Below are 115343 nucleotides of genomic sequence, written 5' to 3' on the forward strand. Positions count from 1 at the left end.
AATTGCATTCACGTTTATTGTGAATGAACAGTTGCAAGGTTTCTGGTTGATAACTGCATTCGCCTGAAAATGCGAATGAACAGTTACAACGTTCTGCTTGACAACTGCATTTGCGAAGTAACGCAAATGAACAGTTGCAAGGTTGCTCCTTGAAAACTGGATAACGAAACGAAAGCAACAACGCTGAACATCCGCTAAGCTGCGCAAGCAGCAAAGCAGCGATGATGATCTTTTAGCTACAAGCGAGTCTTTCTATTTTTAAGCGACATTTGTGCGAAGCGCAACCGGAGCAAAAAAATAGAAATGACGAGCAACATGGTTAAGCTATAAAGAGCACACGGAGGATGCCTAGGCACCAGGAGCCGATGAAGGACGTGGCGAACAACGATAACGCCTCGGGGAGCCGTAAGCAGGCTTTGATCCGGGGATGTCCGAATGGGGGAACCCGCGTGAGGTAATACTCACGTACCATGTAGTGAATACATAGCTACATTGGAGGCAGACGAGGGGAACTGAAACATCTAAGTACCCTCAGGAAAAGAAAACAAAAGTGATTCCGTCAGTAGCGGCGAGCGAAAGCGGATTAGCCCAAACCAAGGAGCTTGCTCCTTGGGGTTGTAGGACCTCGATGTGGCAAAAGCTTGTTAGGCGAAGCGGTCTGGAAAGGCCCGGCACAGTAGGTAAAACCCCTGTAGCCAAAAGCGAGCGTATGCCTAGAGGGATCCTGAGTACGGCGGGACACGTGAAACCCCGTCGGAATCCGGCAGGACCATCTGCCAAGGCTAAATACTCCCTGGTGACCGATAGTGAAGCAGTACCGTGAGGGAAAGGTGAAAAGAACCGCGGGAGCGGAGTGAAAAAGAACCTGAAACCGTGTGCTTACAAGAAGTCAGAGCCCGTCTTGATATTTCCTTCGGAAAATCAGGGGTGATGGCGTGCCTTTGTAGAATGAACCGGCGAGTTACGTTTGCGTGCAAGGTTAAGGTGAGAAGCCGGAGCCATAGCGAAAGCGAGTCTGAATAGGGCGCTAAAGTACGTAGACGTAGACCCGAAACCGTGTGATCTACCCCTGTCCAGGGTGAAGGTGCGGTAACACGCACTGGAGGCCCGAACCCACGAATGTTGAAAAATTCGGGGATGAGGTGGGGGTAGGGGAGAAATTCCAATCGAACTCGGAGATAGCTGGTTCTCCCCGAAATAGCTTTAGGGCTAGCCTCGGGATTAGCGTAGCGGAGGTAAAGCACTGATTGGGTGCGGGGCCCGCCAAGGGTTACCAAGTCCAGTCAAACTCTGAATGCCGCATACGTATACCCGGGAGTCAGACAGTGAGTGCTAAGATCCATTGTCAAGAGGGAAACAGCCCAGATCATCAGCTAAGGTCCCCAAGTGTGTGTTAAGTGGGAAAGGATGTGGAGTTGCACAGACAACCAGGATGTTGGCTTAGAAGCAGCCACCATTTAAAGAGTGCGTAATAGCTCACTGGTCGAGTGACTCTGCGCCGAAAATGTAACGGGGCTAAACACACCACCGAAGCTATGGGTCCATTAAGGGCAGTAGGGGAGCGTTGTATGCGGGTAGAAGCTAGATCGTGAGGACTGGTGGACTGCATACAAGTGAGAATGCCGGTATGAGTAACGAAAAGATCAGTGAGAATCTGATCCGCCGTAAGCCTAAGGGTTCCTGAGGAAGGCTCGTCCGCTCAGGGTAAGTCGGGACCTAAGGCGAGGCCGAAAGGCGTAGTCGAAGGACAACAGGTTGAAATTCCTGTACCACCGTGAACCGTTATGAGCAATGGGGTGACGCAGAAGGATAGTGACGCGGACTGATGGATGTCCGTCCAAGCAGCGAGGCTGGTTAGTAGGCAAATCCGCTAACCGTAAGGCTGAGCTGTGACGGGGAGGGAAATAAAAGTACCGAAGGTCATGAGTTCAAGCTGCCAAGAAAAGCCTCTAGCCAGGGAGAAGGTGCCCGTACCGCAAACCGACACAGGTAGGCGAGCAGAGCATGCTAAGGCGCGCGGAAGAACTCTCGTTAAGGAACTCGGCAAAATGACCCCGTAACTTCGGGAGAAGGGGTGCCTCGGTAGGGTGAATAGCCCGAGGGGGCCGCAGTGAAAAGGCCCAAGCGACTGTTTAGCAAAAACACAGGTCTGTGCGAAGCCGCAAGGCGAAGTATACGGGTTGACGCCTGCCCGGTGCTGGAAGGTTAAGGGGAGCGGTTAGGAGTAATCCGAAGCTGTGAACCGAAGCCCCAGTAAACGGCGGCCGTAACTATAACGGTCCTAAGGTAGCGAAATTCCTTGTCAGGTAAATTCTGACCCGCACGAATGGCGTAACGACTTGGGCGCTGTCTCGACGAGAGATCCGGTGAAATTTTAATACCTGTGAAGATGCAGGTTACCCGCGACAAGACGGAAAGACCCCATGGAGCTTTACTGCAGCTTGATATTGGACTTTGGTACGATCTGTACAGGATAGGTGGGAGCCTGAGAAGCCGGAGCGCCAGCTTCGGTGGAGGCGCCGTTGGGATACCACCCTGATCGTATCGGAGTTCTAACCTGGTACCGTAATCCGGTATGGGGACAGTGTCAGGTGGGCAGTTTGACTGGGGCGGTCGCCTCCTAAAATGTAACGGAGGCGCCCTAAGGTTCCCTCAGAATGGTTGGAAATCATTCGAAGAGTGCAAAGGCATAAGGGAGCTTGACTGCGAGACAAACAGGTCGAGCAGGGACGAAAGTCGGGCTTAGTGATCCGGTGGTACCGTATGGAAGGGCCATCGCTCAACGGATAAAAGCTACCCTGGGGATAACAGGCTTATCTCCCCCAAGAGTCCACATCGACGGGGAGGTTTGGCACCTCGATGTCGGCTCATCGCATCCTGGGGCTGAAGTAGGTCCCAAGGGTTGGGCTGTTCGCCCATTAAAGCGGTACGCGAGCTGGGTTCAGAACGTCGTGAGACAGTTCGGTCCCTATCTGTCGTGGGCGTAGGAAATTTGAGAGGAGCTGTCCTTAGTACGAGAGGACCGGGATGGACGTACCGCTGGTGTACCAGTTGTTCCGCCAGGAGCACGGCTGGATAGCCAAGTACGGACGGGATAAGCGCTGAAAGCATCTAAGCGTGAAGCCCCCCTCAAGATGAGATTTCCCAGTATGTAAGACCCCTTGTAGACGACGAGGTTGATAGGTTCGGGGTGTAAGCGCGGTAACGTGTGTAGCTGACGAATACTAATCGGTCGAGGGCTTATCCTAAAAGCTTTTCGAAGAAAAGCTACTTCGAAAGCATAAGCTAAGTTTACGGAGTAAACGTACTTCGGAAGCGTATGCTAAGCTTTTCGAAGAAAAGCTACTTCGTAAGCAAATGCTAATACAGAGCATCAGCGTGCTTGAGTTTCGTATCCAGTTTTCAAGGTGCAACAGTAGTATTGAAATGGATTTAAGCATACCATTTTAATAGCAAAAAACCCTTCATTTTAGAGTAATTGAATGAAGGGTTTTTTGCTATGCTTTCATAGGCAGCACTCGAGATATGTGAACGAGCTACGGTGTTCTTCGCTGCATCTGATCGAGGCTCTTGAAAACATAGCCTTGACGATGAGCTTCATCAATGATACGACCCAGAGCATCGGCGTTATCCTTCGAAACCGAATGAAGCAGCAGCACAGCGCCGGGGTGGAGCTGCGCGATCACCTTTTCGTAGGCGTATTGAGCACCCTTCTGACTGTTCGTGTCCCAATCCTTATATGCAACGGACCAGAACACATTGGTGTATCCCAGCTGCTTGCTCACAGACAAGGTCCGTTCATTAAAGATGCCACGTGGGGTGCGTAAGAAGTCCATCTTCGTTTGACCTGTAATCTCGGCAACCTTGGTCTTCACCTTCGTAAGCTCCTGCTCAATTCGAGTGGCGTCCACCTGGCTCATGTCGGGATGACTCCAGGAATGATTCCCGATGAGATGTCCTTCATTATTCATACGCTTAAGAAGCTCAGGCTCCGTATTCACGTAATGCCCGGTCACGAAAAAGATCGCAGGCACCTTTTTCTCCTTAAGTACGTCAAGCATTTGAGCGGTGTATCCATTCTCGTATCCGTTGTCGAACGTTAAATAGAGCTCCTTCTGCTCAAGGTCGCCGGTGAAGATAGCCCCATACTTTTGCAGGAGCGGCTTGAAGCCCTCCTCGTCGATGGATGGCGCTTGACCGTTCACGCTCTTCTTAAATCCAAAGTGGAAGGCACCATCTGCGAATACAGCGTTACCTCCGAGCAGCAATACCTCGCTGCACATGCTCATAAGCATCAGCAGCCTAAGGACACGTCTCACCATACAAACCTCCTCATAGCGTTGTTCATAGTGACACCGAGAACGGCTGTCAGATCAACATTAATATGCCACACTGCAAGGCTCGGCTATGTCTGGTAAGTCCTGAGGCTTGCTGGTGCACAATCCGTATTGTATCTGAGGAAGGAAGGTATACGGTTTTTAACGCAACCCTGTTACTAGCTCCTTTGCTACAAGCTCAAGCACATACGTTTCTCGAGCGATGGAGAAGCCCATCGAGGCCTCGCGCTCGGCGATCACTTGCTTGTTGTGGCGTATCGCTTCATCAATGGAGATCCAGACAGCCGACATTCCATTCGACTTCTCATAATCCTCAAGCTGCGCGGCAGCAAGGTCAATCTCCCCATGACAGACATAGAAATAGGAGAGCATATGCATCAGCTGATAAGGAGCCTTGTGATAGGGTCGGTACTCGTCGATGTAGCCGAATTCAGATACGATCTCAAGCTGCCGCGCCCCAACCTCCTCTGCCAGTTCTCGTGTCAGTCCTGTTATAAGATCCTCATGCTCATCCACACCGCCGCCGGGAAAGCTGTAGTCGTTGTACCGCTTCGTATATAGCAATAGGATCTGTGAACCGCTCAGTATAATGCCGCGTGCTGCTCGTCTTTCGAATGTCTGGCCTTCGCGAATGTGTTCCACCTGCTCATGGACCAGCTTACCAAGTAGTCTCATCCTCAATCCCTCTCTCCGCTTCAACCATCAAATACAGCTATTGTAGCACAAACCGATCGCAGCGCTCCCCCTATATAAGCCAATTTTGACCGATGATATAAAATCATGTCCGTATTCCCATACTAAATAAAACGCACGTGATCTGAACGTGGCAAGGGACGAGTCAGAATAGTCGGACAATATTGCATTTTCCATAAGATCTGATATAATAACTACAAAGTCAAAGAAAGTCAAAGTCAGTAATGGGCGAACTCCTGATTATATGGTCCACTACAGTCGCGGAGGTCGAACTTATGCGTAATGTTTCAGAAATGATCGAGCAGTATCTGAAGCAGGTGCTGCAGCAGAGCCCCGACGGTATGATCGAAATTCAACGTAACGAGCTAGCAGAGCAATTCAATTGCGTTCCTTCTCAAATTAATTATGTGATCAGCACCCGCTTTACACTAGAGAAGGGATATGTCGTCGAGAGCAAGCGCGGCGGAGGAGGCTACATTCGAATACAGAGGGTAGGCCTCCAGTCGCAGGGCACGATTCTTGATTTTATTCTACAAAATATTAGCACTCATCTCGATCAAGCCGCATCCGAAGGGATGGTCTATCGTCTAGAGGAAGCGAAGCTCATCAGCTCGCGGGAGGCGGCGATTATCAACGCTGCGATGTCCCGAGAGGTGCTGACCTTGAAGCTCCCGTTAAGGGACGAAATCAGGGCGAAGCTGCTTAAGGCAATGCTGATCGCTTTACTGTGCAAATGACGTTGAAGGAGGAGTAACCTTTGATTTGTCAAGAGTGTGGAAAGAAACAGGCGACGCTGCATTTTACGAAAATATTGAATGGAGAGAAGACCGAGTTTCACATCTGTGAAGCCTGCGCTCGGGAAAAAGGGGAGCTCATCCCCGGTACGCCGAACGGGTTCTCCATTCACAATTTGCTGAGCGGCCTGCTCGACTTCGAGCCTTCCTCTCATGGAGCAAGTGCTGTTCAGAAGCAGCAGCCGTCCCGTTGTGAGCATTGCGGATTGACCTATAGTCAATTCAGCAAGGTCGGACGCTTCGGCTGCAGCGATTGCTACAAGCATTTTGCCGAGAAGCTCGATCCGCTGTTCAAACGGGTGCACGGTAACACGGTGCATATCGGCAAAGTGCCGAAGCGCAGCGGAGGCCTGATTCGGTTCAAGCGCGAAATCGACGAATTGAAGAAGGATCTAGCACTCCGTATACAGAACGAGGAGTTCGAGCAAGCGGCTCAGCTGAGGGATCGCATACGGGAGCTGGAGAAGAAGATAGCGGAGGCTTAACAGGACGATAGGAGGGAAGTCATCCTTATGGCGGAAGTGAATCGCTTCACGGAGCATGCATTGAGTGATTGGATGAAGGGTAATGGCCCGGAATCAGACATTGTGATCAGCAGCCGAGTGCGGGTTGCTCGCAACCTGAGACAGTATCCGTTCCCGATGCTGGCGACAAATCAGCAGTCGGAGGAAGTGCTGCATAAGGCTGCCGAGCTCATGAACAACGAGGAATTGAGCACGATTAGTCAGTTTACACTAGTGCCGCTGTCACAGCTGAATGAGCTTCAGCGTCGCGTGCTGGTCGAGAAGCACTTGATCAGTCCGGCCCTTGCGAACGAATCCCGTAACGGCGCAGTTATTTTATCAGATAACGAATCGATTAGTATTATGGTGAATGAAGAGGACCATCTTCGAATACAATGCTTGTGCCCCGGTTTTCAGATTAAGGAGGCGTGGGACCTGGCCGGACAGATCGATGATCTGTTCGAGGTGCAGCTTGAATATGCATTCGATGAGAAGAGAGGCTATCTCACGAGCTGTCCGACGAACGTCGGCACCGGTATTCGCGCGTCCGTCATGCTCCATCTGCCCGCACTGGTCGTCACGCAGCAAATTAACCGCATCCTGTCGGCCATTACGCAGGTCGGTCTTGCGGTAAGAGGGCTGTACGGCGAAGGCAGCGAGGCGCTGGGCAACTTGTTTCAAATATCGAACCAAATTACACTCGGACAATCCGAGGAGGAAATTATTGAGAATTTGTACAGTGTCGTCCGGCAAATTATTGAGCATGAGCGTGCTGCGCGGCAGAAGCTGCTTCAGGATAGCCGTGCGAAGCTGCTCGATCGGGTGAGCCGCTCGTTCGGTATTCTCTCCTACGCAGCGATCATGGACTCCAAAGAAGCGGCTCAGCGGCTGTCCGATGTTCGGCTCGGCATCGATATGGGCTTCATCAAGAAGCTGTCTCCACAGGTGCTTAATGAGCTGATGGTCATTACGCAGCCCGGTTTTTTGCAGCAAATAGCAGGAGAAAAGCTGTCGGCTGAAGAAAGAGACATTAGAAGAGCTCAGTTGATTCGGGATAAAATATCAGAGCCGGATTCAGACGGGCAGACAGCATGAGCGGCATCGAGTAGCAGCGTATAGCAAGCAAGCAGACTAACGTGTACGTGGCTGTCCCATTCCACATTCGACTTGATACCACTATTGGAGGTGTTTCCTTATGATGTTTGGAAGATTTACGGAGCGCGCACAGAAGGTACTTTCACTCGCACAAGAGGAAGCCGTCCGATTGGGTCATAACAATATCGGCACGGAGCACATATTGCTTGGTCTGATCCGTGAGGGCGAAGGCATTGCAGCGAAGGCGCTGATCGCACTCGGTCTTGGACTTGAGAAAATTCAGGACGAGGTCGAATCGCTCATCGGTCGCGGTCAGGAGCAGCCAACGAATATCGCCTATACGCCGCGTGCCAAAAAGGTGATCGAGCTGTCGATGGACGAGGCGCGCAAGCTCGGACATACGTACGTCGGCACCGAGCACATTCTGCTCGGCTTGATTCGGGAAGGCGAGGGCGTCGCCGCTCGCGTGCTGAATAACCTTGGCGTCAGCCTCAACAAGGCTCGTCAGCAGGTGCTTCAGCTGCTTGGCAGCAGCGAGGTCGTCACGCCGAGCCACGGTAACCCGGTGAACGTCAATACGCCGACACTGGACGGCTTGGCTCGTGACTTGACTGCCTATGCCAGAGAAGGCAACCTAGACCCTGTTATCGGCCGTAGCAAGGAGATCGAGCGCGTCATTCAGGTGCTCAGCCGCCGGACGAAGAACAATCCGGTGCTGATCGGGGAGCCGGGCGTCGGTAAGACGGCCATCGCAGAGGGTCTCGCGCAGAAGATCATTGCGAACGAAATTCCAGAGACGCTCCGCGACAAGCGAGTGATGACGCTCGATATGGGCTCCGTCGTTGCAGGAACGAAGTACCGCGGTGAGTTCGAGGACCGCTTGAAGAAAATCATGGACGAGATTCGTCAGGCCGGCAACATCATTCTGTTCATCGACGAGCTGCATACGCTGATCGGTGCGGGCGGTGCGGAAGGCGCGATCGACGCCTCGAACATTCTGAAGCCGTCGCTGGCGCGTGGCGAGCTGCAATGTATCGGCGCGACGACACTTGACGAGTATCGCAAATATATCGAGAAGGACGCCGCGCTCGAAAGACGCTTCCAGCCGATTACGGTCGATCAGCCGACGCCGGATGAGGCGATTCAAATTTTGCACGGACTGCGTGACCGCTACGAGGCGCATCATCGCGTGAAAATTACGGATGAAGCGATCGAGCAGGCGGTGCGCTTGTCGGATCGCTACATTACGGACCGCTTCCTGCCGGACAAAGCGATCGATCTGATCGATGAGGCGAGCTCCAAGGTAAGGCTTCACTCCTACACCGTACCACCGGATCTGAAGAAGCTGGAGAACAAGCTTGAGGACATCCGCAAGGAGAAGGACGCGGCGGTTCAGAGCCAGGAGTTCGAGAAGGCCGCTTCGCTGCGTGATACCGAGCAGAAGCTTCGTGAGGAGCTCGACACGACGAAGAATGAGTGGAAGGAAAAGCAAGGCCGCACCGATTCCGAGGTGACGCCGGACGATATTGCACAGGTTGTAGCTAGCTGGACAGGTATTCCGGTCGTCAAGCTGGCTGAGGAGGAGACAGAGCGTCTTCTGAAGATGGAGGACATTCTCCATGACCGTGTGATCGGTCAAGAAGAGGCGGTCAAGGCCGTCAGCCGTGCAATCCGCCGTGCGAGAGCGGGTCTGAAGGATCCGAAGCGTCCGATGGGCTCGTTCATCTTCCTCGGTCCTACTGGGGTAGGTAAGACGGAGCTAGCGCGTGCGCTGGCAGAATCGCTGTTCGGCGATGAAAATGCGGTCATCCGTATCGACATGTCGGAATATATGGAAAAGCACTCCACATCCCGTCTCGTTGGAGCGCCTCCGGGGTATGTCGGCTACGAGGAAGGCGGTCAGCTGACCGAGAAGGTTCGTCGCAAGCCGTATTCCGTCGTCCTGCTCGATGAGATCGAGAAGGCGCATCCGGAAGTGTTCAACATCTTGCTTCAGGTGCTTGAGGACGGCCGTCTGACGGATTCGAAGGGACGTACGGTCGACTTCCGCAATACGCTGATCATTATGACGTCGAACGTCGGTGCGGACGTCATCAAGCGTAATTCGACGCTCGGCTTCACGGCTGCGGTGGATTCGGGTAAAGATTACACGAACATGAAGGATAAGGTAATGGGCGAGCTGAAGAAGAGCTTCCGTCCGGAGTTCCTGAACCGGATCGACGAGATCATCGTCTTCCATTCACTCGACGAGAAGCATATCGCTCAGATCGTTACGCTGATGGCTGACGACCTGCGCAAGCGTCTGAAGGAGCAGGAGGTCGACTTCATTCTTACAGATGCGGCGAAGGCATTCCTCGCGAAGGAGGGCTTCGATCCGAGCTTCGGGGCAAGACCGCTGCGTCGTGCGATCCAGAAGCACATCGAGGATCGGTTGTCCGAGGAGTTGCTGCGCGGCAACATCTCGAAGGGCGACAAGCTGACGATCGACGAGAAGGACGGCGAGCTGTTCGTCGAGCGCAATCTTGGCGTCAGCAGTGAAGTGTAAATAGATAGGCACCTAGCAGAGCTTCGATTCGTCGAGGCTCTGCTTTTTCACGTTAGGCAAGCCTTCAAGGGTTTTCAAGGGTAGGCGGACATGGTACACTTGATGGTGGAGCTAAGGGACGGAGAATGGAATATGGCGAAGACGAAAACGAAATTTTATTGCCAGCAATGCGGCTATGAATCGCCGAAGTGGCTCGGCAAATGTCCGGGCTGCGAGGCTTGGAATACGTTCGTGGAGGAAGTAGAGACCGTCAGCAAGGCCAAGGGTCTTCACGGATCGATAACGAATAAGAAAGAAAAAGCGATCTCCATCATAAACATAGAAAGTAATGAGGAGCCGCGGATCGAAACGAGCAACAAGGAGCTCAATCGGGTGCTTGGCGGCGGTCTCGTGCCTGGCTCTCTGATCCTTGTCGGCGGCGACCCGGGCATCGGCAAGTCGACCTTGCTGCTGCAGACGTCCCACGAGCTAACGTCTAAGGGGCTCAGGGTGCTATACATTTCCGGCGAGGAATCGGTCAGGCAGACGAAGCTGCGGGCGGATCGTCTGCAGGCGGTATCTCCGTTGCTATTCGTGCTTAGCGAGACGAATGTCGACTTCATCGAGGCGGCGATCGATGACATTCAGCCGGACTTCATTGTCATTGACTCGATTCAGACCGTCTTCCACCCGGCTGTCGCTTCAGCTCCTGGGAGTGTATCGCAGGTGCGCGAGTGCACAGGGCATTTCATGCGTATCGCGAAGGTCAGAGGGATTGCCTGTGTACTTGTCGGTCATGTGACCAAAGAAGGAGCGATAGCCGGTCCGAGACTGCTGGAGCATATGGTCGATTGCGTGCTCTACTTCGAGGGAGAACGGCATCATTCGTACCGGGTGCTGCGCGCGGTGAAGAACCGATTCGGCTCGACCAATGAGATTGGAATCTTCGAGATGCGGGAGAGCGGCCTTGTCGAGGTGAGCAATCCGTCTGAGCTGTTCCTGTCGGAGCGCCCGCTCGGTGTTGCAGGCTCTACCGTCGTCGCCAGTATGGAAGGAACAAGACCGGTGCTCGTCGAGCTGCAGGCGCTCGTCTGCTCGACGAACTTCCCTTCCCCGCGGCGAATGGCCACAGGTTATGATCATAACCGGCTGGCCCTTATTATTGCGGTGCTGGAGAAGCGTATGGGCATGTTCCTGCAAAATCAGGACGCCTACCTGAACGTCGCTGGCGGCGTCAAGCTCGATGAGCCTGCCGTCGATCTGGCTGTGGCCGTTGCGCTCGCCTCCAGCTTCCGAGATCAGCCGACGCAGGCGTTCGACGTTGTGTTCGGCGAGATTGGCCTAACTGGTGAGGTACGCGGCGTCTCGCGGGTCGATCAGCGGGTGAAGGAGGCGCAGAAGCTGGGCTTCAAGCGCGTGATTGTGCCACAGCAGAGCATGAAGGGGTGGACCGCCCCGAGCGGTATACACATCATCGGCGTGCAGACAGTAGCCGAGGCGCTGTCAGCCGCTCTAGTTTAGTCGTTAGGAGGGACGTCTTTGAGCAAGGAAGATTCGAATCATCGCGATGTGATGAGCCAGCTGCTGCAATTAGTGGCGCCTGGCACTCCTTTCCGTGACGGGCTCGAGAACGTGCTCCGCGCCAAAACGGGCGGCTTAATCGTTGTCGGCTACAGTCCGGAGGTTATGGAGATTGTGGACGGGGGCTTCTCGATCAACTGTGATTTCTCGCCGAACTACTTATATGAGCTGGCCAAGATGGACGGGGCGATCATATTGAGCGAGGACGTCAAGCGTATCTTGTACGCGAATACGCAGCTTATTCCAGATTCGTCGATTACGTCGACGGAGACGGGCATTCGGCATCGGACGGCAGAGCGGGTCGCCAAGCAGACGAACAAGCTCGTCGTCTCGATCTCCCAGCGCCGAAACGTCATCACGCTGTACCAAGGCAATCTGCGCTATGCGCTGAAGGATATCGGCGTCATTCTGACGAAGGCGAATCAGGCGATCCAGACGCTGGAAAAATACATGTCAGTGCTCGATCAAGATCTGACGAATCTCGGTGCGTCGGAATTCGAGGAGCTCGTCACGCTGCACGATGTGACGTGCGTCATTCAGCGGATCGGCATGGTGCTCCGCATTAAGGCGGAGATTAACCGCTACATTAACGAGCTCGGTAATGAGGGCCGTCTCATCAGCATGCAGCTGGAGGAGCTGATGGGCAATACGGAGCGCGAGGCGTATGTGCTCGTGAAGGATTACATGAAGGAGCCGAGCGACGAGAAGGTGAAGGACATCTTCACCCAGCTGAAGCGGGTGTCGCATGATGAAATTCTCGATCACGGCATGATCGCGAAGGCGCTCGGCTATCCACCGGCCGCGGTTAGCGCCGAGGAGATGGTCGCACCGCGCGGCTACCGGGTGTTGAACAAAATACCGCGGCTGCCGTCGGTCATCATTCATAATTTGATCGATCACTTCCGCCAGCTGCCGCATCTCATGATGGCTACAATCGACGAGCTTGATGAGGTGGACGGCATCGGTGAAGTACGGGCACGCGCGATCAAGGAAGGCCTAAAGCGCATCCAAGATCAGGTACTCATTGACAGACATATATAAAGTGCATACAATCAGAGCATGCACCTCATATTGAAGCCTGAATTGGGGCACAGTAAGTGCACACAAAACCAAAGGTGGACTAACAGATGATAGCTAAATCTCTCCCGAACATCTTCACGATAGGGAACCTGTTTCTCGGAATTATCGCCATTATATCCGTGTTTAACAATAAACCGGAGTTTGCCGCCATTATGGTTATCGTTGCGATGCTGCTGGACGGCCTCGACGGCCGCGTGGCCAGAGCGCTGAACGCCCAGAGCGAGTTCGGCAAGGAGCTGGACTCATTGTCCGACGTGATCTCGTTCGGTGTAGCGCCGGCCTTCATCATGTACGTCGTCGCCTTCACCGATATGAACACGGCTGCTGCGTGGATTATTACCGCCGTGTTCCCGATCTGCGGCGCACTGCGACTGGCTCGCTTCAATGTCGTGGCAGGAACGCCAGGCTACTTCATCGGCCTTCCGATCCCGGCCGCAGGCGGCGTGCTCTGTACGCTCGCATTGTTCCATCAAGAGCTGAGCCCGCTGGTGCTCGCTCTCTCGACGCTGCTACTCTCTTACCTGATGGTCAGCAACGTCAAGTACCCGAACTTCAAGAAGATTGGGATCCCGAAGGCTGCGATCTGGATTACGCCATTCGTCGTCATTGCGGCCGTCGTGCTCGCAGTGAAGTTCCCGTCGATGCTGTCTAAGCTCATCTTCATACCGCTTCTGCTCTATGCACTGTACGGCTTAAAAAAAAACGTTGATCGCTTCTTCGTGAGCATTCGCCGCAAGCGTAGCAAGTCGGCTGAAGAGCCGGAGTCGAAGACGACCACCGTTTAATATTGAAACAGTGAAAATGAAAAGCATTTATTTTCCGTCGTAACTACGGGGAATAGATGCTTTTTTTAATTTTCCTACACGCATGAACGATTAGGCTGGAAGCTTTCGGTACATAATGGATAAGGAAGTAATGGAAATCGAATTGATGGAGGTGAAGTCTATGATGAAAAAATGGTTCCAGCTTTTGTTTGCCGTAATCGGCGGCGCCGTAGGAGTCCAATGGAATCATACGCTTGGAACGCCTGTTTTTGAAGTCATAGCATCGGTCATTGGAGTACAGAAGATCGAAGGGCAAGCCGTCTGGATGTTTATGGTCGGGGCAGCCGTGTTCTACGGAATAAGTGCAGGAACGTTCGCTAATGTACAGCGCATCATTCAGACAGGAGAGGAGCGGGTATCGACCATAGCGGTACCGGAGCTGGTGGCAGGTACGCTTGGAATGGGCGTCGGCCTGCTGGCCTCCTCCCTGCTGCTTCAGCCGCTCGAGCGGAGCGGGCTGACGAATCCGCTGCTGCATATGCTGTGCATCGCGGTGCTCGCTATAGCGGGCTACAGACTGGGCACGGTCAAGAAGGACGAGCTCGTCGCACTGCTGGAGAAGCGGGGCGAGCAGCAGCGCGGGCGCCGCGCTCCAGGTGAAGCGAAGGGCTTCGAGGAGCATAAGATTCTCGATACGAGTGTTATTATTGACGGTCGGATTGCCGACATCTGCAAGACAGGCTTTATTGAAGGGACGCTTGTCATTCCGGAGTTCGTGCTGGAGGAGCTGCAGCATATTGCTGATTCGTCGGATCTGCTGAAGCGTAACCGCGGCCGTCGCGGGCTCGACATTTTGAACAAAATTCAGAAGGAGCTCGACGTGAAGGTGTTGATCTACGAAGGAGACTTCGACGAGATCTCCGAGGTGGACAGCAAGCTGGTGCGGCTCGCGAAGCTGCTGCGCGGCAAAGTCATCACGAACGACTTCAACCTGAACAAGGTGTGTGAGCTGCAGGGAGTCTCGGTGCTGAACATTAACGACCTTGCGAACGCGGTCAAGCCGGTCGTGCTGCCGGGCGAGGAAATTCTCGTCCAGGTGATCAAGGACGGCAAGGAGCATGGTCAAGGCGTCGCTTACCTCGATGACGGTACGATGATCGTCGTGGAGGGTGGCAGAGAGTTTATCGGCACGACGCTGGATGTGCTGGTTACGAGCGTGCTGCAGACGTCGGCGGGACGGATGATTTTTGCGAAGCCCAAGCTCTTGGAAAAAGCGCTCTAAACCGTTATGATAAGAAGGATGCATCGGATGTTGGCGTGGCGGGAGCGCCGCGCTGGCAGAGGATGCGCAGGAGACGGTGTGGGCAGGTGGATGGATCGTGAACGCAGCAGCATGGGGTGTCATCATCGTGGCGGCCGGCAAAGGGACGCGGATGGGAACACAGGAGAGCAAGCAATATTTGCAGCTTGGCGGCAAGCCGATCGTGGTCCATACACTGGAGACGTTCGAGCGGATGATCGGCGTCAGCTCGATCGTGCTCGTGACGGGCGAGGCTGATGTAGCGAGATGCCGTCAATATGTCGAGCAGTACGGCCTGCATAAGGTGACGGCGGTCATCGCTGGAGGGCGCGAACGACAGCATTCGGTGCGCCTAGGGCTTAATGCGCTGCCTACGGGCACGGAGTGGGTTATGGTGCATGACGGAGTGCGTCCTTTTGCCAAGGAAACACATGTTCGCATGTGTGCAGAGCGCGCTGCTGTGACAGATGCTGCTGTGCTCGCTGTTCCGGTGAAGGATACAATCAAGGTTGTAGATGCGGAAGGCGTCATTCAGGGGACGCCGGATCGAAGCAGCTTGTGGGCGATACAGACGCCGCAAGCTTTTCGTCTTGCTGTGCTGCAGAAGGCGCATGAAGAGGCGGAGGCGGACGGCTTCCTCGGCACGGACGATGCGATGCTCGTGGAGCGTCTGGGCTGCAGGGTCGCGGTCGTTGAGAGTGACTATTACAATATCAAGATTACGACGCCTGAGGATTTGCCTTGGGCGGAGTGGATCTTGGAGCACGTATGGGGGAGAAGTGAGTGATGATTCGAGTAGGACAAGGCTTCGATGTGCATCAGCTGGTCGAGGGACGTAAGTGTATCATCGGGGGCGTCGACATTCCGTATGAGAAAGGGCTGCTCGGCCACTCCGATGCCGACGTGCTGCTGCATGCGCTGAGCGATGCGATTCTTGGGGCGCTGGCGATGGGGGATATCGGCAAGCACTTCCCCGATACGTCGGAGGCGTACAAGGACGCGGACAGCTTCGAGCTGCTAAAGCAGGTGTGGAAGCTTGCGAAGGATGCCGGCTACGAGCTCGGCAATGCGGACTGTACGATTATCGCGCAGAAGCCGAAGATGGCTCCGTACATTCCGGCGATGGTCGAGCGCATTGCGTTCGGTCTGGAGGCGGAGCTGTCGCAGGTGAATGTGAAGGCGACGACGACGGAGCAGCTTGGTTTTACGGGACGTGGAGAAGGAATTGCGGCGCAAGCCGTTGTGTGTCTGGTGCGGGCGTAAACGATAAGACGCTCTCATAATAAGGCATTCCGTTCAGAACTTATACATACTTATAGCGAGGCAAGAGGAAGGGGAACCACAATGGCAGACATTCGCGTAAGATACGCACCGAGTCCGACAGGTCACTTACATATCGGCGGAGCGAGAACGGCTCTGTTCGATTACTTATATGCACGGAAGAACAATGGGAAATTCATCATTCGCTTCGAGGATACGGATCAGAGCCGTCACGTTGAGTCCGGAGTGGACAGTCAGCTGGAGGGCTTGCGCTGGTTAGGTGTGGACTGGGATGAGAGCGTCGATGTCGGCGGACCGTACGGTCCTTATCGTCAGACGGAGCGTCTAGACCTGTATCAGCCGTTCATCGATCAGCTCCTTCGCGAGGGTAATGCATACTATTGCTATTGCTCTGAGGCGGATCTAGAGGCGGAGCGGGCGGAGCAGGAGGCTGCTGGTCAGATGCCGATGTATTCGGGCAAATGTCGCAACCTCACGCCTGAGCAGGCGGAGGCTTACCGTGCGGAGGGACGCAAGCCTTCGATTCGATTCCGCGTGCCTAGCGATCGGACGATTGCCTTCGTGGATCGTATTCGCGAGCAGGTGGAGTTCGACTCGAACGGGATTGGTGATTTCATCATCGTGCGACCGGACGGCATTCCGACGTATAACTTCGCGGTTATTCTCGACGACCATCTAATGAAGATTTCCCTCGTGATTCGCGGGGAAGAGCATCTGACGAATACGCCGCGTCAAATTATGATGTACGAGGCGCTCGGCTTGCCTGTACCGGAATTCGCCCATCTGGCGCTTATTCTGAATCAGGACCGCAAGAAGATGAGCAAGCGCGACGAGTCGATCATCCAGTTCATTGAGCAGTACAAGTCGCTCGGCTACTTGCCTGAGGCGGTCATGAACTTCATCGCGCTGCTCGGCTGGTCGCCGAAGGGCGAGGAGGAGATGTTCACGCGCGAGGAGTTGATCGAGCAGTTCGATCTGGATCGCGTGTCTAAGAGCCCGGCCGTGTTCGACATGGACAAGCTGAATTGGATGAACAATGCGTATATCAAGAAGGCTGACCCAGAGCGGATCGTGCAGCTGGCGCTGCCGCATCTGCAGGAGGCCGGACGATTGCCTGCAGAGCTTAGCGAGGAGCAGCAGCAATGGGTGCGTGCGCTCGTAGGGCTGTACCAGGAGCAACTGCGCTTCGCGGCGGAGATCGTAACGCTCTCTGAGCTGTTCTTCCGTGAGGAGGTACAGATGGAGGATGAGGCTGCCGCGCTGCTGGCGGAGGATTATGCCCCTGTTGTACTGCGCAGCTTCCTTGGTCAGGTGGAATCAGCCTCGTCGTTCACGGTCGATGCGGTCAAGGCGATGGTGAAGGCCGTTCAGACGGAGACCGGCTACAAGGGCAAGCAGCTGTTCATGACGATCCGCGTCGCGCTGACGGGCCAGATGCACGGTCCTGACTTGAACATGGCAATCCATCTGCTCGGCGCGGAGACGGTACAGGTACGACTGAAGAAATTATTGTAATGAGCTATCGTTTCTGATAATATCTATACCAAATACAATAGCAGAAGCGGCGAGGAACGGGAAAGTACGCTTATAGACGAATGCTCAGAGAGGACAATCGGCGCTTGCGCCGGCTGCGAGTTGTCCGATTCGGCTGTTAGCGGAAGTGCACCTGGGAGCCGTAAGGATGAGCCGGTCGCCTCGCGCCTGTAGCATGCAGGGCGGAGGACGAACGGGGTAGTCTTTACCGAAGCGCTCACGATACGGGCGAAGGAGATGGACGACCAGATGCAATGGGGCACAGGGAGTATGATACCTTGCACCTCACGCAGCAATCGTCCAAGCAGAGTGGAACCGCGCATGTATACGCCTCTGCAGCCTTAGGGCTGCAGAGGTTTTTTGTGAGCTTGTCCTATATTGGCGGTATGCGCTTTGGACTGAACGGCAGACACAGCTAGGCTTCTGTCAGGGGAGAGGGGGCAATCGGATGCTAAGCAGAATGAGAGAAGATATTACGACGATATTCGAGAACGACCCGGCCGCCCGCAGCTGGATCGAGGTGGTCTTTACATATTCAGGCCTGCATGCGCTGTGGGCACATCGCGTCGGGCATTGGCTGTATAAGCGCAGATTATATACCGCGGCGAGAGTCGTGTCTCAGGTCAGCCGCTTCATGACCGGTATCGAGATTCATCCGGGCGCTACGATCGGCAGACGGTTTTTCATCGATCATGGAATGGGAGTTGTCATCGGTGAGACGTGCGAGATCGGAGACAATGTACTGCTGTATCACGGCGTGACGCTAGGGGGAAGCGGGAAGGAGAAGGGGAAGCGCCATCCGACGGTCGGCAACAATGTCGTCATCTCGGCTGGAGCGAAGGTGCTAGGCTCGTTCACCGTAGGGGATAACTCGCGCATCGGCTCGAACGCGGTCGTGCTGGCCGAGGTGCCTCCGAACAGTACGGTGGTTGGCATTCCCGGCCGTGTCGTGAAGCGCGATGGCGTGCGAGTCGGACGACTGGAGCACGGTAATTTGCCAGATCCGGTCATTGAGATGTTCCGCACGATGCAGCAGCAGATGGATGAGCTGAAGGAGAAGGTACGGGAATTCGAGGATAAGAACGGAGGAAGCAGTTCAGATGGCACTTAAAATATACAACACGCTGACGCGAACCAAGGATGAATTCATCGCTCTTGAACCGGGTAAAGTGAAGATGTATGTGTGCGGTCCGACCGTATATGATTACATCCACATCGGCAATGCGCGGCCTGCGATTTTCTTCGATGTCGTGCGCCGTTACCTGGAATCGATCGGTTATGAGGTGACGTTCGTTGTGAACTTTACCGATGTTGACGATAAGCTGATTAAGAAGGCAGCCGAGATGGGGGTTACGGTACCAGAGGTTGCTGACCTGTTCGTCCAAAAGTATTACGAGGACACGAAGGCGCTCGGCATTCGAGAGGCTACTGTTCATCCGCGTGTCACGCAAAATATGACGGAGATCATTGAGTTCATCTCAGCACTTGAGGAGAAGGGGCTCGCTTACGAGGCAGGCGGCGATGTGTACTTCCGTACCGCTCGCTTCGAGGAGTACGGCAAGCTGTCGCAGCAAAATCTGGAGGAGCTGCAATTCGGCATTCGCGTCGATGTCGATCAGCGCAAGGAGAGTCCGCAGGACTTCGTGCTATGGAAGGCAGCGAAGCCCGGTGAGATCAGCTGGTCGAGTCCTTGGGGTGAAGGGCGTCCGGGGTGGCATATCGAGTGCTCGGCGATGGTGCGCAAATATTTGGGCGACACGATCGACATTCACGGCGGCGGTCAAGACTTGGCGTTCCCGCATCATGAGTGTGAGATTGCACAGTCTGAAGGGCTGACCGGTCATGCGATGAGCCGCTACTGGATGCACAACGGCTTCGTCAATATTAATAACGAGAAGATGTCCAAGTCGCTCGGCAACGGCATCTCCGTACATCAGCTGTTGAAGAAGCTGGAGCCCGAGGTGTTCCGCTACTTCATGCTGTCGGGGCATTATCGTAATCCATTGAACTTCAGCGACGAAGCGGTTGAGCAGGCGAAGGGCAGTCTCGCTAGAATCGAGAACTGTATCGCCGCGCTGAAGCATCGGTTGAAGACGGCGCGCCCGGGCGAGATCGAGCCGGAGCTGGCCGCAGCGGTCAACGAGGCGAAGGCGCAATTCGAGGCGAAGATGAACGATGACTTCAACACGCCGGATGCGATTACGGCTGTATTCGAGCTCGTGAACGCGGCGAACCCGTACGCCAATTCACAAGGTGAAGTGAGCGCGGCAACGATTGAGCTGCTGCTCGGTCAATTCGCTGTGATGAATGACGTGCTCGGCATTATCGCACCAGAATCCGAGGAGCTGCTGGATTCAGAGATTGAGCAGCTCATCGTCGAGCGGACCGAGGCGAGACGGACGAAGAATTGGGCGCGCGCCGATGAAATTCGTAATTTGCTGACGGAGCGGGGCATCATTCTCGAGGATACCGCACAAGGTATACGTTGGCGGCGCGCATGATGAGTGACCGTACGAGCGACGAGACGCTGTATGACCCGTTCGGTCTTCAATTATTCGAATGTCCGCCAGCGAAGGAGCCGCATCTGCTCAATCCGATCGTACTCGCGTACATCGGTGATGCGGTGTATGAGGTGTTCGTGCGTAAATATGTCATTTCGCTGCCGAATCATAAGCCGAACCATCTGCACAAGCTCTCGACGCAGTACGTGTCTGCGAAGGCTCAAGCGCGATCGCTGACGCGCCTTCTCCCACATCTGACCGAGGAGGAGGCAGACATCGTGAAGCGGGGACGCAATGCGAAGTCGGGAACGACGGCGAAGAACGCTGATGTGCTGGAATACCGCCACAGCACCGCCTTCGAATGCTTGATCGGTTACTTGTATTACAAGAAGAGCTGGGAGCGGCTGCACGCGGTGCTGCAGCTATCTCTGGAGAAGGACTCGTCAGTCTAAACAGATATCGTACAGAAGTTCAGTGGATCATAAACAACCTGTTAGTTCAGGATAGAGATGAGGACGACTTAGCGTGGAAGAAGAGTATATTGGTGGGAAGCACTCCGTATTAGAGGCGCTCCGATCTGGAAGAACGATTCATAAGATATGGATTGCCGAGCAGGCTCAGAAGCAGCTGACGCAGCCGATTATTGCCGAGGCGAAGCAGCATGGCGTCATCGTACAGGTGGCGGATAAGCGCAAGCTCGACCAGCTGGCGGCAGGCGTGCAGCATCAGGGCGTCGTTGCACAGGTGGCAGCTTACGCCTACGCGGAGGTTGACGATCTGCTGGAGCGCGCGGCTGCGAGGAACGCACAACCGTTCCTGCTCATCCTCGATGAGATCGAGGACCCGCACAACCTCGGGTCGATTCTGCGGACGGCGGACTGCACCGGTGTACACGGTGTCATTATTCCGAAGCGACGTGCGGTCGGCTTGACCGCTACCGTCTCGAAGACATCGGCGGGTGCGCTCGAGTATGTGCCGGTTGCTCGGGTGACGAACCTAGCGCAGACGATTGAGCAGCTGAAGGAGCGGGGGGTATGGATTGCAGGGGCGGACGTCGGGGCGAAGGCTCCGATATACAAGACGAACCTGAATCTGCCTATCGCGATCGTTATCGGGAATGAAGGGAAAGGAATCGGCCGACTCATTCGCGAGAGATGCGACTTCTTGCTGCAGCTGCCGATGTTTGGACAAATTAATTCGCTTAACGCCTCGGTCGCCGCTTCGGTGTTCATGTACGAGGTGGTGCGCCAGAGGCTGGCCGCGCAAGGCTAGGCAGCAGCGGCAGGAAGCGTAACGGCGGTGCGGCATGATACAAGAACTATTAATTGTGGACGGATACAACATCATTGGAGCATGGCCCGAGCTGCAGAGGCTGAAGGACATCAGTCTGGAGGAGGCTCGGGATCGGCTTATTCAGATTATGTCGGAATACCAGTCGTTCTCAGGGACGAAGACGATTATCGTCTTCGATGCGTATTATGTGCCAGGCCTCGGCAAGACGTATTTGCACAGCAAGCTTCCGGTCTACTTCACGAAGGAGAAGGAGACGGCGGATGAGCTGATCGAGCGTCTCGTGACCGCGCATATCGGCAGGCGTAAGCAGATCTATGTCGCGACCTCGGATATGATCGAGCAGCATGTCATCTTCGGCAAGGGCGCCTTCCGCGTTCCGGCTAGCGAGCTGCTGCAGAAGGTGCGACTGGCAAGGCAGGATATACGGAAGAAGATTCACGAGGAGACGACGGTGAAGCGCAATACGTTCGATAGCAGGCTGAACGACGAGCTGAGGAAGCGTCTGGAGGACTTGCGTCGAGGGAAATGAAGATAGGCTTGCGAATTCTAGTAAAAGTGCGGAAATTCGCGTTTCTACAAGCTTTTGCTAGTCGAATTTTATTGACGTATTTAGATTACATAATGTATACTTACACTATCTTTCAAGCGCAGGCCGGAGGGATTGTGGTGAGTGTCGACCTCAGAGATTTGAGAATGTGCGAATACGACCTCAAGGCAGACGAGGTTTTAGTCGAAGCGGTCCGTGAAGGCGATAGCGATGCGCTGGAATACTTGATTAACAAGTATCGTAACTTCGTGCGTGCCAAGGCTCGCTCCTACTTTTTGATTGGAGCTGATCGCGAGGATATCGTACAGGAGGGCATGATCGGTCTGTATAAGTCGATTCGTGACTTCCGTGGCGATAAGCTTGCGTCGTTCAAGGCTTTCGCCGAGCTGTGTATTACCCGTCAGATCATTACAGCCATTAAGACGGCTACCCGACAGAAGCATATTCCTCTCAATTCCTATGTATCCTTGGACAAGCCGATCTATGATGAAGAGTCTGATCGAACGCTGCTGGATGTCATCTGTGGCTCGCGAGTATCCGATCCGGAGGAATTGATTATTAACCAAGAGGAATTCAGTGGTCTTGAGGACAAGATGGGCGAGATATTAAGCGATCTTGAACGCAAGGTACTCATGCTTTATTTAGACGGGCGTTCCTATCAGGAAATTGCTGTCGACTTAGACCGTCATGTGAAATCGATTGATAATGCGTTACAGCGCGTCAAGCGCAAGTTGGAGAAATACTTGGAAGTTCGCGACGCTTAAGCCAGGCACCTGAGCTCTTTTACAAGAGAAGGGTGCCTTTTTTGTGCTTGCGTTTAGGCATGCAGCCATTTGTCTATACTTGTATCTAGCGCAGCAGACTAGTTGTTAGCTCTTCTTCCTTGACATGAAGTATACCGTGTGATAATGTATTCAGGTAGCCTTAAAACGAATAGGCGTTTTTTTGCTGATTGTTTAAAGGTAAAATTAGAGGCTGGTCCGTAGGAGGTGTACATCATGCGGGTGATCATCACGTTAGCGTGCACAAACTGCAAGCAAAGAAACTATACGTCTTCCAAAAATAAGCGCAACCATCCTGACCGCATGGAGCTCAAGAAATATTGCAAGTTTTGCAATGAACAAACCGCTCATCGCGAAACTCGCTAATTTTTGGGGGTGTAGTTGTGTCCTTATTGGCTAAAGTGAAGCAGGGATTCGGCAGCACGTTCTCATTTTTTGGGGACAGCTGGTCCGAATTGAAAAAAGTCAAGTGGCCCAGCCGTAAAGAACTGATTAGTTACACGCTGGTCGTGTTGTTTACGGTCATCTTTGTGACGGTGTACTTCTACGTTCTGGACTTAGGAATTTCTGAGCTGCTTCGCCTCGTGTTTTAATAATCTAGGCTGATTGGTGGCGCGAATGGGAATGGAAAAAAGATGGTACGTCGTACATACCTATTCCGGGTATGAGAACAAGGTGAAGGCCAACTTAGAAAAACGCGTCGAATCGATGGACATGAAGGACAAGATCTTTCGTGTGCTCGTTCCGATGGAAGAAGAGCTGGTAAACAAGGACGGTAAGAAGAAGACGGTTATGCGTAAGGTATACCCAGGCTACGTGCTGGTCGAAATGATCCAGACGGACGATTCCTGGTATGTCGTTCGCAACACCCCTGGCGTTACCGGCTTTGTTGGCTCGACAGGCTCCGGCTCTAAGCCGACAGCACTGCTTCCTGAAGAGGTAGACGCGATTCTCAAACACATGGGCATGGAAGAGCCGAAGCCGAAGATCGACTTCGATCTGAAGGAGACGGTCCGTGTCAAGGTGGGTCCTTTTGCGAACTTTGTCGGCTCCGTAGAAGAAATTCTTGTCGACAAAAGCAAGCTGAAGGTGCATGTCAATATGTTCGGAAGAGAAACGCCGCTGGAGCTTGACTACCATCAGGTAGAGAAGCTCTAAGTGAGCTAGCTTCCATACTAGTGCGAGGAGGTGTCACACAATGGCAAAAAAGGTTATCAAAATGGTGAAGCTGCAGGTTTCTGCAGGTAAAGCGAACCCGGCGCCGCCGATCGGTCCTGCACTCGGTCAAGCGGGTGTTAACATCATGCAGTTTTGTAAGGAGTTCAACGCTCGTACTGCGGATCAGGCTGGTCTGATCATTCCGGTCGTGATTACAGTGTTCGAGGATCGTTCCTTCACGTTCGAGACGAAGACGCCACCGGCTGCTGTACTGCTTCGCGTTGCTGCAGGAATCGAAAGAGGTTCCGGCGAGCCTAACAAGAAGAAGGTTGCAACAGTTAAGCGTTCGAAGGTTCGTGAAATCGCTGAGCAGAAGATGCCTGACCTGAACGCTGCATCCGTCGAGGCTGCAATGCGCATGGTTGAAGGTACAGCTCGCAGCATGGGCGTCGTAATCGAGGACTAATCCAAGATTGCGACCTCCGTTGCAAAGGCAGATTCCGTCCGGTCAGGAGTTGGAATCGCAACTGGTGGGAGGATATTCCGCTAATACCACAGAGGAGGACAATTAAAGTGGCTAAACACGGCAAGAAGTACTTGGAAGTAGCCAAGCTTGTAGAAGCAGAATCGTTCTACGAGCCGCTTGAGGCTATTGAGCTCGTGAAGAAAACTGCGCGCGCAAAATTCGACGAGACGGTTGAAGTTGCAGTGCGCTTGGGCGTAGACCCTCGTAAGCAAGACCAGGCTGTTCGCGGCGTGGTTGTATTGCCTAACGGCACAGGTAAAACTAAGCGTGTTCTCGTATTCGCAAAGGGCGAAAAGGCTAAGGAAGCGGAAGCAGCTGGTGCTGATTTCGTCGGCGATCAGGACATGATCAACAAAATCCAGCAGGGCTGGTTCGACTTCGATGTCTGCGTAGCAACACCAGACATGATGAGTGAAGTTGGTAAGCTCGGTCGTATCCTCGGTGGTAAAGGTTTGATGCCGAATCCGAAGGCCGGTACGGTTACGTTCGACGTATCCAAAGCGGTTCAAGAGATCAAGGCTGGTAAAATCGAATACCGTCTGGACAAAGCCGGTCAAATTCATGCTCCAATCGGGAAGGTTTCCTTCGATGCTGAGAAGCTCGCTGAAAACTTCAAAGCCCTGATTGACGCGTTGAACAGAGCGAAGCCTGCGGCTGCTAAAGGTGTATACCTGAAGAACATTGCGGTATCTTCCACAATGGGCCCAAGCGTACGCATCAACGCATCCGGCCAGCGCTAAGGAATAGCTTGGCAGTTGACTTTTACAGTCACGCATGCTAACCTTACTAAGGTCATTGACAAACGAATATGCTTACCGTAGACAGCAGGTGCTTGGTGACAAGCTTAATTTCCTGCCGAGGTGTTATGATAAACGTTCGGTATTCTAAGCAACAGCTTACGGAATATGAGACAATCCATCATGCCTTCGCGAAGTCTGCGAAGGCATTTTCGCTTTCAACGGCGAGGATGTCTTCGGCAGACGCTCGGAAATGAGCGGAAGATGTTTACGATAAGCAGCAGGCTGCGGAGTGCTTCATCCGCTAGGATGACAGCAGCCGCTTCCGACGAAGTCGGTTTTTCTTAGAAAAACCTATAGGAGGTGCAAAAATGGCAAACGCAAAAATTATTGAGCAAAAAGCGGCTCAGGCATCTGAAGTGTCCGAGAAGCTGAAGACGAATTCCTGCACGATCGTAGCAGACTACCGTGGCTTGAACGTTGCTGAGGTAACGGAGCTTCGTAAGCAGCTTCGTGAAGCTGGCATTGAGTTCCAGGTTATCAAGAACACGGTCGTTCGTCGTGCGACTGCAAGTGCGGAGTTGACAGAGCTTGACTCCTACTTGACAGGTCCTACTGCCATTGCTTTCAGCAAGGACGATATTATCGCTCCAGCTAAGATCTTGACTGGCTTCGCGAAGAAGCACGAGGCTCTTGAAGTCAAGGGTGGCGTTGTTGAAGGTAAAGTTGTAGGCTACGACCAACTCAAAGCACTGGCAGACCTGCCTTCCCGCGAAGGTCTTCTGTCCATGTTGCTCAGCGTTCTTCAAGCTCCTATGCGCAACTTCGCCCTTGCGGTTAAGGCTGTTGCTGACAAGCAAGAAGAAGGCGGCGCACAAGCTTAATGGCTTGGAGCGAATAGCATGACCGTTATGAACGACAAAATTATATCTGAATTGAGATAATTGGAGGGTTAACCATGAGCAAAGAGCAAATCCTTGAAGCCATTAAAGGCATGACAGTACTCGAGTTGAACGACCTGGTTAAAGCAATCGAAGAAGAGTTCGGCGTAACAGCAGCTGCTCCAGTAGCAGTAGTAGCTGGCGGCGGCGCTGCTGAAGTTGCAGAGCAAACTGAATTCGACGTAATCTTGACAAGCGCTGGCGCTTCCAAGATCAACGTTATCAAGGTTGTTCGCGAAATCACAGGTCTTGGTCTGAAAGAAGCAAAAGACCTTGTTGACAACGCACCAAAAGCACTGAAAGAAAAAGTAGGTAAAGAAGAAGCAGAAGCAGTTAAAGCGAAGCTTGAAGAAGCAGGCGCTGCTGTAGAAGTGAAGTAATTTTTCACAAGATAGACCCCTTGCATGAGCTTGACTCCGGCAAGGGGTTTTCCTGTGTCTGACTAACTACGATGGAACGGCGGGAGGGACGGTTCGTGTCGGAGCATTACTATACGTCGAAGCCTACAGCCGAGCACGACTTGCATACGGTTGAGGAAGTGCTGCGCGGCCGCAAGCTGCGCTTTGTTACGGATGCCGGTGTTTTCTCAAAAAAAGGGATCGACTTCGGCTCGAAGCTCTTAATCGAAACGATGGTGCTGAAGCCAGATGCTCGGGTGCTGGACGTCGGCTGCGGGTACGGTCCGATCGGCATTAGTGCTGCATTGCTTATGACAAGCGGTCACGTCACGATGGTGGATATTAATGAACGGGCGATTGCTCTTGCCAAGCTGAATCTCGAGCGCAATGGTGTAGAACAGGCCGAAGTGCTGCAGAGCGATAAGCTGGAGCAGGTGATGGACCGGCAGTTTGATGCGGTGCTGACGAATCCGCCTATACGAGCAGGCAAAGAGACGGTGCATCATATATTCGAGCAAGCATATGAGGTACTGGTACCGGGCGGTGACCTATGGGTCGTCATTCAAAAAAAGCAAGGTGCGCCCTCGGCGGTCAAGAAGCTTGAGGAGCTGTTCTCAGCGGTCGAAGAGGTTGAACGAGATAAGGGGTATTGGATTATAAAGGCAACAAAATAACGGAATGAAGCTGGAAAAATGTTGACTTGCAAATTTCGTTATGATATTATTATAAAATGTCAGCATTATGATTGGGTCGATTCTCTTTAGTTTACTAAAATGTCAAGAATTTTTTGGTGAGGCTGCTGAATAAAATTTATTCATTTTACGTATAATGTTTAGATTTTAAGTTAAGCCTATGAGGTATGGAGAAATTTAGGTGCTGGACGTGTAAGAACATGAGCATCAAGAATTGAAGCTTCTACAAGAAGTTAGACTTCACGAAGGCGTAACGATTCGAGAAGGCTTCCCGCAGAGGCTTTTATTTTGTTCTATATGAGTAGACATAAGGGGTGAATCTAAGTTGGCGGGTCATCTTGTTCAATTTGGTCGACGTAAACGCAGGTCGTACGCTCGAATTCATGAGGTTTTGGAGGTTCCAAACCTGATCGAAATTCAACAAAAATCGTACCAATGGTTTTTGGATGAGGGATTGCGCGAAATGTTCCAGGATATTTCCCCGATTCAGGATTTTACGGGGAATTTGGTGCTGGAATTTATCGACTATTCTCTCGGTGAGCCGAAATATTCGGTAGATGAATCGAAGGAACGCGACGTCACCTATGCTGCACCGCTTCGTGTGAAAGTGCGCCTGATCAACAAAGAAACCGGTGAAGTGAAAGAGCAGGAAGTGTTTATGGGTGACTTCCCGCTTATGACGGATACGGGGACTTTCATCATTAACGGCGCCGAACGGGTAATCGTCAGCCAGCTGGTTCGATCCCCAAGCGTCTATTTCAGCACGAAGGTCGATAAGAACGGAAAGAAAACGTACACAGCAACGGTTATTCCGAACCGTGGTGCATGGCTTGAGCTTGAGACGGACGCGAAGGATATTATTTACGTTCGTATCGACCGTACACGTAAAATTCCGGTTACCGTTCTTCTTCGTGCGCTTGGCTTCGGTACGGATGCGGAAATTATCGATTTGCTCGGTGACGATGAGTATATTCGCAACACGCTGGATAAAGACAATACCGACTCGACGGACAAGGCTCTTATCGAGATCTACGAGCGACTGCGTCCGGGCGAGCCGCCGACGCTGGATAACGCTAGAAGCTTGCTGATCGCTCGCTTCTTCGATCCAAAGCGCTATGACCTTGCGAACGTCGGACGTTACAAAATTAATAAAAAGCTGCACATTAAGAACCGACTGTTCAACCAGAGACTCGCGGAGACGCTTGCGGACAGCGAGACGGGGGAAATTATCGCAGAAGCTGGTCAATTGATTGACCGTCGCTTGCTCGATACGATCTTGCCGTATCTTGAGGACAATGTCGGCTTCAAGGAATATGCGATAGCGAACGGTGTCGTTGAGAATGAGCGGATTCCGCTTCAGAGCGTGAGTGTGTATTCTCCGATCGAGGATGGCAAGGTTGTAAAGGTAACAGCCAACGGCAAAATCGATAAAACGGTGAAGCACATTACACCTGCAGACATTATCGCTTCCATTAACTACTTCATTAATCTATTGCACGGCATCGGCAGCACGGACGATATTGACCACCTCGGTAACCGTCGTCTTCGCTCCGTTGGCGAGCTGCTGCAAAATCAGTTCCGAATCGGTTTATCCCGCATGGAGCGCGTCGTGCGCGAGCGGATGTCGATTCAAGACGTGAACACGATTACGCCGCAGCAGTTGATCAATATTCGTCCGGTTATTGCATCGATCAAGGAGTTCTTCGGAAGCTCGCAGCTGTCCCAGTTCATGGACCAGACGAATCCGCTGGCAGAGCTTACGCATAAGCGTCGTCTGTCTGCACTCGGTCCGGGCGGTCTGACGCGTGAGCGCGCAGGCTTCGAGGTTCGAGACGTTCACCACTCGCACTATGGACGTATGTGCCCGATCGAGACGCCGGAGGGACCGAACATCGGTCTGATCAACTCGTTGTCGACGTTTGCGCGTGTCAATGAGTTTGGCTTTATCGAAGCACCTTATCGCCGTGTTGATCCGAATACAGGAGTTGTTACTGCAGACATCTCGTATCTGACAGCCGATGAAGAGGATAACTATGTAGTCGCACAGGCGAATGCAGAGCTTACAGAGGACAGCAAGTTCGCGAACGACACGGTTATCGTTCGTTACAAGGATGATAACTTGAGAATTGCTAAGGATCGCGTCGACTATATGGACGTATCTCCGAAGCAGGTCGTATCGGTCGCAACAGCGCTCATTCCGTTCCTTGAGAACGATGACTCCAACCGCGCACTGATGGGATCGAACATGCAGCGGCAGGCTGTTCCACTTCTCATTCCGAAGGCTCCGCTTGTCGGAACCGGTATGGAGCACAAGTCCGCGAAGGACTCTGGAGTATGTATTGTATCCAAAGTGAACGGAATTGTTGAGAAAGTTTCTGCCAATGAGATCTGGGTGCGTCGCCAAGAGCTTGTAGACGGCCGCATCGTGAACGGCGACTTGGTGAAGCACAAGCTCCACAAGTTCCTTCGTTCCAACCAAGGAACGTGCATCAACCAGCGTCCGATCTGCCATAAGGGCGATCAGGTTCGTATCGGCGACATTCTCGCGGACGGACCATCGACGGAGCAGGGCGAGCTTGCGCTTGGCCGTAACGTCGTCGTTGCCTTTATGACATGGGAAGGTTACAACTATGAGGATGCGATTCTTCTGAGCGAGCGACTCGTGAAGGAAGACGTGTACACCTCTATTCATATTGAGGAATACGAGTCGGAAGCTCGTGATACGAAGCTCGGACCGGAAGAAATTACGCGCGATATTCCGAACGTCGGTGAGGATGCGTTGAAAAACCTCGACGAGCGCGGCATTATCCGCGTCGGTGCCGAGATCGCCGCAGGCGACATTCTCGTCGGTAAAGTAACGCCGAAGGGCGTAACCGAGCTGACAGCGGAAGAGCGACTGCTCCACGCGATCTTCGGTGAGAAGGCGCGCGAGGTTCGCGATACGTCGCTGCGTGTACCGCACGGTACGGATGGAATCGTCGTCGATGTGAAGGTGTTTACGCGTGAGAACGGCGATGAGCTGCCTCCAGGTGTGAACCAGCTCGTTCGCGTCTACATTGCTCAGAAGCGTAAAATTTCCGAGGGTGACAAGATGGCAGGCCGTCACGGTAATAAGGGTGTCGTTGCGCGCATTTTGCCGGAAGAGGACATGCCGTTCATGCCGGATGGCACGCCAGTCGAAGTTGTCCTGAACCCGCTCGGCGTACCATCGCGTATGAACATCGGTCAGGTACTGGAGGTTCACCTCGGCATGGCCGCGAGATTCCTCGGTATTCATACAGCAACGCCGGTATTCGACGGTGCTCGCGAGTACGACGTATTCGATACGATGGAAGAAGCAGGCATGCAGCGCAACGGTAAGACTTTGCTGTATGATGGACGTACCGGCGAAACGTTCGAGCGTGAAGTTACGGTCGGCGTCATGTATATGATCAAGCTCGCGCACATGGTTGACGATAAGATCCACGCCCGTTCCACAGGTCCTTACTCGCTCGTTACGCAGCAGCCGCTCGGGGGTAAAGCCCAGTTCGGCGGACAGCGCTTCGGTGAGATGGAGGTATGGGCACTTGAGGCGTACGGCGCTGCTTACACGCTGCAAGAGATACTGACCGTGAAGTCTGACGACGTGGTAGGCCGCGTGAAGACGTATGAGTCGATCGTCAAGGGCGAGAACGTTCCAGAGCCTGGCGTTCCGGAGTCGTTCAAGGTATTGATCAAGGAGCTTCAGAGCTTGGGCATGGACGTGAAGATCTTGTCCGAGAATGAAGAAGAGATCGAGATGCGTGAGATGGACGACGAGGATGAAGTGACCAGCGACAAGCTGAACTTGAACATCGAAGGCGCCGAGCTCGGCGTGGAGTAATAAGCTTTCCTTAAGGTGATGCTAGCGCGCCTCGGGGCATCGCACAGATGCGCCGGGGCTGCGTATTGATGAACCAGCATATGCGTCTGATGCCTAATGGGCAGATATTACAAGAAGGAGGGTTGCTCCTTGATCGACGTCAACAATTTTGAGTATATGAAAATCGGATTGGCTTCCCCAGACAAGATTCGTTCGTGGTCCCGTGGAGAAGTAAAGAAGCCGGAGACGATCAACTACAGAACCTTGAAGCCTGAGAAGGAAGGATTGTTCTGTGAGAAAATTTTCGGGCCAACTAAGGACTGGGAATGTCATTGCGGTAAATATAAGCGCGTTCGCTACAAGGGCGTTGTCTGTGATCGTTGCGGAGTTGAAGTGACACGCCAAAAGGTTCGTCGCGAGCGGATGGGTCACATCGAGCTTGCTGCTCCTGTTTCGCATATTTGGTACTTCAAGGGTATTCCGAGCCGTATGGGTCTGGCGCTTGATATGTCTCCGCGCTCGCTTGAGGAAATCATTTATTTTGCATCGTATGTGGTAACCGACCCAGGGGATACACCGCTTGAGAAGAAGCAGCTCCTGTCCGAAAAGGAATACCGCAGCTACCGTGAGAAGTACGGCTATGCGTTCCAGGCGGGCATGGGTGCGGAGGCTGTGAAGAAGCTTCTTCAAGATATCGACATCGAGAAAGAAGTCGAAATGCTGAAGGAGGAGCTGAAGACAGCTCAAGGTCAGCGCCGTAACCGTGCGATTAAGCGTCTTGAGGTTATGGAGGCGTTCCGTAACTCGAAGAATATGCCGGAGTGGATGGTGCTCGACGTATTGCCGGTCATCCCGCCGGAGCTTCGTCCGATGGTTCAGCTCGATGGTGGTCGCTTTGCGACGTCCGACTTGAACGATCTGTATCGCCGCGTTATTAACCGGAACAACCGATTGAAGCGATTGCTCGACCTCGGTGCGCCGGATATTATCGTTCAGAACGAGAAGCGGATGCTTCAGGAAGCTGTCGATGCGCTCATCGACAACGGCCGCCGCGGCCGTCCGGTAACAGGACCGGGTAACCGTCCGCTGAAGTCGCTCAGCCATATGCTGAAGGGTAAGCAAGGACGCTTCCGTCAAAACCTGCTCGGTAAGCGCGTTGACTATTCCGGTCGTTCCGTTATCGTCGTAGGTCCGAGCTTGAAGATGTACCAGTGCGGACTGCCGAAGGAGATGGCGCTGGAGCTGTTCAAGCCTTTCGTGATGAAGGAGCTTGTGAACAAGGGTCTAGCTCACAACATCAAGAGTGCCAAGCGCAAGGTTGAGCGTGTAAGCCCTGAAGTATGGGATGTGCTCGAGGAAGTCATTAAGGAGCATCCGGTTCTATTAAACCGTGCCCCTACGCTTCACCGACTCGGTATTCAGGCGTTCGAGCCGATTCTCGTGGAAGGTCGTGCGATCAAGCTGCACCCACTCGTATGTACGGCGTACAATGCCGACTTCGACGGTGACCAGATGGCGGTTCACGTACCATTATCGGCAGAAGCTCAGGCAGAAGCAAGAGTGCTTATGCTGGCATCCGGTAACATCTTGAACCCGAAGGACGGCAAGCCGGTCGTTACTCCATCCCAGGATATGGTTCTCGGGTCGTTCTACTTGACGACAGAGAACAAGTATTCGAAGGGCTCGGGTACGATTATCGCGTCTGTAGCTGAAGCGGTATCGCTCTACCACCGCGGAGAAGCGTCACTTCACGCGCGCGTAGCCATTCCGGCGAAGGCGCTCGGTAAGTCGAGCTTCACACCGGAGCAGCAGGAAGGTATTCTGATCACGACGGTCGGTAAGATCATTTTCAACGAAATTTATCCGAAGGATTTCCCATATATTAATGAAGCGACGAAGGCGAACTTGATCAGTGGTGTGTCCGACAAGTACTTCGCGTTCGAGAAGGGTGCGGATCTTCGTGCTCTGATGGATGAGCTTCCGGAGACGAAGGCTGTAGGTAAGGACTACCTCGGTACGATCATCGCCGAATGCTTCCGCCGCTACCATACGACGCAGACGTCTGTCATTCTGGACAATATCAAGCAGCTCGGCTTCACGTATTCGACTCGGGCCGGTATTACGATCGCCGTTGCGGACGTTACTGTGCCTCAAGAGAAGAATCGCATTCTGGAAGAGTCCGATGAGAAGGTTAAGGTCGTTACGAACCAATACCGTCGCGGCTTGATTACAGATGATGAGCGTTATGACCGTGTTATCGCGATCTGGAGTAAGGCGAAGGACGAAATTACGGACATCCTGATGAAGTCCCTCGACAAGTACAATTCCATCAACATGATGGTAGAATCCAAGGCGCGCGGTAACAAGTCGCAGATTACACAGCTTGGCGGTATGCGCGGTCTGATGGCGAATCCGTCTGGTAAAATTATGGAATTGCCAATCAAATCGAACTTCCGTGAAGGTCTGACGGTACTCGAGTACTTCATCTCGACGCACGGTGCGCGTAAAGGTCTTGCCGATACGGCACTTCGTACAGCGGACTCGGGTTACTTGACCCGTCGTCTCGTTGATGTAGCCCAGGACGTCATTGTGCGCGATGAAGATTGCGGTACGGATAAGGGCTTCCTCGTCAGCACGATTCGTGATGGTAAAGAGGTTATCGAGGATCTGTACGACCGTATTGAAGGCCGCTACTCGTTCGAGACGATTCGTCACCCGCAGACAGGTGAAGTGATCGTATCCCGTAACGAGTTGATCGAGGCAGGTATTGCGGATCAAATTATTGATGCAGGCGTCGAGCGTCTGCAGATTCGTTCCGTGCTCAGCTGCCGCTCCCGTCACGGGGTGTGTAAGAAGTGCTACGGTCGTAACCTTGCTACCGGTAACCACGTGGAGATCGGGGAAGCAGTTGGTATTATCGCAGCTCAGTCGATCGGAGAGCCGGGTACACAGCTTACGATGCGTACGTTCCATACAGGGGGCGTTGCTGGAGACGATATTACCCAAGGTTTGCCGCGTATTCAGGAGCTATTCGAGGCGCGGAATCCGAAGGGTCAAGCGATCATCTCTGAGATCGACGGCGTCGTGAAAGACATTCGCGAAGCGAAGGATCGTCGCGAGATCGAGGTTCAAGGTGAAGCGGAATCGAAGGTATACTCGGTGCCTTATGGCTCGCGTATTCGCGTTACCGTGAACCAGAGCGTAGAGGCCGGAGACGAATTGACCGAGGGCTCGATCGATCCGAAGGAAATGCTGCGCATTAAAGGTATTCGTGGTGTGCAGAACTACATTCTGCAGGAAGTTCAGCGCGTATACCGGAACCAAGGCGTAGAAATCAACGATAAGCACGTCGAGGTTATGATTCGTCAGATGCTTCGCAAAATCCGGATCGTAGATGCAGGCGATACGACTCTGCTTCCAGGCTCGTTCGTTGACATTCATGAATATGAAGAAGCGAACAAGGTGGCGCTCTTTGCTAACGAGGAGCCTGCGGTTGCTAAGCCAGTGCTTCTTGGTATTACGAAGGCGTCGCTGGAGACCGATTCGTTCTTGTCCGCGGCCTCCTTCCAGGAGACAACTCGCGTACTTACTGATGCGGCGATCAAGGGTAAGGTGGATCAGCTGCTCGGTCTGAAGGAGAACGTCATTATCGGTAAGCTGATTCCGGCAGGTACGGGTATGAGCCGCTATCGGAATATTCGGATTACCGATCCGAATGCTGAGCCGATTGACGAGCAGACAGATGAGACAGAAGCTGTAGCTGTAGAGTAATCAGAAGCTAATGCTTGCCTTCTTACGATGAGTTCAAGCTTCGTAAGAAGGCAAGCGCCTGTTCTTGACATGGCAGGGGCGAAGTGCTAATATATCAAAGTGTGCCAATTAACAGCCCCAGACCTGTCCTTCGGAGGGGATTTACTTTGAGCTTGGATAGAGTAAAACAGGCTGCGAAGCTAACAATCGGCACGAAGCAAGCGACGAAGACGGTTGAGCAAGGTAAAGCCGTTGAGGTCTTTATTGCTAAAGATGCAGATCCGCGAATTACGATAAAAATCGTAAACCTCTGTAGATCGATGGGGGTAACTATCACATACGTGGAATCCATGAATACATTAGGTAAAGCGTGTGGAATCGAAGTTGGCGCCGCTATGGCTGCTGTGGTAAATGAATAAGTAAACTACGTTTTTGTTCGTGCTTTATGTTGAAGTGACGGGCAAAAACGTTCTCTTTGTTCATTTGCGATTCGCCTGGATCTGTGGGCTTGAATTTAGTAGGACAATACATTAAAGGAGGTGGCCACAATGCCAACAATTAACCAGCTCGTTCGTAAAGGACGTCAAGCAAAAGTTGTAAAATCGAAGTCTCCAGCTCTTCAGAGAGGCTTCAATGCCTTGAAGAGAGAGGCGACTGACATCAGCTCTCCTCAGAAGCGCGGTGTATGTACTCGTGTAGGTACAATGACGCCGAAGAAGCCGAACTCCGCTCTTCGTAAATATGCGCGTGTTCGTTTGACGAACCGTGTAGAGGTTACTGCTTACATCCCGGGTATCGGACATAACCTGCAGGAGCACAGCGTCGTGCTGATCCGCGGAGGTCGTGTTAAGGACCTTCCAGGGGTACGTTACCACATCGTTCGCGGTGCGCTTGATACTGCAGGCGTGAACAACCGTAAGCAAGCTCGTTCCAAGTACGGCGCGAAGCGTCCGAAGGTGAAGAAGTAATAACTATATTAAATAGAATGACTCTTTGGAGAAAGGGGGATAACTATGCCTCGTAAAGGTCCAGTTACTCGCAGAGACGTATTGCCAGATCCGGTATACAACAGCAAGCTCGTTACCCGTCTGATTAACCGCATTATGATTGATGGAAAGAGAGGAGTAGCGCAGTCTATTCTCTACAATTCCTTCAACCTCATTCAAGAACGTACAGGCAAAGAGCCTATGGAAGTGTTCGAAACAGCAATTAAGAACATTATGCCAGTTCTTGAAGTTAAAGCACGCCGCGTAGGGGGTGCGAACTACCAGGTTCCTGTAGAAGTTCGCCCTGAGCGCCGTACAACACTCGGTCTTCGTTGGCTCGTTAACTATTCCCGTCTTCGCGGTGAGAAGACAATGGAAGAAAGACTTGCGAATGAAATCATCGATGCAAGCAATAACACCGGTGCTTCTGTAAAGAAGCGTGAAGATACGCACAAAATGGCAGAAGCCAACAAGGCGTTTGCGCACTACCGTTGGTAAAATAAATTTCCTGTTAATGGGAAGGAGAAAACCTGAATGGCAAGAGAGTTCTCCTTGAAAGATACGCGTAACATCGGGATCATGGCGCATATCGATGCAGGTAAAACAACGACTACTGAGCGTATCTTGTTCTACACAGGCCGCGTGCACAAAATCGGTGAAGTTCACGAGGGTGCTGCAACGATGGACTGGATGGCACAAGAGCAGGAGCGCGGGATTACGATTACTTCCGCTGCTACCACTGCTCAGTGGAAGAATCACCGCATCAATATCATCGATACCCCGGGACACGTTGACTTCACAGTAGAAGTAGAGCGTTCCCTCCGCGTATTGGACGGAGCAGTAGGCGTATTCAGTGCGAAGGAAGGCGTTGAGCCTCAGTCTGAGACCGTTTGGAGACAAGCGGACCGCTATGGTGTTCCACGTATTGCTTATGTCAATAAGATGGACATCATCGGCGCAGACTTCCTTCAAGTTATTGAGTCGATGCGTGCGAAGCTTGGTGCTAACGCAGTCGCGATCCAGCTGCCTATCGGCGCTGAGAACGAGTTCGTTGGCGTTGTAGACCTGATCGAGCGTAAGTCCTATGTATATAAGGATGACCTCGGTAAAGATCCAGTGGAAGGCGAAGTTCCTGCCGACCTGAAGGACAAGGTTGAAGAGCTCCGTATGGAGCTTGTAGAGAAGGTTGCAGAGCTTGACGAAGAGCTGATGATGAAGTACCTGGATGGTGAAGAGCTGACGATCGCAGAGATCAAGGGCGCACTCCGTAAAGGTGTTTGCTCCGTTCAGATCTTCCCAGTTATCTGTGGCTCTTCTTACCGTAACAAAGGCGTTCAAATGATGCTTGACGCAGTTATCGACTATTTGCCAGCTCCAGTAGACGTAGCGGACATTAAAGGTACGCTTGAAGACGGTACTGAAGTAACGCGTAAATCCGATGACAGCGAGCCGTTCGCGGCTTTGGCGTTCAAGATCATGACAGACCCGTTCGTAGGTAAGCTGACGTTCTTCCGTGTGTACTCGGGCGTTCTGAACTCCGGTTCTTACGTGCTGAATGCAACGAAGAATAAGCGTGAGCGTATCGGTCGTATTCTTCAGATGCACGCGAACAGCCGTCAAGAGATCAGCGAAGTATACGCTGGTGACATTGCTGCTGCCGTAGGTTTGAAGGACACCATTACGGGTGACACGCTGTGTGACGAGAAGAACCCGGTTGTCCTCGAGTCGATGAACTTCCCAGAGCCGGTTATCCAGCTCGCGGTGGAGCCTAAGACGAAGGCTGACCAAGATAAGATGGGTGTTGCATTGTCCAAGCTGTCTGAGGAAGATCCAACCTTCCGTGCGCACACAGACGAAGAAACTGGCCAAACGATCATCTCCGGTATGGGTGAGCTTCACCTTGAGATCATCGTTGACCGTATGCTTCGCGAGTTCAAGGTAGAAACCAACGTGGGTAAGCCACAGGTTGCATACCGTGAAACATTCCGTCAGCCTGCGAAGGTTGAAGGTAAGTTCGTGCGTCAGTCCGGTGGCCGTGGTCAATACGGACATTGTTGGGTTGAATTCCAGCCGCTTGAGCCAGGCAGCGGTTTCGTATTCGAAAGCAAGCTTGTTGGTGGATCGATTCCGAAGGAATTCGTTGCTCCAATTCAAGCTGGTATCGAAGAGTCGATGAAGAACGGCGTATACGCTGGCTTCCCGCTCGTGGATATCAAGGCTACTGTTGTAGACGGATCTTACCATGACGTCGACTCCAGTGAGATGGCGTTTAAGATCGCCGGTTCGATGGCACTTAAGGCAGCAGCTGACAAGTGTAAGCCGGTATTGCTTGAGCCAATCATGAAGGTTGAAGTTACCGTTCCGGAAGAATACATGGGCGATGTTATGGGTGACCTGAACTCCCGCCGCGGTCGTATCGAAGGTATGGACGCGAAGTTCGGTGCTCAAATTATTCGTGCCAAGGTACCTCTTTCCGAAATGTTCGGTTACTCCACTACTCTGCGTTCCCGTACGCAAGGTCGCGGTGTATACTCGATGGAAATCTCCCATTATGAAGAAGTACCTAAGTCGATTGCAGACGAGATTGTCGCAAAAAACAAAGGTGCCTAATATAAATTTAAATTATTTGAGGAGGCTATCCACTCATGGCAAAAGCGAAATTCGAACGTAATAAGCCGCACGTTAACATTGGAACGATCGGTCACGTTGACCATGGTAAAACAACGCTGACAGCGGCTATTACAACTGTATTGTCCAAAAAATATGGCGGTGCTGCAGTAGCATTCGACCAAATCGATAAAGCTCCAGAAGAGCGCGAGCGCGGTATCACAATCTCCACAGCTCACGTTGAGTACGAGACTCCTAACCGTCACTACGCACACGTAGACTGCCCAGGCCACGCTGACTATGTTAAAAACATGATCACTGGTGCTGCTCAGATGGACGGCGCGATCCTGGTTGTATCCGCAGCTGACGGCCCAATGCCGCAAACGCGCGAGCATATCCTGCTCTCCCGCCAGGTAGGCGTACCTTACATCGTCGTATTCTTGAACAAGTGCGACATGGTTGAAGACGAAGAGCTTCTTGAGCTTGTTGAGATGGAAGTTCGCGACCTTCTGAACGAGTACGAGTTCCCAGGCGACGACACTCCAATCGTTCGCGGTGCAGCTCGTGAAGCTCTCCAGAACCCAGAGGGCCCATGGGCTGACAAGATCGTTGAGCTGTTCGAGCACATCGATACTTACATCCCAACTCCTGAGCGTGACACAGACAAGCCTTTCCTTATGCCTGTCGAGGACGTGTTCACAATCACTGGCCGTGGTACAGTTGCTACAGGTCGCGTAGAGCGCGGTGTAGTTAAAGTCGGTGACGAGGTAGAAATCATCGGTCTTCAAGAAGAAACTCGTAAGAGCGTTTGTACAGGCGTTGAGATGTTCCGTAAGCTTCTTGACTCCGCACAAGCTGGTGACAACATCGGCGCACTGCTTCGCGGTGTAGACCGTAAAGATATCGAGCGTGGACAAGTTATCGCGAAGCCAGGTTCGGTTAAGCCACACACAAACTTCACAGCTCAGATCTACGTTCTGACTAAAGAAGAGGGTGGCCGTCACAAGCCTTTCTTCACAGGCTACCGTCCACAGTTCTACTTCCGTACAACTGACGTTACAGGCATCATCAACCTGCCAGAAGGTACAGAGATGGTTATGCCAGGCGACAACATCACAGTTACAGTTGAACTGATCTCGCCAATCGCGATCGAAGAAGGTACACGCTTCGCGATTCGTGAAGGCGGCCGTACTGTAGGCGCTGGCGCAGTTGCTACAATCCAGAAGTAATTGAAGCTCAGCTTCAATTTCGGAATCCCTTCGTCCGCTTGACGGATGAAGGGATTTTTATTTTTGCGGCAGCATTCAAAATGATCTTCTATAATATGAGAAACTTGGCTATAACTAAAGGTAAGCTTCAATGAGGGACGTCAATCGGCGGGATTCATACATTCTTTAGACAAAAGCTGATTTTCTTCTTGCTTTTTGTTGTTGGATTTAATATAATAGTGAACGTTGGTCTGTGACGTTGCGATGATGTGAGAGGTTGCTGACACACCCGGCTCCTTTGCCATAGGGGCAGGCGTCAGGAGATTTTCACGGAGTATGTCCGATACTAAATTGGGCGATAGAAGGAGGGAATACTATGGCAAAGCAAAAGATTCGTATTCGTTTGAAGGCTTATGATCACAGAGTTCTGGATCAATCCGCTGAGAAAATCGTGGATACAGCCAAGCGTTCCGGTGCAGGAGTGTCTGGTCCGATTCCGCTTCCAACAGAGAAGCAGGTAATCACCATTCTCCGCGCGGTTCATAAGTACAAAGATTCTCGCGAGCAGTTCGAGATGCGTACACATAAGCGCTTGATCGACATCGTGAATCCTACACCACAAACGGTTGATGCACTCATGCGTTTGGATCTACCATCCGGTGTGGATATCGAGATCAAGCTGTAATATATACCTGTGAATAAATTACAAGCAAGAGAGGAAAAGAGGTGTCAACGATGACTAAAGGTATCTTAGGTAAAAAGCTTGGTATGACCCAAGTGTTTACACCGGAAGGATTGGTTGTACCCGTAACTGTAATCCAAGCAGGTCCTTGCACAGTGCTGCAGAAGAAGGACGCGGAGAACGACGGCTACGAAGCAATCCAGATCGGTTTCGAAGATAAGAAAGAGCAAAGAGCTAATAAGCCAGAGCTTGGTCACGCTAAAAAAGCAAATGCTCAGCCTAAGCGCTACATTAAAGAGTTCCGTGGTATTGAGCTTGCTAGCTACGAGGTTGGCCAAGAGTTGAAGGCTGATGTGTTCGCAGAAGGTGAATTCGTTGATGTAACTGGTGTATCCAAGGGTAAAGGCTTCCAGGGTGTCATCAAGAAGTACAACCAATCCCGCGGACCAATGACTCACGGTTCCCGTTACCACAGAGGTCCGGGTTCGATGGGTTCCATCCAGGCTAACCGTGTACCGAAGGGTAAGCGCCTGCCAGGACATATGGGTAAAGAGACGGTTACGATTCAGAAGCTTGAGATCGTGAAGGTCGATGCTGAGCGTAACGTTCTTCTGATCAAAGGATCGATTCCAGGACCGAAGAACAGCTTCGTTACTGTAAAATCTACGGTGAAGAAGTAATAAGGAAAGGAGGATAACAAATGCCAAAAGTAGCACTTTATAATGTTAGTGGTTCGCAGGTTGGCGAAGTCGAGCTGTCGGACAGTGTGTTCGGAATTGAGCCGCATACGTACGCTTTGAACCAAGCTGTGTTGCTTCAGCGCGCATCGCTTCGTATGGGAACTCACAAGACGAAGGGTCGTTCGGAAGTACGCGGTGGCGGACGTAAGCCATGGAAGCAAAAGGGTACAGGTCGTGCACGCCAAGGTAGTATCCGTTCCCCACAATGGAAGGGCGGCGGTGTCGTATTCGGACCGACTCCTCGGAGTTACTCGTTCAAGCTTCCTAAGAAAGTACGTCGTCTGGCGATCAAATCTGCGTTGTCTTCCAAGGTGAAGGCGAGCGAAATCATCGTTCTTGACCAGCTTCTGATGGCTGCGCCAAAGACGAAGGAATTCGCAGCGATTTTGAACAACTTGAAGGTAGAGCGTAAAGCACTCGTTGTGACAGCTGGTTATGATGAGAACGTAGCATTGTCCGCGCGTAACATTCCTGGCGTGAAGTTTGTCGCTGCTGAAGGAATTAACGTACTTGACGTGCTTGCTCACGATAAGCTGATCATTACGAAGGACGCTGTGGATAAGGTACAGGAGGTGTTTGCGTAATGAAAAACCCTCGCGATATTATTAAGCGCCCGATTATCACGGAACGTACAAGCGAAATGATGGCGGATAAGAAATATGTTTTCGAGGTCGACATTCGTTCGAACAAGACAGAAGTGAAGCAGGCGATCGAGCAGATCTTCAAAGTGAAGGTTACGAATGTTAACACTTTGAGAATGCCAGCGAAGCCAAAGCGTTATGGCCGTTACTTCGGATACACTTCCGAGTGGAAGAAAGCGATCGTAACACTCAGCGCCGAAAGCAAAGATCTCGAGTTCTTCGAGTCCGTATAAGACACAATCTTTGAAGTAAGGAGGGAATCAACGTGCCAATTAAAAAGTACAAACCAACATCCCCGGCAAGACGTGCGATGTCGGTATCGACTTTCGAGGAGATCACAACATCCACACCGGAGAAATCGCTTTTGGCTCCACTGAGCAAAAAAGCAGGACGCAACAATCAAGGTAAAATTACGGTTCGTCATCAAGGCGGCGGACATAAGCGTAAGTACCGTATTATCGACTTCAAGCGTAACAAAGATGGAATACCAGGACGCGTTGCTACAATCGAGTACGATCCAAACCGTTCTGCGAACATCGCTTTGATTCACTACGTGGATGGCGAGAAGCGCTACATCATAGCTCCTAAAGGTCTAAAGGTTGACGACAAAATCGTTTCCGGACCTGATGCAGATATCAAGATCGGAAATGCACTTCCACTTGAGAACATTCCAGTAGGTACTGTTATCCACAACATCGAGCTTAAGCCAGGCAAAGGTGGCCAGCTGGTTCGTGCAGCAGGTACTGAAGCACAGCTTCTCGGTAAGGAAGAACAGTACGTAACTGTACGTTTATCCTCCGGTGAGATGAGAAAGATCCTTAAGGTTTGCCGCGCGACGATCGGTTCCGTAGGTAACGAGGATTATGAGCTAGTAAAGATCGGTAAAGCTGGACGTTCCCGTTGGCTCGGTCAAAGACCAGAAGTTCGCGGTTCCGTCATGAACCCTAACGATCACCCACACGGTGGTGGTGAAGGCCGCTCGCCAATCGGACGCAAGTCGCCTATGTCTCCTTGGGGCAAGCCGACACTTGGTTACAAGACGCGTAAGAAGAACAAGCAATCCAATCAGTACATTGTACGTCGCCGTACGAAGTAATAGCTTAACCGTTTCGCTTAAAGAAGGGAGGAACGATACATGGGTCGCAGTTTGAAAAAAGGACCGTTTATTGACGGCTACCTGTTGAAGAAAGTCGAAGTTATGAACGAGGCAAGCAAAAAGCAAGTGATCAAAACTTGGTCGCGCCGCTCCACGATTTTCCCTCAGTTTATCGGGCACACTTTTGCTGTATACGATGGCAGAAAGCATGTTCCGGTATACGTAACAGAGGATATGGTTGGACATAAGCTTGGCGAGTTCGCTCCAACCCGTACTTACAAAGGTCACGACGACGATAAGAAGACGGGCAAGCGCTAATACCATTTCACGTGATTGAAATAGATCAGTTGTTGAATGAGAGGAGGTACTTCCATGCAAGAATCAAAAGCTGTATTGAGATATGTTCGCATTGCACCGCGTAAAGCACAACTCGTTGTTGATCTGATCCGCGGCAAGCAAGTAGGCGAAGCGATCGCGATTCTGCGTCACACTCCGAAGGCGGCATCGCCAATCGTCGAGAAGCTGCTGAACTCGGCTATCGCGAATGCGGAGCATAACTACTCCATGGATCCAAACAACCTGGTGATTTCTCAGGTGTTTGTTGACCAAGGACCGACTTTGAAGAGATTCCGTCCTCGTGCGATGGGTCGTGCGAGCCGTATCAATAAGCGTACCAGCCACATTACTGTAGTGGTATCTGAGAAATAAGGAGGGACAACGTGTGGGTCAAAAAGTAAACCCGGTAGGACTTAGAATTGGTATTATTCGCGATTGGGAGTCCAAATGGTACGCTGGTAAAGATTTCGGCGACCTTCTGATGGAAGATGTAAAAATCCGCGAATACTTGAAGCAAAAGTTGAAGGAATCCGCAGTATCCCGCATTGAAATCGAGCGTGCGGCTAACCGCGTGAACGTTACGATTCATACAGCAAAGCCAGGTATGGTTATCGGTAAGGGCGGCTCCGAGGTTGAAGTGATCCGTGGCTACCTGACGAAGCTGACGAACGGTAAGAAAGTACACATCAACATCAGCGAAGTAAAGAATCCAGATATGGATGCTATTCTTGTTGCTGAAAGCATTGCACAACAGCTGGAGCGTCGCGTATCGTTCCGTCGTGCATTGAAGCAAGCGATTCAAAGAACTATGCGTTCCGGCGCTAAAGGTATTAAAACATCGGTAAGCGGTCGTTTGGGCGGAGCGGAAATTGCAAGAACTGAAGGCTACAGCGAGGGCACAGTACCTCTTCATACATTGCGTGCGGATATCGACTACGGTACAGCTGAGGCTCATACCACTTACGGTCGTATCGGTGTAAAAGTATGGATCTATCGTGGCGAAGTTCTTCCAACGGCTAAGAAAAAGGCTGCTGCGGAAGGAGGCAACTAATTGTGTTAGTTCCTAAACGTGTAAAGCACCGTAAAGAGCACCGCGGCAATATGCGCGGTCGCGCTAAGGGCGGTCAAGAGGTGCACTTCGGTGAGTTTGGCCTGCAGGCTCTCGAGCCAGCTTGGGTAACCAACCGTCAAATCGAAGCTGCCCGTATTGCAATGACTCGTTACATCAAGCGTGGTGGTAAAGTTTGGATTAAGATTTTCCCTTCCAAGCCAATCACTCAGAAGCCGCTTGAAGTTCGGATGGGTAGCGGTAAAGGTAACGTAGAGAAGTGGGTAGCTGTCGTGAAGCCAGGTAAAGTTCTGTTCGAGCTTGCTGGTGTCAGCGAAGAAATCGCCCGTGAAGCTATGCGTCTCGCCTCCCACAAGCTGCCGATCAAGACGAAGTTTGTGAAAAGAGAAGAACTGGGTGGTGAAGTAAATGAAAGCTAGTGAATTTCGCAACCTAACCACTGCTGAGCTCGAACAAAAGATTGCCGGATTTAAAGAGCAGCTCTTTAACCTCCGTTTTCAACTGGCTACAGGTCAACTGGATAATCCCGTACAGATTCAAAAAGTACGCAAAGATATTGCTCGTGCAAAAACAATTTTGCGTGAAAGAGAATTGGGAATCACTAGTTAATGATGAGAAAGGAGGATCTCGCAATGGCTGAGCGTAACGATCGTAAGACGCAAGTGGGTAAGGTCGTTAGCGACAAGATGGATAAGACCATTGTTGTTGCTGTTGAGACTTACAAGAAGCATGACTTGTACCACAAGCGTATTAAATACACGAAGAAATTCAAGGCGCATGATGAGAACAACGAAGCCAAAATCGGCGATGTTGTAGAGGTCATGGAAACACGTCCGCTCTCGAAGGATAAGCGCTGGAGACTCGTTAAGGTAGTCGAAAAAGCGGTTATCATCTAATAGAACTGTCCGTTATCGAAGTCCGGAAGGAGGGAATACACAATGATTCAACCATTTACACGATTGAACGTAGCTGATAACTCCGGTGCGAAATCTTTGATGTGTATCCGCGTGTTGGGTGGTACGGGTCGTCGTACAGCTAACATCGGTGATCTGATCGTATGCTCCGTCAAAGAAGCAACACCAGGTGGCGTTGTCAAGAAGGGCGATGTAGTTAAAGCTGTAGTGGTACGCACGAGACGTGGTGCTCGTCGTAAGGACGGATCCTACATCAGCTTTGATGAGAACGCAGCTGTTATCGTTAAGGAAGATAAGAGCCCGCGCGGAACTCGTATCTTCGGACCAGTAGCTCGCGAGCTTCGCGACAGAGACTTCATGAAGATCGTATCTCTGGCTCCAGAGGTTATCTAATTCCGCAGGCAGGGAAGCCAGCGCTTATGTATCCGGCTTTCTGACGAAAGTCCCCAGGAGGTGTAAAGAAAATGCCAAAGCAACCGAAAAAACTCGAGTCCCATAACAATAAATTGCACGTTAAGAAGGACGATACGGTATTCGTGATCACAGGTAAGGATAAGGGCAAGAAGGGCCGCATTATCGCTGCTTACCCTCGTCAAAACCGTGTACTGGTTGAAGGTGTAAACATGGTGAAGAAGCATGCGAAGCCATCCCAGCAAAATCCTCAAGGCGGCATCATTACGCAGGAAGCACCAATCCACGTTTCCAACGTAATGCTGGTTGATCCGAAGAGCGGCCAGCCGACACGTATCGGCTACAAGGTTCTGGAGAACGGTAAAAAAGTCCGCGTCGCGAAAAAATCCGGCGAAGTTATCGATTAATTTTAGAAGGTTGGAAAGGAGGTACATGACTCATGACAGCAAGAATGAAGGATCGTTTTCTGAACGAAGTAACACCTGCTCTGATCCAGAAGTTTAACTACACGACGGTCATGCAGGTTCCGAAGATTGAGAAGGTCGTTATCAACATGGGTGTGGGCGAAGCGGTTTCGAACTCCAAAGTGCTCGATACGGCTGTTGGTGATCTTCAGCTGATCGCTGGTCAAAAGCCAGTTATCACAAAAGCTAAAAAATCGATCGCAGGCTTCAAACTGCGTGAAAATATGCCAATCGGCGTAAAAGTAACACTGCGCGGCGAGCGTATGTATCACTTCCTCGATAAGCTGTTCAATGTGGCACTTCCGCGCGTACGTGACTTCCGCGGTGTATCCACAAAAGCTTTCGACGGTCGCGGTAACTACACGCTTGGCTTGAAGGAGCAGCTCATCTTCCCGGAAATCGAGTATGATAAGGTAGATAAGGCTCGCGGTATGGATATCGTCATCGTTACTACAGCGAAGACGGACGAAGAGTCCCGCGAACTTCTGACACAGCTCGGTATGCCGTTCACGAAGTAATTTGGTTTAAGAGACGGGCCTCGCAAGAAGCCTTTGGAGGTGTAAACGAAAGTGGCAAAAACTTCGATGAAAGTAAAGCAGCAGCGTCCTCCGAAATTCAAAGTGCAAGCTTACACGCGCTGTGAACGCTGCGGACGTCCCCATTCGGTACTACGTAAATTTAAAATTTGCAGAATTTGCTTCCGCGAATTGGCTTATAAAGGCCAGATTCCTGGTGTGAAGAAAGCAAGCTGGTAAAACTTAAGCTCTCGGGAAGGAGGTTCACAACACATGGTTATGACTGATCCAATTGCAGATATGCTTACACGTATTCGTAACGCTAACGTTGTTCGTCACGAGACTGTTGAGGTACCGGCTTCGAAGATCAAGCGCGAAATCGCTGAGATCCTCAAGAAGGAAGGCTTCATCCGTGACGCTGAATATATCGAAGACAACAAGCAGGGCATTATCCGCTTGTTCCTGAAATACGGCTCCAACAATGAGCGCGTTATTACAGGTCTGAAGAGAATCAGTAAGCCAGGTCTGCGCGTTTATGCGAAAAGCCAAGAGGTTCCTCGCGTACTCGGCGGTCTCGGTATCGCTATTCTGTCTACATCCAAGGGTGTTATGACAGATAAAGAAGCACGTCAATCAAAGTCCGGCGGAGAGGTTATCTGCTACGTTTGGTAATATAGATTGCTAAAGAACGGAGGTGCACAATATGTCCCGTATTGGTCGTAAACCAATCACGATTCCTAGCGGAGTAAACGTGACATTGGACAATACAGTAATTACGGTTAAAGGTCCGAAAGGAACCTTGAGCCGCGAGCTTCATAAAGATATGAAAGTTGTCGTTGAAGAGAACGTGATCAACGTAGAGCGTCCTTCTGACAACAAGCTGCATCGCGCGCTTCATGGCACAACACGCAGTGTTGTACAGAACATGGTAAGCGGCGTAACAGACGGCTTCGCGAAAAACCTGGAGCTGGTAGGCGTAGGTTACCGTGCGAACAAGTCCGGCACCAAGCTGGTACTTAACGTAGGCTACTCCCACCCAGTTGAGATCGAGCCTGCAGGTGGCATCGAATTCGAGGTTCCTTCCAACACCAAGATTACCGTTCGCGGTATTGATAAAGAACTCGTAGGTGCATTCGCAGCGAAAATTCGTTCCGTTCGTGAACCAGAGCCGTATAAGGGCAAAGGTATTAAGTACGAAGGCGAGCGTATTCTTCGTAAAGAAGGTAAGGCAGGTAAGAAGAAGTAAGGCGGCTTAGCTTGCTAAGCTATCTTGCTTCACTATGATCTCGAAAGGAGTGAAACTCGAATGATTACTAAAGCGGATAAGAACAAAGCTCGCTTGAAGAGACATCTTCGCGTTCGTAAGAAAATTCAAGGAACGGCTGAACGTCCTCGCTTGAACATTTTCCGTTCCTCTAAGCATATGTACGCTCAATTGATCGACGACGTGAAGGGTGTTACCATCGCTTCCGCATCGACACAAGATAAAGAGCTGAAAGAAGCAGTTGCTAACGGCGGTAACATTGAAGCTGCTACGAAGGTAGGCTCCCTGATCGCAGAGCGCGCGAAGAGCGCGGGTGTCCAGCAGGTCGTATTCGACCGCGGTGGATACTTGTACCATGGTCGTGTTAAAGCACTTGCTGACGCTGCTCGTGAAGCAGGTCTTGAATTCTAATAAATCTACACATAAGGAGGTTAAGGACTTGCGTATTGATCCCAATACTCTAGAACTGACAGAAAAAGTCGTTCAGATCAACCGCGTAGCGAAGGTTGTTAAGGGCGGACGCCGCTTCAGCTTCAGCGCGCTTGTAGTTGTTGGCGACGGCAAAGGTTGGGTAGGCGCTGGTATCGGTAAAGCCTCTGAGGTACCTGATGCAATTCGTAAAGGTATCGAGGATGCGAAGAAAAACCTGATCCACGTTCCTATCGTTGGAACAACAATTCCTCACCTGGTGGTCGGACACTTTGGTGCCGGTGAAGTTCTCTTGAAGCCAGCATCCAAAGGTACAGGAGTTATCGCAGGTGGCCCAGTTCGTGCGGTGCTTGAGCTTGCAGGCATTGGCGACATCTTGACGAAGTCGCTTGGCTCGTCGAACTCCATGAACATGGTTAACGCTACCCTGGAAGGCTTAGGTCGCCTTAAGCGTGCGGAAGAGGTTGCTAAGCTTCGCGGTAAAACCGTAGAAGAACTTTTAGGTTAGGAGGGATACCATGGCTAAGCAATTGCAAATTACCCTCAAGCGCAGTCTAATCGGTCGTCCTGCTACTCAGCGTCGTACGGTTACCGCTCTTGGACTTCGTAAATTGCATCAAACAGTTGTTCAGGCAGACAATGCTGCAATCCGCGGTATGGTAAGCCAAGTGAACCATCTGGTAGAAGTTAAAGAAGTCGAAGCTTAATAGATCGAAACATATAGCTAGAGGAGGTGCAAACGATGAAATTGCATGAGCTTACTTCTACTCCAGGCGCTCGTCAAACGCGCAAGCGTGTTGGCCGCGGTATCGGAAGTGGAATGGGTAAAACAGCAACTCGCGGTCATAAGGGTCAAAATGCTCGTTCCGGTGGCGGCGTACGTCCTGGCTTCGAGGGTGGTCAAAACCCGCTGTATCGTCGCTTGCCGAAGCGTGGATTTAACAACCAGTTCCGTAAAGAGTTCGCGATTGTTAACCTTGAGGACTTGAACAAGTTCGCAAGCGGTACAGAAGTGACTCCAGAATTCCTGATGGAATCCGGCGTTGTTAAAAACCCGAAAGACGGCATCAAGATTCTTGGTAACGGCGAAATTACGGTTCAGCTGACTGTGAAGGCAAGTAAATTCTCCCAATCTGCGGTAGAGAAGATTACAGCTGCCGGCGGCAAAACCGAGGTGATTTAATGTTTCGTACCATATCCAATATTATGAAAGTAGAGGATCTGAGGAAGCGAATCCTGTTCACCCTCCTGGTGCTGATCGTCTACAGAATTGGTGCGTTTATTCCGGTACCTAACATCAACACAGATATACTGAAGCTACAAGACGAAGCGAGCACCGGCGGAGTATTTGCCCTGTTGAATACATTCTCCGGTGGCGCCTTGTTCCAGTTCTCGATCTTCGCAATGACGATTACACCGTATATTACGGCGTCGATCATAGTGCAGCTCTTGTCGATGGATGTCATTCCGACATTCACACAGTGGGCGAAGGAAGGCGAGGTTGGCCGCAAGAAGCTAAGTCAAATTACCCGTTACGGGACCATCGTGCTAGGGCTTATACAAGCATTCAGTTTCGCGATTGGATTTAACAGGATCTTTACCGGTCTTGTCATCGATCCAAGCTTCACGACCTATGCGTTGATTGCCATCGTGCTTACGGCGGGAACAGCATTTCTGATGTGGTTAGGGGAACAAATCACCGAAAATGGCATTGGAAATGGTATATCCATTATCATCTTCGCAGGTATCGTTGCTGCGATTCCGACAGGCATCGGACAAATTTATCAAACTCAATTTGCTGATGCGGGCGATGCGCTTTTCCTTAACATTGTTAAGGTGATTATTATCGTAATCGCTGTGATCGCTCTGATTGTCGGTGTCATTTTCGTTCAGCAAGGAATTCGTAAGATTCCGGTGCAGTATGCGAAGCGTGTTGTCGGACGCAAAATGTTCGGCGGACAGTCGACGCACATTCCGCTCAAGGTTAATGCTGCGGGCGTTATTCCGGTAATCTTCGCGCTTTCCTTACTTGTGTTCCCACCAACAATTGCAAGCTTCTGGCGGGGGAATGCAGTTGCTGACTGGATCATTACGAACTTCAGCTACACGGCTCCATTAGGTATGGTGCTGTATGTGCTGCTCATTATCGGCTTCACCTACTTCTACACATTTGTTCAGATTAACCCTGTACAGATGGCAGAGCAGATGAAGAAAAACGGTGGATACATTCCAGGCATTCGTCCTGGTAAAAATACGGAAGTGTACTTGACTCGAGTGATGACGAGAATTACATTGTCCGGTGCCTTGTTCTTGGCCGCGGTATCGATCATTCCGATGATCTTCGCAGCTGTAGCCGGGCTTCCACAATCGGTTCAAATTGGCGGTACTTCCTTGCTGATCGTAATCGGTGTAGGCTTGGAGACGATGAAAACTATCGAAAGCCAATTGATCAAACGCCATTACAAGGGCTTTATTAATAAATAGCCTATAGGTTCTGATAGAACTCATTGCCCTGCGCGCCAACGACAGAAGCTGTTGCTTACGTCAGCGGCGCTGCATCAGGCATAGGAACGAGCACGATTCGTGAAGTTCAATGAGAGCTATCGGCACCTATTGTGCTGTTAGCATCGAACGATGCAAGTAGGGGAGGAAGTCAAGTTGAACATTATTTTCATGGGTCCTCCCGGCGCAGGTAAAGGAACTCAGGCTGAGCGCATCGTGGATGAATTCAAGGTTCCTCATATCTCGACCGGTGATGCATTCCGTCTTGCGATGAAGCAAGGCACACCCCTCGGGGTTGAAGCTAAGAAGTATGTCGATCAAGGACTACTCGTACCTGACGAAATCACGATTGGTATCGTTCGCGAAAGATTGTCCCAGCCGGATTGCGATACAGGCTTCCTGCTCGATGGCTTCCCAAGAACGATTTCCCAGGCTGAAGCACTGGATCAAATCGCCAGTGAGTTGAATAAAAAAATTGATCATGTGATCAATTTAAGCGTAGACCGCAACCTGCTTCTTGCACGCTTGACGGGTCGACGCATCTGTAAGTCTTGCGGTGCAACGTATCACATCTTGTTTAACCCTCCTGCGCAAGAGCTTGTTTGCGATAAATGTTCGGGTGAGCTGTACCAGCGTTCGGATGATACCGAAGAGAAGGTCGGCACACGTCTTGACGAATATATCAATAAGACAGCTCCGCTGCTGGAGTACTATCGTAACCAGGGAATATTGCGTGAGGTTAACGGTGAGCAGGAAATTAATACGGTTACTGCGCAAATCAGTTCACTATTGCGGGGGCTTGCGTAATGATCATTTGTAAGTCAGCTGCTGAATTGGAATGGATGCGCGAGGCTGGCCGTATTGTAGCCGAGACGCATCGCTTGTTAAAAAGCGCCATTCAGCCCGATATTACAACGAAAGAGCTCGATCAGATCGCAGAAGATTTTATCCGCAGCCAAGGTGCAATTCCATCCTTCAAAGGGTACAACGGTTTTCCTGGAAGCATCTGCGCTTCGGTGAATGAAGAATTGGTTCACGGAATACCCGGTCAGCGTAAGCTGAAGGATGGCGATATTATCAGCATCGATATCGGTGCCGAGTATCGCGGATACCATGGAGATTCCGCTTGGACATATGCCGTGGGCAACATCTCGGATACGGCGAAGAAGCTGCTTGACGTTACAGAGCGTTCTCTCTTCGCAGGCCTTGCGGAAGCGAAGCCTGATGCAAGATTGTACACGATCTCGAGCGCTATCCAGAAGGTCGCGGAGAATGAAGGATTTTCGATTGTTCGCGAATATGTCGGTCATGGCATCGGCGCTTCTCTGCATGAGGAGCCCCAAATTCCGAACTATGGCATCGCCGGTCACGGACCGCGCTTGAAGCCTGGTATGGTGCTTGCCATTGAACCGATGGTCAATGTAGGTGAACGATACGTGCGGACGCTTGAAGACGACTGGACGGTGGTCACAGTGGATGGCACACTGTGTGCACATTTCGAGCATACGATTGCAATCACGCCGGACGGCTTCGAAATATTGACGCTGCCGGGTGTGTAATGCGGATGCATCACTTACAAGCGCCTCAAATCGGGCAAATCGCAAGGGTGATTCGGGGACGTGAATCCGGGACGTATGCTGTCATTATCGGCGTCGTAGACCAACGATACGTGTGGATTGCTGACGGCAGAAACCGGAAGTTCGATGATCCTAAGAAAAAAAATCTCATTCATCTCGAGCTGCTCCCGATCATAAGTCAGGAGACAGTCGAGAGTATCCGGGAAACCGGTCGAGTGACCAATGGGAAGCTGCGGCATGCAGTGGCTCAAGCAATGAACCAATTAACGCACCAAGTGCAAGAGAAAGGAGAATGACTGTGGCCAAAGAGGATGTAATTGAAGTTGAAGGTACAGTGATTGAACCTCTTCCGAATGCAATGTTCAAAGTGGAACTGGAGAACGGTCATCAAATACTTGCTCATGTATCCGGGAAGATTCGGATGCACTTCATCCGTATTTTGCCGGGTGATAAAGTGACGGTTGAACTTTCACCGTATGACTTGACCAGAGGCCGTATAACCTATCGTTTTAAATAAATGACTGAACGATTTATGTTTACGAAGCAGCTTCTTTGCAAGAAGCTTTGAGGAGGTAATCACCATGAAGGTTAGACCGTCGGTCAAACCAATTTGCGAAAAATGCAAAGTCATTCGTCGCAAAGGCAACGTTATGGTAATTTGTGAAAATCCGAAACATAAACAAAAACAAGGCTAAGGAGGTGCTGGATTAATGGCACGTATTGCTGGTGTTGACTTGCCGCGCGACAAGCGCGTAATCATCGCTCTGACGTACATTTTCGGTATCGGCAACACAACTGCTGCGAAGATCGTAGCGGATACCGGTATTGACGCTAACACTCGCGTTCGCGATTTGACTGAAGATGAAGTGAGCAAAATCCGTGATTTCATTGATAAGGGCCTGAAGGTTGAGGGCGACCTGCGTCGTGAAATCTCGTTGAACATCAAGCGTCTGATCGAGATCGGCTGCTACCGCGGTGTTCGTCACCGTCGCGGCTTGCCAGTTCGCGGACAACGTACGAAGACGAACGCGCGTACGCGTAAAGGTCCTCGTCGTACTGTAGCTAACAAGAAGAAATAGTAAAGGGGGGTAAATCTCTACATGGCAAAGCCTAAAAAAGTTGTACGCACAAAGCGTCGCGATCGGAAAAATATTGACAGCGGTGTGGCACACATCCGTTCTACGTTTAACAATACAATCGTAACGATCACGGATCCTCATGGCAACGCGATCTCTTGGGCAAGCGCAGGTAACCTGGGCTTCAAGGGCTCCCGTAAGAGCACTCCATTCGCAGCGCAAATGGCAGCAGAATCTGCAGCTAAAGCAGCTATGGAGCATGGCATGAAGGCTGTTGAAGTTATGGTTAAAGGACCGGGCGCAGGCCGTGAGGCAGCAATCCGCTCCTTGCAGGCAGCTGGTCTTGAAGTTAACCTGATCAAAGACGTAACGCCGATTCCTCACAACGGTTGCCGTCCTCCAAAGCGTCGTCGTGTATAATTCAGGATTGCTAAGCCCGGGTGGTATAAATATCCAAATGGTGTCTATACTGTTTGGATAGGCATACCGCACGTTTTATACGTCTTAAGTTATCCAGATGGAAACGACGTTAGAAGGAGGGTTTACCATGATCGAAATCGAAAAGCCGAAAATCGAAACCGTATCCTTAAGCGAAGACGGTACATACGGCAAGTTTGTCGTTGAACCTCTCGAGCGAGGCTACGGTACGACGCTCGGCAACTCATTGCGCCGCATTCTATTGTCCTCTCTTCCGGGGGCTGCGGTAACATCGGTGCATATCGATGGCGTGCTCCATGAGTTTTCCACCATCCCTGGTGTAATGGAAGACGTAACGGAGATTATATTGAACCTGAAGGCATTGTCCCTGAAGATCCACTCTGATGAGGAGAAGGTTCTTGAGATCGATGCTGAGGGCGGAGGCGTTGTAGTAGCAGGTGACATTCGCGGAGATAGCGATGTAGAGATCTTAAACCCGGATCTACACATTGCGACTCTTTCGTCAGATTCGAGACTTCACATGAGAATTCATGCGAATCGCGGACGCGGCTATGTAGCTGCTGACAAAAACAAGCGCGAGGATCATCCAATTGGTGTTATTCCGATCGATTCGATCTACACACCGATCACTCGTGTGAATTACAACGTTGAGAATACACGCGTCGGTCAAGTAACCAACTACGATAAGCTGACGTTGGAAGTTTGGACCGATGGCAGTATTCGTCCGGAAGAAGCGGTGAGCCTGGGCGCTAAGATTTTGACAGAGCATCTGATGCTGTTCGTCGGCTTGACGGACGAGGCGAAGGATGCCGAGATCATGGTTGAGAAGGAAGAGGACAAGAAGGAAAAAGTACTCGAGATGACGATCGAGGAGCTTGATCTTTCCGTACGTTCCTACAACTGTCTGAAGCGTGCCGGCATTAACACCGTGCAGGAACTGATTACGAAGACCGAAGAAGATATGATGAAGGTTCGTAACCTTGGCCGTAAATCTCTCGAGGAGGTTCAAGAGAAGCTCGAGGAGCTTGGTCTTGGACTGAGAATGGAAGAATAGGTCATCTGGTTACACTACCACGAAGTAGAAGGAGGTTGCACACATGGCATACAAAAAGTTAAATCGTGATTCCAGCTCGCGTAAAGCTTTATTCCGTGATCTGGTAACCGATTTGTTTATACACGAGCGCATTCAAACAACGGAAGCAAAGGCGAAAGAACTGCGTTCAATCGCTGAGAAACTGATCACTTTGGCTAAGCGTGGCGACTTGCACGCTCGCCGTCAAGTAGCTTCCTTCGTTCGTCGCGAGCAGGCGAATGAGAACCAAGATGCGATTCAGAAGCTTTTCTCGGATCTTGCACCGCGCTACGCAGAGCGTCAAGGCGGATACACACGTATCCTCAAGCTTGGACCTCGCCGCGGCGATGCTGCGCCTATGGTATACCTGGAATTGGTTGACCGGGCTTAAGAGAAAAATGGATGGGAAAGGGTGGACGGAGTCTTTTGATTCTGATGAAACCCTTTTTTTGTACGTCAGGAAGGACACAGCTATATTTTCATCGGAGGGCAGGCCGTGGTGAACATTTGCATGACGGTCGCTTATGACGGGTCGGCATACTGTGGCTTCCAGACACAGCCGAATAACGATACGATTCAAGGACGGCTGGAGAGTGCGATCAAGCACCTCACCGGAGAAGTAGTGAAGATCACGGCCTCAGGCCGTACGGACGCCGGTGTACATGCGAGAGGGCAAGTCTTTAACTTCTACACGGCGTCCACGATTCCTATCCACCGATGGTGCATGGCGCTTAACACCAGACTACCTGATAATATTCGCGTATTGGATGCCTGCATCGTGTCTGACGATTTTCATTCAAGAAGAACGGCGAAACGAAAGACGTACCGATATACGCTGCGCTATGGTAAGTACTACGACCCTATGAAGAAGCATATGGAATTCCATTATTATGGTGCGCTGGATCTTGAGGCAATGCGATCCGCTTTAGCTCACTTTGTGGGGGTGCACGACTTCACGTCGTTCTGCTCAGCGCGGACGAATACGGCAACATACGTTCGTACGATCTTTGAGGCAAGACTTGAACTGGAAGCCTTTGATGAATGTCTTCAGTCTCAAGCTATTCATATATATCTGACGGGCAGCGGATTTTTATACAATATGGTTCGCATCATAGTCGGTACCTTACTTCAGGTAGGTGAAGGCAAGCGAAGTCCGGACAGTATGAAGGAAATACTCGTTTCACGAAATCGCAAATTAGCCGGTCCGACTGCAATGGCTCACGGGTTAATGCTCTGGGAAGTTTATTATGGAGACAACTACAAGAAGCTTGATTAATGTCTTTTCTTGTAGTATGATTGTAAATGGTGTTTCTTGACTGGCTATCCCACGGCCCCGGGTCTTGAAATACGACTGATGAACAATATACGATTCGTGATGAAGATAGATCTAGGAGGAACATTTACATGCGTACCACATATATGGCGAAGCCAAATGAAGTTGAGCGCAAATGGTACATCATTGATGCTACCGACAAAACGCTCGGTCGTCTTGCCAGTGAAGCAGCATCCATCCTGCGCGGCAAGCACAAGCCTGAGTTCACACCACACGTTGACACTGGCGATTTCTTGATCGTGATCAACGCTGAGAAGATTCATCTGACAGGTAAGAAGCTTCAAAACAAGAAATACTATCGTCACTCCCTGTATCCGGGCGGTTTGAAGGTAGCTACAGCTCAACAGCTTCTCGACACGAAGCCAGAGCGCGTATTGGAGTCGGCGATCCACGGTATGCTTCCTAAGAATCGTTTGGGCAACCGTCTGAAGCTGAAGCTCAATGTTTATGCCGGTTCGGAGCATCCGCATCAAGCACAAAAACCTGAAGTTTGGGAACTTCGCGGTTAATTAAAGGGAGGACTGTCTTGTGGCACAAGTACAATATTATGGCACTGGCCGTCGTAAGCACTCGGTAGCACGTGTTCGTTTGGTACCAGGTGAAGGCCGTATTGTGATCAATAAGCGTGAGCTGGACGAATATTTCGGTCTGGAGACGTTGAAGCTTATCGTTAAGCAGCCGTTGAACCTTACAGAAACATTGTCCAAGTACGATGTTCTTGTACTCGCTCACGGTGGCGGTATTTCCGGACAAGCTGGCGCAATCCGTCACGGGATCTCCCGTGCGTTGCTGAAGGCTGATCCAGAATTCCGTGGCGCTCTGAAGCGTGCAGGCTTCCTGACACGTGACCCACGTATGAAAGAGCGTAAGAAGTACGGCTTGAAGGCCGCTCGTCGCGCTCCTCAGTTCTCGAAGCGTTAATATTCAATCACCCTTGTGGTGTACAGAAACCTCTGTCGATTCGTTCGAATCACAGAGGTTTTTCGTTATTTTTGCACACAGGTTAGGCGTTTCCCTAATATGATAATAAGAGCAGTAAGAGAAAATTTTAAATTGACAAAAAGTCCGTATCAATTATAATTATAATCAATCGAAATAATTCTTATGTTTATACTCGGAATTAAACTATGGGAGGGCAAATCAACTATGAATCTGTTTGAAAAAGAAGCCTTGATTCAGCAAGCAGCTGAACAATTTGAGACGAAGTCGCCGGAGGAGCTCATTGCCTTCGCGGTAGAGAAGTTCCCGAACATAACGCTTGCCTGTAGCTTCGGGGCAGAGGACGTTGTACTTGTCGATATGCTCCAGAAGGTAAGCCCGAAATCAGATATTTTCTACTTAGACACGAACGTGCACTTCCAGGAAACATACGAGACGCGTGACCGTCTGCAGCAGCACTACGGCCGCGAATTCATTCAAGTGCTTCCAAAGCTGACGCTGGAAGAGCAAGCAGCAGCACATGGTGATGAGCTGTGGAAGAATGACCCTTCGCTATGCTGCAACATTCGTAAGGTAGACCCGCTTACGGATATTCTCAAGAACTATGATGCTTGGATTACAGGTATTCGCCGCGACCAGGCGCCTACACGTGCGAACTCCAAGAAGGTCGAATATGATGTGAAGTTCGGTCTTGTGAAGTTCAACCCGCTTGCAGACTGGACGTCTGAAGACGTGTGGAACTATATTCGCAACAACAACATCATCTACAATGCGCTTCATGATCGTAACTTCCCGAGCATCGGCTGTGAGCATTGCACCCGTCCGGTAGCCGCTGGCGAAGATCCTCGTGCAGGACGCTGGGCTGGCTTCGAGAAGACGGAGTGCGGCTTGCATAAGTAATTACGAATCTATCTCTTGGGAGGAATACGAACGATGGCAACGATTCAGCCGCATGGCGGTACGTTAATTAATCGCGTAGTAGAAGGCGCAGAGCGCGAGCAGCTGCTTATTCAGGCGAAGGAGCTATATCAGCTACCGATTACCGCATGGGCGATCTCTGACCTTGATCTGATCGGCGTTGGCGCCTTTTCCCCGCTGACAGGCTTCATGAATGAGGACGATTATAAGTCGGTTGTGGAGAATATGCGTCTTGCGAACGGTACGGTGTGGAGCATCCCGATTACGCTGGCTGTTACAGAAGAGCAGGAGAAGGCGATCCAGGTCGGCCAAGAGGTTGCGCTTGTAGGCGAGACAGATGGTGTCACGTACGGCTTGATCAAGGTGGAGAGCATCTATAAGGTCGACCAGCAGCACGAAGCGGTCAAAGTATTCAAGACTGACGATACGGCTCACCCAGGCGTTCAGAAGCTGTATACGAAGCCAGCAACGTACATTGGCGGTCCGATTCAGGTGCTCAACCGTCCGAAGCCGGAGAAGTTCGAAGACTTCTACTTCGACCCTTCCGAGACGCGTCGTATCTTCGCCGAGAAGGGCTGGAGAACGGTCGTAGGCTTCCAGACTCGGAATCCGGTACACCGCGCTCATGAGTACATCCAGAAGAGCGCTATGGAGATTGTAGATGCCCTGTTCTTGAACCCGCTCGTAGGCGAGACGAAGTCGGATGACATCTCCGCAGATGTACGGATGAAGAGCTACCTCGTGCTGCTCGACAACTATTATCCGAAGGATCGTGTATTCCTCGGTGTATTCCCGGCCGCTATGCGTTATGCGGGTCCACGTGAGGCGATCTTCCATGCCATGGTTCGTAAAAACTACGGCTGCACTCACTTCATCGTTGGTCGCGACCATGCCGGTGTAGGTGACTATTACGGTACGTACGAAGCGCAGGAGATTTTCAGCAACTTCACAGCCGATGAGCTTGGCATTACGCCTCTCTTCTTCGAGCATAGCTTCTTCTGCACGAAGTGCGGTAATATGGCTTCCAGCAAGACGTGCCCGCACAGCAAGGAAGATCATATGACCCTTTCCGGTACGAAGGTTCGTGCGCTGCTGCGTGACGGTCAATGCCCGCCGCCACAGTTCACGCGTCCTGAGGTTGCCCAGGTGCTGATTGACGGTATGAAGGAGCCTGAGTATCAGGTATAACGAGCAGTCCTAACTTCATAAGGTATATTTGTCCACCTCGTCCCATATAGATGAATGAGAGTCTATGGGATGCGAGGTGGATTTTTGTCATGTTCGGTAAAAGAAAAAGGGTTGTCGTCTGGCTGACGATGCATAGCGGCTTCAAAATCCTCATGTCGGCCGGTCTGGTCGCCTTAATGCTGTTCATGTTCACCTATGAGCTGCCGGCCTCCAAAACGTGGACCTATTGGACGATGCCTCTCTCTGGGAAAATTATCGCCCTCGACCCGGGACATGGCGGACCGGACGGCGGGGCCAGCAGCAAGGAAGGGCTCGTGGAGAAGGATGTAAACTTGGCCATATCGTTACATCTGCGCGATTACTTGCAGCAAGCCGGTGCGCTTGTCGTCATGACAAGAGAAAACGACCGCGACTTAGCTGATCCTTCGACGAAGGGCTATAGCAAGCGCAAGACCGAGGATTTATTGAACCGAGCCGACTTTATTTCGGACCAGCGAGCGGATATGTTCGTAAGCATTCATCTGAATAGCATTCCGTCGGCCAAGTGGACAGGGGCACAGACGTTCTACTACCCGAATCATGCGGGTAACGAAACGCTTGCAGCACTCATACAAGATGAGATCAAACGCAATCTACAAAATACGGACCGCGAGGCGAAGCAGGCAGATAAGAACATTTATTTACTGAAGACGCTTCAAATTCCGAGTGCATTAGTTGAGGTCGGCTTCTTGTCTAATCCGGAGGAGGCACGCATGCTCGGAGACACGACGTACCAGAAGAAGGTGGCGGCTGCGGTCTATCAGGGGATCCTGCGCTACTACTCCGGGGAAAAAGTGGGCGCCAACTAAAAGTGTGGTATAATAAGCCTCAGCGTTAGAAGGAACCATATTGACTAAATAGCTGAGGTGAACATCGGTGCTGACCCGAGAACAATTACTGGCTTCGGCAAGTGAGATTATAGATCCAACCTATGGTCAATCGCTTGCGGAGCTACAATGTATTCGTGATTTGGTTGTAAAGGAAGGGCAAGTCTCGGCCACTGTGCTGCTTTCGACCAATGACGAATCGTATAAGGCGCGTCTCCAGGAAGAAGTGACGAAGGCGTTCGAGCGCGCGGGCGCTGCTCATGTACACCTGCGCTTAAGAGAGATGTCTGATTATGAGCGCAATGAAGCAGATCGTAAGAAGCAGGCATCATCGACTGCAGAGCAGACTGGAGCTGCGCAGTCGCAAGCTGCGCCGTCAGCCGCTACGACGAATGTTACAGCTCCAGACTCGGGCGTGAATATTATCGCAATCGCGAGCGGCAAGGGTGGCGTCGGCAAGTCTACCGTCACCGTGAATCTGGCAGTAGCATTAGCGCGTCTTGGGAAAAAAGTCGGTCTTGTCGATGCCGACATCTACGGCTTCAGCGTCCCGGACATGATGGGCATTGAGGAGCGTCCGCAGCTCGAGAACAATCGCATCATACCTGTCGAAAGGTTCGGTGTGAAAGTAATTTCGATGGGCTTCTTCGTTGAGGAGAACACACCCGTCATCTGGCGCGGACCGATGCTCGGCAAGATGCTGCGCAACTTCTTTAACGAAGTAGAGTGGGGCGAGCTCGATTATTTACTGCTTGACCTGCCACCGGGAACAGGTGACGTCGCGCTCGATGTTCATCAGATGATTCCGCAGAGCAAGGAGATTATCGTCACGACCCCACATGCGACAGCTGCTTTCGTTGCAGCACGAGCAGGTGCAATGGCCATTCACACAAACCACCAGATTCTAGGCATCGTGGAGAACATGTCCTATTACTCGTGCAGCGATTGCGGGAAGAAGGATTACATCTTCGGCCGTGGAGGCGGAGCGAAGCTGGCTGAAGAGCTTCACGCGCCCCTGCTTGCGCAAATTCCGCTCGGTGTGCCGGACAACCATATTGCAGAGCCGGACTATTCTCCATCTGTATATAAGGCGGACTCGGATACAGGCAACATGTATTTAGACGTGGCACGTCGTATCGTGGAGTTAAGTTAATACTTCGCTTAGACGTGAAAAGGATCGGCTTAGCCGATCCTTTTTCTGTATAGTCAGAGCACTACTCCATCTTCTTCTCGTCGTTGCCTTCTCCACCTTCGCCGCCTTCACCACCGCCGCCTTGCTCACCTTCGCCGCCACCTTCACCACCGCCGCCTTGCTCTCCACCTTCGCCGCCACCTTCACCACCGCCACCTTGCTCTCCGCCTTGGCCGCCGCCTTCACCACCGCCACCTTGCTTGCCACCCTCACCACCGGCTTGCTCCTTACCGCCGCCATCGGACTTCGAGCTGATCTCATCCTCCAGCACCTTCTTCATAAGCTCCATGAGCTCCAGCTTGACGAGAGGACTTTGCATGGACTCTTGTATGAGTGCTTTAATTTGAGTCCGCGCGGAAGGGGTCTTCAGCACGTCAAGCATCATCGTTTCATACTCAGGACCCTTCATGGCCGCGAGCAACGCTTTTTGATATTCAGGATCCTTCATCAGATCCTTTTGTAAATTTTTTGTGTCACTTTGTATGGCCTTAGCGAATTGACCGGCGAATTTCGGATCTTTAATCATCTTCTGTAGAAATTTGTTGTTATCCGTATCGACGAGGACGTCCTTCACTGCGAGCTGAAGCTGCTGCGTGTCGCCGGCAGACAACAGCTGGAGCTTGCTGTCGGCCTGAATTGTAGCCTCCTGGATCGCCTTCTGGCCATCCTCGGTCTTCAGAATGTCGAGCACCATCGACTTCGTATCCTTATACGTGTTCATACCGCCGCCGCTAGAACCTTGCGTATCCGAACCACAGGCGGAGAGCAGTCCTGCCAGGAGAACCGCCGGAATCAAGTAATGACTCTTGTTCGTTCTCATGTATCCAGACTCCCTTCGTGCATTTTAGCTGTAGTATTTGTTTCCCGGCCTTCATTTAACACAAATGTCGTTAGCATTTTATTGTGAGTGTTGGTACAATTAACAGTTGATATGACTTGCACTGGAGGTAACGTAGTTGACAATAAGAAAATGGTTTTATTTGTTCTGGACCACACTTGCGATCGGAACCGTTGTCGGCATATTAACAGGCTTGACGATGCAGCTGACAGATCCAGAGGCCGTTCTTAGCGGCAAAGCAATTGGCTTTACCATCCTCAGCTCCTTACTGATCGGCTCCACGATCAGCGTATTAAGTCAGATGGGCTTCTTCGCTTATTTGATCGTCAGGCACATTTTTATGGGCATGATACCGAAGAAGTGGATCTGGGACTACGTTCAAATTTTCACGATTATTGTCGTATTGGTCGATCTGGTCTACCTTCGTTATGTCGATTCAGCTCATGAAGGCTCCTTCAGCACGTACTTCCTGCTTCCAGCCTTTATATTGATCGTCTCCGTCGTTGTAGCCTACGCCAAGGTGAAAGCGACGAATACTTCCGCTTGGATTCCGACGCTGTTCTTCATGATCGTGCTCTCGACACTTGAAGCGATACCTGCGCTCCGGTTGGGCAAGACGGCGTCAACGATTTTCATGGTCATTCCGCTGCTCGCCTGCAACGCTTGGCAGATTCTTATTTTGCATAAAGTACTGAACACAAACAAAGAGCCGCAGTAGACGGCTCTTGATTTTTAATCCTAACAGCTATTCAATTAATAAATGCGCTTCATCGTCTGGTCCTCAACCGGTGGTTTGTTACTTACCTGCGCCTGCTTCATCAGCTGACTGACGCTTACGAACTCATAGCCCTTGTCGCGAAGCTTGTCGATGATGACGGGAAGCGCTTCGTGGGTTTGTTTGCTTGAATCGCTGGCATGCAGGAGCACAATATCGCCGGGGTGTGCCTTCGTTACGACGCGGTTAATAATGGTCTCGACACCGGGATTCTCCCAGTCACGTGAATCGGTATCCCATTGGATGACAGAATAATTCATCTCATCTGCTATACGTAGCACCCGCTTGTCGAAGTCGCCGTTAGGGAATCGAATGAGCTGTGGACTAATACCGGATACTTCACTAATAATGGAGTGCGCCGTCTTGATCTGTGCGCGAATCTCTTCGTCCTCCAGACTCGTGTAATTCACGTGCTTATGACCGTGACTGCCGACCTCCCAGCCGTTCGCGATCATTCGCTGCACGAGCTCTGGGTGGCTTTTGCTCCAAGGGGAGGAGACGAAGAACGACACATTTTTCACTTTTTTCTCCTCAAGAATCTTCATGATCGGCTCCGTACGTGTATCGCCCCAGCTAATGTCGAACGTAAGAGCGATGACTTTCTTCTCCGTCGGGACATTGTAGATCGCCACAGGACCACTCTGCGAGAACACCGACACGTTGCCTCTCTCTGAATAAACGATACCGGCCGCGAACACAATGGCGACACAGATGATGAGCGCTTGCTTAAGCTTTTTTCCGTTCATCACGTAGAAAAAATTCACAAGACTGCCTCCTTTGCCTGCCGATCTAGTCGAAGGGCTTGTTTGATTGTCATTAGTAAATGTATGCTCGTACCATCATCTTATGCTCATATGGAGGGATAAGCGGTGAACTTAAGAAGCGGCTTGGAACAGCTCAAAGCAATCAAGCATTACATCATTGCAGCTACGCTAGTATTTGTGGGGGGGATCGGGTTAGGTGCCTTCGATTCCGAGAGCTTCCGGTGGATGATTGATCTGCAGCTGGAGGCGTTACAGAAGCTTGTGGAGGAAACAAAAACGCAGCCGAATGAGCAATGGGCGTTGTTCTGGCTCATATTTATGAATAACGTAAGAGTCACACTGCAGGTGATCGTATCCGGAGTGCTGTTCGGCATCCCCCCGCTTATTATATTGATCGTTAATGGAATATTGCTGGGATATGTCGGGGCTGTGCAGTCTGAGGAGCATTCCTTTATGAAATTCATGCAAGGCATTGCGCCACATGGGCTGTTGGAGTTGCCTGCGATTATTGTAGCGTGTGCGCTTGGCTTGCGGTTCGGTGTTCTCGTTAGTAAATGGCTCATTGCGCTTCCTATTGCCTCGCGCTCCAAGGCAGTTGCTGTGCAGCTTCGCGCCTTCATCAAGGCTCTTATTCCGCTATCTCTTCTGCTGGTCGGAGTGCTGTTCATTGCTGCGCTTATCGAGAGTACGATCACCCTCTGGCTGCTCCGTGGATAAATTAATTCGAATTATACGTCATAAAAATGCCAAAAACTGAGCATAACAGTAAAGCGATGCTAGGGTACGGCACGATGTAGAACGAGTTAACGGCGTTGCCAGTAAGCCTGGGCTTTCGAAAAATCCAACCACCCGAAGGGAGTCCGACATCGATTATGCTAGGATTTTTGTTCAATGACCGGGAATGCAGAGAGCTTGATTATGTGTTACGTAAAGAGCTGGACGAAATGCTGTTTGACCTGAATGACAAGCGGATTGACTCCGATATTAAAACGGCCATTGAGTCGAGATATAAGATTATCTTTCGGATGTATGCACGTCTTGCGTCGCCGAAGGAAATATCCAAATACGCAAGAAATCGCATGTATCATTAATCAATTTAGAGATATGCTTGACATCATCTAAAAGCTATGGTATTTTATATCTCGTTCTCGTTTTTCATGCATGTCATTTCAAACAGCTTGAAAAAAGATTTTAAAAAAAGACTTGCAAAGCGATGAACGAATGTGTTATATTATAAAAGTCGCCGCTAAACGAGGCGACAATAAGCGGCAGGCAAGAAAACGATGTCGCGACGTTTGCCCTTTGAAAACTGAACAATGAGTGAGTGCTTTAAATGAGATCTTAGGATCTCAGCTAGCTTTGAATGAGCAAGTCGACTCGAAGTAAAGTTGATCGGTCAACAATCTACTTTCAGTGGAGAGTTTGATCACCGATCAATCTCGGAATTATCCGGGAACTATAATGGAGAGTTTAATCACCGATCAATCTCGAAATTGTAGCTATAATGGAGAGTTTGATCCTGGCTCAGGACGAACGCTGGCGGCGTGCCTAATACATGCAAGTCGAGCGGACCCTTCGGGGTTAGCGGCGGACGGGTGAGTAACACGTAGGTAACCTGCCTGTAAGATCGGAATAACTACCGGAAACGGTAGCTAAGGCCGGATAGCTGGTTTTCCCGCATGGGAGAATCATGAAACACGGTGCAAGCTGTGGCTTACAGATGGACCTGCGGCGCATTAGCTAGTTGGTGGGGTAACGGCCTACCAAGGCGACGATGCGTAGCCGACCTGAGAGGGTGATCGGCCACACTGGGACTGAGACACGGCCCAGACTCCTACGGGAGGCAGCAGTAGGGAATCTTCCGCAATGGACGAAAGTCTGACGGAGCAACGCCGCGTGAGTGATGAAGGTTTTCGGATCGTAAAGCTCTGTTGCCAGGGAAGAACGGCTTAGGGAGTAACTGCCCTAGGCATGACGGTACCTGAGAAGAAAGCCCCGGCTAACTACGTGCCAGCAGCCGCGGTAATACGTAGGGGGCAAGCGTTGTCCGGAATTATTGGGCGTAAAGCGCGCGCAGGCGGTCTTTTAAGTTTGGTGTTTAAGCCCGAGGCTCAACCTCGGTTCGCACTGAAAACTGGGAGACTGGAGTGCAGGAGAGGAAAGCGGAATTCCACGTGTAGCGGTGAAATGCGTAGAGATGTGGAGGAACACCAGTGGCGAAGGCGGCTTTCTGGACTGTAACTGACGCTGAGGCGCGAAAGCGTGGGGAGCAAACAGGATTAGATACCCTGGTAGTCCACGCCGTAAACGATGAGTGCTAGGTGTTAGGGGTTTCGATACCCTTGGTGCCGAAGTAAACACAGTAAGCACTCCGCCTGGGGAGTACGCTCGCAAGAGTGAAACTCAAAGGAATTGACGGGGACCCGCACAAGCAGTGGAGTATGTGGTTTAATTCGAAGCAACGCGAAGAACCTTACCAGGTCTTGACATCCCTCTGAAACCTCTAGAGATAGGGGCGGCCTTCGGGACAGAGGAGACAGGTGGTGCATGGTTGTCGTCAGCTCGTGTCGTGAGATGTTGGGTTAAGTCCCGCAACGAGCGCAACCCTTGACTTTAGTTGCCAGCATTAAGTTGGGCACTCTAGAGTGACTGCCGGTGACAAACCGGAGGAAGGTGGGGATGACGTCAAATCATCATGCCCCTTATGACCTGGGCTACACACGTACTACAATGGCCGGTACAACGGGAAGCGAAGTCGCGAGATGGAGCGAATCTTTAGAAGCCGGTCTCAGTTCGGATTGCAGGCTGCAACTCGCCTGCATGAAGTCGGAATTGCTAGTAATCGCGGATCAGCATGCCGCGGTGAATACGTTCCCGGGTCTTGTACACACCGCCCGTCACACCACGAGAGTTTACAACACCCGAAGTCGGTAGGGTAACCGCAAGGAGCCAGCCGCCGAAGGTGGGGTAGATGATTGGGGTGAAGTCGTAACAAGGTAGCCGTATCGGAAGGTGCGGCTGGATCACCTCCTTTCTATGGAGTCCATGTCACCTGTAGGGTGACGGACAAATCTTAAATCGCAGTAGAATTCTACTGCGTAGGCACTCACTCATGTTCAGTTTTGAAAGGCGCAAGCCTTTCTTTAATACTTGACAACTGCATTCACGTTTATTGTGAATGAACAGTTGCAAGGTTGCTCCTTGAAAACTGGATAACGAAACGAAAGCAACAACGCTGAACATCCGCTAAGCTGCGCAAGCAGCAAAGCAGCGATGATGATCTTTTAGCTACAAGCGAGTCTTTCTATTTTTAAGCGACATTTGTGCGAAGCGCAACCGGAGCGATAAAATAGAAACGACGAGCAACATGGTTAAGCTATAAAGAGCACACGGAGGATGCCTAGGCACCAGGAGCCGATGAAGGACGTGGCGAACAACGATAACGCCTCGGGGAGCCGTAAGCAGGCTTTGATCCGGGGATGTCCGAATGGGGGAACCCGCGTGAGGTAATACTCACGTACCATGTAGTGAATACATAGCTACATTGGAGGCAGACGAGGGGAACTGAAACATCTAAGTACCCTCAGGAAAAGAAAACAAAAGTGATTCCGTCAGTAGCGGCGAGCGAAAGCGGATTAGCCCAAACCAAGGAGCTTGCTCCTTGGGGTTGTAGGACCTCGATGTGGCAAAAGCTTGTTAGGCGAAGCGGTCTGGAAAGGCCCGGCACAGTAGGTAAAACCCCTGTAGCCAAAAGCGAGCGTATGCCTAGAGGGATCCTGAGTACGGCGGGACACGTGAAACCCCGTCGGAATCCGGCAGGACCATCTGCCAAGGCTAAATACTCCCTGGTGACCGATAGTGAAGCAGTACCGTGAGGGAAAGGTGAAAAGAACCGCGGGAGCGGAGTGAAAAAGAACCTGAAACCGTGTGCTTACAAGAAGTCAGAGCCCGTTAATGGGTGATGGCGTGCCTTTTGTAGAATGAACCGGCGAGTTACGTTTGCAAGCGAGGTTAAGGTGAGAATCCGGAGCCGCAGCGAAAGCGAGTCTGAATAGGGCGAATGAGTTTGTAGACGTAGACCCGAAACCGTGTGATCTACCCCTGTCCAGGGTGAAGGTGCGGTAACACGCACTGGAGGCCCGAACCCACGAATGTTGAAAAATTCGGGGATGAGGTGGGGGTAGGGGAGAAATTCCAATCGAACTCGGAGATAGCTGGTTCTCCCCGAAATAGCTTTAGGGCTAGCCTCGGGATTAGCGTAGCGGAGGTAAAGCACTGATTGGATGCGGGGCCCGCCAAGGGTTACCAAGTCCAGTCAAACTCTGAATGCCGCATACGTATACCCGGGAGTCAGACAGTGAGTGCTAAGATCCATTGTCAAGAGGGAAACAGCCCAGATCATCAGCTAAGGTCCCCAAGTGTGTGTTAAGTGGGAAAGGATGTGGAGTTGCACAGACAACCAGGATGTTGGCTTAGAAGCAGCCACCATTTAAAGAGTGCGTAATAGCTCACTGGTCGAGTGACTCTGCGCCGAAAATGTAACGGGGCTAAACACACCACCGAAGCTATGGGTCCATTAAGGGCAGTAGGGGAGCGTTGTATGCGGGTAGAAGCTAGATCGTGAGGACTGGTGGACTGCATACAAGTGAGAATGCCGGTATGAGTAACGAAAAGATCAGTGAGAATCTGATCCGCCGTAAGCCTAAGGGTTCCTGAGGAAGGCTCGTCCGCTCAGGGTAAGTCGGGACCTAAGGCGAGGCCGAAAGGCGTAGTCGAAGGACAACAGGTTGAAATTCCTGTACCACCGTGAACCGTTATGAGCAATGGGGTGACGCAGAAGGATAGTGACGCGGACTGATGGATGTCCGTCCAAGCAGCGAGGCTGGTTAGTAGGCAAATCCGCTAACCGTAAGGCTGAGCTGTGACGGGGAGGGAAATAAAAGTACCGAAGGTCATGAGTTCAAGCTGCCAAGAAAAGCCTCTAGCCAGGGAGAAGGTGCCCGTACCGCAAACCGACACAGGTAGGCGAGCAGAGCATGCTAAGGCGCGCGGAAGAACTCTCGTTAAGGAACTCGGCAAAATGACCCCGTAACTTCGGGAGAAGGGGTGCCTCGGTAGGGTGAATAGCCCGAGGGGCCGCAGTGAAAAGGCCCAAGCGACTGTTTAGCAAAAACACAGGTCTGTGCGAAGCCGCAAGGCGAAGTATACGGGCTGACGCCTGCCCGGTGCTGGAAGGTTAAGGGGAGCGGTTAGGAGCAATCCGAAGCTGTGAACCGAAGCCCCAGTAAACGGCGGCCGTAACTATAACGGTCCTAAGGTAGCGAAATTCCTTGTCAGGTAAATTCTGACCCGCACGAATGGCGTAACGACTTGGGCGCTGTCTCGACGAGAGATCCGGTGAAATTTTAATACCTGTGAAGATGCAGGTTACCCGCGACAAGACGGAAAGACCCCATGGAGCTTTACTGCAGCTTGATATTGGACTTTGGTACGATCTGTACAGGATAGGTGGGAGCCTGAGAAGCCGGAGCGCCAGCTTCGGTGGAGGCGCCGTTGGGATACCACCCTGATCGTATCGGAGTTCTAACCTGGTACCGTGATCCGGTATGGGGACAGTGTCAGGTGGGCAGTTTGACTGGGGCGGTCGCCTCCTAAAATGTAACGGAGGCGCCCTAAGGTTCCCTCAGAATGGTTGGAAATCATTCGAAGAGTGCAAAGGCATAAGGGAGCTTGACTGCGAGACAAACAGGTCGAGCAGGGACGAAAGATCGGGCTTAGTGATCCGGTGGTACCGTATGGAAGGGCCATCGCTCAACGGATAAAAGCTACCCTGGGGATAACAGGCTTATCTCCCCCAAGAGTCCACATCGACGGGGAGGTTTGGCACCTCGATGTCGGCTCATCGCATCCTGGGGCTGAAGTAGGTCCCAAGGGTTGGGCTGTTCGCCCATTAAAGCGGTACGCGAGCTGGGTTCAGAACGTCGTGAGACAGTTCGGTCCCTATCTGTCGCGGGCGTAGGAAATTTGAGAGGAGCTGTCCTTAGTACGAGAGGACCGGGATGGACGTACCGCTGGTGTACCAGTTGTTCCGCCAGGAGCACGGCTGGGTAGCCAAGTACGGACGGGATAAGCGCTGAAAGCATCTAAGCGTGAAGCCCCCCTCAAGATGAGATTTCCCAGTATGTAAGACCCCTTGTAGACGACGAGGTTGATAGGTTCGGGGTGTAAGCGCGGTAACGTGTGTAGCTGACGAATACTAATCGGTCGAGGGCTTATCCTATATAATTATGGGATGTACATCTCATAATGCTAATAAAGAGCATCAGCGTGCTTAGTTTCGTATCCAGTTTTCAAGGTGCAATAGCCTTGAGTTTTAAGCTGCATGTCCTTTTCAAGTTTGGATATTTTATTGTCGAATCTCGAAGAAGTGATGTCAGCATAAAAATCTAATGCTTTCGAAGTAGTTTTGCTTTGCAAAACTTTGAGGTTTGGTGATGATGGCGGAAGGGAACCACGCGTACCCATCCCGAACACGACCGTTAAGCCTTCCAGCGCCGATGGTACTTGGACCGCAGGGTCCCGGGAGAGTAGGACGTCGCCAAGCTCACATTCCCTGATAGCTCAGTTGGTAGAGCACTCGACTGTTAATCGAGTTGTCACAGGTTCGAGTCCTGTTCGGGGAGCCAAGCTTCCATAGCTCAGTAGGTAGAGTGCATCCATGGTAAGGATGAGGTCACCGGTTCGATCCCGGTTGGAAGCTCCACGGTGGGGCCCGTTGGTCAAGGGGTTAAGACACCTCCCTTTCACGGAGGTAACAGGGGTTCGAATCCCCTACGGGTCATTGTTTTCTCAAATTAAGTAATGGAGGCTTAGCTCAGCTGGGAGAGCATCTGCCTTACAAGCAGAGGGTCGGCGGTTCGATCCCGTCAGCCTCCACCATTACTTCTTATTCTTATGCCGCTGTAGCTCAACTGGTAGAGCAACTGACTTGTAATCAGTAGGTTGGGGGTTCAAGTCCTCTCGGCGGCACCAGTTTTTGTTGGGGATTAGCCAAGCGGTAAGGCAACGGACTTTGACTCCGTCATGCCTAGGTTCGAATCCTAGATCCCCAGCCATGTGAGCCATTAGCTCAGTCGGTAGAGCACCTGACTTTTAATCAGGGTGTCGTAGGTTCGAGTCCTACATGGCTCACCATTCTCACACTCGTGCGCGTATGGCGGAATTGGCAGACGCACCAGACTTAGGATCTGGCGGGCGACCGTGGGGGTTCAAGTCCCTCTACGCGCACCATCTTATTTCATGTAGTAAGCGGAAGTGGCTCAGCGGTAGAGCATCGCCTTGCCAAGGCGAGGGTCGCGGGTTCGATTCCCGTCTTCCGCTCCAACTTTATATGTGCCCTTAGCTCAGCTGGATAGAGCGTTTGACTACGAATCAAAAGGTCGGGAGTTCGAATCTCTCAGGGCACGCCATATACACATACTATTTATTATCGGGACGTAGCTCAGCTTGGTAGAGCACCTGGTTTGGGACCAGGGGGTCGCATGTTCAAATCGTGTCGTCCCGACCATTTATGATTGAATGCGGGTGTAGTTCAATGGTAGAACTCCAGCCTTCCAAGCTGGTAGCGTGGGTTCGATTCCCATCACCCGCTTATACGTAAGACCTACAGCATATAACTGTGCTGTAGGTTTTTTTAGTGTATGACCTTCCTGTCACCACAGAACTCATAAATTCCGTGTGACAGCAGGCTTAGGTGGTCTGAATGTTCGTGAATGACATGGTACAACAGACAATACCAATGTTTTTTTTCACATAAGATTCGAAATGGACTACATGGGAGCCCACGGTTATGGTAAAATAGAGGCTATGACTTGCTTAAGGATGGAGGAGAACCATGACGGACACAACTGTTGCAAATAAGAACACATCGAACAACTTGCTGCGTCGTGATGTTCGATTTTTAGGGCATATTTTGGGTGAGGTGCTCGTACATCAGGGCGGCAATTCGCTGTTCTCGATCGTCGAGAAGGTTAGAGAGATGAGTAAGTCGCTCCGCGCTCAATATTCCCAGGAGATGTATAATGAGTTGAAGGAAACGATCAATGGACTTGAGCCGGAGAATCGTCGTCAAGTGATTCGTGCCTTTGCTATTTATTTCCAGTTGGTGAACATTGCCGAGCAAAATCACCGTATTCGCCGTAAGCGTGACTATGAGAGAACTGCTGGTGAGAATGTGCAGCCAGGCTCGATTGAGGATGTAGTACGCAACCTCAAGACGATGAACATCTCGGCAACGGAAGTACAAGAGATGATCTCGGGCATTTCCCTAGAGCTCGTCATGACGGCGCATCCTACGGAAGCTACGAGACGTGCGGTGCTGGACATTCATCAGCGCATTGCAAAGGATGTCGAGGAGCTCGACAACCCGAACCTTACGTTCAGAGAGCGTGAGGAGCTGCGTGAGAAGCTGCTGGGCGAAGTTATTACGCTGTGGCAGACTGACGAGCTTCGCGATCGGAAGCCAACCGTTATCGATGAAGTGAATAACGGCTTGTATTATTTTGACGAGACACTATTCGATGTATTGCCACAGGTGTACCGGGAGCTGGAGCGTTGTCTGCAGAAGTATTACCCGGAGGAAGCTTGGCATGTGCCTTCGTTCCTGCGCTTCGGCTCGTGGATTGGCGGCGACCGAGATGGCAACCCATCCGTGAAGTCTGATATTACGTGGAAAACGTTATCGATGCATCGCAAGCTCGCGATCGAGAAGTACGAGGAAGGACTTCATTCGTTGATGTCCCACATGAGCTTCAGCCGCAGCATCGTTCAGGTGTCTGAGGAGCTGATCGATTCGATCGAACACGATCGCAAGAGTGTCGATCTCTCGAATGACGAGAGCTGGCGCAATGAGAAGGAGCCTTATCGCATTAAGGTTCGTCTGATGATCGAGAAGATCCGCAACACGGGCAAGCCGAATGTTTCGGAGGAGCGGAAGTATGCGAATCCGGAGCAATTCAAGGAGGATCTGCAAATTATTGATCGGAGTCTGCGTAATCACTTCGCGGATTATATTGCCGATCATTATGTACAGAAGCTGATCCGCCAAGTGGAGCTGTTCGGCTTCTATATGGCTGCTCTTGATGTTCGTCAGCATAGCAAGGAGCACGAATCGGCGATGAGCGAAATTCTTGCGGCTATGAAGATCAGCGAGAACTATGCGGAATTGTCGGAGCAGGAGAAGATCGAGCTGTTGACGTCGCTGCTGAACGATCCGCGTCCAATTACGTCGTCTTACCTCAACTACAGCGAGTCGACGAAGGAATGCCTGGACGTATACCGCGTTATTCAGAAGGCGCAAGTCGAATTCGGCAGATCGTGCATCTCCAGCTACTTGATCAGTATGACGCAAGCGCCTAGTGACCTGCTTGAGGTGCTCGTGTTCGCGAAGGAAGCTGGCTTGTACCGTCACAATTCTGATGGCACCGTAACATGCACGCTGCAGTCTGTACCACTGTTCGAGACGATCGATGATCTGCATGCAGCTTCAGATATTATGACTACGCTGTTCCAGATCCCGGCGTACCGCAAGAGTCTGGACAGCACGAACAATCTTCAGGAAATTATGCTTGGTTACTCCGACAGTAACAAGGATGGCGGAGTTATTACGGCGAATTGGGAGCTGCGCGTAGCTCTTCGTGCGATTACAGCTGCTGCGAAGAAGTTCGGCGTGAAGCTGAAGTTCTTCCACGGTCGCGGCGGCGCATTGGGTCGTGGCGGTATGCCGCTGAACCGCAGTATTCTTGCACAGCCAGCCGACACCGTAGGCGGCGGTATCAAGATTACCGAGCAGGGCGAAGTATTGTCGTCCCGCTATTCGATCAAGGGCATTGCTTACCGCAGCTTGGAGCAAGCGACGTCTGCGCTGATCACTAGCGCGCTGCTGGCTCGCAATCCGCAGGTAGACGAGAACGAAGCGCGTTACGAGGAGATCATGCTTGACATCTCGGCGCAGGCGCAGCAGAAGTACCAGGATCTGATTTTCCGAGATAAGGACTTCATGACGTTCTTCAAGGAGTCGACTCCGCTTCCGGAGATCGGCGAGCTGAATATTGGCTCCCGTCCATCGAAGCGTAAGAACAGCGATCGGTTCGAGGACCTTCGTGCGATTCCTTGGGTATTCGCTTGGACGCAGTGCCGTTACTTGCTGCCGGCTTGGTACGCGGCGGGTACGGGGCTGTATAGCTTCTACCAAGACAATCCAGAGAACATGAAGACGATGCAGGAAATGTACAACAACTGGTCGTTCTTCCGCGGGTTGATCGACAATCTGCAGATGGCGCTGGCGAAGGCCGATCTTCTGATTGCGAAGGAATACGGAAGCCTCATTAAGGATCAGGCGATCGCTGAGCGACTCTATACGTTGATTGAGGAAGAGCACAAGCGTACCTCCGAGATCATTCTGAGCATTACCGGTCAGCAAGAGATTCTCGATAATGTACCGGTGATCCAAGAGTCGATTCGACTGCGCAACCCTTATGTCGATCCGCTGTCCTACATGCAGGTTGACCTGCTTGCTGAGCTGCGCTCGGCTCATGTAGACGCGGGTGAGAATGATCCGCAGCTGCTTCACGAGGTGCTGCTGACGATTAACGGAATTGCGGCAGGGCTTCGGAATACAGGCTGATGCATCGCAACCGAGGATAATGGTATTCAGGCATATACGATAAGCATGCGTACACCTTTGCAGCCGAGAGCTCGACACGTCGTCGAGTATCTCGGCTGTTTTGATGACTGGGTACGGATGGAAGGAGACATGTACATATGCTTCGAGGGAGAACGGCGGCCTTCTTACTGGTATTGGGGGGAGCGGCCAGCTTCGGCCTCATGTCGACGGTCGTGAAGCTGGCGTATGGGACGGGCTTAAGCGGCACCCAAGTGACGACAAGTCAGCTCACGTTCGGTGCGCTGCTCATGTGGCTCTTGATCGCCTTCGTGCCTGCAGCACGAAGCAAGCCTTGGAAGGGGCCTTGGCTTCGACTATGTGCGATCGGGGTATTCGGCTTGGCGCTAAGCACGGTGCTCTATAATGAAGCGCTGTCTGTAATGGATGCGTCGATGGCGATCGTTGTGCTGTTTCAATTCACATGGATTACGGTCGTCATGGAAGCGATCGCGAGTCGCACATGGCCGAAGCCGAACCGGCTTATTGCCGTAGCAGTCATCTTAGTTGGAACGTGGCTCTCCGTTAACGGCCCATCGGCTGATTGGAGCAGCTTCTCGATGTATGGGTTGCTATGCGGACTAGGCGCCGCGGTGACGTATGCGTTATTTCTATTCGGAACGGGAACGCTGAAGACGACGATGCATCCGTTCATGCAAGCTGCCGTTATGCTTACGTCTGCGCTTCCATTCTTGTACATCTTGTTCCCACCAAGCGGCTTGCTGCAGACAGGGAGCAGCTTCGTCCAGCTTGTGGTCTGGGGTATAGCGTTAGGGCTGCTCGGCCAAGTGATCCCGACTGCTGCGTATATGACGGGCATTCCGAAGCTCGGGAGCTCGCTTGCTGCCACACTAGCGTCGATGGAGCTGCCGGTAGCGATAATTTCCGCCTATTTTCTTCTACAAGAGACTGTACAGGGAGTGCAGTGGTTTGGTATGCTTGCCATATTGGCAGGAATTGCTATAGCGGAGAGGGGAGCCTCTTCTTCATGAGCTCTGAATGGATGGGCGCCTCGCGTCTTATCGATTCGGAAGGAGTTCCGACGGAGGTAGATCAGTGAATCCAATGGACACTCGGCTGGCCAAGCTCGCCCGTGGTGGGGATCGAGGGGCTTTTGCCGAATTAGTGGAGCTGTATAAGGATAAGATGTATCATCTGGCGTATCGGATGCTGCATAACCGTCATGAGGCGGAGGAGATCGTGCAGGAGACGTTCCTGCGTGTCTATATGAATCTGGACCGGTACGATGAGAGCCAGAAGTTCTCGACGTGGATCTACCGGATCGGGACGAATCTGTGCATCGATCGGCTGCGCAAGCGCAAGCATACGTACTCGCTGGATGCAGAGATTAGCGACGGTGAGGGGACCGATTGGTATTCGACGCTGGCGAGCTCGGACATGCCGCCGGAGCAACAGGTCACGCTGTCGGAGACACAGGAGCAGATTCGCGATTCGATTGAGACTCTGCCGGAGAAGTATAAGGCGGTCGTTATTTTGCGTTACCTGCATGACCAGTCGTTGCAGGAGATCAGCGAGACGCTGTCGATGCCAGTGACGACGATCAAGACCCGGCTGCACCGCGGGAGAGAGTTTCTGCGTAAGAAACTAGAGAAGCTTCTTTAATTTTTTTTGAAACGATAGGATGACTCCTGCGTATTGTGAATAACGATGCATATTGCTTAACTAGAAAGGAGTGGCTCATGATGAAGTGTAACGATGCCCTCCCTTTGCTGCATGAATATTTGGACGGAGTAATAAGCGGACCTGATCGCTCCAACCTGAAGGAGCATCTGCTCTCCTGCGCAGGCTGCCGACAACGGCTGCAGCAGCTCGAGAAGGTAGAAGCTATGATTCAGGCATGGTCGCCGCCGGATGTGCCGGAAGGACTGTCGGAGAGAATTATGCAGGCGCTGCCTCCGGCCAAACGCCGATCCGCGTTCTATCGTTTCATCCGCAAGCATCCCGCAGCTTCAGTTGCGGCCGTATTCGCCATGGTCATGCTGTCCTCCTTCTTGACGTCATGGGATGCTGATCAGGAGCTGCTGGTGAAGGGAACGGATCTGCAATCCGTCGTCATCAAAGGGGACACCGTCTACGTACCGGCCGGACATAAGGTCGCCGGTGACTTGACCGTGGAGAACGGCAAGCTTCAGGTGGACGGACAAGTGGAAGGCAACGTCGTCGTCATCGACGGAGCGGTTAATTATGCGTCTACGGCGCAGATCTCCGGCTCGATCACCAAGATTGACGAAGCGTTCAGCTGGCTGCTGTATAAGATGAATACGTGGTTCTCGCAAGTGTCGCATTCGAGATAAATGAGTCCAAGATGAATGATCCTTCCTTTCGTGAGCGAAAGGGAGGATTTTTTGCATAGAGCTAGCTGATGGTGGGTGCAAAGCCTCGAAAAGAGGTATTCTTGAGCCAATTATGGTATCATGGAAGGAATAAGTGAGATTTGCGGTACGGTTTGGGGGCAGGCGGCATGGATTGGATTACAGATATACGCATATTAGATATTATCGATATTATTATTGTTAGCTACGTCATCTATAAGCTCATTCTTGTCGTCAGAGGCACGCGGGCCGTACAGCTGCTGAAGGGCATACTGGTCGTCGTCGTCGCGTGGGCGTTAAGCTCGTGGTTCAAGCTGAGCACACTGCAGTGGATGATGAATCAGATGTTCACGTTCGGACTCGTCGGGGTCATCATCATCTTCCAGCCGGAGCTGCGCCGGGCGCTCGAGCAGATCGGTCGCGGCAAGCTGTTCAGCCGCACAGCGACGGAGGACGATTCGGATATTAATCGGAAAATTAATGAGGTGCTCAAGGCCGTCAACTATATGGCTCGCCGCAAAATCGGTGCGCTGATCGTCTTCGAGCGGGAAACGGGTCTGAACGATTACATCGAATCTGGCACAGCGCTGGAGGCGCACATCAGCTCGGAGCTGCTCATCAACATCTTCGTGCCGAACACGCCGCTCCACGACGGAGCGGTAATCGTGCGCAAGCATCAGATTATGGCGGCGGGCTGTTATTTGCCACTATCGGAGAATCCGTTCATCAGTAAGGAGCTCGGCACGCGCCACCGCGCGGCGATCGGGATGAGCGAGGTGTCGGATGCGCTATGTATCATCGTATCCGAGGAGACCGGACAAGTATCGGTGACGATGAACGGACATATTCTCCGCGATGTGAAGGAGGACGCCTTGCTGTCCAAGCTGTTCGAGGAGCTGAAGCCGAAGGCGAAGCTGAAGGAAAAGAGTGGAATGAGCTCCATGTGGAAATGGAGGCGGCGATAAATGGATCAATGGCTGCGCAATACGAACGTTGTGAAGATCGTAGCGCTGATGATTGGCATCCTGCTGTGGGCAGTTGTGCGGGCGGATAACGGTACCGTAACGAGCTCGAACGGCTTCGAGCTGATCGATCAGCAGATCGGCAACGTGTCGATTACGCCGAAATATGACTCTGCGAAGTTCTATATCGAATCGATACAGCCCGCCCAGGTGACCGTGACGCTGTCGGGTCGGGATTCCGCGCTCAAGAAGGCGGTGAACAATGGGAATTTCTCCGTTGAGCTAGACTTGACGTCCGCGCAGAAGGGGGAGCACGTGTTGCCGCTGAAGCCGATCGGCTTCCCTTCGAACGTGACGGTGTCGGTGACGCCGTCGAACGTGAAGGTCGTGATCGAGGAGAAGTCGAACAAGTCGATGCCGGTGACGGTCAATGTGACGGGAATTCCAGGTGTCGGCCTGAAGGCTGGTCAGCCAGTCGTGAAGCCGAAGCAGGTGACGGTGTCGGTCCCGAGCAGCAAGTATGAGCTGGTCGATTCGGTGCGTGCGGATGTAAACGTGGAGAAGGCGACGTCTGCAGTGACGAAGAAGGCGACGCTCGAAGCATACGATAAGGACGGCCAAGTGATCGAGGAGGCGACGATCAGTCCGAATGTAGTCGACGTCGAGGTGCCGATCACAAGTCCATTTACACTCGTGCCGCTCCAGATCAAGCTCGTCGGTCAGCCGCCGCGAGGCTATGCGGTTGCCGAGGTGCGTCAGAGCACGGACAAGGTGACGGTGTACGGTCCGCAGAGCTTGCTCGACCGGATGGAGTTCTACGAGGGGCCGCAGGCCGACTTGTCGGACCTGAAGCAGGACGTCGAGCTGACGCTCGCGATTCCGCTGCGCAATCAGGTGAAGCAGCTGGAGCCGGACGAGGTGAAGGTGCAGGTGACGATCGTCCCTTCGGTGACGAAGACGCTGGAGGCGATTCCACTATCATTCGTCGGGCAGAACGACGGCTTCGAGACGAAGGTCGTGCTTCCGGAGTCGGGTCAGCTCAATCTGACTGTCGAGGGCGCACCGGCGCTGCTCGAGAAGCTGAAGCCGCAGGACGTGCAGGCGATCCTCGACGTCAGCAACTTGCCGCCGGGCCGACATGAGGTGTCGGTGACGTGGAACTTGCCGACGTTCGTGAAGAAGGAGCTGCCGCAGGACTTCAAGGCGACGGTCGAGATTAGCGCGAAGCAGGTGAAGCCGAGCACGGAGCCGGCAGCCACCCCATAACCGCAGGAGAGGCGCTCATGGGACATGGCTTGGCGGCCGCTTGGCCGTGTCCGTTCGAATTGACCCTCTGTCACGTATCGGTGATAATGGGAATAGTCTTGATTGATAAGTAATTAGTTCACAGGTTTAGGGGAGAGAAGGACAGATGGGGAAATATTTCGGTACAGACGGCGTTCGCGGCGTCGCGAATGAACAATTAACGCCGGAGCTTGCATATAAGATTGGCCGCTGCGGCGGCTATGTGCTTGCCGGTCAGGTGGAGAAGCCGGTCGTTGTGATCGGACAGGATACGCGTGTATCTGGGCCCATGCTGGAGGCGGCGCTCGTCGCAGGACTACTGTCGATCGGCGCGAACGTGGTGCGGCTGGGCGTGCTGTCGACGCCGGCTGTTGCGTACTTGACTCGCACGCTGAAGGCGGATGCGGGTGTGATGATCTCGGCGAGCCACAATCCGGTGGAGGACAACGGGATTAAGTTTTTCGGAGCGGACGGCTTCAAGCTGTCGGATGAGACGGAGCTGGCGATCGAGCGTCTGATGGATGCCGAGACTGATGAGCTGCCTCGTCCGACAGGCGGCGACATCGGTACGGTGACGGACCAGCCGGAGGCCAAGTACGACTATATGCGCTACGTGCAGTCGACGGTGAGCTCCTCGTTCGCGGGCTATCGCGTCGTGCTCGACTGTGCGCACGGTGCGGCTTACGAGCTGGCACCTAAGGTGTTCGAGGCGCTCGGCGCTGAAGTGATCACGATCGGCGCGGAGCCGAACGGACGCAACATCAACGATAACTGCGGCTCGACGCATCCGGAGACGCTGCAGAAGCTCGTCGTCGAGCATCAGGCGAACATCGGCCTCGCGTTCGATGGGGATGCGGACCGTCTCATCGCGATCGATGAGAAGGGCGAGGAGGTCGACGGTGACTTCATTCTCGCGATTCTCGGTCATGCGATGAACGAAGCGGGTAAGCTGAACGGACAGACGATTGTGACGACGGTGATGAGTAACATCGGATTTTTCAAGGGGATCGAGGCTGTCGGTATGAAGGCGGCGAAGACGGCTGTCGGTGACCGCTATGTGATGGAGGAGATGCGTAAGGGCGGGTACAACCTCGGCGGTGAGCAGTCCGGTCACGTCATCCTCCTCGATTACAATACGACGGGTGACGGCATTCTGACGGCGCTGCTGCTCGTCGATACGCTCGTGCAGGCGGGCAAGCCACTCAGCGAGCTGAAGACGATTATGCGCAAGTTCCCGCAGAAGCTCGTGAACGTTCGCGTCGGCGACAAGAGCAAGCTGAAGGGGAACGCCGCGGTTGAGGCAGAGATTGCCAAGGTCGAGGCGCTGCTCGGCGACAACGGCCGCGTGCTCGTCAGACCGTCCGGTACGGAGTCACTGATCCGCGTGATGGCGGAAGGGCCGGATAAGGAGCAGGTGGAGGCGTACGTGCAGCAGATTGCGGACGTCATTCAGCGCGAGCTGGTGTAAGGTTCTAGTAGATAGAGAAGTCAAGCCTGGGTACCGCGTGAATGGCGGGGTGCCTGGGCTTGTTGCTTTTCTCGGCGTGAGCGGACAGGTAGGGGATGATTTATGAAAATATGTTGAAAATATGTGTTGCACTTTGCACCCAAAATGAATAAGATGTTGATATGCCGTATTCAAGAAGGAAAGGTGGGTAGAGGGAGCGGGTTAACTAAGCGCCAGAACTGATGAGAGGGAGCGCGTTGCAGGCAGTATGCGGCCAGGTCTTCTGCACAAGCTCAAGCTGGGAGCAGCTCGAGTGTTGCAGCTACAATAATCGATGACGACGCAGACGATGCAGCTAGGCAAGAACCATCAGTTGACGAGGTGAAGGTGTTCGAAGTATTCGGCGGGGGCCTTCCGGAACAGATCCAACCGTAAGTCGACGCTCAAAACATCCAGGCGACTGGATCGACAAAGGCTCGGCAGGATCATCACAAAATAATGGAAAAGCTCTTACACAGGCAGCAGGAGTGTGCACGAGGTCGGGGAGCTTATATCGCTATGTGGACTAAAAGAATACATTCACGTCAACGGCAGACGTTAGTGGAGCTTTCAGGCGAATGGTAGGCTTCCATGAAGAACGTGTACACCTCCTCAAGACTCGCCGCTAGAGCTTGTTCAACCAATAGGAGGCTACACCATATGTGCGGTATTGTAGGTTATGTAGGTAAACGGAACTCTCAGGAAATTCTTATTGAAGGCTTGAAGAAGCTTGAATATCGCGGTTATGATTCGGCAGGTGTGGCGGTCTATACGAACGAAGGGCTGCAGATCAAGAAGTCCAAGGGACGTCTTGCGGTACTGGAGTCGAAGCTGGGCGAGGCTCCACTTGCCGGCCACATCGGAATCGGTCATACGCGCTGGGCGACACACGGCAAGCCATCGGATGTAAACTCGCATCCGCATACGGACAATTCGTCGAAGTTCTCCGTTGTGCATAACGGGATTATCGAGAACTATATCGCGCTGAAGGAAGAGCTGATCGAGCAAGGCCATGTATTCGTGTCGGAGACGGATACTGAGGTTATTTCGCATCTGATCGCAAGTGTGTATGAGGGAGATATCGTCAAGGCTGTGCAGAAGGCAGTCACGCGCATGAGAGGCGCCTTCGCGCTGGGCGTACTGACGGAGTATGAGCCTGAGAAGCTGGTAGCTGTTCGCTTGTCGAGCCCGCTCATTATCGGTGTAGGCGAGGGCGAGAACTTCATCGGCTCGGACATCCCGGCTATTCTCGAGTATACGCGCAATGTGTATATTCTGAACGACGGCGAGATGGCGCTGCTGACGAAGGACGGCGTAACGTTGATGACATTGGAAGGGAACTTTATTTCCCGGGAAATATTCCGTGTCGATTGGGACATCGTTACAGCAGAGAAGGCTGGCTTCGATCACTTCATGCTGAAGGAGATCTATGATCAGCCAAAGGCGTACCGCGACACGATGGGTGCACGGATCGACGAGTCGGGCTCGAAGGTCGTCATGCCAGAGGTACGTATGACCGAGCAGCAGATTCGCAATATCCGTAATGTTCATATTATTGCCTGCGGAACGGCATATCATGCAGGCTTGGTTGGAAAAAGTGTCATCGAGAAGCTCGCCCGTATTCCGGTGGAAACGGACGTCGCTTCCGAGTACCGCTACCGCTCGCCGATCATCACGCCGGAGACGCTGGTCATCGTGGTGAGTCAGTCCGGTGAGACGGCGGATACGCTCGCAGCGCTGCGCGAAGCGAAGAAGAACGGCGCGCGCGTCGTCGCAGTAACGAACGTTGTCGGCAGCTCGGTTGCTCGTGAAGCAGACGATGTGATCGTCACATGGGCAGGTCCAGAGATCGCCGTCGCTTCGACGAAGGCATACACGTCGCAGCTGATCGCGTTCTACCTGTTCGGCCTGTACCTCGGCCAGACGCTGGGCACTATCGAGCCTTCGTATGTGAGCGAGGTGCTCGCGGAGATGCAGCAGCTGCCGGAGAAGGTGGAGCAGATTCTGTCCCAGACGGGTGCGATCAAGGAGATTGCGGAGCGCATCGTCGCGCACAAGAATCTGTTCTTCATCGGACGCGGTCTCGACTACGCGGTAGCGCTCGAGGGCTCGCTGAAGCTGAAGGAGATCAGCTACATTCACTCCGAGGCCTATGCCGCAGGTGAGCTGAAGCACGGCACGCTCGCGCTGATCGAGGACGACATTCCAGTCATCGCGCTGGCGACGCAGGAGGACCTGTTCGAGAAGACCGTGAGCAATATTAAGGAAGTGAAGGCGCGCGGTGCACAGGTTATTGGCCTGAACATCGAAGGCGAGACGGAGCTGGCGAAGGTGGCTGACGAGGTATTCTCGATCCCTCATACGCACCAGCTGCTCGCACCGGCACTGTCTGTCATTCCGCTGCAGCTGCTGAGCTACTATGCGTCCCTGGCGCTGGGGCATGATGTAGATAAGCCGCGGAATTTGGCGAAGAGTGTGACGGTGGAGTAGGGTAGGGAGTTAGGTAATAAGGATTTGTCCAGTCATAAAAAAGTATGGAACCAGTAAAAAAAGTCTGGAACCAATGTCAAAAGTGTGGAACCAGTGACAAAAGTGTGGAACCGCTAGAACAGTCCCGATGATGCTGAATACGCTCATCGGGATTTTTTTGTAAAGGAGCTGAAATGGATGTTGGGGGATAGAATAAAAGCAATTAGAAAAAGTAATAAGTTAAATCAAGTTGAATTTTCAAGAATAATTGGTGTGTCACAAGGGACATTGAGTGAACTTGAATTAAATAAATATTATCCTTCTTTCGAAACTGTTATTTCAATCATTAAATGTTTTAATGTAGATGCTACATGGTTCATATTCGGAGATATACAATCAGGAAAGAGTTCAATAGAAAATAATATGGGACTTAGCTCAGTTGAGGCAGTTCTAATCTCAAAGTACAGAGAATTATCTGTAACTGAACAATATGAAGTTCTAAGAGCTATAGATTCTACTAAAGCAAACAAAAATAAAGGTTGAAATTCTGAGGCTGCCCTGATTAAAGGGTGGCCTTTTTTATATCAATAGCGTAAGTATTTGCGAATCAGCCTTAAACAATTGATGCTACATTTTATAAGCATGAAGTAATTAGGTAAGAAGTACTCTATTGTCGGATTTGGTAATATGATGTAGTACTTGAGATAGTTACTATGGTTAATTATTCAAACTATTGATAGTGGTTCAGAAGAACCCGTAAATGGAGAAGATTCAAATACTTCAGAAGAAGAGATTGATGGAGAAGTACCTAGTGCAACTGAAGAAACTGTAGCGAGTGAGGAGGCAACCGAGGGTATCGTAGAAGAAGAGCCTATTACATCTGAAGAAGCTGTAGTTGGAGAAAATCTTAATACACCTCAAGAAGTTGTAAATGAAGAAAATGCTATTTCATCTGAAAACTCTCTAGAGGCTGAAGAACCTAGTGCATTTGAGGCAATTACACTTGATCTTAACCCTAGGCAGGTAAATCATATTATTAATTATGATCTCGTAGAATCTATCGAGATAGATGTCAACGCTCCACGTAGGGTCTGTCAAGAACTTTGTGTAAACTCATTTATAGGAACTCCCCGTTAGGGGTGTTGGCCTCTTAACGAAGGTGTTGACCGACTCTGTCGGGGAAGAAGACAGAGAGCTGGAGGAGCATCTGGCCCCAGTTCTGGACACGCCCAGTCCACTTCCGGACAACGTCCATGGTCGACAGGTAGAGCATCTTCAGCAATGCCTCGTCAGAAGGAAAAATGCTCTTGCCCTTCGTGACCTTACGAAGCTGACGGTGGTAGCTCTCGATGATGTTGGTGGTGTAGATGAGCTTGCGGATCTCAGGCGGATACTTGAAGAAGGTCGCTAGTTCGCTCCAGTTGTTGCGCCAGGAACGCACGATGAGGAGATACTTGGATCCCCACATCTCCTCAAAGCGGTCGAGCTCTACGAGAGCAGCTTCTTCCGTTGTTGCCTTGTAGATCGGCTTCAGATCGGCCGTTACTTTCTTCAAGTCTTTGTACGATACATAGCGCGTCGAATTACGGATCTGGTGGATGATGCACTTCTGGATCTCCGTCTGTGGATAGCAAGCGGAGATGGCTTGCGAGAAGCCTGTCAGGTTGTCCACACAGGTGATGAGAATGTCTTGAACGCCGCGGTTTTTAAGCTCGTTCAGCACGCTTAGCCAGAACTTCGCCGACTCGTTCTCGCCGATCCACATGCCGAGCACATCCTTGTTCCCATCGAGATCAATGCCGATTACCATGTAGGCAGCCTTGTTCACAATGGCCCCGTCCTGCTTCACTTTGAAGTGAATGGCGTCAAGGAATACAACCGCGTATACACCTTGCAACGGCCGATTCTGCCACTCCTTGATAAGAGGAACGATCTTGTTTGTGACATTTGAGATGAGCGTCGGTGAGACGTCGATACCGTACACATTCATAAGATGATCTTGGATTTCGCGCGTACTGACGCCCTTGGCATACAACGCTACGATCTGATCCTCGATGCCGGTGACGTTAGATTGATGCTTCTTCACGACGAGCGGTTCGAACTCGCCAAGACGGTCACGAGGCACGAATATCTCCTGTTCTCCATACTCGCTGACGACGGTCTTCTTGCTCTTGCCGTTGCGACTATTGCCCGTCTGCTTGTTCTTAACGTCGTGCTTGTCATAGCCTAGATGCGTATCCATCTCGTCCTGCAGCATCTCCTGCAGCGTCTCTGCAAAGAGCTCCTTCAGCATGTTCATGGGTACAGGGTATCCTCCGTCCATTGTGAGGGGAAAGAGGTACCCTCAGTCATAGCCAGCTTTTGTGGGATGAAGTGGGCCTACCGTCACCTGAAATGAGCGCTCCATTCGCAAGAAGACAGAAAGGAGCCTGCCCGGGCGTTCAAGCTGACGCCAAGCGGCCCACAGCGCCTTCCAGGCAGAGCGGCGTTCGCGAGGTAAAGCCTCATCCATGCCTTCATGAAAAAGCGTTGCCCACACCCGAGCTTCTTGTGCAATTCGACGCTGCTCCCAGCATCGACGCCATCGCCATAGCGTCTTCTCGGCGTAGGGTCCGCCAGCATACGCCTGGCTTTCTGCTGCGATCTCAGACAAGCTCAAGCCATCCTCTCCCGCGAGGACGATGGCCTCCTTAACATCGATCGCTGTCTGATGATACCGCTCCACGAAAGAAGGCACGATGCTAATCGCACGCTCGCAGTCTAGACATGTATTTCGTCAAGTAAAATTACCCGAAAAAATCGTGCATTTTTACCCATCGTCATCAGGGGTAATTTTCAGCGCTCCTTCATGAGTGCGTGCTTCATTCTGTAGCTCTCACCCTCGAATACGAGCAGATGTCCGTGGTGCGCCAAGCGGTCAATCATCGCGGCCGCCATCTGGTCGTCGGTAAAGACCGAGCCCCATTTGGAGAACTCCAGATTGGTCGTAATAATCAGACTCCGACTCTCGTAGCTGTCGGCAATAACACGGAACAAGAGCTGCGCTCCTTCCTTGTCGATGGGAATGTAGCCCCATTCGTCCAGGATCAGCAGTTGGCAGCGCTGGATCTCGCCCATGAGACGTTCAAGCGTACCACCTCGTTTCGCTTCACCCAGCCGCATCACGAGTTCCGCCACTGTGTAAAATTTAACAGCTAAGCCGAGTTCGCAAGCGCGCAAGCCTGCTGCAATGGCCAGATGCGTTTTACCTGTACCAACGGGACCGTAAAGCACCAGATTGCGTCGTCCCTGAATGAAGTGCCCTTCCGTCAGGTCGCTCCATTGCAGCGACGATGGCAGCTTCACGCCTTGCCTGTCATAGCCCTCTAGCGTCTTGTACACCGGAAATCCTGCCCGGCTCATCAATCGGGAACGACGGCTTCGCTCCCGGCTCTCCATTTCTTCGGCGAGCACGCGATGCAAGAACTCCTCCTGCTTCGGCGTCGCCTCACTCTCGCACAGCTCCACCGCTCGCTGACTCAAAACAAGCTTCTTGCAGAAGGCGGAAATCTCACTGCGCAGCGCCTCTCGTTCGCGGACTATGCTCATTGCAGCGCACCTCCCGCTTGCTCGAGCATGTCATCGTAAATGCTTAGATCTACGACGCTTGCGCCCTCTGGTTCAAAGCTCGAAAGACGTGCCGCCAGCACTATGCTGTTGGCGTTCGCCCGGCCTAGTCTGGCGAAGAGGAGTAGAAGTGCTTGCCGTCAACGAGGAACTTTCCGTAGCCGTCTGTCTTCACACGGGTATAACGGCATGCGTTAAACTGCGTTTTTGGCAAGTAGAGAAAAGCCTTCTTGTCATCCTCGAACAGGAGGTGAATCGGCATGCTCTTCTTGTAGTGTTCACGCTGCCAGTCCGCCTCACAGCGCTCTAGCAGCTCGCGGTTAAACTCCTGCACATCCGTAACGGTCGGCAGCGGCACGAATAAGTTACGGCGCATATAGCCAACTTTGTTCTCGACGTTGCCTTTTTCATGACCGGAATAGGGGTTGCAAAACGTGATCTGGAAACCGTAGTGGGCCTTAAAGCGCAGGAACACCTCGGCCATCCGTACGTTGTCGCTGACGCGTCTACCGACGCCGCTGGCGTTGTCAAAGATGAGTCGTGTCGGTACACCGCCGATGCGGTGGAATAGATCCTGAAGACCGTGCGCAACGCACTCCGCGGTCTCGCCGCCGAAGAGCTGCACGTATCCAGCATTACTGTAAGGAAAGCTCACGCACAAAAACTTGTACATCCGCTTCTTGCCGCTGGCATCCATGAAGTCCGCTTCACCAAAGTCCACCTGAGCTTCTCCCGGCTGCCAGATGAGTTCAAGCGTCCCCTCCTTATGCCGATATTCTCGCAGACGCTTCACATAGCGCTGGACGAGCGGATAGGAGGCATCATAGTCCTCGCACTCAGCCGTAAGGCGCTTGTGAATTCGCATCGCCGTATGGCGTTGCTTGTACCTGTGCTTCCGGTCTTCCGCAAGCCACTGCTGAATGAGCGGTTTGAACGGATCGAGCTTCGACGGAAGCTCGACATGGCTTTCCTTTGGCCCCTGTTCAAACTCATCCAAGGCCATGTATTTGCTGACCGTCTTCCGTGTAATGTTCAACCGTTCAGCGATCGCTACCGGCCCCAGCCCCTGCGCCTGCAAATCTTTGATCGTCTCTATCTGACTCATCTTCAGCATCTCCCGTTACCGCACCCTTCGTCTCTTTGCTACGAAAGGTATCGGAATTTCTACCTGGATTTGTTGTACCCTTGACGATCAAGTGGGGTAATTTTGCACGATTTTTTTGGGTATTTCAGTTTGATCATTTGGGGTACTTTTAGTTTACGATAGACATGGACATCGAAAACGGAATATGGGGATGGAGAGCGCCTCCCCCAGCGTGTACAGCATACGCGTAAACTTCCCGTGCCGATGCGGCTTGCGCTCGGAGTGACAGTGCTTGCATCCGACAGGCCGGTCGGCTTCCGGCAAGCCCTTCTCGCATCGTAACAAATAGCTCTTTACATCGATGTCCCAATCCACTACGATAATAGAGGCGAAATCTGTGGTGAACAGGGAGACGAGGCCGCCAAACCTTGACGTCTCTCTGTTTTATTTTTGTCAATCGCCCTAACTCCTTATGATTGTCGGCACATTCACGCTGCCCCTCCGCCAATTATATCCTTGCTTTACCGTCAGCGTATATGAAAAATAGCCGCCCTACTTCCGACATTGGAAGTGAGCGGCGACAGATAGATAGACCGATTCTTATTGCCGAGGATAGTAAAAACTCGATTTCAGATCATGAAATTAGAGAAAGTTCTCAAACAACTCCCTGGGGAATTCATGCAACAGGGGCCTATCTTGTTAACTCGGCAAAGTCTGGTGGAAATAAAGTAAAAGTAGCAGTGTTTGATACTGGTATTTCTAATCATCCAGATTTACATATAGCTGGTGGTATTTCGGTTGTTGAATCTTCAAGTAGTTATCAGGATGATCATGGTCATGGAACTCATATAGCGGGAACGATAGCGGCAATAAAGGCTCAAAACAAAAATCAGTGCTTGACTGAGTAATTGAGTATGAAAATGGAAAAACATCTGCTAATCCTGTAAAGTTGTAAGTCCCCACCCACAACGAAAAGGAATAGACAGATGCAGACCCAGTATATCAATGAAATGCTCAATTTACCAGAATTAAAGATTTGCCAAATCCATTTACATAACACTGAGGAACTTCACATCGAAGCTGAGCCAGTTTTTTCAAAGCAAAGTTGTCCATGTTGCAAGTCTGATGAAGCGGTTATTCGTAAGGGACGTAATGAGGCTCGATCGATTCGTCATCTCCCGGTATTTGACAAAAAAACATACCTACTTGTACCGAGCATCCGCATGTATTGTGTCAACTGTGCGATTGGATTCGTATGGTCCTATGATTTTGTACGTCCTAAGCAGCGCTACAGCCAGCTGTTTCGCTCTCGCATTGTAGAGCATGCCCTCGGTTCCACTGCCGCACATAGTGCTCAGATGCAGCAAACGCCAGTGAGCACCGTTCAGGATATGCATAACAAGGCCGTCCCCATGCTTTCTGAACAGCTTATAGAGCGGGCTTGGGAAGAAGCGCAGGAAGGAAGTAACTTGATCCTTGGAATCGATGACTTCTCAATCAAGAAGGGGCATCGTTACAATACGGGCATTCACAACCTTAGGGGCGCGACGATGCTAGATGTTATGCCTGGACGTAAATTAGATGACTTGCGTAAATATGCAAGCGAGCATCCCCGTTTTCGAATGCTCAAACCCAAAGCTGTCGTGATGGACCTAGCACAAGCTTACCACACTTGGATTCGTGAATGCTTTCCGTTTGCTATTCGTATTGCCGACCGTTTTCATGTACATGGGTACGTGATCGACAGTGTACAGGAAGTACGTAAATCGGTTCAGCAAACGCTAATGAGCGTCTAAACGGCGCTGTTCAGAGCTTTCTGGACGAGGTCGCGCTCGAGAACATTAAGACGCTCACCGCTCTTAACGACTGGTTCCAAGTGTGGCTCTCAGAGTGTTACCAGAATAAGCCCCATGCCGCGCTGGCGAACAAACAAACACCCGAAGCGGCGTTTCGGAGCGATCCGGCAGCGCTGCAGTTCGTAAATCCTGAGCACCTCGCGGCCAGCTTCCTTCACGCGGAACAGCGGAAAGTGGATAAGGCCGGCTGTATCAGCTTTCAAGGCAAGAAGTATGAAGTTGGGCTGTTGTTCATTGGGCAAACGGTTCAAGTCGTCTATGACCCGGCAGATATTACAGAAGTGACGATTGAATACGAGGGATGTACGCCATGGAAAGCACGGGAGCTCATCCTTGGAGAAAGGGCTGGCAAGCGGCCGGCCCTTCCGGAGCATTTGCAGAAGCAGCCAGCAACGGAATCCCGCTTGCTCCGAGGTGCCGAGCGGAAGCATGACGAACGTACACAAATCCAAACGCCGGCCGTCTCCTACCGCATGCTGAGGAAGGAGGCTGGCAAGGATGTTTGAATCCTTCTACGACATGACCCGTACACCATTTGCTCGGGATATTCCCGTGACAGAGCTTTATCCGGCGAGTGCTATGGAAGAGCTGCTGGACCGGTTGCAATACGCTGCTGAGCGCCAATTATTCGCCGTCATCAGCGGCGACTGCGGGACAGGCAAGACGACGACCGTCCGCCGGTTTGCCGCCATGCTGGATGCCGCGAAGTATAGGCTGCTGTACCTGTCGGACTCCAAGCTAACGCCGCGCCACTTCTACAAAGGGCTGCTCGAACAACTCGGATGCGAGTCGAAGTTCTACTGAGGCGATGCGAAGCGTCAGTTGCATCGCGAAGTGGAACTCATGCGCGGCATTCATCGACTGGAACCGGTTGTCGTCGTAGATGAAGCCCATCTGCTCGATCGGGAGATGCTGGAGGAAGTGCGCTTCCTGCTCAACTGCAAGATGGATGCGCAAAGCCCTATGGCACTGATTCTCGTCGGGCAGAGCGAGCTATGGGACAAGCTTCGTCTTCAATCCTATGCAGCGATTCGTCAGCGGATTGACCTTCAGTGCAAGCTGCCCTATTTCGACCGTTCTCAAGTCGGTGAATATCTGAAGCGTCAGTTTGCGTATGCCGGCACCAATCATGAGATATTCTCTGATGAGGCGGTAAATGAAGTTTACCGATTCTCGGGCGGATCGGCCAGACTCATCAACAAGTTGAGCACTCATTGCCTCATCTACGGAGCCCAGATCAAGCGCCGCATCATTGACGATCATATGGTGAAGCACGTGATTCAGGGTGAATTGTCATGAACGAGCCTTGGAACCAGATGACGTACGATCGGGACGCGAATAGTTGGTTTGTCCTGCTAGGAGAGAAAGCTTATCCTGTTTATTGCGGTGAATGTTTTGAAATTCGCATTGGAGATCGTGGCATTCCCTGTCGACTCGAGCTTGACCGATATTGGTACGTGATCATGAGAGAAACGCGATTTAACTTGAGTAATAAGGAAGTTTACCATATTCGATTCGTTTAACAGAAATGGGAAAGCCGAAATTTCTTGGCTTTCCCATTTATCGAATCTCTATAGACATGATTACGATCAGACCTCGGACAACTAACGCCATCATTTTCTGGACAGTATGGATCAGCAGTAACATTATTGGGAAGAGAAAGGACTGAAGCTCTTTTCTACTACTCACTAATTTTCATCTGTTTTCAAGCTCTGTGTGCGGATTCGTATGTACGATCGCGTGAGGATGGGGCTGTTCTCGATTATTTGTATAATACGTAGCGATACTGAATCGAGAAATCAGGTCATACTGCACCCAGTAGAGGAGGATTTGACGAGCGATATTAGCGGGGGGGGGGAGGGAATCTATGAGTCCACACTTGGTGTAGCTCAGTTGTAGTAGCAAGTCAAAATGAATTATTAAGACTAAATATCAATTGGTTAGGAGAATATATTAACATTGCCATTCGTTCGGAGGTGAATGCATTGTGAAGTATTTTCCTTCTTTATTTTCTGACGAGTTATTGTACAGTGTTTTCTCTAGGTACCATAGAGATTCGGGAAATGAGAATCATAAACTGACGATGGAAGAATTATTTGGGGATACAAATGTATGTGCATCATTACTGTTTGGATCCCATCTGACATCTCTCTGCGATCGAATGCCAATTGAAAGTCTAATCAGTCCGGAAAGATTGATAAATAGCCATACCTTTCTCCCGTACTATAGTTTTTTTATACCAGAAGAAAGAAATGTTGAAATGAATAGGCTAATGATGTCAGAGAACGGGTCGTCGATTTATATGCAACTCGGTATACCTGCCTCGACTGTTAAAATGCAGCAAGGGTTAAAGTATTGCCCGGTTTGTGTAATTCACGATCGTGGGATATGCGGCGAAGCATATTGGCATAGGACGCATCAGGCAGAAGGGGTAATTGTATGTCATAAACACGATAGTCTACTTATAAGTACAAATGTGACACACCACAGACAACGAAATAAACACGAGTTTATTTCGTTGGAAAGCACATTAAAAAACGAGGGCATACAGGATAAACAAGAAACTTTGAAGTCCATTGATATCCTTAGGTTTGTAGCGGAACAGACAAATACGTTGTTAAGCAAAATTTGGAGACCGATTGGTTTGCATAAATTAAATCAATTTTATGTATCAAAGTTACAGCTCAAGGGTCTAGCTAACTATTCGGGGAGAATTAACTGGACTGAGCTAATCCCTGCCTTTAACCGATTTTTTGGAAAAGAGATGCTGGAAGAACTTCAGAGTTACATTGAGCCTTCAACAGAATCAACATGGCTACATAAATTACTCAGGAAACCACGCGTAACCTGTCATCCCTTAAGACATCTACTGGTACTCTGCTTTTTAGGTGAGACTGTTGAAAGCATGGTTAATCAATTAACTCATGATAAGATAATCTATGAACCTTTTGGAGTGGGGCCATGGCCGTGCCTAAACAAAGCAGCAAGCCATTTTAGAAGTTTGGAGATAACATCATGTAAGATAACAAGAGATTCAAAAACAGGATTACCAGTAGGCACATTCTCCTGTTCTTGTGGGTTTGTTTATTCTCGAAAAGGTCCGGATCAATCCAATGCTGATCAGTATAAAATCGGTCGAATTAAAGAGTTTGGAGAGGTATGGAGTGCGAAGTTGTCTATCTTATCTCAACTCAATTTTTCGCGTAGAGAAATGGCGAGAAGGCTTGGCTGTGACACGATGACAATAGTTAATAAACTATCTAATACTTCAATTAACCAAACAGTCGCGTCACCAGATGTTGAACAAGACAGTGAGCGATATAAAGAAGAATGGAAGAGGTTGTTGAGTAATAACGACAAGTTGTCAGTAACCGAGCTCCGCAGACTGAATCGGGCAGCATACGCTTGGCTTTACAGACATGAAAAAAAATGGTTGCAGGAGCATTCACCTTCTAAGAGTAAGATTACTTTAAGTCGCAAGCGAGTTAATTGGGAAGAAAGAGATCAACAAACTGCTAAAGAAATCCTAACAGCAGCAAATGAAATATTGAACGAACAATCTGATAAGCTTATTAGGGTAACAAAAACAGAGCTAGGACGCAGGATCAGTATGCCACAACTAATATTCAAAATGTTACACAAGCTACCAGAAACAGCTAGAAGATTAGAAATGGTGATGGAAAGCGTAGAAGATTTTCAAAGAAGACGAATCAAATTGAAGGCAGAAGAGTTGAAGGGCACAAACATGGTGTTAAAACATTGGAAATTAATTAGGTCATCGGGTCTGAGAGATACATTTATTGAAAGTCATCGTGAAGTAATTGATGACTTAACTATTAAATAAGCATAATCAGAATTTACAGAATGGAACAGGCGAATTCTGAGAAAGGCGATTAGTCTTGACTCATATTGGATTCCGCTTTGTTTCTTTTTTTATACTCTGAGGGGTACAAAGGCTATGCAGAGTATCTGCATTGATATTAGTGTGATTATCCAGCTCCCAAAACGGATATACATTTAAAGATTAAGTTAATATCGCTTGGAAGAATAATGTGTTAAGCCTAGATGGGGGATAACTTTATGAACAGTTATTGTGAAGCTTGTCGTGAGTTTGTCCAATATATCGAAAAAAGGGTATTAAGATATAAAAAGATCAGGGGTAAGAGGATAGTGTATTTGGCTAAAGAAGCATACTGTACTGAATCCAACAATCAAATACATGTAGGGAGCATACGGGATTTTAATTTGTATGAATTAGCAAAAAGCATTTGAAAGACAACAATTAAATTAAACAAAAGATTTACCGTAAACAGTCTAGGAGTGGAAGGTGTCTTCAAATCATGTCAAATAATCGAGAAGAAAAAAACGTGTCACTTTTAAGTGATTCCGAGAAATTCACTAGCGTTGCATTAATGTTCTCAGAATCATCATAATATTCACTCTAATTGTTCCGCAGACATGAAAAAATCCTTTACAATGGAATGGCAGGTAGTACCTGTCCATAATCCACTGAAAAGGATCAGCCATGGACAAGGATACCCTATTTTCTTCATTTGGTAAATGGATTTCTCCAATTTGTGCGAAGACGTTCACAGATCGTGTTCGTGAAATGGAACAAGATAAATATGTGAAGAAGCTTACAACATTGTCGTACCTTAAATTGTTCTTGCATGCGCAAATTCAGCAGCGAGACGGGCTTCGTGAAATAGCTGCCGATGTGCTTTGTGAAAACTTTCAAAGGGAACTCGGAATCCAATCAATCTCCGCCTCCCAGTTAAGCCGGAAGCATAATCAAGTCGACTCTTCCTTGCTGGAACAAGTATTCCAGTCGCTGGTGCAGCACATTCGCCGAAGCGAAGCTCCTCCTTCCCTGCGAAAAGATTTTAAGATCATCGACTCTACGACCATCGGACTTTGCCTGCAGAAATACAAATGGGCTGAGTTTCGGAAAACGAAAGCTGGAATCAAGCTACACTTTCGCCTGGCGTATATGGATGATGAAACTGCTGTTCCCGAGAAGGTCAAGATGACACCCGCCAAGCAGAGTGATCGCAGTCAGTTGGATGACGTGGTTGATGAAGTGGGTTGCACCTACGTGTTTGATCGCGGCTATATCGACTACGCCAAGTTTGACGACTACTGCGACCGTGGCATTTTCTTTGTGACTCGGACGAAAAAGAATACCGCCATCCGTCAGATTGAGTCGTTTAAACTGCCAGCTGATGCTCGTGTGAAATCGGATGAAATGGTGTACATCGGAACACCGCAGAAGCGAATGGAAAACGTCTTGCGATTGATCCAAACGGAAGATACCGAAGGCAATCCGATTACCATTCTCACGAACCGCTTCGACTTAGAGGCGGATGAAATCGGACAAATCTACCGGGAACGCTGGGCGATTGAAACATTCTTCAAATGGATGAAGCAGCACGTACGCATCAAGACATTTTATGGAACCAGTGAGCAAGCCGTTATGAATCAGGTGTGGATGGCACTCATCGCCTTTTGTCTGCTCGTGCTGGTGAAGATGGAAACGGGCACCAAACACAGTCTGCTGGATCTATACCGGTGGCTAAAGGTCTTGCTATGGAATTCAGCAGAAATCTGGATGGAACGTATTCATTACAAACCCAGTCGAACATCTGCAGGTAGGCGAAAGAGAGTTTAGTGCAATTGACAAAACATTGATCATATTACATATAATTACCAAATGGACAGGTTACCTTTATATGGGGGTCGACCTTTTGGCTGATTGACCCAGAATAAATGACTGAATTTTTTGTTATTAGTGATGATGAGTTTTATGCAACGCTAGTGCGAGAAATTAAATATCCTAGTCAAACTGCTCAGCAAACATGTTAATGAGATCCAGCGAACCGAAGATGGAAGTTTAGGTTATTACCTTGAATCAGTTTGTGTTTTTATGAAGACACAAGATACCATTAACCAGCAGGCTGCATGCTCTAATGCCAACTTGTTTTTGAGTAATCTTATCCTTGAACAGCAAGAAAAAATTACAAATAAGCGAACGATAGGGGCATTAATTTCTGCTTACGATCAAATAGGAGTTCTCGATGCGCTAGAGGTAACTGCACTTGTCGAGCAATTTGAGAGTCAGTTGAATGAAATTTCGCTTACAGATGCGGAAAACATCTATAGAGAAAGATGGGAACAGCCTGGTCTCTATAAAAAAGTCGTAAGTGGGAAGGTTGATCGTAAAAGACCCTCTTTTCTTAGGGATCGGGAATATTAGAGCAATAGAAGGAGGACAGATAACCGGCCGCAATAGAAAATCCATCTATAACTTAGGAAAACCGTTGACGAGGTGTCAACGGTTTTTAATGTTTTTTAAACAAGCGAAATACACTAGAGCTTTTTTTCCCTCTCTCAGATAGCTTTTGATATTCCTCAAGTGTCTCCAGTCCTTCGTAAGGTTAATTTATGATCACCATCCACCCCAATATGAAGTATGACTTACATTCATTTCATGCTCTCACTTAATCGTCTCTTTAATTTCATTCATGCATCAAGATTATAATATCGATAAACGGATAATAATGATAGTAAATCTTAAGCCGAGGTGATTAAGTGCAAAGATATGAAAAGAAATGCGCGAGAGTAACCAAAAGAGGCATTATGGTAAACCGCTTAGTCTATACATGTAGCTTGGCAATCAGAGCGGGTTGGTTTGAAACTGCTGCGCTTAAAGGACCCTGGCGAATTGTTGTATATCGAGATCCAGAGACCGTTGACACAGTCCTTATTCCGCAAGGTAACAAATTAGTTACATGTCGGTGTATCGGATTTAGAGCTAATGAGCCTCGGGATAATAAAACATGTTATAAAAACATGCATGGGGTTAAAAGGAAAATGAAGGCCTTAAAAACTAAAACAGCGAGCCGTCCGAAGAAAAATCATCAGTAAGTTCTTTTTTTATTAGATTTTCAGCATCATGTGCCACCTCGTGTGTCCTACTCATTACAGTTGAAATTAGTAGAACTAGGAAAGTCTTATCTTTGTTAGTGAGAATTATATTATCCACAGTTAATTCAATACCCGAATCAATAAGTTTCAGTAAGTCCCATGTATTCTCTTGCACAAATGAGTAGTTTACGTGCGGAAACAAGAAAGATTGTCCAAACGGATCCTTGTAATAAGGTTCAGGAATATCGGTTATGCCGATCAGGTAATCAGCTGAGACGGAGAAGGCATTTGCAATAAGAGCGATCTGTTTATGATCAGGGTTTGCCACACCTCGTTCCCAGTTTGACATCACATGTTTTGAAGTACCTACTTTTTGAGCAAGGAAATCCTGAGTCCAATTCCTCTTTATTCGTTGTGTTCTAATTTTTTCTCCAAGTTGAGACATGTTAATGACCTCCAGCACCCATCACAAATTTCTATAAGGATACCACAGTTGAAACTTTTTTGACAACGGCATTGACAGGTTGAAGATTTTTTGTGTATGATTTGGTAAATGATTATTTAATGTTTTTTGAATCGTGTTGAATAATATTTAACCGAAAGAGGGTGAAGTCTTTGGCTAAGTCTAGAACAAGAACTACTGCAGCATCTATAGCAAGAAGAATTAAAGAGGGTAGAGGTGCAGGCCACTTTGCAGCATATAAACCATGGCTCACAATTCACGATGTTCCATCCACTGGAATTGTGACGAGGATATTAGGGTGGAAAAGTGGCCGGCTACATCATTATCTATCCGAGCACTTTGAACTTGCACACCATTATCAGATGGAATGGTCCGAGGAGGTGATCGATATTCGGGAGCAGTTTCCGCTTCTGCCGCTGGAGAAGACATTATTTATCGCTCAGAGACTAGGCATACGCCATCCAATTGACCCCAAGACCAAGCATCCGATTGTTATGACAGCGGATATGGTTCTTACGGTTAAGAAAGGCGATGATGTAGGCTTTATCGCTCACTCGATCAAACCTATTGGCAAGTTAAACAGAAGAACAATAGAGAAAATGCAGATTGAGAAGCAATTCTTCAAAGAGATTGGTATTGAGTGGTCTTTAATTACGGAGCAGCAGATTAACTATGATTTAGTTAAGAATGTTGAGTGGCTGCATTCGGCCAAGTTTCTGAATTCTTTAAGTCAAATTAATAAAGAACTTGTAAATGAAATGCAATTCAGTCTCTATAACGCCATTAGTCAAAGCAATAAACCATTAGCGAACCTAACCCTAGCCCTGGATGAAGAATATTCATTGTCAAAGGGAACCTCCATACAAATTGTAAAACATTTAATTGCAAATCGTTATTGGATTATCGACATGAAGGAACGGATTAAATCGACTTTGTACCCATTGATTATTAAAGAAAATAACTTTCCGATTGGAGGAATATAGCTATGGGGCTATTTGTAAATAACATATTGAGGCGAGATACCCCAGAGGGGGAAATTCTAGAATGTGACAGAATTCTCTGGATCGATCGTGCGAAGGATGTTGTAGTTACAATCTCTATTATTGATGCGAACGGATTGCCCCAATACAGAATATTGTCGGAATTACTTAATGAACTATATAAGTTGAACTAAAGTTTTAGGAAAGAATGGTAAGGAAATAACGATCTCTGTGTCGAATGAGTAAGGAAACTTATTCGGACAGGTAGGGATACAGATGGAACAGCAGCATTCGTTAGAGGAAGTCACAAGGGCTATGAAGCAAGAGAAAGAACGTCGTATATATGAACGCTATCAAGCGGTGTACCTACATTTCAAGGGTAAGTCTGTCAAGGACATCTCTGAGACTCTGAATCGCAGTAAGGAAACTGTCAACCACTATATTCAGGCCTATAACACGGGTGGTCTCAAGGCGCTGCAAATGAAGTATTCGACTGGAGCTCCTACTCGATTGACGAAAGAGCAACAAGAACAATTAAAGCAAACCATCGTTCAATCTGTTCCCCATGATGTAGGCTTCTCAGCTCGATATAACTGGACACTCGAGATCATTGCTTCGTATATTGAACGGGAATTCGGTCATCGTTACTCCCTAAGAGGTGTGTCCAAGATGATGCACCGTCAAGGACTAAGCTATACGAAGCCAACGTACACTCTGGAGGCTGCCAACCCTGAGAAGCAACGACAGTTTACAGAGACAACATTTCCTGATTTAAAAAAAGATTGATGAATGACGAAATCGCGCATCTGCTTTTTGAAGATGAATCGATGATAAGAGACTATCAGGCAATCCAGAAAACCTGGTTTCTTCGCGGTAAGCAGCGCATCATCCAGACGACGGGGAAACATCGCGGCGTGAAGCTGCTCGCCACGGTCGACTATGGGACCGGACAGATCGTATGGCAGGAAGATGAGCAATATACGGCTGAGACTTTTTTAAAGTTTCTTCAAAAAGTGATGCTCGCGTACCCGACTGGTAAAGTTGTCATTGTACTGGATAACGCCCGAATCCATCATGCGAAGCTGCTCCAACCGTTTCTGAATGAACTGGAAGGGAGACTTGAATTGGTATTTTTACCACCTTACAGTCCGCAATTAAACATTGTTGAAGGACTCTGGAAATGGCTTAAGTCTAGCGTAATCAACAATGTGTTTTATCACAGCGTTGCTGAAATACGAAAAAACGTTGGATTGTTCATGAGCGAGATTTTGAAAGACACTTGCTCGATCATTGACAGGCTATGTGTCAAGTTCTGACATCCGATTTCTTTAGTTCAATTTATATAGATGAAGATAGAATTTCAAAGGTGGCGATTGATCCGTATGCCAAGTTCATGATTTCAGATGAAAAGCTGACAACTAAAGAAATAGAAATAAGAGATCATGCTTGGTCTACTATAAGTGGCATCGTTGACTTAGAGCCCAATATATATGACAAGAAGGAACGCTATCAAATCATTAAAAAATTGTGTGATGAAAAAAAGAAGGGAAAGAAGTTCATTTATAAATACCTACGCTACTACTGGATGGGGGGGAAGATGGTTAATGCGTTACTTCCTCGATTTCGAAAATGCGGAGGGCCAAATAAGAAAAAAAATCCTACGGCGAAGATGGGGAGAAAGAGGATTACTACAATAGTTGACCCTGGGATGAATGGCGTATTAGTGGATGAGGATACAAGAAAAAAATTTGATGAGTACATAAGAACTGTTTACCTGAAGACCAATAAAAGGAATTCGGTCAAACATACATATATAGAGATGTTAAAGGGAGCGTATAAAATCGACGTCAAAATTGAGCGAGGGGTAGAAGTGCCCATTATTCCTCCTGATCATAATGTCCCTAGCATAGCTCAATTACGGTACCATATTCGAACACGCTATACAAAAAAGAAAAGAATAGTATCTCGGGAAGGTAAGTCAACATTTGACCGGGATTTCAGACCACTACTTGGATCGGAAACAAGAAAGGCAAACGGGCCCGGGCAAATCTTCGAGATTGATGCCACTGTAGCCGATGTCTATCTAGTGAGTATGGATGATCCGAATCAGATCATCGGGCGACCGGTGGTTTACATTGTAGTGGATGTTTGGAGTCATATGGTTGTAGGGTTATATGTTGGTTTCGAGGGGCCCTCTTGGCAAGGGATCATGATGGCGATTGAAAACACCAGTATGAACAAGGTGGAGTTTTGTGCTCAGTATGATCTTCCAATCGGCGAGGATGAGTGGCCGTGTCATCATATGCCGGATCACTTTTTTGCAGATAGAGGAGAGATGGAGAGTAAAAACGCTGACTCGTTAGGTAAGGCTCTGGGAATTAAACTGAAGAACGCGCCACCGTACAGAGCAGATCTTAAGGGCATTGTTGAGCAACAGTTCAGGACTTTGAACGTGACCTTACAACCATGGATGCCCGGAGCAGTGAGGAAGGAATACTCCAAACGTGGTGGGCCGGAATATGTATTGGATGCGAAACTGACATTACAAGACTTTACAAAAATGATGATAGAACTAATTCTAGCTCGAAATAACTTTCTCTATATGGAGCACTATCCATTAGATAAAGCTTTATCCAGAGATCAGGTCAAACCAATACCAAGGGAGTTATGGGATTGGGGAATTGCGCGTGACCACTTCTTGAAAGAAATTCATCCTGATATTGTTCGGTTAAATGTTCTGCCAGAGACCGAAGTAACTGCAAGCTCTGAAGGCATTTATTGTGAAGGGATGTTCTATGGATGTGAAGAATTGGCCAACCAAGGTTGGTTTGTCCAAGGGAAATCGATTCGAACAGTTATAGCTTATGATAGACGCTGTATGAACTATGTCTACGTAAAGGTTGAGGATGGACGCGAGTTTATTAAGTGTAAATTGCTAGAGAAGTCTTCTCGCTTCGCGAACCTCAGTTTGGAGGAAGTAAAAATGAAACGATTTGAGGAGAAGTTGCAGAAGAGCTTATATACTTCGACGCTGAGACAAGCGGAAGTCAGTTTGAGCGCAAAGCTAGAAAACATCAAAACAAAAGCGGAAGCAAGGGCGAATGAGCATCGTGATGCTTCGTTAAGCAAATCTGAAAGGAAATCCAATATAAAAGCAAATCAGAGAGTGGAGAGAGATAAGCTAAGGAAAACACAAAGTTTTGAGCTGAATAGATCCGAGGGAAGCGATCTTCCGAATGAGAATGAAGAGCTAGAACATGAAGAAGCATTTGACAAATATCAACTTAAATCTAAATTGGATTTCTTATCTAAGCTAAGGGGGAATGATCATGGTTAAAAAAGCGAGTGCAGAAATCGTTTATCACTATACGCCAAGTTTAATTGGAAGGCAGGTGAAGGCGCAGTATTTGCCTCAGGTAATAGGTGATTACAAGGAAAATCCGTTTATTGAAGCTTTACCTCCGATTTTTGAGGAGGAGTATGTCGCAGCTCATGTTAGGAGATACCCCGACTATAATGAGGAACAACGGAAGCTTGGGAAACAGATCAGGCTGCACCTCGTTCAACAAATCAGTGATTACGTAGAGGTGTTGCCATCTCAACTATTGGTGGAGCAAAGAATCTCTAGATTAATTAGGCATGGGTATAAAGCAAGAAACCCGTTTTTTCCTGAATACGTGAGGCAATACCATGTTGGTTTTAAGGAGATTTTAGAAGCGGGAGTAGGGGATGATGGAAGGAATATAGCGGGCGTTCGGTCTACTGCAGCTGGTTTTGCAATCATTGGGGTGAGTGGACAAGGGAAGACCACGGCAATTGAAAGCTCTTTGCTGTTATATCCACAAGTTATTCACCATTCCAATTATAACGAGCAACCGTTTGTTCGTAAGCAGCTAGTTTGGCTAAAGCTAAACTGTCCGCATGACGGGTCGATCAAGGGCTTGTGTTTGAATTTCTTTCAGGCGGTGGATTCAATTCTCGGTACGGACTATTTTAGGAAGTTTGTATCAAATAAATCATCAGTTGATGTCTTAATTCCAATGATGGCACATGTCTCGACCCTGCATGGGCTAGGGGTTCTTGTCATCGACGAAATTCAAAATCTAAGCTCTATGAAGAGCGGAGGAGCCGAACCTGTATTAAACTTTTTTACTCAGTTGATCAATACAATTGGAGTTCCTGTGATTCCTATTGGTACATTCAAAGCGATGAAGCTTCTTTCTGGATCTTTCAGCCAAGCGCGTAGAAGTACAGGACAAGGTGATATGATTATTGATCGCCTAACTGATGGAGATGAATGGGATTATTTCATTCAAGGGCTTTGGAAATATCAATGGACGGCGACTCCGACGAAGTTGAGTGAGGCCATAAAAAAAACGTTGTATGAATTATCTCAAGGAATCGTAGATATTGCCGTAAAATTATATATGCTTTCTCAATGGGAAGTGATAATGCAAGAAGATGAGAGAGAGCGAATTACGGTAGGTGTCTTGAAGGAAGTAGCGGATAGGCATATGCGGCTCGTTCAACCTCTGTTAAAGGCACTTAAGAGAAACGACCCTTCAGCGAAAATGCTTGTAGATGATCTTCGGCCTACGTGGGATACGCTTGATGAGTTCCTTCAAATGGCAACAGAAAAGGTTGGTTTACAAGGGGAAGTTCGCAAGATGGTGAAGAGGGATGAAAAGGCGGAGATGGATCACCAGAGATATCTAGAATTGGTGAAGACAGCATTGGACTTTGGGGCCGCTGCAAATTTTGCAGAAACTATCGCTGAACGAGTTCTACATCGGAATGAGAATGAAATGAGTATTGTCGCGCTAAGAAGAGTAGTTCTTGAGGAATTAGAGTTGCATACAGCTGCATCAGACATTGTAAATCCTCAATCTGATTCCAAGTCAAATGGTAGTTCAAACTCTAGAGGCAAAAAAAACCTCAAAAAGGAAAGACCTGTCCTGGAAGTAGATGACCTCAGAAACGCGGCTAAAGATAGCCGTGTTAAAGGAGAGGAGCTTTACGAAAAAATGGTTGAGCAGGGGGATGTTGTTCCGACGGAAGAGGATCTATCGAGGTTGATTATTTGAGGGAATAGACATTCTTGAAAAGGGAAACTAATAATAGAATTCCATGGAGGGATTGTTATACTGTTAGATTCCCTTTTCTGTGGAGTAGTTAATGGAAGCAGTCTTTTAAGAAATAAATTGGAAGGTGGGTTGCCTTGTGGATCAGATTGTTCAGTTTCCTACCCCATTACCAGGAGAAGATTTTCGTAGTGTATTATACCGCTATCATCTCTATACATTAAATACAGAGATGGCTGACACAAATCAAGAGTTGTTTGAAAATAGGAGCAGGTTTAGTGTTTTCCCCAGAGGACTTGAAGTATTTATTCGAAAATTGCAAGCTCCAACTCTGTTTCAAACGGATAAGATTGTTGAGCACCACACTTTGTTACCGTTATTTCTTCCATTTATGACGGATGGACAAGTTGAGTCAATAATTCATGAGGTTAAACATGGGGCAATTTCTAATAGCCTTGTTGGTAAACTAGTCGGGAATAAATATGGGAAATCTATTTCAGACGGCATTCGGTATTGTCCATGCTGTATCAGTGAGGATTGGTCTAAGTACGGATGTAGCTATGTACATAGGGAGCACCAGTTGGCATTCATTTCAAAGTGTTATGACCATAATGTAAAACTGATTAGCCAGTGTAGTGTATGTAATGAAGATTTGATGTACTCGATGATTTCTGGAAAATGTAGAAATGGGCATGAGCACATTACCTCTTCAAAGATAATGATAAAGGAAGAGGTCGATACGTTAGAGAAAGAGCTGTATACTGATCTGCAATACTTATTTGAAAATCATAAAAAAATTACAGGATGGTTAATTAAGCAAAGATTCTTAGAGTATCTTCATTCCAAAGACTATCTGGGGAAAAACGGAGGCACAATCAAGCGTGCGAAATTAGTAAAAGACCTTATTGCTCGATTCCCAAGCGAAACATTAAGGAAGTTTAGACTGGACGAACAGTATATAATGCAACGGAATGCGTTTGAAAAGATTTTTTGGAGTAGTCCACTGGTTATTAATCTGCCGCTATGTCTGTTAGTCATTCGCTTTCTTGCTGGTTCCTTAGAATGTTTTATCACAAAAGGTATTCCTTATGCTTGTGAAATTCCTTTCACTAATGGCCCATGGCAGTGTCAAAATAAGTATTGTCCAAGCTACCTTAGATATTCCATTAATAGTTGTACTCGGGTAAGTAACGGATACCGAGGAATATTGGCAAGATTTCAATGCTATATTTGCCAAGGTGAATACACAACTGAGTGGATGTGGAAAGGGGGGATTAAAAAGACTAATTATAAACTCATTAATTATCCTAAAGAGAAGGATCAACGAGTTATGGAGATGATGGATTCGGGTTTTTCACCAGATGATGTCTCGAAAAAACTGAATTGTTCACCAGACTATGTAAAAGTACTGGCTAGGAAGCACATTAAAAACAATCAACTGACACTTTTTAATATTGGGGAAGTTGCTGCAGCGATTGAAGGAGTAGTGGAAGATCCTAAGAAGGAACGATGTCGCAATATTCTGTTGAGTACAATTAGGCAAAACCCTAAATTAAGCAGATATAAATTAAGTCTCAAGTGCATAACCGAATATACTTGGCTAAAGCGGCACGACAACAATTGGCTGGAGCAACAGCTACCGACCTCGAGATCAACTGAGCGGTTTGACTGGAGCGAAGTTGATTATACTTTAGAGGCAAGGGTGAGAGAGGTCGCTAAACAGTTAATCGACTCAAATCCTAGCAGTAGGGTCGCGCGATATACCATTATGAGATTTTTGAGTAAGAGTGAAAACAACCGTATTAAAAATAATACAATACACCTTCCAAGAACTAATCAGGCATTAAATGAGTGTGCAGAAACGGTGGAACAATACCAAATCCGACATTTGCCGGCTTTGGTATGGCAGCTCAGAAATCATTATGATTATAGAGAGATCACAATCGATAGTATTATGTCATATCGAAGGTCGTATAGAGGGATATCTGATAATATGAAAAGCCTTCTTACTGAATGTCTCAAGTCATTATAGATGCCGGAGGAGAAATGACTATGGATGTAGCGAAGGTACTTATTAAGTATCAAGTAACACTTCCGAAAGAAGTACGTGAGAAGTTGGCTATAACGATTGGGGAACGAGTTATTTTTATTGAAACTGAACAAGGCATAATGATAAAGAAGGCACTACGCTTGCATCAAACCTGACATGAGAAAAATTCATTCTATAAAATACTATATGTGGAATTTTAAGGTGTTTCTTCGTGGATAAAATTAAAAAAAGCCCTTATTGTTAAATTGACGACGTGTATCCATCAATTCTCCAATAAGGAGCCATCCATGGATAACGTTAAACCTTACTCGGTCGTATGTCAATGCTTACGCACGCTTCAGTCGTTAGATTTTCGTCCCTTGTTGGAGGACCATCGTACACATAAGCTATTCTCGCATACAGCTGTGGAACTTCACACGGTCGCACAATTGCTACAGCTCGATACATACGATGAAATCACAGCGCAACTGCGCGCTCATCCTAAACTGCAGGAAGCCATCAACATCGATTCCATCAGCAGCGCCCAGCTTTCACGTAAGACTAACCGGTTGTGCACACAAGCCCTGCAAGGACTCTTCTATGAGCTTATAGGTCGAATCCATGAAAAAACCAATCGAGAAAACGGGCTTACTCCTCAAATAGGCCGGCTTCATATCGTGGACGCTACGGATATTTCCCTCCCGGAAATACTGGGGCACTGGGCACGATGCGGTTCGCGGAAAACAGGGGTACGCCTTCATGTCCGCCTGGTTGTCGTAAATCCAAAAACGGTGTTTCCGGACAAAGTGGTCGCCTCCACAGTCAATGTGCGGGAAGCCAAGATCGCCCCCGACCTAGTCATTGACCCCGATGCGACCTATGTAATGGATCGTGGGTACGAAAGCAGCTCTCTGTTTCAGGAGTGGGTTACCGGTGGCAAACGGTTTGTGGTACGTGTACGGGATCGCACCAAGCTTTATCCTGTTAGTGGTACGGAACGTGAGCACTCGTCAGAAGCAGGAGCACTGCAGATTCTTCAAGATGTCGATGTGCTGCTGAACAAGACCACAACTCCGTTGCGGCTTGTTGCGTTTCAAGATGAAAAGGGACGATATTACCGGGTTGTCACAACTCGATGGGATCTCACCGCGGCAGAAGTGGCGAGTATCTATAAGAATCGTTGGAAAATTGAACTGTTCTTCAAATGGATCAAACAGCACTTGAAGCTTGCGAAGCTGCATGGCAGCCAGCCGACATCCGTGTGGAACCAACTGTTTTTGTCATTGATCGCGTTTGCAGTGAATTTGTTGGTTACATTGGATTTGCAGACAAGCAAGAGCCCGTGGCAAGTGCTACAGCTTCTGCGAACGTACATGTTCCATAGCTGGGAGGAGTTTGAAAGAGAGTTCAATCGACCACCGAAACGACCATCGAGGGGGAAACAGAAGGTGGATAGAACCGCAGGCAAGCCCGACCCTCAGCGCATCATTTTTCGACAAGCAACATCCATATATACAAATTTTAGGGATAAACGCGACATTTTTGTTCATCGTTCCTTTTTTAGCCGTTGGAATGGAAAGTTAGCTGTTAAATAATTGATTATATGGATGTTTGTTGTGGAATGCAGTGTTTTATCGCACGATGTTAGCTTTGATGCAAGCGTAGTGTAAAGAAGGTTACTCTTGAATTAATTAATAGAATTAAAAAAACGGAGGATTCAATTGACTCTAACATTTACAGTGACCGACAAGATGTTGGCAAAAATAAAGGCATGGGATCAGTGTAAGGCAACAGATGTTTCAGGAGCAAGGCTGTCCTATACATTTATACCTTCAGGAATTGGTACAGTTGTAAAGGTTCATTGTTCTGTTTGCAATAGGGAGTTAGACATTACCGACGATTGGGGCTGAGGGATGATTGTTGCGTTTAGTGAATGAAAACAACATAAATATTAACGTGTGACAAAGCGCTGACATCGGGAATAAGCGAACTACGAGAGGAATTTACCTAATCTCGATAGGTCGCTTTTTATATTTTCAGTTCATGCTATTTTTCATCTTGTATCAGTAGCGTTGCATAAATCATGACATCTAAAATGGTGGAATATTCAGAAATTAGTTTTTAAATTCCAAGGGCCAAAAACTTACGGGGTACCCCTGAAACAGGCAGTTGCTGTCCATTTGTAATATTCATCCTTTTCAAGTTGATGATTGGTTTTTTTTGATTTAGGCGACTTACTGGTCTTTCTGTTTCTTCTGTCGCCCTCTCGAAGTTCGACTTGGCTTTCGCTCTACTGCTGCGACCATCCTCAGCCACGGTTGCCACATGAGTTCTTTCAAAGCCTCAATGAGTTCCGTTAACGTTCGACTCGTTCCCAGTTCTAGTTTCATAAGCAGCAGCAAGCAGTATGCAATTAAACAGATCCAAATCTGATTCATCACTGCGTTCTCGCTGTCACCGTAAAAACAGGTTAGCTTCAGGTTCTGCTTGACCCACCGGAAGAACATCTCGATCTGCCAGCGGCTACGATACAGGTCACCAAGCGCTTCTGCCGTCAGGTCGAACCGATTCGTAATGATACGGACCTCATTACCGCGACCGTCTGTGGTGACGATCATACGAAGGGGGTGCTGCATGCGCTTGTGAGCTTTGCCTAGCACGACTTTGACATCGCGGATGATGTCTGAATCTGTGTTCACCGAAAGCTATTCCACTTCTTCGACAACAGCATTGTCCTTTAATCGTGATACGAATCGAATGCCACGCTCGCAGTAACTGTCGTATTTGCCGTAGTCCAGATACCCGCGGTCCATCAGATACGTGACGTCCGACTCATCGATCAGGACGTCCATTTGGCTGCGGTCTGCGGGCCTTGCAGGCGTAACCACTGCCTTATCCGGATAAACATGGTCGGGGTCAACAAATGCCACTCGCAGGTGCAGTTTCACGCCTGCTTTCGTTTTTCGGAAAGTCGCCCATTTATACCGCTGTAGGCAAACGCTGATCGTATAAGAGTCTATAATCTTGACCGTTCCGATGCGCCCTGATACCGGCCTAGCATCTCGATGCAACTGTGTAATGAGATTACAAAGGATGGCTTGAAGTACTTCTGGGTCCAGTTGATTATTTTTACGGGACAACTGGGATGCGCTGATCGAAGCAATGCCGAGTTGCTTTTGAAATTCCTCGTCGTGCTCCAGCTTTCGCATGATGGAACGAAGACCCTTTCGCTTCTCTAACTGTGCTTCGATGAAGATGTACAGAAAGACTAAGGTGTCGAGCTTTTTCACATAACGGTCGAGCGTAGTCGTGCTTTGCCAATTCGGGATGATGTTTGGATTTATTGGTGCAACCCATTTACCAAATGCAGAAATAGTGTATCCTTGTCCATGCGTATCTCCTAAGTTAGGGATTTGGACAGGGCTACCTGTTACCCTAATTTTAGGAGTTTTTTGTTACAGAGGACGACCTATTTATTACAATAATAGAACAATTTGTCCAATCTGTTCGCGCGTTAGTTTTTATGCAACGCTACTGATCTTGTATATACGGAACGGCTAGATAACTAATAAATATGAGAGTGTGTAATAGCCGTTTTATGATGTTTCTTTATCCGTAGAATATTAGGGAATTCTTGTTGTTAAAGTAGGATTTTATTGGAAAATGTCGAATATGTTCCATGACTATAGTTTGTTAGATGAGGTGTGCATTACATGGATAGAATTTATGAATTAATCGAACACGGCTACGAGTGCGATTACCTAGACTTCAAAGATAAACAATACAATAAAGATAAGAGCATAGACCTAATAGGAGATATTATGGCTATGGCCAATTCCCGGCATGCTGGAGATAAATTTATAATCATTGGCGTAAAGGACCGGCCGGAGGGAAAAGAAATCAATGGAATACGTCCGGAAGAATTTATAGATTCGGCAAACTACAAACAAATAATACTAAGTAATATTGAACCAGAAGTACAGTTTGATTATTTTAAGTTTGAATACAAGGGAATAGTGCTTGGGGTATTCAGAATATACAATTCGGAAAACAAGCCATATATGCTCAGAAAGAAATATGAGCGACTAAATGAAGGTTATTGCTTGATTCGCAAAGGAAGTATGAACGCTTTAGCAAGGCGAAGCGACTTTGATTATATGTATCTTAATAGAGGACAATTCGAGGTCAGATTCTTGGAGCAAACATTGCATGCTGTGCATGATGCTAAAGGCTGTGCGTCAATTGAGGTTGCAATATCAAATACAACAGAGTTGCCAATTACAATCATCTGGGGGACTCTAATTATAAGAAATATGCAAGAAGTAGAGTTGTCCAGACATCGTGTGTATGGATTAGATCAATATGTAGGAGCAGACTTTAAGTTAACCCTGGTACCAAAATCAGAAGTAGTGGGACACTTAATGGTTGGTTTTGAATCCTCAGATCCCTTTAGGCTGAATATTGATGAATACGGAATTTCCGAAGACAAGTACGATTTCGAGCTTCTTTTTATGGATACGCGTGAGAACAAGTATTCTGTGAAAATAAGCCAAGCGAGCGTTTTTGTTAATGGTGACTTTCTCTGGAAGGTGAGAGAGGCGAAGGGGATTAAGCATAAGTTTCAAAATCGGTGACGAACATAGTACATAAATACTGGCCGAGCAATTTGATTCGGATATAGTTGGGGGGATAATTAATGGAGAACGAACTTGTTAGGTATTCAAGAGCTGGTGACATTTTTCATTACCGTTGGGCTGCCCGCCGGTGTCTGCGTTTAATCTCACCCAAGTCTAGAGTTAATCAAATTGTGATTGAGGGTTCTAAGGAGAATAAACTTGCAGGAGAATATGTTATTGATGTTGCTGAATACACTGATTCGCTAACTAGACCAGGATTTCAAGATGTAACTTACTATCAGTTGAAACACACCACTGTTCATAAAAGTAACCCTTTTGATCTTAGTGATCTTAAGGAAACATTTGAGGGTTTTTCAGCAAGGTTTCAAAAGCTTACCAGTGCCATTACCCAAATCGATAGTGTCATCTTTACTATCGTCACCAATAGACCAATTAATCAAAATCTTAAAGAAAATATTGAGAAGTTATCTACTGGTGAGAAAGCCAATTCAAAGTATAAGAACACATTATCAAAATATACGCAGTTATCTGATGTAGATTTAAAAAAGTTTTGTGCTTGTTTAAAATTCGCAGACGGCGAAGGAGACTATAATGCACAGAAGTATAGGCTTCATGTAGAAATATCTCAGTTGGTTGCCGGAAGTATTGATAACCCTGAAATAGAAAGCATTACTGGACTAGTTCGTGACAAGGCTTTACCTGATTCCAATGGTGTAATTGTTCGTGAAGAAATACTTGAGAAATTTAAAGTTACGTCTGAACGCGATCTCTTTCCTGCTCCACCTGAGTTTGAAAAACTTGAAACCCTTGTGCATAGAGAGCAGCATAATGACTTGTTGAAAACCATTTTAGAATCAGCAGCTCCGTTGATCATACATGCCCCTGGAGGAGTAGGGAAAACGGTTTTTGCTCGCCAAATAGCAAAATCATTACCTGTTGGCTCTTTCGGCGTTGTATATGATTGTTTTGGTGGTGGACGTTATCGTAATCGTAGCGAAGTGAGGCATCACCATCGCCAAGCATTTATTCAGATTGTTAATGAATTGGCTGTACAAGGCCTCTGCGAACCACTAATAGTGAATTCCAGCGCATCTGAAACAGATATATTAAGAAAGTTCCTCGACAGAATTGAAACAGCAGTTATTGCTATGAAGAAATCAAATATCAATGCAGTCCTAGTGATTCTAATAGATGCAGCCGATAACGCTGAAATGGCCGCGGCGGAGTTCAATGATAATTGCTTTGCTCATGAACTTCTCCGTGAACGTATAATCGAAGGTGCTAAAATAGTTGCCCTTTGTAGAACCGAGCGTATACATTTACTCCAGCCGCCTAGTAACATCAAACAACTTGAGTTGAAGCCATTTTCGGAGAAAGAGTCTTTTGATTATTTAAGGTCCCATTATCTGCAAACGTCTAAAGAGGATGGAATAGAATTTCATAGGCTTACTAGCGGCAATCCACGTGTACAGTCAAATGCTTTAAGTTTGAATGGTAGTACGATTGCTGAAGTATTCTCCAAACTTGGAAGTATTGGAACCACTGTCGATGAACAAATAGAAGGACAATTAATGTCAGCAATTGATTCAATAAGAGATAAACTTCATGATGATTACAGAAAACAAATTGACTCTATCTGTGTCGGTCTTGCTACATTACCTCCCTTTATTCCACTAAAGATACTATCTAGGGCAGCTGATGTTGAGGAGTCTGCTATAAGAAGTTTTGTTGCAGATATAGGACGTCCCTTATGGCTATCTGACTCCTCAGTTCAGTTTAGAGATGAGCCTACGGAAACTTGGTTTAGGGAAACTTTTGCAGCATCGAAGGAACAAATAGAGTTTTTTATTGAACAAATCAAACCATTAGCTAACGAGTATTCATATGTCGCATCTGCTATGCCTGCTCTGTTATTACAAGCAGGGAAGAACACCGATCTCGTTGAATTAGCCTTATCCGATAATTATCTTCCCGATAATCCCATTGATGAGCGAAATGTTCGAGTATTTCGTCTTCAATTTGCATTTAAGGCTTCGTTGAAGCAAAAAAACTTTGTTGAGGCAATAAAATTAGCTTTACGAGCTGGTGAAGAAGTAGCTGGTGATAAACGACAGTTCGAACTTCTTGCAAGCAATATTGATCTGATTGCGCCTTTACAAGATGAACAACGTGTACAGGAGTTTGCTTTTCGTCGTTTATTTAGCGGTTCTTGGAGAGGATCAGAGAATGTTTACTCAGCAGCGTTGTTATCAACAGTCAAGAATTTTAGAGGGGAAGCCAGAAGCTTTCTTAGGGCTGCTGAGAACTGGTTAAGTCTATACTTCCAGGATAGAGATAAGAAAAAAGAAGAAGATATTCCATTTCATAGTGAACAACTAAAAAATGAAGAAATTATGGAACTCGTATACACACATTTTAATTTACATGGGGTAGAGAGGGCCTTCAAATTTCTTATGAGTTGGCGACCGAAGAAGGTTATCTATCATATTTCTAGGCAACTGTTTAGACGGCTTATGGACCTGGGGGAATTATCTGCTGCAAAGCAGTTTGCAAAACTAGGTAAACGTAATCAGTATTTGATAATTGCTTTCGCACATGAATCCTTAGATATCGGGTATATTCCTAATTCTGTTGTTCTCTGCACTTGCCTTGATTTACTAACTGCAAAGCGAGCTAGAATTTCAAAAATAAAAGACACCTTTCAAGACACAACACTTCAATCTCTTATCTGTTTTCTTGAATCTTGTGCGGCAAACGAGTTACCGAAGGAGAAAATCATCCGGGTTCTAAATCATTATTTCACTCAAAGTGCTTCACCGTCTATTACAAGCGATTATGATAATAAAGATCGTGCAATTTTTATGCGTGCCGTGGCATTAAAAAAAGTATTACTTTCAGATCTCGAATTCGATATTAATGAATTGATTCCAAAGGATCTACAACAGAATAGAAAATATAAGGATGAACAAGAGGTAAGAGAAATAAAAGAGGTAATTGGCGGACTGTTACCTTGGTATATGCTGCGGATACGCTGTTTAGCAGGGGTTATTCTTGAGTTTGATAATGAAGTAGCAGAAGTGAAAAAGAAGTCAGAATCAGCAACAGCGAGTCGATATAAAGACTATGATAGTTTAACAACGGAAATAGCTAGGATATGTTGTGACGTTTTGATGTTTCATAAATTTTCCCGACAAATGTCAGCCAAAACTTTTTATGAAAATTATATAAAGGGTAACAGGATGTTTCTTCCTGATCATCTAAAATTAGTTCGTTCTGCTTTCCGATTAAGCCACTTAGCTGAACAGAAACTCGATTTTGAACAAAATGCTTATGACGTAATCCGTTCTGCTACAGACATTGGCCCAGAGGAAAGGGCAAACTGTTACATTGATCTTGCACGAGCATTGATTAATGTAAATCGTGATGATGCCGCGGTTTACTTCAATTTTGCCATCGATGCCGTTTCGAAATTTGGCGATGAAATCGTCGAAAGATGGGAAGCAGTTGTTTCCCTAGCTAACCAAAGAAAAGTAGATGAATTTGCACCTTGCGATTTAGCTTACAGATTTATACGTTGTGCAGAGCTTATAGGAGAAAATGTAGCTCGCGAAAAGTATTGGGACAGGGACGAGGCTGTTAGGACTTGTATTCGATTGTCCCCGGTAACTGGAATCGCTGCACTAAGCAGATGGCGGGACAGGGAAATTGGTCGATTTAATCGTCAATTAATTGCTTTGTCCGAGGAAATTGTAAGACGCGGCTACGTTGTACCAACGGTAGCATGGTCTCTTTCTGCGTTTATGACGGAGTTTGAAATAGGGGATTTCTCAAGACTATGTATAGAGAAGGAAACATCGCATGATAATCGGAAGTATATTTTTGATTCAGTCATTAGAGAACTTAGGATAAACGGAGTTGGAGGGGAAGTTTGGGAAAGGATTGCTGAAACGGCTAAAAAGTACTCTTTACAAAGTAATCTATTGGATGAAGTTATTGCTTATAATCGCGAAATTATTGATGAAGAAGTGAATACTATTAACCAAGAAAGTACTTCCTCGCTTCGTGTACAGTCGGAAGAGAGTGCGATCGATTGGAACGATCTGCTGCATGATTTGGACTTGGTTTCATCTAATGGATTAAGACAAGCTATCCAACGTTATGATGGACTTCCTCAGACTGTGCGAAACAGCGAGTCCTTATGGCGTGAAGTCTACAATCGAATTTCCGATAGTAAAGCGATGAAATTTCTTTATGAGCTTATTAAAGTAGATGAAGCCGATTTTTATGATATACAGAATGCGCTTTTGTTAGTGCCGGAAGAATGGCATCGCAAAATGAGCATTAAAATTGAGTGGCCCCAAATCATGCAATACGTAGGGAAACGATTTGCTACGTTTCTGCTGGAAAGGGGATCAATCTCTTTTTTCACTAGGAGACTTCATTTAGGGGCGGAAAATATACCTTTTATTCAAAAAGGAATAATTGAAGGATTAGCAACCCATGGAGATTTGGTTCATGCAACTACATTTTTTGGCTTTGTAACTGTTGCTTCGAAACATATCTCAACACAGGAAGCAACTGATTTACTTGACTTCGTATTATCGAGATTCGAACTACATATTGATTCTGAGTACGCTGATGGGCCATGGTCTCAATTGTGGTTACCGCCGGTTCACATGGATAGTGCTTTTACAGGTTTTGTTTGGTCTGCTTTAGGTTCTCCAAGATCTTCAACACGCTGGTGTGCCGTTCACTGTGTTCGTAGACTCGCAGAAGCTCAATGCAGGGATGAGATCGATGCTTTAATTGATTGGATGGAAAGGGATACTGTTGATGCATTTGGGGCTAATAAATTTCCATTCTACAACTTACATGCAAGATTATATTTATTAATTTCACTTGCTCGAGTATCAATTGATAATCCGCACATTTTACTACGTCATAAGAATGTTTTCTACAAGCATGCCTTGCAATCTTCACTTCATATACTTATTCAAAAATATGCAACTGATATAGCACTTAATATCGAGAAGGCTTATCCAGGGACTTACTCGGAAGAAGAAGTTGATTCACTTCGAAAAGTGGGGAAAAGTCAATTTGGTAAGGTTGAATTAGAGGATCGTTGGGAAACAAGAGATAGTTATTGGCATGCTAACGAAACGATTAATACAAGTTTAACTTTTCATCATGGGTATGATTTTGATAGGTACTGGTTTGAACCATTAGGGGAGGTATTTGGTATTACAAGTGAGCAAGTTGAAGACCTTGCTACGGACGTTGTTATAAATGAGTGGAATATAGATCAAGATGATAGATTTATAAATGATCCGCGTCATTCATTGTGGAGATCCTCTAGAGTCCAACAGGATGTGTATCATCACCATGAAGGATACCCTCGTATAGATAATTATAATTTTTATCAGTAGCGTTGCATAAAAACTAACACGCGAACAGATTGGACAAATTGTGCTATTATTGTAATAAATAGGTCGTACTCTGTAACAAAAAACTCCTAAAATTAGGGTAACAGGTAGCCCTGTCCAAATCCCTAACTTAGGAGATACGCATGGACAAGGATACACTATTTTCTGCATTTGGTAAATGGGTTGCACCAATAAATCCAAACATCATCCCGAATTGGCAAAGCACGACTACGCTCGACCGTTATGTGAAAAAGCTCGACACCTTAGTCTTTCTGTACATCTTCATCGAAGCACAGTTAGAGAAGCGAAAGGGTCTTCGTTCCATCATGCGAAAGCTGGAGCACGACGAGGAATTTCAAAAGCAACTCGGCATTGCTTCGATCAGTGCATCCCAGTTGTCCCGTAAAAATAATCAACTGGACCCAGAAGTACTTCAAGCCATCCTTTGTAATCTCATTACACAGTTGCATCGAGATGCTAGGCCGATATCAGGGCGCATCGGAACGGTCAAGATT

The 115343-nt window shown here is 49.4% G+C and carries 106 protein-coding genes, 12 tRNA genes, 4 rRNA genes, 5 pseudogenes and 1 other annotated feature (1 of these 128 running past the window's edge); of the genes and pseudogenes, 117 read left to right on the forward strand and 10 right to left on the reverse strand.

All coding sequences use genetic code 11. The features are described 5' to 3' along the window. Nucleotides 1-317 precede the first annotated feature (317 nt). Nucleotides 318-3248, forward strand: a 23S ribosomal RNA gene (locus tag PAE68_RS03090). Between the two features lie 288 nt (nucleotides 3249-3536). Here the strand turns inward: PAE68_RS03090 and pdaA are convergent. Both pdaA and PAE68_RS03100 read right to left on the reverse strand, forming a co-directional pair. After that, nucleotides 3537-4322, reverse strand: coding sequence for a delta-lactam-biosynthetic de-N-acetylase (pdaA, locus tag PAE68_RS03095; protein WP_397378071.1), 786 nt, complete (start codon nucleotides 4320-4322; stop codon nucleotides 3537-3539). Between the two features lie 156 nt (nucleotides 4323-4478). Further along, a complete protein-coding gene (locus tag PAE68_RS03100) occupies nucleotides 4479-5012 on the reverse strand; it encodes an NUDIX hydrolase (protein WP_281883951.1) in 534 nt (177 codons plus the stop codon). A gap of 293 nt (nucleotides 5013-5305) precedes the next feature. Between PAE68_RS03100 and PAE68_RS03105 the strand changes: the two genes are divergently transcribed. From PAE68_RS03105 to PAE68_RS03450, 70 genes are all read left to right on the forward strand, one after another. Continuing rightward, nucleotides 5306-5767 (forward strand): CtsR family transcriptional regulator, encoded by a 462-nt coding sequence (locus PAE68_RS03105; protein WP_281883953.1) that lies wholly within the window; start codon nucleotides 5306-5308, stop codon nucleotides 5765-5767. Nucleotides 5768-5787: 20 nt separating this feature from the next. After that, entirely contained in the window at nucleotides 5788-6309 is a 522-nt protein-coding gene (locus PAE68_RS03110) for a protein-arginine kinase activator protein McsA (protein ID WP_281883955.1), read from the forward strand. A gap of 27 nt (nucleotides 6310-6336) precedes the next feature. After that, nucleotides 6337-7422 carry a protein-arginine kinase McsB gene (locus PAE68_RS03115; protein WP_281883957.1) on the forward strand — a complete coding sequence of 362 codons (1086 nt, stop codon included), beginning with the start codon at nucleotides 6337-6339 and terminating at the stop codon, nucleotides 7420-7422. A 100-nt stretch (nucleotides 7423-7522) separates the two neighbouring features. Continuing rightward, a complete protein-coding gene (gene clpC, locus PAE68_RS03120; protein ID WP_281883959.1) occupies nucleotides 7523-9967 on the forward strand; it encodes an ATP-dependent protease ATP-binding subunit ClpC in 2445 nt (814 codons plus the stop codon). 132 nt (nucleotides 9968-10099) lie between these two features. Further along, nucleotides 10100-11467 carry a DNA repair protein RadA gene (gene radA / locus PAE68_RS03125; RefSeq protein WP_281883962.1) on the forward strand — a complete coding sequence of 456 codons (1368 nt, stop codon included), beginning with the start codon at nucleotides 10100-10102 and terminating at the stop codon, nucleotides 11465-11467. Between the two features lie 18 nt (nucleotides 11468-11485). Further along, nucleotides 11486-12568, forward strand: coding sequence for a DNA integrity scanning diadenylate cyclase DisA (gene disA / locus PAE68_RS03130; protein WP_281883965.1), 1083 nt, complete (start codon nucleotides 11486-11488; stop codon nucleotides 12566-12568). A gap of 86 nt (nucleotides 12569-12654) precedes the next feature. Further along, the gene (pssA, locus tag PAE68_RS03135) at nucleotides 12655-13392 is read left to right on the forward strand and encodes a CDP-diacylglycerol--serine O-phosphatidyltransferase (protein WP_281883967.1); all 738 of its coding nucleotides are present in this window, start codon (nucleotides 12655-12657) and stop codon (nucleotides 13390-13392) included. Nucleotides 13393-13552: 160 nt separating this feature from the next. Continuing rightward, a complete protein-coding gene (locus PAE68_RS03140) occupies nucleotides 13553-14653 on the forward strand; it encodes a PIN/TRAM domain-containing protein (RefSeq protein ID WP_281883969.1) in 1101 nt (366 codons plus the stop codon). 94 nt (nucleotides 14654-14747) lie between these two features. Next, nucleotides 14748-15458 carry a 2-C-methyl-D-erythritol 4-phosphate cytidylyltransferase gene (ispD, locus tag PAE68_RS03145; protein ID WP_397379378.1) on the forward strand — a complete coding sequence of 237 codons (711 nt, stop codon included), beginning with the start codon at nucleotides 14748-14750 and terminating at the stop codon, nucleotides 15456-15458. Then, nucleotides 15458-15934, forward strand: coding sequence for a 2-C-methyl-D-erythritol 2,4-cyclodiphosphate synthase (gene ispF / locus PAE68_RS03150; RefSeq protein ID WP_281883974.1), 477 nt, complete (start codon nucleotides 15458-15460; stop codon nucleotides 15932-15934). The genes ispD and ispF overlap by 1 nt, the downstream gene beginning before the upstream one ends. An 81-nt stretch (nucleotides 15935-16015) precedes the next feature. Further along, entirely contained in the window at nucleotides 16016-17467 is a 1452-nt protein-coding gene (gene gltX, locus PAE68_RS03155) for a glutamate--tRNA ligase (RefSeq protein WP_281883976.1), read from the forward strand. A 466-nt stretch (nucleotides 17468-17933) separates the two neighbouring features. Beyond that, complete coding sequence (gene cysE, locus PAE68_RS03160; RefSeq protein ID WP_281883978.1) at nucleotides 17934-18596, forward strand: serine O-acetyltransferase; 663 nt, start codon at nucleotides 17934-17936, stop codon at nucleotides 18594-18596. Continuing rightward, nucleotides 18586-19986, forward strand: a complete 1401-nt coding sequence (cysS, locus tag PAE68_RS03165; protein ID WP_281883980.1) for a cysteine--tRNA ligase — start codon at nucleotides 18586-18588, stop codon at nucleotides 19984-19986. Before cysE ends, cysS begins: the two co-directional genes overlap by 11 nt. Then, nucleotides 19986-20438 (forward strand): Mini-ribonuclease 3, encoded by a 453-nt coding sequence (locus PAE68_RS03170; RefSeq protein WP_281883982.1) that lies wholly within the window; start codon nucleotides 19986-19988, stop codon nucleotides 20436-20438. The genes cysS and PAE68_RS03170 overlap by 1 nt, the downstream gene beginning before the upstream one ends. A gap of 73 nt (nucleotides 20439-20511) precedes the next feature. Continuing rightward, on the forward strand, nucleotides 20512-21258 hold the full coding sequence (gene rlmB, locus PAE68_RS03175) for a 23S rRNA (guanosine(2251)-2'-O)-methyltransferase RlmB (RefSeq protein WP_281883984.1): 747 nt from the start codon (nucleotides 20512-20514) through the stop codon (nucleotides 21256-21258). A gap of 34 nt (nucleotides 21259-21292) precedes the next feature. Then, entirely contained in the window at nucleotides 21293-21808 is a 516-nt protein-coding gene (locus PAE68_RS03180; RefSeq protein ID WP_281883986.1) for an NYN domain-containing protein, read from the forward strand. Between the two features lie 137 nt (nucleotides 21809-21945). Next, the gene (gene sigH / locus PAE68_RS03185) at nucleotides 21946-22590 is read left to right on the forward strand and encodes an RNA polymerase sporulation sigma factor SigH (RefSeq protein ID WP_281883988.1); all 645 of its coding nucleotides are present in this window, start codon (nucleotides 21946-21948) and stop codon (nucleotides 22588-22590) included. A gap of 234 nt (nucleotides 22591-22824) precedes the next feature. Further along, nucleotides 22825-22974: a 50S ribosomal protein L33 gene (gene rpmG / locus PAE68_RS03190; protein ID WP_014372565.1), complete on the forward strand. Its 150-nt coding sequence runs from the start codon at nucleotides 22825-22827 to the stop codon at nucleotides 22972-22974. Nucleotides 22975-22991: 17 nt separating this feature from the next. Beyond that, nucleotides 22992-23201 (forward strand): preprotein translocase subunit SecE, encoded by a 210-nt coding sequence (gene secE, locus PAE68_RS03195; protein WP_281883992.1) that lies wholly within the window; start codon nucleotides 22992-22994, stop codon nucleotides 23199-23201. 31 nt (nucleotides 23202-23232) lie between these two features. Continuing rightward, nucleotides 23233-23766 carry a transcription termination/antitermination protein NusG gene (nusG, locus tag PAE68_RS03200; protein WP_281883994.1) on the forward strand — a complete coding sequence of 178 codons (534 nt, stop codon included), beginning with the start codon at nucleotides 23233-23235 and terminating at the stop codon, nucleotides 23764-23766. 40 nt (nucleotides 23767-23806) lie between these two features. Beyond that, nucleotides 23807-24232 carry a 50S ribosomal protein L11 gene (gene rplK / locus PAE68_RS03205; RefSeq protein ID WP_281883996.1) on the forward strand — a complete coding sequence of 142 codons (426 nt, stop codon included), beginning with the start codon at nucleotides 23807-23809 and terminating at the stop codon, nucleotides 24230-24232. Nucleotides 24233-24339: 107 nt separating this feature from the next. Further along, on the forward strand, nucleotides 24340-25032 hold the full coding sequence (rplA, locus tag PAE68_RS03210) for a 50S ribosomal protein L1 (RefSeq protein ID WP_281883998.1): 693 nt from the start codon (nucleotides 24340-24342) through the stop codon (nucleotides 25030-25032). A gap of 57 nt (nucleotides 25033-25089) precedes the next feature. Then, nucleotides 25090-25253: a sequence feature (ribosomal protein L10 leader region), on the forward strand. Nucleotides 25254-25400: 147 nt separating this feature from the next. Next, nucleotides 25401-25913, forward strand: a complete 513-nt coding sequence (rplJ, locus tag PAE68_RS03215; RefSeq protein WP_281884000.1) for a 50S ribosomal protein L10 — start codon at nucleotides 25401-25403, stop codon at nucleotides 25911-25913. Nucleotides 25914-25987: 74 nt separating this feature from the next. Further along, complete coding sequence (gene rplL, locus PAE68_RS03220) at nucleotides 25988-26350, forward strand: 50S ribosomal protein L7/L12 (protein ID WP_281884003.1); 363 nt, start codon at nucleotides 25988-25990, stop codon at nucleotides 26348-26350. A 95-nt stretch (nucleotides 26351-26445) separates the two neighbouring features. Further along, a complete protein-coding gene (locus PAE68_RS03225) occupies nucleotides 26446-27042 on the forward strand; it encodes a class I SAM-dependent methyltransferase (RefSeq protein WP_281884005.1) in 597 nt (198 codons plus the stop codon). A gap of 325 nt (nucleotides 27043-27367) precedes the next feature. Further along, nucleotides 27368-30922: a DNA-directed RNA polymerase subunit beta gene (rpoB, locus tag PAE68_RS03230; protein ID WP_281890886.1), complete on the forward strand. Its 3555-nt coding sequence runs from the start codon at nucleotides 27368-27370 to the stop codon at nucleotides 30920-30922. A 129-nt stretch (nucleotides 30923-31051) separates the two neighbouring features. Further along, nucleotides 31052-34672: a DNA-directed RNA polymerase subunit beta' gene (gene rpoC / locus PAE68_RS03235; RefSeq protein WP_281884007.1), complete on the forward strand. Its 3621-nt coding sequence runs from the start codon at nucleotides 31052-31054 to the stop codon at nucleotides 34670-34672. A gap of 146 nt (nucleotides 34673-34818) precedes the next feature. After that, nucleotides 34819-35070, forward strand: a complete 252-nt coding sequence (locus PAE68_RS03240) for a ribosomal L7Ae/L30e/S12e/Gadd45 family protein (RefSeq protein WP_281884009.1) — start codon at nucleotides 34819-34821, stop codon at nucleotides 35068-35070. Between the two features lie 129 nt (nucleotides 35071-35199). Further along, on the forward strand, nucleotides 35200-35619 hold the full coding sequence (gene rpsL / locus PAE68_RS03245; protein WP_281884011.1) for a 30S ribosomal protein S12: 420 nt from the start codon (nucleotides 35200-35202) through the stop codon (nucleotides 35617-35619). A gap of 45 nt (nucleotides 35620-35664) precedes the next feature. After that, nucleotides 35665-36135, forward strand: a complete 471-nt coding sequence (rpsG, locus tag PAE68_RS03250) for a 30S ribosomal protein S7 (RefSeq protein WP_281884014.1) — start codon at nucleotides 35665-35667, stop codon at nucleotides 36133-36135. Nucleotides 36136-36171: 36 nt separating this feature from the next. Next, a complete protein-coding gene (fusA, locus tag PAE68_RS03255; RefSeq protein WP_281884016.1) occupies nucleotides 36172-38247 on the forward strand; it encodes an elongation factor G in 2076 nt (691 codons plus the stop codon). A 35-nt stretch (nucleotides 38248-38282) separates the two neighbouring features. Then, nucleotides 38283-39473, forward strand: coding sequence for an elongation factor Tu (tuf, locus tag PAE68_RS03260; RefSeq protein WP_281884018.1), 1191 nt, complete (start codon nucleotides 38283-38285; stop codon nucleotides 39471-39473). A gap of 355 nt (nucleotides 39474-39828) precedes the next feature. Next, on the forward strand, nucleotides 39829-40137 hold the full coding sequence (gene rpsJ / locus PAE68_RS03265) for a 30S ribosomal protein S10 (protein WP_213413993.1): 309 nt from the start codon (nucleotides 39829-39831) through the stop codon (nucleotides 40135-40137). 50 nt (nucleotides 40138-40187) lie between these two features. Beyond that, nucleotides 40188-40814, forward strand: coding sequence for a 50S ribosomal protein L3 (gene rplC, locus PAE68_RS03270; protein WP_281884023.1), 627 nt, complete (start codon nucleotides 40188-40190; stop codon nucleotides 40812-40814). A 20-nt stretch (nucleotides 40815-40834) separates the two neighbouring features. Next, complete coding sequence (rplD, locus tag PAE68_RS03275) at nucleotides 40835-41458, forward strand: 50S ribosomal protein L4 (RefSeq protein ID WP_281884026.1); 624 nt, start codon at nucleotides 40835-40837, stop codon at nucleotides 41456-41458. Beyond that, nucleotides 41458-41748 carry a 50S ribosomal protein L23 gene (gene rplW / locus PAE68_RS03280; RefSeq protein WP_281884028.1) on the forward strand — a complete coding sequence of 97 codons (291 nt, stop codon included), beginning with the start codon at nucleotides 41458-41460 and terminating at the stop codon, nucleotides 41746-41748. Before rplD ends, rplW begins: the two co-directional genes overlap by 1 nt. 32 nt (nucleotides 41749-41780) lie before the next feature. Further along, nucleotides 41781-42611, forward strand: a complete 831-nt coding sequence (gene rplB, locus PAE68_RS03285) for a 50S ribosomal protein L2 (protein WP_281884030.1) — start codon at nucleotides 41781-41783, stop codon at nucleotides 42609-42611. A gap of 39 nt (nucleotides 42612-42650) precedes the next feature. Next, on the forward strand, nucleotides 42651-42929 hold the full coding sequence (gene rpsS, locus PAE68_RS03290) for a 30S ribosomal protein S19 (protein WP_281884032.1): 279 nt from the start codon (nucleotides 42651-42653) through the stop codon (nucleotides 42927-42929). Nucleotides 42930-42983: 54 nt separating this feature from the next. Beyond that, the gene (gene rplV, locus PAE68_RS03295; protein WP_281884045.1) at nucleotides 42984-43319 is read left to right on the forward strand and encodes a 50S ribosomal protein L22; all 336 of its coding nucleotides are present in this window, start codon (nucleotides 42984-42986) and stop codon (nucleotides 43317-43319) included. A 13-nt stretch (nucleotides 43320-43332) separates the two neighbouring features. Beyond that, nucleotides 43333-43998: a 30S ribosomal protein S3 gene (gene rpsC, locus PAE68_RS03300; RefSeq protein WP_281884047.1), complete on the forward strand. Its 666-nt coding sequence runs from the start codon at nucleotides 43333-43335 to the stop codon at nucleotides 43996-43998. A 2-nt stretch (nucleotides 43999-44000) separates the two neighbouring features. Then, nucleotides 44001-44435: a 50S ribosomal protein L16 gene (gene rplP / locus PAE68_RS03305; protein WP_281884049.1), complete on the forward strand. Its 435-nt coding sequence runs from the start codon at nucleotides 44001-44003 to the stop codon at nucleotides 44433-44435. After that, on the forward strand, nucleotides 44425-44625 hold the full coding sequence (gene rpmC / locus PAE68_RS03310) for a 50S ribosomal protein L29 (protein WP_281884051.1): 201 nt from the start codon (nucleotides 44425-44427) through the stop codon (nucleotides 44623-44625). Before rplP ends, rpmC begins: the two co-directional genes overlap by 11 nt. Before the next feature lie 23 nt (nucleotides 44626-44648). Then, the gene (rpsQ, locus tag PAE68_RS03315) at nucleotides 44649-44912 is read left to right on the forward strand and encodes a 30S ribosomal protein S17 (protein ID WP_281884053.1); all 264 of its coding nucleotides are present in this window, start codon (nucleotides 44649-44651) and stop codon (nucleotides 44910-44912) included. A 42-nt stretch (nucleotides 44913-44954) separates the two neighbouring features. Then, on the forward strand, nucleotides 44955-45323 hold the full coding sequence (rplN, locus tag PAE68_RS03320) for a 50S ribosomal protein L14 (RefSeq protein WP_281884055.1): 369 nt from the start codon (nucleotides 44955-44957) through the stop codon (nucleotides 45321-45323). A gap of 71 nt (nucleotides 45324-45394) precedes the next feature. Beyond that, the gene (gene rplX / locus PAE68_RS03325; RefSeq protein WP_281884057.1) at nucleotides 45395-45748 is read left to right on the forward strand and encodes a 50S ribosomal protein L24; all 354 of its coding nucleotides are present in this window, start codon (nucleotides 45395-45397) and stop codon (nucleotides 45746-45748) included. A gap of 32 nt (nucleotides 45749-45780) precedes the next feature. Beyond that, complete coding sequence (gene rplE, locus PAE68_RS03330) at nucleotides 45781-46323, forward strand: 50S ribosomal protein L5 (RefSeq protein ID WP_281884059.1); 543 nt, start codon at nucleotides 45781-45783, stop codon at nucleotides 46321-46323. Between the two features lie 51 nt (nucleotides 46324-46374). Next, complete coding sequence (locus tag PAE68_RS03335; RefSeq protein WP_026326663.1) at nucleotides 46375-46560, forward strand: type Z 30S ribosomal protein S14; 186 nt, start codon at nucleotides 46375-46377, stop codon at nucleotides 46558-46560. A gap of 33 nt (nucleotides 46561-46593) precedes the next feature. Further along, on the forward strand, nucleotides 46594-46992 hold the full coding sequence (gene rpsH, locus PAE68_RS03340) for a 30S ribosomal protein S8 (protein ID WP_281884064.1): 399 nt from the start codon (nucleotides 46594-46596) through the stop codon (nucleotides 46990-46992). A gap of 31 nt (nucleotides 46993-47023) precedes the next feature. Further along, nucleotides 47024-47566 (forward strand): 50S ribosomal protein L6, encoded by a 543-nt coding sequence (rplF, locus tag PAE68_RS03345; RefSeq protein WP_281884066.1) that lies wholly within the window; start codon nucleotides 47024-47026, stop codon nucleotides 47564-47566. 60 nt (nucleotides 47567-47626) lie between these two features. Next, the gene (gene rplR / locus PAE68_RS03350) at nucleotides 47627-47995 is read left to right on the forward strand and encodes a 50S ribosomal protein L18 (RefSeq protein WP_281884068.1); all 369 of its coding nucleotides are present in this window, start codon (nucleotides 47627-47629) and stop codon (nucleotides 47993-47995) included. Nucleotides 47996-48023: 28 nt separating this feature from the next. After that, nucleotides 48024-48521 (forward strand): 30S ribosomal protein S5, encoded by a 498-nt coding sequence (rpsE, locus tag PAE68_RS03355; protein ID WP_281884070.1) that lies wholly within the window; start codon nucleotides 48024-48026, stop codon nucleotides 48519-48521. A gap of 10 nt (nucleotides 48522-48531) precedes the next feature. After that, nucleotides 48532-48720, forward strand: a complete 189-nt coding sequence (gene rpmD / locus PAE68_RS03360) for a 50S ribosomal protein L30 (RefSeq protein ID WP_281884072.1) — start codon at nucleotides 48532-48534, stop codon at nucleotides 48718-48720. A 35-nt stretch (nucleotides 48721-48755) separates the two neighbouring features. Then, the gene (rplO, locus tag PAE68_RS03365) at nucleotides 48756-49196 is read left to right on the forward strand and encodes a 50S ribosomal protein L15 (protein WP_281884074.1); all 441 of its coding nucleotides are present in this window, start codon (nucleotides 48756-48758) and stop codon (nucleotides 49194-49196) included. Continuing rightward, entirely contained in the window at nucleotides 49196-50497 is a 1302-nt protein-coding gene (secY, locus tag PAE68_RS03370; RefSeq protein WP_281884076.1) for a preprotein translocase subunit SecY, read from the forward strand. Before rplO ends, secY begins: the two co-directional genes overlap by 1 nt. A 174-nt stretch (nucleotides 50498-50671) precedes the next feature. After that, on the forward strand, nucleotides 50672-51322 hold the full coding sequence (locus PAE68_RS03375) for an adenylate kinase (RefSeq protein WP_281884078.1): 651 nt from the start codon (nucleotides 50672-50674) through the stop codon (nucleotides 51320-51322). Next, a complete protein-coding gene (gene map, locus PAE68_RS03380) occupies nucleotides 51322-52074 on the forward strand; it encodes a type I methionyl aminopeptidase (RefSeq protein ID WP_281884080.1) in 753 nt (250 codons plus the stop codon). The genes PAE68_RS03375 and map overlap by 1 nt, the downstream gene beginning before the upstream one ends. Further along, nucleotides 52074-52388, forward strand: a complete 315-nt coding sequence (locus tag PAE68_RS03385; protein WP_397378090.1) for a hypothetical protein — start codon at nucleotides 52074-52076, stop codon at nucleotides 52386-52388. Before map ends, PAE68_RS03385 begins: the two co-directional genes overlap by 1 nt. Before the next feature lie 2 nt (nucleotides 52389-52390). Next, entirely contained in the window at nucleotides 52391-52609 is a 219-nt protein-coding gene (gene infA / locus PAE68_RS03390; protein ID WP_072338006.1) for a translation initiation factor IF-1, read from the forward strand. A 64-nt stretch (nucleotides 52610-52673) separates the two neighbouring features. After that, nucleotides 52674-52787, forward strand: coding sequence for a 50S ribosomal protein L36 (rpmJ, locus tag PAE68_RS03395; protein WP_003333770.1), 114 nt, complete (start codon nucleotides 52674-52676; stop codon nucleotides 52785-52787). 15 nt (nucleotides 52788-52802) lie between these two features. Beyond that, on the forward strand, nucleotides 52803-53171 hold the full coding sequence (rpsM, locus tag PAE68_RS03400; protein WP_281884087.1) for a 30S ribosomal protein S13: 369 nt from the start codon (nucleotides 52803-52805) through the stop codon (nucleotides 53169-53171). 21 nt (nucleotides 53172-53192) lie between these two features. Beyond that, complete coding sequence (gene rpsK / locus PAE68_RS03405) at nucleotides 53193-53588, forward strand: 30S ribosomal protein S11 (protein WP_013921137.1); 396 nt, start codon at nucleotides 53193-53195, stop codon at nucleotides 53586-53588. Between the two features lie 127 nt (nucleotides 53589-53715). Then, on the forward strand, nucleotides 53716-54660 hold the full coding sequence (locus PAE68_RS03410; protein WP_281884093.1) for a DNA-directed RNA polymerase subunit alpha: 945 nt from the start codon (nucleotides 53716-53718) through the stop codon (nucleotides 54658-54660). A 43-nt stretch (nucleotides 54661-54703) separates the two neighbouring features. Further along, nucleotides 54704-55069, forward strand: a complete 366-nt coding sequence (gene rplQ, locus PAE68_RS03415) for a 50S ribosomal protein L17 (RefSeq protein ID WP_281884095.1) — start codon at nucleotides 54704-54706, stop codon at nucleotides 55067-55069. A gap of 105 nt (nucleotides 55070-55174) precedes the next feature. After that, nucleotides 55175-55954: a tRNA pseudouridine(38-40) synthase TruA gene (gene truA / locus PAE68_RS03420; RefSeq protein ID WP_281884098.1), complete on the forward strand. Its 780-nt coding sequence runs from the start codon at nucleotides 55175-55177 to the stop codon at nucleotides 55952-55954. A gap of 128 nt (nucleotides 55955-56082) precedes the next feature. After that, a complete protein-coding gene (gene rplM / locus PAE68_RS03425; protein WP_281884100.1) occupies nucleotides 56083-56520 on the forward strand; it encodes a 50S ribosomal protein L13 in 438 nt (145 codons plus the stop codon). 19 nt (nucleotides 56521-56539) lie between these two features. Further along, on the forward strand, nucleotides 56540-56932 hold the full coding sequence (rpsI, locus tag PAE68_RS03430) for a 30S ribosomal protein S9 (protein ID WP_281884102.1): 393 nt from the start codon (nucleotides 56540-56542) through the stop codon (nucleotides 56930-56932). A 225-nt stretch (nucleotides 56933-57157) separates the two neighbouring features. After that, nucleotides 57158-57850: a phosphoadenylyl-sulfate reductase gene (locus PAE68_RS03435; protein ID WP_281884104.1), complete on the forward strand. Its 693-nt coding sequence runs from the start codon at nucleotides 57158-57160 to the stop codon at nucleotides 57848-57850. 33 nt (nucleotides 57851-57883) lie between these two features. Then, nucleotides 57884-59056 (forward strand): sulfate adenylyltransferase, encoded by a 1173-nt coding sequence (gene sat / locus PAE68_RS03440; RefSeq protein ID WP_281884106.1) that lies wholly within the window; start codon nucleotides 57884-57886, stop codon nucleotides 59054-59056. 89 nt (nucleotides 59057-59145) lie between these two features. Next, on the forward strand, nucleotides 59146-59904 hold the full coding sequence (cwlD, locus tag PAE68_RS03445) for an N-acetylmuramoyl-L-alanine amidase CwlD (RefSeq protein WP_281884108.1): 759 nt from the start codon (nucleotides 59146-59148) through the stop codon (nucleotides 59902-59904). Nucleotides 59905-59971: 67 nt separating this feature from the next. Continuing rightward, the gene (locus tag PAE68_RS03450) at nucleotides 59972-61075 is read left to right on the forward strand and encodes an Mrp/NBP35 family ATP-binding protein (protein WP_281884110.1); all 1104 of its coding nucleotides are present in this window, start codon (nucleotides 59972-59974) and stop codon (nucleotides 61073-61075) included. Nucleotides 61076-61136: 61 nt separating this feature from the next. On the opposite strand, the gene gerD is transcribed toward PAE68_RS03450, so the two are convergent. After that, nucleotides 61137-61934, reverse strand: coding sequence for a spore germination lipoprotein GerD (gerD, locus tag PAE68_RS03455; protein ID WP_281884112.1), 798 nt, complete (start codon nucleotides 61932-61934; stop codon nucleotides 61137-61139). A 136-nt stretch (nucleotides 61935-62070) separates the two neighbouring features. Between gerD and PAE68_RS03460 the strand changes: the two genes are divergently transcribed. Next, entirely contained in the window at nucleotides 62071-62670 is a 600-nt protein-coding gene (locus PAE68_RS03460) for a KinB-signaling pathway activation protein (RefSeq protein WP_281884114.1), read from the forward strand. Nucleotides 62671-62705: 35 nt separating this feature from the next. On the opposite strand, the gene pdaB is transcribed toward PAE68_RS03460, so the two are convergent. Next, nucleotides 62706-63491, reverse strand: coding sequence for a polysaccharide deacetylase family sporulation protein PdaB (gene pdaB, locus PAE68_RS03465; RefSeq protein ID WP_281884116.1), 786 nt, complete (start codon nucleotides 63489-63491; stop codon nucleotides 62706-62708). Between the two features lie 105 nt (nucleotides 63492-63596). On the opposite strand from pdaB, the gene PAE68_RS03470 reads away from it, so the two are divergent. The 26 genes from PAE68_RS03470 to PAE68_RS03595 all read left to right on the forward strand — a co-directional run bounded on the left by PAE68_RS03470 (nucleotide 63597) and on the right by PAE68_RS03595 (nucleotide 83288). Next, nucleotides 63597-64208, forward strand: coding sequence for a stage II sporulation protein M (locus tag PAE68_RS03470; protein WP_281884118.1), 612 nt, complete (start codon nucleotides 63597-63599; stop codon nucleotides 64206-64208). Nucleotides 64209-64363: 155 nt separating this feature from the next. After that, nucleotides 64364-64582 carry a hypothetical protein gene (locus PAE68_RS03475; protein WP_281884120.1) on the forward strand — a complete coding sequence of 73 codons (219 nt, stop codon included), beginning with the start codon at nucleotides 64364-64366 and terminating at the stop codon, nucleotides 64580-64582. A gap of 410 nt (nucleotides 64583-64992) precedes the next feature. Further along, nucleotides 64993-66525: ribosomal RNA gene (locus PAE68_RS03480) — 16S ribosomal RNA — on the forward strand. A 335-nt stretch (nucleotides 66526-66860) separates the two neighbouring features. Continuing rightward, nucleotides 66861-69771: ribosomal RNA gene (locus tag PAE68_RS03485) — 23S ribosomal RNA — on the forward strand. Nucleotides 69772-69978: 207 nt separating this feature from the next. Continuing rightward, a 5S ribosomal RNA gene (rrf, locus tag PAE68_RS03490) occupies nucleotides 69979-70095 on the forward strand. The 16S, 23S and 5S rRNA genes sit together here with 12 tRNA genes alongside, the layout of an rRNA operon. A gap of 6 nt (nucleotides 70096-70101) precedes the next feature. Beyond that, nucleotides 70102-70177: transfer RNA gene (locus tag PAE68_RS03495), tRNA-Asn, on the forward strand. A 1-nt stretch (nucleotide 70178) separates the two neighbouring features. Then, nucleotides 70179-70254 (forward strand) — tRNA-Thr (locus PAE68_RS03500). A gap of 6 nt (nucleotides 70255-70260) precedes the next feature. After that, nucleotides 70261-70332: transfer RNA gene (locus PAE68_RS03505), tRNA-Glu, on the forward strand. 22 nt (nucleotides 70333-70354) lie between these two features. After that, a tRNA-Val gene (locus PAE68_RS03510) sits at nucleotides 70355-70430 on the forward strand. A 17-nt stretch (nucleotides 70431-70447) separates the two neighbouring features. Further along, nucleotides 70448-70523: transfer RNA gene (locus PAE68_RS03515), tRNA-Thr, on the forward strand. Between the two features lie 8 nt (nucleotides 70524-70531). After that, nucleotides 70532-70606, forward strand: a tRNA-Gln gene (locus tag PAE68_RS03520). 3 nt (nucleotides 70607-70609) lie between these two features. Then, nucleotides 70610-70685: transfer RNA gene (locus tag PAE68_RS03525), tRNA-Lys, on the forward strand. Between the two features lie 13 nt (nucleotides 70686-70698). Then, nucleotides 70699-70781: transfer RNA gene (locus PAE68_RS03530), tRNA-Leu, on the forward strand. A gap of 18 nt (nucleotides 70782-70799) precedes the next feature. Further along, nucleotides 70800-70874 (forward strand) — tRNA-Gly (locus PAE68_RS03535). 9 nt (nucleotides 70875-70883) lie between these two features. Continuing rightward, a tRNA-Arg gene (locus tag PAE68_RS03540) sits at nucleotides 70884-70960 on the forward strand. A gap of 21 nt (nucleotides 70961-70981) precedes the next feature. Continuing rightward, a tRNA-Pro gene (locus tag PAE68_RS03545) sits at nucleotides 70982-71058 on the forward strand. A gap of 13 nt (nucleotides 71059-71071) precedes the next feature. Further along, a tRNA-Gly gene (locus PAE68_RS03550) sits at nucleotides 71072-71142 on the forward strand. Nucleotides 71143-71385: 243 nt separating this feature from the next. Next, complete coding sequence (ppc, locus tag PAE68_RS03555; protein WP_281884122.1) at nucleotides 71386-74175, forward strand: phosphoenolpyruvate carboxylase; 2790 nt, start codon at nucleotides 71386-71388, stop codon at nucleotides 74173-74175. Between the two features lie 137 nt (nucleotides 74176-74312). Continuing rightward, a complete protein-coding gene (locus PAE68_RS03560) occupies nucleotides 74313-75203 on the forward strand; it encodes an EamA family transporter (protein ID WP_281884124.1) in 891 nt (296 codons plus the stop codon). 64 nt (nucleotides 75204-75267) lie between these two features. Beyond that, nucleotides 75268-75834: an RNA polymerase sigma factor SigW gene (sigW, locus tag PAE68_RS03565; RefSeq protein ID WP_281884126.1), complete on the forward strand. Its 567-nt coding sequence runs from the start codon at nucleotides 75268-75270 to the stop codon at nucleotides 75832-75834. Between the two features lie 80 nt (nucleotides 75835-75914). Next, entirely contained in the window at nucleotides 75915-76526 is a 612-nt protein-coding gene (locus PAE68_RS03570) for a zf-HC2 domain-containing protein (RefSeq protein ID WP_281884128.1), read from the forward strand. 167 nt (nucleotides 76527-76693) lie between these two features. Continuing rightward, nucleotides 76694-77509 carry a diadenylate cyclase CdaA gene (gene cdaA / locus PAE68_RS03575; RefSeq protein ID WP_281884130.1) on the forward strand — a complete coding sequence of 272 codons (816 nt, stop codon included), beginning with the start codon at nucleotides 76694-76696 and terminating at the stop codon, nucleotides 77507-77509. Beyond that, the gene (locus PAE68_RS03580; RefSeq protein ID WP_281884132.1) at nucleotides 77510-78772 is read left to right on the forward strand and encodes a CdaR family protein; all 1263 of its coding nucleotides are present in this window, start codon (nucleotides 77510-77512) and stop codon (nucleotides 78770-78772) included. 145 nt (nucleotides 78773-78917) lie between these two features. After that, complete coding sequence (glmM, locus tag PAE68_RS03585) at nucleotides 78918-80258, forward strand: phosphoglucosamine mutase (RefSeq protein ID WP_281884134.1); 1341 nt, start codon at nucleotides 78918-78920, stop codon at nucleotides 80256-80258. Nucleotides 80259-80936: 678 nt separating this feature from the next. Beyond that, nucleotides 80937-82766 (forward strand): glutamine--fructose-6-phosphate transaminase (isomerizing), encoded by a 1830-nt coding sequence (gene glmS, locus PAE68_RS03590; RefSeq protein WP_281884136.1) that lies wholly within the window; start codon nucleotides 80937-80939, stop codon nucleotides 82764-82766. A 177-nt stretch (nucleotides 82767-82943) separates the two neighbouring features. Next, nucleotides 82944-83288 carry a helix-turn-helix domain-containing protein gene (locus PAE68_RS03595; RefSeq protein ID WP_281884138.1) on the forward strand — a complete coding sequence of 115 codons (345 nt, stop codon included), beginning with the start codon at nucleotides 82944-82946 and terminating at the stop codon, nucleotides 83286-83288. 607 nt (nucleotides 83289-83895) lie between these two features. On the opposite strand, the pseudogene PAE68_RS03600 reads toward PAE68_RS03595, so the two are convergent. The 4 genes and pseudogenes from PAE68_RS03600 to istA all read right to left on the reverse strand — a co-directional run. Continuing rightward, nucleotides 83896-85035, reverse strand: a pseudogene (locus tag PAE68_RS03600) (IS256 family transposase); the annotation flags it as partial. 54 nt (nucleotides 85036-85089) lie between these two features. Beyond that, nucleotides 85090-85482, reverse strand: a complete 393-nt coding sequence (locus tag PAE68_RS03605) for a hypothetical protein (protein ID WP_281884142.1) — start codon at nucleotides 85480-85482, stop codon at nucleotides 85090-85092. Nucleotides 85483-85580: 98 nt separating this feature from the next. Further along, a complete protein-coding gene (gene istB / locus PAE68_RS03610; protein ID WP_281884144.1) occupies nucleotides 85581-86333 on the reverse strand; it encodes an IS21-like element helper ATPase IstB in 753 nt (250 codons plus the stop codon). A 124-nt stretch (nucleotides 86334-86457) separates the two neighbouring features. Further along, on the reverse strand, nucleotides 86458-87456 hold the full coding sequence (gene istA, locus PAE68_RS03615) for an IS21 family transposase (RefSeq protein WP_281884147.1): 999 nt from the start codon (nucleotides 87454-87456) through the stop codon (nucleotides 86458-86460). Between the two features lie 515 nt (nucleotides 87457-87971). On the opposite strand from istA, the gene PAE68_RS03620 reads away from it, so the two are divergent. The 9 genes and pseudogenes from PAE68_RS03620 (at nucleotide 87972) to PAE68_RS03660 (ending at nucleotide 95544) form a co-directional block, all read left to right on the forward strand. Continuing rightward, nucleotides 87972-88343: a S8 family serine peptidase gene (locus tag PAE68_RS03620; RefSeq protein ID WP_281884149.1), complete on the forward strand. Its 372-nt coding sequence runs from the start codon at nucleotides 87972-87974 to the stop codon at nucleotides 88341-88343. 78 nt (nucleotides 88344-88421) lie between these two features. Next, nucleotides 88422-89219 (forward strand): annotated as a pseudogene (locus PAE68_RS03625) (transposase); the annotation flags it as partial. A 92-nt stretch (nucleotides 89220-89311) separates the two neighbouring features. After that, the gene (locus PAE68_RS03630) at nucleotides 89312-89797 is read left to right on the forward strand and encodes a Mu transposase C-terminal domain-containing protein (protein ID WP_281884153.1); all 486 of its coding nucleotides are present in this window, start codon (nucleotides 89312-89314) and stop codon (nucleotides 89795-89797) included. Then, nucleotides 89790-90590 (forward strand): annotated as a pseudogene (locus PAE68_RS22750) (ExeA family protein). The gene PAE68_RS03630 and the pseudogene PAE68_RS22750 overlap by 8 nt, the downstream one beginning before the upstream one ends. Nucleotides 90591-90607: 17 nt before the next feature. Continuing rightward, nucleotides 90608-90814 carry a DUF5348 domain-containing protein gene (locus tag PAE68_RS03645; RefSeq protein WP_281890888.1) on the forward strand — a complete coding sequence of 69 codons (207 nt, stop codon included), beginning with the start codon at nucleotides 90608-90610 and terminating at the stop codon, nucleotides 90812-90814. Between the two features lie 464 nt (nucleotides 90815-91278). Continuing rightward, nucleotides 91279-91743 (forward strand): annotated as a pseudogene (locus PAE68_RS22755) (TniQ family protein); the annotation flags it as partial. A gap of 66 nt (nucleotides 91744-91809) precedes the next feature. Next, nucleotides 91810-93135, forward strand: a complete 1326-nt coding sequence (locus tag PAE68_RS03650; RefSeq protein WP_281884160.1) for a TnsD family Tn7-like transposition protein — start codon at nucleotides 91810-91812, stop codon at nucleotides 93133-93135. Nucleotides 93136-93816: 681 nt separating this feature from the next. Further along, complete coding sequence (locus PAE68_RS03655) at nucleotides 93817-94959, forward strand: IS4 family transposase (protein ID WP_281884162.1); 1143 nt, start codon at nucleotides 93817-93819, stop codon at nucleotides 94957-94959. A 255-nt stretch (nucleotides 94960-95214) separates the two neighbouring features. Next, nucleotides 95215-95544: a hypothetical protein gene (locus tag PAE68_RS03660; RefSeq protein WP_281884164.1), complete on the forward strand. Its 330-nt coding sequence runs from the start codon at nucleotides 95215-95217 to the stop codon at nucleotides 95542-95544. Nucleotides 95545-96177: 633 nt separating this feature from the next. Here PAE68_RS03660 and PAE68_RS03665 read toward each other — a convergent pair. Then, complete coding sequence (locus tag PAE68_RS03665; protein ID WP_281884166.1) at nucleotides 96178-96660, reverse strand: helix-turn-helix domain-containing protein; 483 nt, start codon at nucleotides 96658-96660, stop codon at nucleotides 96178-96180. 170 nt (nucleotides 96661-96830) lie between these two features. Here PAE68_RS03665 and PAE68_RS03670 point away from each other — a divergent pair, with 170 nt between their 5' ends. The 7 genes from PAE68_RS03670 (at nucleotide 96831) to PAE68_RS03700 (ending at nucleotide 106363) form a co-directional block, all read left to right on the forward strand. Beyond that, nucleotides 96831-97661, forward strand: coding sequence for a TnsA endonuclease C-terminal domain-containing protein (locus PAE68_RS03670; protein WP_281884169.1), 831 nt, complete (start codon nucleotides 96831-96833; stop codon nucleotides 97659-97661). A gap of 267 nt (nucleotides 97662-97928) precedes the next feature. Beyond that, nucleotides 97929-98974, forward strand: a protein-coding gene (locus PAE68_RS03675; protein WP_397379333.1) for an IS630 family transposase whose coding sequence is annotated in 2 segments (ribosomal slippage) — nucleotides 97929-98438 and nucleotides 98441-98974 — 1044 coding nt in all. Because the reading frame shifts where the segments join, the coding sequence is not laid out codon by codon here. A gap of 50 nt (nucleotides 98975-99024) precedes the next feature. After that, nucleotides 99025-100995, forward strand: a complete 1971-nt coding sequence (locus PAE68_RS03680) for a Mu transposase C-terminal domain-containing protein (RefSeq protein ID WP_281884171.1) — start codon at nucleotides 99025-99027, stop codon at nucleotides 100993-100995. After that, the gene (locus PAE68_RS03685; RefSeq protein WP_281884173.1) at nucleotides 100988-102742 is read left to right on the forward strand and encodes an ATP-binding protein; all 1755 of its coding nucleotides are present in this window, start codon (nucleotides 100988-100990) and stop codon (nucleotides 102740-102742) included. The genes PAE68_RS03680 and PAE68_RS03685 overlap by 8 nt, the downstream gene beginning before the upstream one ends. Nucleotides 102743-102878: 136 nt before the next feature. Next, nucleotides 102879-104771 (forward strand): TnsD family Tn7-like transposition protein, encoded by a 1893-nt coding sequence (locus PAE68_RS03690; protein WP_281884176.1) that lies wholly within the window; start codon nucleotides 102879-102881, stop codon nucleotides 104769-104771. A 20-nt stretch (nucleotides 104772-104791) separates the two neighbouring features. Continuing rightward, nucleotides 104792-104944 (forward strand): AbrB/MazE/SpoVT family DNA-binding domain-containing protein, encoded by a 153-nt coding sequence (locus PAE68_RS03695; RefSeq protein WP_281884178.1) that lies wholly within the window; start codon nucleotides 104792-104794, stop codon nucleotides 104942-104944. Nucleotides 104945-105076: 132 nt separating this feature from the next. After that, nucleotides 105077-106363: an IS4 family transposase gene (locus tag PAE68_RS03700; RefSeq protein ID WP_281884179.1), complete on the forward strand. Its 1287-nt coding sequence runs from the start codon at nucleotides 105077-105079 to the stop codon at nucleotides 106361-106363. A 639-nt stretch (nucleotides 106364-107002) separates the two neighbouring features. Here PAE68_RS03700 and PAE68_RS03705 read toward each other — a convergent pair. Continuing rightward, nucleotides 107003-108208 (reverse strand): annotated as a pseudogene (locus PAE68_RS03705) (IS4 family transposase). A 273-nt stretch (nucleotides 108209-108481) separates the two neighbouring features. On the opposite strand from PAE68_RS03705, the gene PAE68_RS03710 reads away from it, so the two are divergent. The 3 genes from PAE68_RS03710 to PAE68_RS03720 form a co-directional block, all read left to right on the forward strand. Next, nucleotides 108482-109402 carry an AlbA family DNA-binding domain-containing protein gene (locus PAE68_RS03710; RefSeq protein ID WP_281884181.1) on the forward strand — a complete coding sequence of 307 codons (921 nt, stop codon included), beginning with the start codon at nucleotides 108482-108484 and terminating at the stop codon, nucleotides 109400-109402. Between the two features lie 62 nt (nucleotides 109403-109464). After that, complete coding sequence (locus PAE68_RS03715; RefSeq protein ID WP_281884183.1) at nucleotides 109465-114831, forward strand: ATP-binding protein; 5367 nt, start codon at nucleotides 109465-109467, stop codon at nucleotides 114829-114831. A 140-nt stretch (nucleotides 114832-114971) separates the two neighbouring features. After that, nucleotides 114972-115343: the beginning of an IS4 family transposase gene (locus tag PAE68_RS03720; protein WP_281882888.1), read on the forward strand. It continues 786 nt past the right edge of the window; 372 of the gene's 1158 nt are visible here — the first part of the coding sequence; the start codon lies at nucleotides 114972-114974; its stop codon lies beyond the right edge, outside the window.

The sequence above is a fragment of the Paenibacillus sp. YYML68 genome (assembly GCF_027923405.1).
Lineage (GTDB): Bacteria > Bacillota > Bacilli > Paenibacillales > NBRC-103111 > Paenibacillus_G.

Bases quoted from the DNA above. Each gene is read 5' to 3' on its own strand.
- clpC (WP_281883959.1), top strand. From the start codon at position 7,523: ATGATGTTTGGAAGATTTACGGAGCGCGCACAGAAGGTACTTTCACTC.
- PAE68_RS03105 (WP_281883953.1), top strand. From the start codon at position 5,306: ATGCGTAATGTTTCAGAAATGATCGAGCAGTATCTGAAGCAGGTGCTG.
- rplD (WP_281884026.1), top strand. From the start codon at position 40,835: ATGCCAAAAGTAGCACTTTATAATGTTAGTGGTTCGCAGGTTGGCGAA.
- PAE68_RS03620 (WP_281884149.1), top strand. From the start codon at position 87,972: ATGAAAAATAGCCGCCCTACTTCCGACATTGGAAGTGAGCGGCGACAG.
- rplJ (WP_281884000.1), top strand. From the start codon at position 25,401: ATGGCAAACGCAAAAATTATTGAGCAAAAAGCGGCTCAGGCATCTGAA.
- rpmD (WP_281884072.1), top strand. From the start codon at position 48,532: ATGGCTAAGCAATTGCAAATTACCCTCAAGCGCAGTCTAATCGGTCGT.
- nusG (WP_281883994.1), top strand. From the start codon at position 23,233: ATGGAAAAAAGATGGTACGTCGTACATACCTATTCCGGGTATGAGAAC.
- rpsS (WP_281884032.1), top strand. From the start codon at position 42,651: ATGGGTCGCAGTTTGAAAAAAGGACCGTTTATTGACGGCTACCTGTTG.
- rplQ (WP_281884095.1), top strand. From the start codon at position 54,704: ATGGCATACAAAAAGTTAAATCGTGATTCCAGCTCGCGTAAAGCTTTA.
- map (WP_281884080.1), top strand. From the start codon at position 51,322: ATGATCATTTGTAAGTCAGCTGCTGAATTGGAATGGATGCGCGAGGCT.
- glmS (WP_281884136.1), top strand. From the start codon at position 80,937: ATGTGCGGTATTGTAGGTTATGTAGGTAAACGGAACTCTCAGGAAATT.
- PAE68_RS03695 (WP_281884178.1), top strand. From the start codon at position 104,792: ATGGATGTAGCGAAGGTACTTATTAAGTATCAAGTAACACTTCCGAAA.
- rplM (WP_281884100.1), top strand. From the start codon at position 56,083: ATGCGTACCACATATATGGCGAAGCCAAATGAAGTTGAGCGCAAATGG.
- PAE68_RS03170 (WP_281883982.1), top strand. From the start codon at position 19,986: ATGAGTGACCGTACGAGCGACGAGACGCTGTATGACCCGTTCGGTCTT.
- rplR (WP_281884068.1), top strand. From the start codon at position 47,627: ATGATTACTAAAGCGGATAAGAACAAAGCTCGCTTGAAGAGACATCTT.
- istA (WP_281884147.1), bottom strand. From the start codon at position 87,456: ATGAGTCAGATAGAGACGATCAAAGATTTGCAGGCGCAGGGGCTGGGG.
- ispF (WP_281883974.1), top strand. From the start codon at position 15,458: ATGATTCGAGTAGGACAAGGCTTCGATGTGCATCAGCTGGTCGAGGGA.
- rpsK (WP_013921137.1), top strand. From the start codon at position 53,193: ATGGCAAAGCCTAAAAAAGTTGTACGCACAAAGCGTCGCGATCGGAAA.
- fusA (WP_281884016.1), top strand. From the start codon at position 36,172: ATGGCAAGAGAGTTCTCCTTGAAAGATACGCGTAACATCGGGATCATG.
- glmM (WP_281884134.1), top strand. From the start codon at position 78,918: ATGGGGAAATATTTCGGTACAGACGGCGTTCGCGGCGTCGCGAATGAA.
- rplX (WP_281884057.1), top strand. From the start codon at position 45,395: ATGCCAAAGCAACCGAAAAAACTCGAGTCCCATAACAATAAATTGCAC.
- gltX (WP_281883976.1), top strand. From the start codon at position 16,016: ATGGCAGACATTCGCGTAAGATACGCACCGAGTCCGACAGGTCACTTA.
- PAE68_RS03580 (WP_281884132.1), top strand. From the start codon at position 77,510: ATGGATCAATGGCTGCGCAATACGAACGTTGTGAAGATCGTAGCGCTG.
- rpmG (WP_014372565.1), top strand. From the start codon at position 22,825: ATGCGGGTGATCATCACGTTAGCGTGCACAAACTGCAAGCAAAGAAAC.
- PAE68_RS03595 (WP_281884138.1), top strand. From the start codon at position 82,944: ATGTTGGGGGATAGAATAAAAGCAATTAGAAAAAGTAATAAGTTAAAT.
- PAE68_RS03700 (WP_281884179.1), top strand. From the start codon at position 105,077: ATGGATAACGTTAAACCTTACTCGGTCGTATGTCAATGCTTACGCACG.
- PAE68_RS03180 (WP_281883986.1), top strand. From the start codon at position 21,293: ATGATACAAGAACTATTAATTGTGGACGGATACAACATCATTGGAGCA.
- PAE68_RS03475 (WP_281884120.1), top strand. From the start codon at position 64,364: ATGCTAGGATTTTTGTTCAATGACCGGGAATGCAGAGAGCTTGATTAT.
- rpsL (WP_281884011.1), top strand. From the start codon at position 35,200: ATGCCAACAATTAACCAGCTCGTTCGTAAAGGACGTCAAGCAAAAGTT.
- rplC (WP_281884023.1), top strand. From the start codon at position 40,188: ATGACTAAAGGTATCTTAGGTAAAAAGCTTGGTATGACCCAAGTGTTT.
- rpmJ (WP_003333770.1), top strand. From the start codon at position 52,674: ATGAAGGTTAGACCGTCGGTCAAACCAATTTGCGAAAAATGCAAAGTC.
- secY (WP_281884076.1), top strand. From the start codon at position 49,196: ATGTTTCGTACCATATCCAATATTATGAAAGTAGAGGATCTGAGGAAG.
- rpsG (WP_281884014.1), top strand. From the start codon at position 35,665: ATGCCTCGTAAAGGTCCAGTTACTCGCAGAGACGTATTGCCAGATCCG.
- rplO (WP_281884074.1), top strand. From the start codon at position 48,756: ATGAAATTGCATGAGCTTACTTCTACTCCAGGCGCTCGTCAAACGCGC.
- PAE68_RS03385 (WP_397378090.1), top strand. From the start codon at position 52,074: ATGCGGATGCATCACTTACAAGCGCCTCAAATCGGGCAAATCGCAAGG.
- rplE (WP_281884059.1), top strand. From the start codon at position 45,781: ATGACAGCAAGAATGAAGGATCGTTTTCTGAACGAAGTAACACCTGCT.
- PAE68_RS03715 (WP_281884183.1), top strand. From the start codon at position 109,465: ATGGAGAACGAACTTGTTAGGTATTCAAGAGCTGGTGACATTTTTCAT.
- cysE (WP_281883978.1), top strand. From the start codon at position 17,934: ATGCTAAGCAGAATGAGAGAAGATATTACGACGATATTCGAGAACGAC.
- PAE68_RS03655 (WP_281884162.1), top strand. From the start codon at position 93,817: ATGGACAAGGATACCCTATTTTCTTCATTTGGTAAATGGATTTCTCCA.
- rplW (WP_281884028.1), top strand. From the start codon at position 41,458: ATGAAAAACCCTCGCGATATTATTAAGCGCCCGATTATCACGGAACGT.
- radA (WP_281883962.1), top strand. From the start codon at position 10,100: ATGGCGAAGACGAAAACGAAATTTTATTGCCAGCAATGCGGCTATGAA.
- istB (WP_281884144.1), bottom strand. From the start codon at position 86,333: ATGAGCATAGTCCGCGAACGAGAGGCGCTGCGCAGTGAGATTTCCGCC.
- PAE68_RS03140 (WP_281883969.1), top strand. From the start codon at position 13,553: ATGATGAAAAAATGGTTCCAGCTTTTGTTTGCCGTAATCGGCGGCGCC.
- PAE68_RS03665 (WP_281884166.1), bottom strand. From the start codon at position 96,660: ATGTCTCAACTTGGAGAAAAAATTAGAACACAACGAATAAAGAGGAAT.
- PAE68_RS03115 (WP_281883957.1), top strand. From the start codon at position 6,337: ATGGCGGAAGTGAATCGCTTCACGGAGCATGCATTGAGTGATTGGATG.
- PAE68_RS03660 (WP_281884164.1), top strand. From the start codon at position 95,215: ATGAAGACACAAGATACCATTAACCAGCAGGCTGCATGCTCTAATGCC.
- PAE68_RS03410 (WP_281884093.1), top strand. From the start codon at position 53,716: ATGATCGAAATCGAAAAGCCGAAAATCGAAACCGTATCCTTAAGCGAA.
- rplF (WP_281884066.1), top strand. From the start codon at position 47,024: ATGTCCCGTATTGGTCGTAAACCAATCACGATTCCTAGCGGAGTAAAC.
- sat (WP_281884106.1), top strand. From the start codon at position 57,884: ATGGCAACGATTCAGCCGCATGGCGGTACGTTAATTAATCGCGTAGTA.
- cdaA (WP_281884130.1), top strand. From the start codon at position 76,694: ATGGATTGGATTACAGATATACGCATATTAGATATTATCGATATTATT.
- ppc (WP_281884122.1), top strand. From the start codon at position 71,386: ATGACGGACACAACTGTTGCAAATAAGAACACATCGAACAACTTGCTG.
- rpsJ (WP_213413993.1), top strand. From the start codon at position 39,829: ATGGCAAAGCAAAAGATTCGTATTCGTTTGAAGGCTTATGATCACAGA.
- rplL (WP_281884003.1), top strand. From the start codon at position 25,988: ATGAGCAAAGAGCAAATCCTTGAAGCCATTAAAGGCATGACAGTACTC.
- PAE68_RS03570 (WP_281884128.1), top strand. From the start codon at position 75,915: ATGAAGTGTAACGATGCCCTCCCTTTGCTGCATGAATATTTGGACGGA.
- PAE68_RS03560 (WP_281884124.1), top strand. From the start codon at position 74,313: ATGCTTCGAGGGAGAACGGCGGCCTTCTTACTGGTATTGGGGGGAGCG.
- rplK (WP_281883996.1), top strand. From the start codon at position 23,807: ATGGCAAAAAAGGTTATCAAAATGGTGAAGCTGCAGGTTTCTGCAGGT.
- PAE68_RS03710 (WP_281884181.1), top strand. From the start codon at position 108,482: ATGGATAGAATTTATGAATTAATCGAACACGGCTACGAGTGCGATTAC.
- PAE68_RS03100 (WP_281883951.1), bottom strand. From the start codon at position 5,012: ATGAGACTACTTGGTAAGCTGGTCCATGAGCAGGTGGAACACATTCGC.
- cwlD (WP_281884108.1), top strand. From the start codon at position 59,146: ATGTTCGGTAAAAGAAAAAGGGTTGTCGTCTGGCTGACGATGCATAGC.
- rpmC (WP_281884051.1), top strand. From the start codon at position 44,425: ATGAAAGCTAGTGAATTTCGCAACCTAACCACTGCTGAGCTCGAACAA.
- rpsH (WP_281884064.1), top strand. From the start codon at position 46,594: ATGGTTATGACTGATCCAATTGCAGATATGCTTACACGTATTCGTAAC.
- rplV (WP_281884045.1), top strand. From the start codon at position 42,984: ATGCAAGAATCAAAAGCTGTATTGAGATATGTTCGCATTGCACCGCGT.
- pdaA (WP_397378071.1), bottom strand. From the start codon at position 4,322: ATGGTGAGACGTGTCCTTAGGCTGCTGATGCTTATGAGCATGTGCAGC.
- rplN (WP_281884055.1), top strand. From the start codon at position 44,955: ATGATTCAACCATTTACACGATTGAACGTAGCTGATAACTCCGGTGCG.
- rpsQ (WP_281884053.1), top strand. From the start codon at position 44,649: ATGGCTGAGCGTAACGATCGTAAGACGCAAGTGGGTAAGGTCGTTAGC.
- gerD (WP_281884112.1), bottom strand. From the start codon at position 61,934: ATGAGAACGAACAAGAGTCATTACTTGATTCCGGCGGTTCTCCTGGCA.
- pssA (WP_281883967.1), top strand. From the start codon at position 12,655: ATGATAGCTAAATCTCTCCCGAACATCTTCACGATAGGGAACCTGTTT.
- tuf (WP_281884018.1), top strand. From the start codon at position 38,283: ATGGCAAAAGCGAAATTCGAACGTAATAAGCCGCACGTTAACATTGGA.
- PAE68_RS03435 (WP_281884104.1), top strand. From the start codon at position 57,158: ATGAATCTGTTTGAAAAAGAAGCCTTGATTCAGCAAGCAGCTGAACAA.
- PAE68_RS03685 (WP_281884173.1), top strand. From the start codon at position 100,988: ATGGTTAAAAAAGCGAGTGCAGAAATCGTTTATCACTATACGCCAAGT.
- cysS (WP_281883980.1), top strand. From the start codon at position 18,586: ATGGCACTTAAAATATACAACACGCTGACGCGAACCAAGGATGAATTC.
- PAE68_RS03645 (WP_281890888.1), top strand. From the start codon at position 90,608: ATGACGTACGATCGGGACGCGAATAGTTGGTTTGTCCTGCTAGGAGAG.
- rpsM (WP_281884087.1), top strand. From the start codon at position 52,803: ATGGCACGTATTGCTGGTGTTGACTTGCCGCGCGACAAGCGCGTAATC.